We start from the raw sequence: 115,343 nt of genomic DNA, 5'->3' as shown, positions 1-115,343 counted from the left end.
CCTTTGCTAAAGACAACCAACCTACAAGAAAACCAAACACAGGCTTATTAACAAAATATTTCTCTAAAGAATATGATTTGAAAAACTCTTTTGTGATTGGTGACCGTTTAACCGATATAGAACTTGCTAAAAACTTGGGAGCTCAAGGAATTTACATAAATGATGAAACAAATTTAGGAACTGATGAAATTACTGTAAAAAGAGAGGAACTAGATGATTTTATAGCTTTAGAGAGTAACGATTGGAACACTATTTATGAGTTTTTAAAATTAGAAGAACGTTCAGCAACTATTGAACGTAATACAAATGAAACTCAAATTAAAATTGATTTGAATTTAGATGGAACGGGAAAAAGTACAATAAATACTGGTATTGCTTTTTTCGATCATATGTTAGATCAAATAGCGCGTCACGGTCAAATGGATTTAAACATCCAAGTAACAGGTGATCTAGACGTAGATGAACACCACACCATTGAAGATACTGCAATTGCTTTAGGAGAAGTATTTTATAAAGCATTGGGAAATAAACTAGGAATTGAACGTTACGGGTTTTGTTTACCAATGGATGATTGCTTAGCTCAAATAGCCATTGACTTTGGTGGAAGAAACTGGTTAGTTTGGGAGGCAGATTTTAAACGAGAAATGATAGGGAAAATGCCTACGGAAATGTTTTATCACTTCTTTAAGTCGTTTACCGATGGTGCTAAGTGTAATTTGAATATCAAAGCAGAAGGAACAAACGAACATCATAAAATAGAAGCCATTTTTAAAGCCTTTGCTAAGGCTATAAAAGTAGCAGTAAAAAGAGATGTAGATAAGATGATTTTACCATCAACAAAAGGAGTTTTATAACAATGAACAATAATCAATTATCGGTAGACAATGGTTAAAGATAATAATAGGTAACTGATGATTGATAAATGATAATTGAAAAATATGATAGCTATTATAAAATATAATGCTGGAAATATACGATCGGTACAAAATGCGCTAACTCGCTTGGGGTACGAAAGTATTATAACTGATAATCCAGAAGAAATACAATTAGCAGATAAAGTAATATTTCCTGGGGTTGGAGAAGCAAGTTCAGCAATGCAATACTTAAAAGAAAGAAATCTTGATGAGTTAATTGTTTCTCTAAAACAACCTGTACTAGGAATTTGTCTAGGATTACAGTTAATGTGCACATACTCAGAAGAAGGAAATACCAAATGTTTGGGCATTTTTGATGCGTGCACAAAACAGTTTCCACCAAAAGAAAAAGTCCCACATATGGGATGGAATAACTTTTCTGAATTAAAATCATCTAAACTGCTTACAAGCATAGCTTTAGAAGACGATGTATACTATGTTCATGGGTATTATGCAGAAGTATCTAAAAACACACTGGCAATCTGCGATTATATTCTTCCGTTCAGTACCGTTATGCAGCAAGATAATTTTTATGCGATGCAATTTCATCCAGAAAAATCAGCTGATGTTGGAGAGCTGTTATTGAAGAATTTTTTAGAGTTATAAAAAGAAATTAAAATGAGAATTATACCCGCAATAGATATTATAGAAGGAAAATGTGTCCGCTTGACTAAGGGCGATTATGATACCAAAAAAATATATAATGAAAGTCCGTTAGAAGTAGCAAAAGAATTTGAGGCAAACGGAATAGAATACTTACATGTTGTTGATTTAGATGGCGCAAAATCTAGTCGAATTATAAACCACAAAGTATTAGAGCAAATAGCAACGAAAACGAATTTAAAAATTGATTTTGGAGGAGGTCTAAAGTCAGATGAAGATGCTCGAACTGCATTTGAAAGTGGTGCAAACCAAATAACAGGAGGAAGCATAGCGGTAAAAAATCCAGATACATTTATTGGATGGCTTACTAAATACGGAAAGGATAAAATAATTTTGGGAGCTGATTGTAAAGATAGAAAAATTGCGACCAATGGTTGGTTACAAACCTCAGAAGTTGATGTTGTTGAATTTATAAGTGAATATCAAGAAATAGGTATTTTAAACACAATTTGTACCGATGTAGCTAAAGACGGGATGTTACAAGGAGCTTCTTTAGATTTATATTTAGAAATTTTGAGTAAAACTTCAGTCAACTTAATAGCGAGTGGAGGAGTAGCCTGTATCAATGACTTACATCGATTAAAAGAAATTGGTTGTGAAGGAGCCATTGTAGGAAAAGCCATTTATGAAGGAAATATAAGTTTGAAAGAATTACAAGAATTTATAAGTTAAAACATGTTAAAGAAAAGAATTATTCCATGTTTGGATATAAAAAATGGAAGAACGGTTAAAGGGGTCAATTTTATAGATATTAAAGATGCTGGAGATCCAGTAGAATTAGCAAAACAATATGTAAAACAAGGAGCGGATGAATTAGTATTTTTAGATATTACAGCTACTTTAGAAAATAGAAAAACCTTAGTTACATTAGTAAAAACAATTGCACGAGAGATTAATATTCCTTTTACTGTCGGTGGAGGTATTAGTACTGTTGAAGATGCAGTGGCGTTAATACAAGCTGGAGCAGATAAAGTAAGCATCAATTCTTCCGCAGTAAAAAATCCACAATTAATTACGGATTTAAAAAATCGGTTTGGGAGTCAGTTTGTAGTTGTAGCTATTGATACGAAAAATGTAAATGGGGAATGGAAAGTGTTCACCAAAGGAGGTACTTTTGAAACCGAACTAGAAACTGTGAGTTGGGCTACAGGGGTTGAAAAATTAGGCGCAGGTGAAATTCTATTAACTTCTATGAATAGTGATGGTACTAAAAACGGATTTGACATTGAAGTAACCAATGCAGTGAGTAAAGCTGTTAATATTCCTGTGATTGCTTCTGGTGGTGCTGGAAAAGTAGAGCACTTTACTGAAGTCTTTACCAAAACCCAAGCTAGTGCAGGATTAGCTGCTAGTATCTTTCACTTTGATGAAATACCAGTACCCGTACTAAAAAACGAATTAAAAAAACAAAACATAGCTATACGATGAATATAGATTTTACAAAAGGAAACGGGTTAATTCCTGTTGTTATTCAAAACAATACTACTTTGCAGGTGTTAATGCTGGGTTATATGAATAAAGAAGCCTTTATCAAAACACAAAAAGAAGGAAAAGTTACTTTTTATAGCCGAAGTAAAAATAGACTTTGGACAAAAGGTGAAGAATCAGGAAATTTTTTATGGGTAAAAGATATTCAAATAGATTGTGATAATGATACTTTATTGATTAAAGTAACTCCAGAAGGACCAACCTGTCATAAAGGAACAACTTCTTGTTTTGGAGAAGAAACCTCTAAAGGTTTTTTATATTCGCTAGAAAGTACTATTTCTGACAGAATAGATAATGATGTTGAAACTTCTTACACTAATAAACTTTTTAAAAAAGGCATTAATAAAGTAGCTCAAAAAGTAGGAGAGGAGGCAGTAGAAGTAGTTATTGAAGCAAAAGATAATAATGATGAGTTATTTAAAAATGAAGCAGCTGATTTACTATATCATTATTTAATTTTATTAAAGGCTAAAGGTTTTAAGCTAACAGATATTGAAAGTGTTTTGAAAAATAGAAATTAATAAAGTTAGTTAACATGTTACAACCTCATTTATAGAAAGTTTATAAAGTCAACTATTAGGGAAGGCTATGTGCTAATATTAATTATAAAACTATAATTATTCTTTTTAAAGTTAAGTAAGAAGAAAGATGTAGATAATAAATTATTAACTTTTAGATATTTAATACAGTTTAGTTTTTTTAAAGACGATTTTGAATAAAAAATGTTAAGGATGATAAGAAATATGAGAAATATTAATAATCGATTGTCTATTTTTACGGTATGAAAGAAGACTTACACCAACTATTTACAGAGTTCCAAAATAGTATACAAAAAAACGATTTTGTAAAATTGACTTTAAGTAAACCAATTCGTAAAAGTGATGACTTGTCGAATGTATACGTTCGTCAAATAACGCTAAAAGGAGACGTGTGTTTTCAGTTTTTATATCGATATAAAACAAACGACCAGGCAAAAAATTATTCATTTGAAGAGAGTATAGAAGAATTAACTCTTTTACTTTCAGAAAAGTTTAGAGCGGCGACATTATTTACGTTGGAAAATGATTTATTAGTGTTTCTTTCTAAGAAGAAGAAAGTAAGCTATAAAACTACACAACCTAGTTTTAAAAATAAGTTACCAGAAACCCATGACAAACCCAAAGAGAAAAGAGCCAAAAACAGCGAGTATTTATATCATTTGGGAATAACTGATAAAGAGGGAAAGGTAATCCCCAAAATGGCGGATAAATACCGTCAAATTAATAAGTATTTAGAAATTATAGAAGCGCAAATACAATCGGTTAAGTTACCTAATCATATCAATATTGTTGACATGGGGTCAGGAAAGGGGTATTTAACCTTTGCTTTATATGATTATTTGGTAAATCAAAAAGGGTATACAGCTAGTGTTACAGGTATTGAATTGCGTGAAAGTTTGGTAAATTATTGTAATAATATTGCTAAAAAATGTGGGTTCAAAGGTTTATTATTTGTAGCACAACCTATTCAGGAGTATGACAATGATAAAATAGATATTTTAATAGCTTTACATGCTTGTGATACAGCTACAGATGATGCTATATACAAAGGGTTGGTTTCTAAAGCAGAGTTAATCATTTGTGCACCGTGTTGTCATAAACAAATCCGTCAACAAGTAAAAGGAAAAGAGCAGGAGAGTCCTTTGTTAAAATATGGTATTTTTAAAGAACGTCAGTTTGAAATGGTTACTGACACCATACGCGCTTTAATTTTAGAGAAGAATAATTATACTACGAAAGTTTTTGAATTTATAAGCAACGAACATACACGTAAAAATGTAATGCTGATAGGTGCTAAATCATCTAAAAAGGTAGATGAAAAACGTATTGAAGCTAAAATTTCAGAATTAAAAGGAGCTTATCAAATAGAACAACACTATTTAGAGGGCTTACTATAACTTTTTATAATGAGTACATCTGTTAGTAATGTGTTTAAAGATCTTCAGTTAGAAAGTGAAGAATTAAAGGTAGTTGAGGATATTTTTTCAGAAGTAACTTATAAAAAAGGTGATATGATATTACATACTAACGAGAAAGTATACTATCAATATTATGTAATAAAAGGTTGTTTACGAACTTTTTTTATGGATACTAAAGGAAAAGAACATACCATACAATTTGCAATTCACGATTGGTGGATTAGTGATTATATAGGTTACTTTTCTGAATCAGAATCGATACTTGCCATTGAATGTATTACCGATGCTATTGTATTAAAAGTAGCCAAGAATGATTTAGATAATATTTATGAAAAAGTTCCTAAAATAGAACATTTTTTTAGAAAAAAGTTAGAGCGTTCAACAGTGCGATTTCAAAAAAGAATCTTAAATAATTTGGTGTTATCAGCTAAAGAGAGGTATCATTTGTTTTTACAAACCTATCCAAACATAGAGCAACAAATTAAAAACTATCATTTAGCATCTTATTTAGGAATAACAACCGAAAGTTTAAGTAGAATACGAAAAGATACATTATAAGCCTCTTTATTACCATACATCAATTTTTTTTTAACTTTCATGTTCTAATTTTGGAGTAACTTAAAAATATAAATAACATGAAAAAAGTAGTATTTGTACTAACTAGTCATGAAGAGCTAGGAAATACAGGAGAAAAAACAGGTTTTTGGATTGAAGAATTTGCAGCACCTTATTATCTATTAAAAGATAAAGGAGTAGAAGTGACTCTAGCATCTCCAAAAGGAGGACAACCACCAATTGACCCTAAAAGTAATGAACCAGATTTTCAAACACCAGCAACACTTCGTTTTAATAAAGATGAAGAACTTCAAAATGTCATGGCGAACACTGCAAAGTTAAGTGATATTAGTGAGGCTGATTATGATGCTATTTTTTATCCAGGAGGACATGGACCTTTATGGGATTTAGCTGAAGATAAACATTCTATAGCTTTAATAGAAGCTTTTTATACAAACGATAAGCCAGTTGGTGCTGTTTGTCATGCGCCTATAGTATTAAAAGATGCACAAGTAAATGGAGAGCCTTTAGTTAAAAATAAAAAAGTAACTGGTTTTTCTAATACAGAAGAAGAGATAATGCAATTAACTTCAATTGTGCCATTTTTAGTGGAAGATGAGCTAAAAAACAAAGGCGGAATTTATAGTAAAGCAGGAGATTGGCAAGAATATGTTATTGAAGACGGAAATTTAATTACAGGACAAAACCCAGCTTCATCAGAGTTAGTAGCTGAAAAATTACTGGCAAAATTATAGTTATTCTAAGGGAGAATATTAAAATAAAAATCGGTTAAAAATATTTTTAGCCGATTTTTATTTTTTAGGTATAAGTAAAAAGGTTTTATTGTACATTTAACGCCTAAGAATAAAAAAATGAAAGAATCTAAACCACTAATTATAGCGGCTTTTATTGCTATTTATGTCATTTGGGGATCCACTTATTTATTGAATAAAATTGTTGTTACAGAAGTATCTCCGTTATTATTAGCGGCCATTCGTTTTTCTATATCGGGAGCATTAATTATGTTAATAGCTAAGTTTTTAAAAGTACCTATTACAGTAACCAAAAAGCAACTTTTAAACTCTGCGATAGCAGGCTTCCTTTTTTTAGTATATGGAAATGGAATGTTTGTTTGGGCATTAAAGTTTGTTGATAGCGGTTTTGGAGCGTTATTAGCGGCAACACAGCCATTATTTGTATTATTACTACTACGTTTAATTGATGGAAAAAAGATGCAACGACAATCAATTATAGGAGTAGTTTTAGGGATTATAGGAATGTATTTATTGGTTAGTCAAAATGAAATAACAACTTCAAAAGATATGCTAATAGGAATTTTTATGATTTTTTCTTGTGTTTTAAGTTGGAGTTATGGTAGTGTATTTGTTTCTAAAGCCAAACTTCCTAAAAACTTTTTTGTAAGTACAGGTTACCAAATGCTTTTTGCAGGTGGCTTACTTTTTACTGCATCTTTATTATTAGGTGAAAACTGGTCTTCTCCCTTGGATTGGTCTTTTAAAGCGCAAGGAGCTATGTTTTTATTAATAGTTTTTGGAAGTATTGTAGCTTTTACATCTTTTAACTACTTGTTAAAAATTGTTCCTACAGAAAAAGTATCAACATCAGCGTATGTAAATCCTGTCGTAGCCTTGTTTTTAGGATGGTATTTTTTAGATGAAACCTTAACAACACAATCGGTAATAGCGTCTATTGTATTATTATCAGGAGTTTATTTTATTACGTCAAGAAAACGAATATCAAAACTTAAAGTAACTTCTAAACCACAAAAAGTATAAGTAGTTGTAGGTTTAACTTGTTTAATATTTAAAAGAGTGAATAATTTTTGATATTATCACGAACTTTTTACTTTTGCTTAAATTTTAAAAAAATCAAAGAACTATGAAAAAGACGAAGTTAGTTATAGCTTTGTTTATTTTATCTAAACTTTTAATTCAATGTAGTAGTAATGAACCAGTTCCTGAAGTAGAAGTAGATCCAGAACCAGAAGAGTTAAAAGAAGTTAAACTATCTATTAAATTACCTGATGATTACGAGACTTTAAATTTTAAAGACCTTGTTATAGGAAACGAAAAGACATTACCTATATCTATATTTAATGAAGGAAATTTGACCTTAGAAATTACAGAGGTAATTCTTCCCGAAGGCTTTTCAGTGAATTTAGAAACTATTAAAATACCTCCAAGTGATTTTTTTGAATTAGATATACTTTTCAAACCTACTGAAGAAAAGAAATATTCAGGAAATATCACATTTACTAGTAATGTAACGGAACCTTATAACAATACAATTCTTGAGGGATTAGGAGTTAATGATACTTTTGAGGGTGATGTTGATTTTAAAACTCAGAAAGAGTTAATCGATTTTATAGGTAAAGGATATAAAAACATTAATGGAACACTTGGTATAGGAAGTCCTTACGATGGTGCGAATCACCCTGTAACAGATTTAAAATTATTGAAATCTTTAAATTCAGCTAAAAGATTAAGTGTCTGGGGAGCTCAAGTTACCTCTTTAGAAGGTTTAGAAAATATCAAAGGAATAGAGACAATTCAAATAGCTCTTAATAATAACTTAACAAGCTTAAATGGCTTTCCAAAAAATAATTCATCTGCTCTAATTAATATAGTACAAAACGAAAATTTAATAGACATAAAAGCTTTAGCCGGTATTGAAATTATAGACTGGTTAAGAGTTCATAGAAACCCTAAATTAGAAAGTTTAACAGGGCTTGAAAATTTGAAAGAAATTAAACGAGATTTAGAGATATCAGGAAATTATGTTATAACAAACTTAGATTCATTTTCAAATTTAGAAAGGGTTGGAGGTAATATTTCCATTCAGGAAAATAATGCTTTATATAGTTATTGTGGATTAGTTAATTTGATGAAATTAGGTGGGTTAGAAGGTACTTTTTACCTCCCTAGACGTAATAGATTTAATCCTTCATGGGTTGATGAGTTAGATTGTGAAAGACAAGTACCTTTTAATGAATACCATGGAGTACAAACATGGATTGATGATCGTTATGATTTAGATTATTTTAAACAAAAAGGGTTTACAAAAATTAGTGGAGAAGTTTATATAAATGATAGTGATATAACTACTTTAACCGCATTGAGTAATATAGAAGAAATAGAGCACCTGTATATACAAAGAACAAATCTAGAGAGTTTGGAAGGATTAGATAATTTAAGAAAAGTAAAGTCTTTATATATTGAATATAATGATAAGCTTTCTAATTTTTGTTCTCTTGGTTCACTAACTATTGAAGGTAGTTCAAGAATAGAAAATAATTTATATAATCCTACAGTTACTGATTTAGCAAACGAAAACTGTAAACAATAAAACTAAAGAGGTTTAGGTTAACTCAGTCAAAATACATTATGAATTAAGCACACTTGGAACTTTGTTTTTGAGTGTGTTGTTTTTTTATAATTAATATATTTTTTTGAATATTTAAATCTAAAAATGTTAGCATAAAACCACAAAAAGTATAAGCAGTTTAACTTCAAATTTCAAAGAGAGAGCTATTTTCTAATATTTAAAAGTTAAACTTTTTAGTATGAATTTTGAAGTTTTGTATAACCAATAATGGAAGTTAATTACAAAAAATATTGTCTATAACATGCAAATTCATTGCTAGGTAAAAGACGGTTTTATGTTACATCTTTTGCATAAGTATTTACGCTGTAATTTATGTACAAAAAAATGCTAGAGATGTAGAGTAGTATATAAAAAAGAGTGTTTAGTTACAAACTTACACTAAATCATTAAATTATTTAAGTAGCAAAATTTGTTTATGGATTAAAAAGCAGTATATTTGCAGGCTTAAAAATAAATTTTAAACAATTTAATTATGAATCATTACGAAACTGTTTTCATTTTGAATCCCGTTTTATCTGAAACTCAGATAAAGGAAACAGTAAAGAAGTTTGAGGACTATTTACTTTCTAAAGGTGCAGAAATGATTTCTAAAGAAGATTGGGGCTTAAAAAAATTAGCGTATCCAATCGAAAAGAAAAAAAGTGGATTTTACCACTTATTTGAGTACAAGGTAGCAGGTGAAGCAATTGCTCCGTTTGAATTAGAGTTTAGACGTGACGATAGCGTTATGCGTTATTTAACTGTAAAGTTAGACAAGCATGCTGCAGCTTGGGCTGAAAAGAGAAGAAACCGTGTTAAATCTGCAAAAAAGTAAGAAATGGCATCTATAGAACAACAAGCAAAAGGAAATAAGCAAGGGGAAGTACGTTACTTAACTCCGCTTGATATCGAAACTAAAAAAGAAGCTAAATACTGTCGTTTCAAGAAAAACGGTATTAAGTACATCGATTACAAAGATGCAGACTTCTTAATGTATTTAGTAAACGAGCAAGGTAAAATTTTACCAAGACGTTTAACAGGAACATCATTAAAATATCAACGTAAAGTGGCACAAGCTATTAAAAGAGCTCGTCACTTAGCTTTAATGCCTTACGTTGGAGATATGTTAAAATAATAAAGAAGTAGAAACATGGAATTGATATTAAAACAAGACGTAGAAAACTTAGGTTTTAAAGACGATGTTGTAACCGTTAAGAATGGTTACGGACGTAACTACCTAATACCTCAAGGATATGCAATTTTAGCTACTTCTTCAGCTAAAAAAGTATTAGCAGAAAACTTAAAGCAACGTGCTTTTAAAGAAGCTAAATTAATAGAAGATGCTAATAAAGTAGCAGAAACTATTAAAGGTTATGAAATCAAAATAGCTTCTAAAGTAGGTTCAGGAGATAAATTATTTGGTTCGGTAAACAACATCGATGTTGCTGCAGCTTTAGCTAAAGCTGGTACTGAAGTAGATAAGAAATTTATCAAAGTTACTGGAGGTAACGTAAAAAGATTAGGAAAATACAACGCTGCTGTACGTTTACACAGAACTGTTGTAGCTGACATCGTATTTGAAGTAGTTGCTGAATAGTAACTAAATTGTTAAATACATGTTAATAAAGTATAAATCCGCTCTGTCGAGCGGATTTTTTTTATGCTTAAATTTGAGTTGTAACATAAACAAAATCAGAACTATTATGAAGAAATTAATAATTTTTTCTTTTGTTTTTTTGAGTTTATCCATCTATTCCCAGGTAACCACATCAAAAATAAAAGGAACTGTAACAGACAATCAGGGAGAACCTTTGTTTGGTGCTAATATTGTTGTTTTACACGAGCCAACAGGTACCATATCTGGAGCCGTAGCTCAAGACAACGGAAGATATACCATACCTAACTTAAGAGTAGGAGGACCTTATAAAGTAACATTTAGTTATATTGGGTTTCAATCACAAGAAGTAACCAATATCTACTTAACTTTAGGTAAGACAACCAATATAGATGGTGTTTTGTCTGAGGATGGTGAACAATTAGAAGAAGTAGTTATATCAACAACCAGAAGTAAAGTTTTTAATAATGACAGAACAGGAGCACAAACTAGTGTAAGTGCTGTTCAGCTAAAAACCTTACCAACCATTTCACGTTCCGCTGCAGATTTTACTCGTTTAGAACCAACTGCAAGTGGAAACTCTTTTGGAGGGAGAAACGACCAGTTCAACAATTTTTCTTTAGACGGATCTATTTTCAATAACCCTTTTGGTTTAGATTCACCAACACCAGGAGGTCAAACAGGTTCGCAGCCAATTTCGTTAGATGCAATTGAACAAATTTCGGTTTCTACTGCACCATACGATGTAACTTTGTCTGGGTTTACAGGAGCTTCGGTTGATGCCGTAACCAAAAGTGGTACAAACGAATTTACAGGTACAGTTTATGGGTTTTATCGAAACCAAGACATGACTGGAGGCAAAATTAAAGGTCAAGAAGTTGTAAAACCTAAGTTAAGTCAAAGCCAATACGGAGCCAGCTTAGGAGGTCCAATTATTAAGGATAAATTATTCTTTTTTGCAAATTTTGAAAAAGATGATAGAGAAGATTTAGGAACAGCAGGTTGGATACCAAACACAGGTAGTGGAGCTGTTAATGAATCAAGAGTACTAGAATCGGATATGATAGCTGTTCGTGATGCTTTAGCAGCCTTAGGGTATGATACAGGAGCTTATGAGGGGTTCACTTATGGTTCGGAATCTACTAAAGGAATTTTTAAATTAGATTGGAATATTAATGATAAAAATAGATTAGCGTTAATTTATAATTTCTTAAGAGCTTCAAAAGAAACACCAGCACATCCAACAGCTCTAGGTATTAGAGGACCAAGTTTTTCTACATTACAATTTGAAAATTCTGGGTATGAAATTAATAATAACTTAAATTCATTTCAGTTAGAATTAAACTCTAACTTATCAGAAACAACTACTAACAAGTTACAAATAGGTTATACACATTTTGATGACTTTAGAAATCCGTTATCTGCACCAGCACCGGTAATTACAATTCAAGATGGTAATGGTAGTAATTATATTATAGCAGGTCATGAGCCGTTTTCTATCAATAACAAGTTAGACCAACGAGTTTTTCAGTTAACAAATAATATGAACTTTTATAAGGGAGATCATACGTATACCGTTGGTTTTTCATTTGAACAATTTGAGTTTGAAAACTCATTTAATTTAACAAATTATGAATCTTTCAATTTTGGAATTTTCCCATATTATGGATTATTTAACCCATACCCAGATGTAGCAACTTTTTTATCAGCTGCACAACCAGGTGGAGTAGTGGAGCAGTATTTAGCAGCTACTCAAAATGCTTACAATTCATTTAATGCTAATGGAGATGGTAATGATGGTGGTTGGAAACTATCTGAGTTAAATGTAGGTCAACTAGCTTTTTATGTGCAAGATGAGTGGGAAATGAATGACAATTTTAAGTTAACTTATGGAGTTCGTTTTGATAAGCCGCTGTACTTCAATACATCTAGTTTAATTCAGAAGTTTATAGATACTGATAATGGAGCAACCAGAGATAATTCTGTACTGTACTACAACCCAAATACAGGAGAAGAACAACAGTTACTTTCAACTAAAATGCCTACAAACCAATGGTTAATTTCACCAAGAGTTGGTTTTAACTGGGACGTAAAAGGAAATAATACAATGCAACTTCGTGGAGGTTCAGGGGTTTTTACTGGACGTTTACCTTTTGTATGGATTGGAAATCAAGTAAGTGGAGCTGATGATGGTTTCTTCCAATTGGTTGATCCAGATTTTAAATTTCCTCAAGTATGGAGAACAAACTTAGGTTTAGACTGGAAATTTGAAAATGGAATTATAGCTACTACAGATATTTCTTATACAAAAGACATTAATGGTGCCCATGTACAAAACTGGGGGCTAAGAGAGCCTACTGCTACTTTAAATACACCATTTGATAATAGAGATATATATAATGGAAGTAATAAAGGAAATAATGCTTATGTGTTTACGAATTCAGACAAAGGTCGTGTATGGAATGCTTCTTTAAAGCTTCAAAAAACTTTTGATAACGGATTATATACAAGTGTTGCATATAATTACTTAAATGCTAAAGATGTAAACTCTATTGAGGCAGAAATTACTGGAGATGCTTTTGCTTTTAATCCAGTGGTAGGAAATGCTAATAATGATGTTTTATCATATTCTAAATATGGAGATACACATAGAATTATTGGTGTAGCGTCTAAGAAGTTTACTTATGGAGGAGATAAGTTTGCTACTACTATTTCTACATTTTTTGAGTATGCCCAAGGAGGAAGGTTTAATTATACTTATGGAGGAGACATTAATAATGATGGGTCTGCTGTAAATGATTTATTATATGTTCCGACTAGTTCAGAGCTTAATCAAATGCAATTTAGTGATCCAGCTCATACAACAGCCTTTGAAAGTTATATACAACAAGATGATTATTTAAATGAAAGAAGAGGGCAGTATGTAGAGCGTTATGGAGCTTTAGCACCATGGAGAGGCAAATGGGATTTAAAAATATTACAAGATTTTAATTTTAACGTTTCTGAAGAAAAACAAAATACAATACAATTAAGTCTTGATATCTTAAATGTAGGAAATTTACTAAATTCTGACTGGGGAGTAGTGCAACAACCAAATAACGTACAACCTTTAGGTGTAAGGTTTCCTGATGTAAATCCAGCTAACACCAATCCATCTAATTATGTGCCAGATTATTCTAAAGAACCTACTTATACATTTAGTACCAATCAGGAACAGACATTTGGATTCGATTCTAGTTTACTTTCTCGTTGGCAAATGCAAATAGGTTTACGTTATATATTTTAATAAAAAATAACATAAAAAAATAATAATACCACTCATTTTTTGAGTGGTATTTGTTTTTTAGTTAAAATTATTTGTAATAAAGGGTGCTTTTCCTGTGAAAAATTTGAAATAAATAAGTGATATTTGTAGATGTAAATAAAGATAGGGGACTTTAATTACAACGTTTTAAAATATAGTCTTTGAGGGGTTGATTATATTTTAAAAAAACTCTGGCCTTATTAAGACCAGAGTTTTTAAGTGTTTATTATAATGTAATGTTTTCTTGATTTTTAATAATATCTTCCATAGTTTCCCGCTTCCTAATCAAATAATCTTTTCCTTTGTAAATCATAACTTCTGCAGGTCTAAATCTTGAATTATAATTAGAAGCCATAGAGAAACAATAAGCACCTGCATTATGGAAACATAATATATCGTCTTCAGATATTTCATTGATTCTTCTATTAGATCCAAAGGTATCATTTTCACAAATATATCCAACAATACTATAAAAACGCTCTCTTCCTTTAGGATTAGATAAGTTTTCTATATAGTGATAAGAGTTGTAAAACATAGGACGAATTAAGTGATTTAAACCACTATCAATACCTGCAAAAACAGTTGAAGTTGTTTGTTTAATAACATTTACTTTTGCTAAAAAATATCCAGCTTCACTAACTAAAAACTTTCCAGGCTCAAACATTAAGGTAACTTCCTTTCCGTAGTTTTTACAAAATTCATTAAATCGGTTAGATAGCTTTTTACCTAGTTCATTTATATCAGTTGAAATATCGTCTTTTTTGTAAGGAACCTTAAATCCACTACCAAAATCAATAAAATCAATATCTTTAAATTGTTTTGCCGTATCAAATAAAATTTCGGTAGCTCTTAAAAAAGTATCAATATCTAAAATATCAGAACCAGTATGCATATGTATTCCATTAATGTGCATTCCAGTATTTTCAACAACTCTTTTTATATGAGGTACTTGATGAATTGAAATTCCAAACTTAGAATCAATATGTCCTACTGATATTTTGCTATTACCACCAGCCATTACATGCGGATTGATACGAATACAAACCGGGATTTTAGGATGCTTTTGCCCAAATAATTCTAATATTGATAAGTTATCAATATTAATTTGAACACCTAATTTAGCAACTTCTTCTATTTCCTGTAAAGAAACTCCGTTAGGTGTATATATAATTTCATGAGGCTCAAAACCTGCTAATAAACCAAGTTTTACCTCTTGAATAGAAACCGTATCCAAACCACTGTTAAGCTTATTAAAAACCTTTAAAATATTAATGTTTGATAATGCTTTAACAGCGTAATTAATTTTTACATTTTTAACTTTAGAAAAAGCAGATGTTATTTTTTTATACTGAGATATAATTTTTTCAGTGTCGTAAACATACAAAGGTGACTGATATTTGTCAGCTAGCTTTAAAAGGTCTTGTCTATTCATTTACTTTAATATTTACAGGCAAAAGTATAGAGGTGAATGATTACAAAAAATAAAATGAAAGAAATTCACAAATTTGTGTTTTTTTGTGAAATTAGGGGTTTTACGTCTAGGCAAAAGGGTATTTTCCTATAATATAATCTTTTAAAAAGAATCATATTTGCCATGAAATAAAATTAAGGGGATTTATTTCAAATAGAATGATATTTTTTAAGGGGTAAAAATATCATAAAAAAACTCTAGCTTTTGCTAGAGTTTTTGATTTTATAAAAGATAGTATAAGATTACTTAAATTTTACCGCAACTTTTTGTGCAATTCCAACAATTACTTCACTAGCTTTTACTATACTTTCAGCAGGAACATATTCATAACGTCCATGGAAGTTATGTCCGCCAGCAAAAATGTTAGGACATGGTAATCCTTTATATGATAATTGAGAACCATCAGTACCACCACGAATAGGCTTAATTAATGGAGTAATTCCCATATCTTTCATCACCTCTTCAGCAATATCAACAATGTGCATTACAGGAGTAACTTTTTCTTTCATGTTAAAATATTGATCTTTAATTTCAACAGAAACTAATTTTTGTCCACGCTTAGCGTTTAAAACTTCAGCCAAATCAAGCATTGCTTTTTTACGGTTGTTGAATTGATCCATATCATGATCTCTAATAATATAGCTCAATGTTGTTTGCTCAACTTTACCCTCCATATGATGTAAGTGGAAGAAACCTTCATAACCTGTTGTTTTTTCAGGAACTTCATCTTCAGGCAATGCATTGATAAATTCACTAGCAATAAGCATTGAGTTAATCATTTTACCTTTTGCATACCCAGGATGTACAATTTTACCTTGAATAGTAACTGTAGCGCTAGCAGCATTAAAGTTTTCGTATTCTAACTCACCAATTTGACTTCCATCCATGGTGTAAGCCCACTCAGCTCCAAATTTCTCAACATCAAACATATGAGCACCTTTACCAACCTCTTCATCAGGAGTAAAGCAAATACGAATTTTACCATGTTTAATTTCTGGGTGTTGAATTAAGTATTCCATTGCAGAAACAATTTCAGTAACCCCAGCTTTATCATCAGCACCTAATAATGTAGTACCGTCAGTAGTAATAATAGTTTGACCTTTATATTGTAATAAATCTTCAAAATAATCAGGAGATAAAACGATATTCTCTTCTTTGTTTAATAAGATATCTTTTCCGTCGTAATTCTCATGAATTTGAGGTTTCACATTAGCTCCAGTAAAATCTGGACTTGTATCAATATGAGCAACAAAACCAATAGTAGGTACTTCATAATCTAAATTACTAGGTAAAGTTGCCATTAAATAACAATTCTCATCTAATTCAACATCTGCCATTCCTATTTCCTTTAGTTCTTTTTCAAGAACTTTAGCTAAATTCCATTGTTTTTCAGTACTAGGAAATGCTGGGTTATTAGGATCACTTTCAGTATCAATAGTTACATACTTTACAAATCGGTCGATTATATGTTGTTTGTTCATCGTAGTATTTTTAAAGCATCAAAAATAGCCATTTCAAATGTATTTTGTCAATTGAAATACGATGAAATTTTTAAGAACTTTTCTTTTTAAAATAGGCAATCAATAAATCGACAACATAACTATATGATTGAATCCCTTTTGATTGATTATTAGCTTTGAGGTAAGAGTTGTACCCTTTCTTTAAATAAGGTTCAATAGGGTTTTTAAACTGTTTCCAATGTAAATAAGTAGCCTTATAATCTTTATAAACACCTTTGTTTACTGTCTTAGCAATTTCTTTACCTAATGCTTTATCTCTTTTGTAAACTTGACCAATACAATAGTTATAAGCCATACGGTATCCAGAGTACTTAAAATACAAGTCTTTATTAGCTATGGAGGCTAAAAAACTCACAAAATTGGCATCATTTTCAGCTGCCCAACCAATTTGATGCGCCATTTCATGACATGTAGTTGCTGGATAACCCGTTTTAGGAATCATATTATTTACTTGCGCTTCTCCTGTTATTGGATTTAAATACCCTGATGTTCCATTGTATGATTGAAATAAACTAACTAATGAGCTTTTAATCGAGGAAGTTTGATAAGTAAGTTGGGGATATGTTTTCGAAAGTTCCTGAAACCCGTTAGGAGCTAACTTATAAATTTCTCTTTGAGAATATGGAACCATTACAGGGATTGAATCATTTTTTGTTATTTGTAAATGGACTTTGTTTAGCTCTGTTACAATCTGTTTAGTTGTTGAAATTAGTTCTTCAGTAGTGTAGGTGGATTGTTTTAGCTCAAGATTTTTAGCTAACGGCTCTCTAAAATAATTTAATCCCCAAAAAGCATAAAAACAAAAATAAATAATAGATAAAATTGCAATAAATTTTACTAACTTAGGAAGGAAGTTTTGAAACCTTTTTTTAATTAAAAAATAGATAGATTTTAATAAAAGATACAATAAAACAAAACCAATTATATCCCCAACAGAAAAAGGAATCCAACCTAGAATAATTCGAAAGAATTGTGAAATATACGGGTAAATTCCATTACTATAATAAAATTCAACCCACTGTGGTTTTTGGCTTATAAAAAGCACAAAAATTACTTGAATAGGCAGAAATAAAGCAACAAAAAAATATTTTTTTAGGTTATGCATGCCACCAAAAATAAGAAAGTTGTAACGTTATCAACAAGTTAATAACAGTTTATTTACAAAAAATGTGCATAAAGAAAATTGAATAATGTCTCTACTAATATCATCTTAAAAATTTACTTTTGCTATTATGGAAAGAACCCAATCTCTCAAAGGAACAAAAATAGATAAAGCTAGAATTATAAGCTTAGAAAAAGGAAAGTTACCACCACAGGCTTTAGAGTTAGAAGAGGCTGTTTTGGGGGCTATGATGATTGATAAAAAAGGGATTGATGAAGTAATTGATATTTTACATCCTGATGCTTTTTATGATAAAAGGCACCAAGAAATTTATGCCGCTATTTACGAGCTTTTCCAAAACTCAGAACCAATTGATTTACTTTCTGTATCAAATCAATTAAAGAAAAATGGAAAGTTAGATTTAGCAGGAGGAGATTTTTACTTAATTGGGTTAACCCAAAAAGTTGCCTCATCTGCACATATTGAATTTCACTCTAGAATTATTCTAGAAAAATTCATTCAACGTAAATTAATTACCATTTCTTCTGAAATTATAGAAAATGCGTACGATGAAACTGTTGATGTTTTTGATTTGCTAGATGATGCCGAAGGGAAATTATTTGAAGTAACACAAGGAAACCTTAAAAAGGGAGCTGAAAGAGCTGACTCTTTAGTTCAGCAATCGATTAATAAGATTCAAGAAATTTCAACCAAAGAAGGGATGAGTGGTTTGGCAACCGGATTTACCAAACTAGATGCATTAACATCGGGTTGGCAACCTACCGATTTAATCATTATCGCTGCACGTCCTGGTATGGGTAAAACGGCTTTCGTAATATCGATGGCGAAAAATATGGCGATTGATTTCGGACATCCAGTAGCGTTATTCTCACTGGAGATGTCATCAGTACAGTTAATTACTCGTATGATTTCTTCAGAAACAGGGTTGACTTCTGAAAAATTACGTAAAGGAAACTTAGAACCTCATGAATGGGAGCAATTGAATGTAAAAGTAAAAAAGCTTTCGGATGCCCCTATTTTTATTGATGATACACCAGCACTATCTATTTTTGATTTACGTGCAAAAGCACGTCGTTTAGTATCACAACACGGAGTTAAAATATTAATTATTGATTACTTACAGTTAATGACAGCAGGAGGAGCAGGAGGTAATCGTGAACAAGAAATTTCGACGATTTCGCGTAACTTAAAAGCACTAGGTAAAGAATTGAATGTACCTGTAATTGCACTTTCTCAGTTATCGCGTGCGGTTGAAACCCGTGGAGGAAGTAAACGTCCGTTACTATCCGATCTTCGTGAATCTGGAGCGATTGAGCAGGATGCCGATATTGTATCGTTTATTTATCGTCCTGAATACTATGGAATGACAGAATGGGATGACGACGATCATTCGCCATGTGAAGGACAAGGGGAATTTATTGTAGCAAAACACCGTAATGGTGGATTGGATAATATTCGCTTGAAGTTTACAGGACACTTAGCAAAATTCTCAGATTTAGAAGAAGGGTTTAGTAGTGAATTCCAATCGAGCATGAACTCAGGATTTAACGATGAAGTAGCATCAAGTAATTTTGCTTCACCAGAAGATGCTTTTGGTCCGAGTGATGACGATGTTCCGTTTTAATCTTTAAATAAAACTTAAAATATAACTGAATACACAATTGCTTAAAAGTAATTGTGTATTTTAGTTTAAAATATAGTTTATGAGAAGATTTTTGTTTTTAGGAATATTATTATACTCAAGTTATTTATACCCCTGTGATTGTGGAATCGAAACAATAGTGAACAAATTTGCCCACTCCAGTTTTGTTGCAAAAGGAAAAATAATTAAGAATTATAAAAACTTGAAGGGAGAAAATGTCTATAAAGCAGATATTAAAATAGACAAACTGTATAAAGGGGAAAAGATTGAGTCAATTTTTGTTTATGGTAGAAGTGATGAGAAGATGGGAACCTCATGCGATATTTTTATACCTGAGGAAACAGAGTTAATTTTTTATGCTCATAAAGATAAATCTGGTAGACTTATAATTGGAATGTGTTCTGGGCTACTTTATTTAAATAAGGAATCTTCAAGAGAAAAAGAAAAGGAAATAAGAGAATTAAAAATACTTAAGTCTTTATCCAAGCTAAATGATAGAGATATAAATAAAGTAAAATTATATTCTTCCGAAATAGGTGATTTATTGGATGATTTAAAAGGTTATGATTCAAAAAAGAAATATGGAATTTATAAGTTGATTTTTTCCAAAAAATTAAGGTTAAAAAGAATAAAAGTTGTTGATGGTTTCACAGATAAGAATGTAGATAAAAAAATAAAAAGAATTTTAAAAAATGTTAAATGGGAACCTCTTAGATATAGGGATTCAATAAAACTAAAAAACAATTACATTTATTTTTTAGATATTTATCATTATTCTAGAGAAAAAAATAATAAAAGTTTTTATACTATATTTAATTTATAAATGAAACAATTTCTCTACATACTAACATTTTTCCTTTTTTCAAATTCACTATGGGCATCCTTTATTTATGTACCTATGAGTAACGAAAATCAAAAGAATCATTTAAAAGCATATGGTATTGTGTATTATGCTTTGCAAAATGGTTTGAAAGCTAAATGGTTATTAAATTATGATGGAGGTGCTTTTTTAATTGAAAATAATGAAGCGGTAGAAAAAGAATGTAAAATACGAGGTGTTTCCTATCAAATAATTTCAGATGCTAAATCAGCATTAATCTTAAAAGAAATTTCTTCGCCTTCTAAAAATCAAGAAGCAGTTACGTTGGAAAAAGCACCTAAAATAGCAGTATATTCTCCAAAAGATAAAATGCCTTGGGATGATGCAGTAACCATGGTACTGACATATGCTGAAATTCCGTTTGATGTAGTATATGATGAAGAAGTATTAAATGATAAACTATTATTGTACGAGTGGTTACACTTACACCATGAAGATTTTACAGGACAATATGGACGTTTTTATGGAGCTTTTAGAACAGCGCCTTGGTACATTCAACAAAAGAAAGATGCAGAAGCTTTAGCTAAGAAGTTAGGATACAGTAAAGTATCAGAAGAAAAAGGAGCTGTAGCCAAGAAAATACGTGATTATGTAGTTGGTGGTGGATTTATGTTTGCGATGTGTTCAGCAACCGATAGTTTTGATATTGCGCTGGCTGCTGATGGCGTAGATATTTGTGAAGGAATGTTTGATGGAGATGCCTCAGAACCTAATTATCAATCAAAAATAAACTTTAATAAAACCTTTGCTTTTAAAGATTTTGAATTGATTCGTAACCCTACTACGTATGAGTTTTCTTCAATAGATATGACTCGTAAACGAAGAATAAGAAAAGAAGTAGATTACTTTGTTTTAAAAGAGTTTTCTGCAAAATGGGATCAAGTACCGACCATGTTAACCCAAAATCATACCATGTTAGTGAAAGGTTTTATGGGACAAACAACATCGTTTGATCCTAATACTATAAAATCTACAGTTATTGTTTTAGGAGGAAATAAAACCAATGGAGAAGGACGCTATATTCACGGAACTAAAGGAAAAGGAATGTTTACCTTTTACGGAGGCCACGATCCTGAAGATTATCAGCATAGAGTAGGAGATCCTAAAACAGAATTAGATTTACACCCAACCTCACCAGGATATCGTTTAATATTAAACAATGTACTGTTTCCTGCAGCTAAGAAGAAAAAACAGAAAACATAACCGATATATGTAATTATCTGTTTTTCAGTGTGTTATGTTGTTTTTTTTAGTTAAGCCTTGTACCTATTTAATACTACTTAATGTATTGATAAACAACGTTTAAGGTTTTTTTAAAGTGATTCGTTTGTTATTTATATAATTTAGTAAGAGTAAAATCAAAACTCGTTTTGTAATGTATTGAATGGTTTGTGATTAGCGCGCAACTTCATGTTTCATTCTTTAGTTTAATAGTTTGATCACCTGTTAAATAGTTTTGGTTTTTAGGCGTATACTGAAAAGCCTAAATAGAGTAGGTAAAAACTAAACTTAAAACTAAATTATCATGGCAACAAAACTTACAGAACCATCTAATGGTGTCGTAAAAGAACAAGTTGGAGCAAATATGGAAACTCCAACTAACGGAATGTATAATACCCTTTGTCAATCATTAAACTTAAGTGACAAAAGCTTTCAAATGATACAAGGTGTATTACCAGTTCAAAGTTCAGCGTCAGAACTATATAACTATTTTGATGGTGTTCCCCCAAAATCTGTAGGAGTATTGTATGAAGGTAACCCTTTAAATACTTTAAGCGGTAATTACGCTACAATGCTAAGTAAAACAGAAGATACAGGTACATTCTTGTATAAAATAGCAATGAGTAATTATACAAACTCTAACAATTGGATTGGAGGCAACATGGGAACTAACCCTATATACATTCCAGCCTTTGAAGAGTTAAAATTACAAGTTGAAAAAGGTTCTTCAGCAACGATTCATTTTGATTCTCAAACGTCTAATGATGATATTCAAAACTCATGGGCACAAAGCAACGGTTCTTCAGGAGTTGGTTTCTGGGGAAAGAAGTCTAATAGTGTTTCAAAGTCATTAAATGAAAAAGCTTCTGCAAGTAGAATTACTGTAGATATGGATTTTAATAAGTATGCTTTTCTAGCTGTTAGAGCAGGAGGATGGTTTTTCTCTGGTTATTTTACAGATATGTACCAAAATCCTGATCAATTTCAAAATCAAGATGATTGGAATAATTTATTTGGTCCATCTGGTTCTTTACAAAGAGTAACCAACCAAGCTTTACTTGTTTCTGGTTACACAATTACTGTAAAATCTTGGGCAACTTATAGTCAATCTGATTTTGAAGAAATTCAAAAAAGTACAGAGACCAATGTATGGCCATTCTATACATCAGGATCATCATCAAAAGCTACATCTAGCTATAAATTTAATGATGATAAAACGATTTCTGTAACAATTACATCTGCGCCAGGAGATTTACAAATTTTTGGTATGGGAGTAATTCCAACAGATAGAGCTGTAACAGGTGGTAGTACAAACCATGTTTTAAAAGCACCTTCAAGATTAATTTAATCTTATAGTTAAGAGAGCACATGATTTTCATGTGCTCTACTTAACCTTTTACATAAATTTATTATAATTAACTTAAAATAATGAATAATGAAGTCCCCCGAGAGTTTTAATTATTTAGTATTAAATGAACTGGCAGAATTATTTAATGCACAATTAAGTAATTTTACATTCTATGCATTTTTACCAAATTTACCCACAAACGAAGCTGATTTTTCAGTTTTAATAGATACTATTCCAGTAGGAACAGAGTTTTTTGATAGCGCCCTTCCACTAAATTATTTTAGTAAGGTGTATGGGAGAATTTTAAATGCTCAAATAAACCAACCTTTAGCGATTCAAATAGGGTTGAATGATTATAATAACGCAACAAACTGGATAGTCCCATATACAATACCAAAGTATACACCTAGTTTAAATACTTTTAAAAGAGCAATAGGAAACTCTTCACAGTCAAAAATTATTGTAAAATCAAACGAACAAGTTATACGCATTCCTGTTTACCCAGAATTTCCTGTTTTAGTTGTAAATACCTCGTTAGATAATTTTACCAATGAAGTGGCAAAATCAGTTGTAACTGTAACCATAGCTTTTAGTGAATCTACTACACAGAAAATTAACTTTGGAAATTGGTTTTCATCTGCTGCTTTTTTATACGCATATCAGACTCCAAGCAATTGGGATGACTCTGTAATATCTTGGGATGAAGTTTTTAACCCCAAAACAGGAATATTAAAAAACATTAACTCATATATATCTGCTGTTTCAGATATGACAATAAAAATTCATATTTCTGGAACATATACAGAAGAAACAGTAAGTTTACTAACATCTATTCCAGAACAAGTAATATTCCCTTTTTATCAGCAAATAAATGGAGCTACAATAGAGTACACTTTAGGAATTGACAAAAGCTTAACAATAACGTTAAAAGTTCCTAAAAATAACGAATACTATCTTTTTGGAGTTCAATATCAAAATGTAGAAGAATTGTTAACTTAACACTTAAAATTAAGAAGATTTATGGTCTTTTACTTTTACTAATTCTTTTATAAAGTAAGATGGTTTTAGGCCTGTGTGTTTAAAAAACGCCTTAGAAAAAGATTCAGCATTTTTAAAACCAACTTCTTGTGAGATGGCTTTTATGGTATATTTCCTCCATAATGAATCTTTTTTAAGTTTCTCAATGGTATATTTAACTCGAAGTTGATTGATATAGTTAGAGAAAGAATTCTTTTTATATTGATTAATGGCTTTTGATAAATAGCTAGTGTTAGTATCTAACCTGTCAGCTAACAATTGTAAGTTAATTTTTGAGTTTAAAAAATCAGTGTTTTTTTCAAAAACCTCAAGTCCTTTCATAATGGTGTTAATTGTTTCATCAGAAAGTTCATATTTATTGGTCGTTTTTGTAACATGCTTTATTTTTTCTTTATCTGTAACTTCTTTCTGATTAACTAATGCTATAAAACGTTTTTTTAAAGATCTCTTTCTTTTAATTTGATAGCCTATCAAAGCAAGTGATAATACTAAAAAAGAAATATAAATTATTCTATTTCTTCTAGACTCTTTGACTTCATTTTGTAACTTTTCTATAACCTTTTTCTTTTCTGATATTAGGTTTGGAATGTCATAATCTTCAGTAAACGTTTTATTTATTTTATTTTTTTCACTAGATTTGAAATCCTTTATTTTTAAGAGTTTTTCTATATATAGTAATTGTTTTTTTAAGTCTTTGTCTCTGTATTGATTGATTAAGTATTTATAAGTATCTTCCAAATATCTACTGGGTATTTTTCTTACATCAAATAAAGAGTCCGCTTTTAAGTGATATTTTAGCGACTTACTATAAAAGCCAATCGTGTCATATAGCATAGCTACTTTAGAATAGGTATTAGTTAATATTCTATAATTCTCATCTTTTTGTATGGCAGAAAGAGATTTTAAATAAGCTTTTAAAGCTTTTTCATGTTCTTGTTTTTTCTGGTAAATAAAGGCTAAAGAATAATAAGAATAACCTAAATTTATACTATCATTTATTTTTTTATATAAACTTACAGCTTTCCTATTATAAAAAAGAGCAGAATCTATTTTATTAAGCTTTCTATATTCTATTGTTATATTTAAAGGGATAGTAGAAAAGAAATTATCTTTTGTTAACAGTTTTTCTTTCAAAGTGTAATTATATACTTTTTTATAAATTTTTAAAGCTTTTTCATTTTCACCTACAGAATTCTGAATAGACCCCATTAAATATAAAACCTTATTTTTTAAATAGGTATCTTTTAGCTTATGAACTATTTGATTCGCTTTCATAAGTTCTTTTAGAGCTCTATTATTCTGTTCTTTATGAAAGAAATAAGTAGCTAGGTCGATGTGAATAATTGCAGATATTTTTTTTGTAGAGGTATTTTCTATAATTTTAATAAGTGAATCACAAAAAGTTAAATAAACATCCTCATTATTTAAAATATCTGCTAACAGGTATTTTCCATTCAACATTTCTAAAGTGTCTTTTTCTTTTAAAGCTTTTGAAAAATACTTTTTGGCATATATCGTTGCTTTTAGGCTGTCAGGCTTACTATTATAAAATAAATCGGATAATTCCTGAAAACTTTTTCTGAGTAAGGTGTCTTGTTTTATATGATTTTGAGGATAAACTTTTAAACTTAATCCAATAACTAGGAGTAAAACAAATATCTTTTTCATAAAAAAATCAAATAGAGGTCAAAAGTACCAAAAAAAACACGATTTACTTATTTTTATAATTACCTGTAAGTGAGTTTTTTGCTTGTTTTTAGAAGTCGGTTTTTATAAAAACAGAGTACAATTGTTTGTGTATCAAACAAACAAATAAGTTCTTTGAACCACGTAAATAAAGGGTTCAGTAATTATTCAATTAGAAAGGGAAAATTTAACGAAAAAGAAAACTTAACTCATATGAACCCTTTTTCTTTTACTTAAATAAAAAAGTAATTGCTCATTTTTACATAATCAATTACATTTGTGGGTATAAAACAAAACAATAATGCCAACAACACAACAATTACAAGATTTTACACAACAAGTTCGTAGAGATATTGTACGAATGGTACATGCTGTAAATTCAGGTCATCCAGGAGGTTCTTTAGGGTGTGCTGAATTTTTAACCTGTTTGTATCAAGAAATTATGGATTATTCTACCGATTTTTCTATGGACGGTAAAAATGAAGATTTATTTTTCTTGTCAAACGGACATATTTCACCAGTATATTACAGTGTACTAGCTCACAGCGGTTTTTTCCCTGTAGCTGAGTTGGCAACCTTTAGAAAGTTAGACTCTCGTTTGCAAGGTCACCCAACTACGCATGAAAATTTACCAGGTATTCGTATTGCTTCAGGTTCTTTAGGACAAGGTATGAGTGTTGCTATTGGTACTGCTGAAGCAAAAAAGTTAAATGGAGATGATAAAATTGTATATTCATTACATGGTGATGGAGAGTTACAAGAAGGTCAGATTTGGGAAGCAGCTATGTATGCTTCTGCTAAAAAGATTGATAACTTAATTTCTACCGTAGATGTAAATGAAAAGCAAATTGATGGATCTACTGATGAAGTTTTAGCCATGGGAAGCTTAAAAGCTAAATTTGAAGCTTTTGGTTGGGATGTTGTAGAAATTGCAGAAGGAAATAATGTAGAAGCTATTTTAGAAGGAATGGCAGAAGCAAAATCACGTACAGGAAACGGAAAGCCAGTTTGTGTATTATTACGTACTGAAATGGGGAATGGAGTTGATTTTATGATGCATACCCACGCGTGGCATGGTAAAGCACCTAATGATGAACAGTTAGAAGTTGCTTTAGCTCAAAACCCAGAAACTTTAGGAGATTACTAAAATAAAGAGTAGTTAAATATTTTAAGCGCCATTACAACTTTGTAATGGCGTTTTTATTTTATGAAAAACTTTACAAAAAGAAGTAAGTAAAACCGTAAATTTACGTCTGTAATCATATAAAATAACCAAATAGATACAGATGAAAATAGGAATTGTATGTTATCCTACCTTTGGAGGAAGTGGAGTAGTAGCAACCGAATTAGGAATGGCATTAGCAGATAAGGGGCACGAGGTACATTTTATAACGTACAATCAGCCTGTTCGATTAGATTTCTTTTCTCATCGTTTGCATTTCCACGAAGTTGTTTTAGAAGAGTACCCTTTATTTCAATATCAACCTTATGAATTAGCTTTATCAAGTAAAATGGTGGAAGTAGTTCAAAAATATGAACTTGAAGTGTTACACGTACATTATGCTATTCCGCATGCCTATGCTGCTTACATGGCAAAAAAAATGCTTGAAGATAAAGGAATTGACATAAAAGTAGTAACAACATTGCATGGTACAGATATTACTTTGGTAGGAAGCCATCCAACCTACAAAACCGCAGTAGAATTTAGTATAAATAAATCAGATGAAGTTACCGCAGTGTCTAAAAGTTTAAAGGAAGATACTCTTAGGTTATTTAATATTGATAAAGATATTAAAGTGGTGTACAATTTTATTGATGGAGAAAAATATGATAGAGCTCATGAGGGAGAGTGTAAAAGAGAAGCGCTAGCTAAACCGGAGGAAAAAATCTTAACACATATAAGTAACTTTAGGCCTGTAAAGCGTACTGATGATGTAATTCGAATTTTTAATAGGGTTCAAGAAGAAGTTCCATCAAAATTATTAATGGTTGGTGATGGCCCTGAGCGTTTAAAAGCTGAGAACTTAGCTAAAGAGTTAGAAATCGAAGACAAAGTGCTTTTTATGGGGAATAGTACAGAAGTAGCAAAAATATTATGTTATACCGATGTGTTTTTATTACCATCTGAAACGGAAAGCTTCGGGTTAGCAGCTTTAGAAGCCATGGCTGCAAGCACAGTAGTTATATCCACAAATACAGGAGGTTTGCCAGAAGTTAATATTCATGGTGTAACAGGCTTTTTAAGTAAATTAGGTGATATTGAAGGTATGGCTAATAATGCTATTAATATTTTAAAAGATGATAAAGCTTTGAATGAGTTTAAAGAAAATGCAAAAGAACATATTAAGCTATTTTCACTAAATAATATTCTCCCAGCTTATGAGAGACTTTATAAAAAATGTTCAGTAGAAGCATAAAAAAGGAGAGTTATTAACTCTCCTTTTTTTAATTAAAAACTATCACTATTTAATTTTTTCTAGTTCTTTTACTAATATAGCATCATTTAATATAATGTCTCTTTGAGATTTTAATAAATTAGTTGTAGAGTTTGGTAAATGTTCTTCAGAGTTAATTACTTCATTATATTCTTCAAGTGAAGCTTTTTCACCTCTTAAAGCCTCTTCTAATATAGCTTCTTCACTTTCATTTGAGAAAAAAGCTTTGGTATTCATCCAAGCCCTGTGTGCTGTTCCCTTTAAACTACCTCCTTTTTCAGGAGATTGACCAAAAGATTTTATTTCTGATTTTAACTGTTTACCAAACATTTCACGTTCATTGGCTTTACGAACAAAAAGATTTGTTAATGTTTCACTATTTACATTTTCTGCAGCTGTTTTATACCCTTTTGCAGCATCATAATTTTTTTCTAATAATCCGTTTAACTTATTTGATACTTCTTCTGTGTAACTATACATATATTTTAAGTTTTTAAATTAATGAGTAATTTTTTATTGATGTTTACCCAAATACCATCAAGTTAGAACACCGCCCTCTTTTTTGAGAAAAAGAACCAATTAAAATAATGGTACTAATTCCTAAGCTTACATAAGTATTGTTATTATTTTGAGAGTTAAACTCAAAAATGTTAAATAATATGTAATCTAAAATGTTATGATTTTTATAAAAATCCTAGTTTATTAATATGATATCAGTAAGAATAAACAGTGTTTATCATTATTCTATTCATAATATTTTAAGTCATAAATGTGTAAATAAAAACGCTTAATATTTTTATGACTAATTAATTACATTACAAAATTAATATTTACTTGAAATGCTGTTTAGCTCATATCTTTTCTTTTTTTGCTCATATACAAAACTCTTGTTAAAATCAAATGTTTGTAGAAAAGATAGAATACATTAAGCAAAAAAATGTAATTTTATATCATTAAAAGAATGTGTTATTGGTATAGCGTCTTAAACATATTAGAAATAGTTTAGCAAGAACAAAAAGATTATAGATATTATGATTAGCTTGATGAAAAGAAGTAGAAAATAAGTTTTAAGTATTGATAGCAGTTTTGTAGAAAAAATTAAAATTATCCAAAATAAAATTTTAAAAAAATAGATAAGTAAAACTAAAAAAGAGCTAAAAAAATGATTAAAGAAAAATATAAATGTTCTTTTGAAAAAATAAAGAACCTGGACACAAAAGTGCCTATAAATTTAGTATTAAGTGGAGGAGCCGAAAAAGGTGTAGCTCATATTGCTTTATTAGAAAAGTTAGAAGAGTTAAATATTAAAATTAATTCAATTTCAGCTTGTAGCGCTGGTTCATTGGTAGGAGCAATGTATGCTTCTGGAATGAAACCAAAAGAAATATTAAACTTTTTTAAAAATACTGAAATATTTCAGTTTTCTTGGATAACAATTGCTAAACCAGGAATTTTTAATTCATCCAATTATGCAAGATTAATTGACGATAAAATAAAACCAACCTTTGAAGATCTAGAAATACCTTTAATAGTTTCTACAACTAATTTAAATAAAGGAACTACAGAGTACTTTAATGAAGGAAGTTTACTAAAACCTGTTTTAGCATCATGTGCATTACCAGGTTTATTCAATCCTGTAAAAATTGGAGATGCACTTTATTCTGATGGTGGAATTATAGATAACTTTCCTACAACTCCCTTTAAACAGTCAGAATATCCAATAGTGGGAAGTTATGTAGTATATCCTTCTGAAAAAACAAGTGAGGAACTAAATACCACTTTGAAAGTTTTAGCACATACATCTAAACTTTTAATGCTATCATCTGAAGAATATAAGTTTTTTGAAACTTATGCTACTATTTGTTTTCCTTTAGGTGAGTTTAGCGGTTTTAGCACTAAAGAAGTAGATTCAATATATGAAACAGCAAAAAAGTACATAGATAAAAAACTAGAAGAAAGAATAAATTAATTTCAAACATTTTCTTTTTTAGAAGCTATTCTCTGTACCTTTAAATTTGTAATGTAAGGTGTACTCATAAGGTAATTTATATCTATAATTTCTGATTTTTTATTTAACCACATATTTTTAAAAATTTCAGGAATTTGTATGGGCATTACCTGATAAAGATTATTAAAGTCATTAAGTTTTCCAATTAGTTTGGTGTTAATAACTGAACATGTATAAAAACCATCGTTGGTAATGTTATATAAACCCGCTAAATAAAAGGGTTCTTGATTGTCTTTTTCTACTAAATAATTCTCTACAACTCCATTAATAACTTTATGAATATAAAAACCAGTTACGATAAATAAACACCTTCGTAAATAAAGAGCTTCTTTAAAAAGTATATTATTTTTAATATCTTCCTTATTTATATGTAGTGTTTGTTTTATATGTTGAAACTTATTCCAATTATCTCCATAATTTTGAGGAAGTAGCCCCCAAATGGCTTGCATAATTTGATTAGGATTTTCCATATTAATTATACAAACTGTTTGTTCTTTTAAACCATTAATTTTTCTTTTAGGTTTATGTAAATAAGGATACTTAAAAGGGAGTTTTGTAAAAGTTTCAATACGTTCTATACTTGCTATGTTTGATAGCTTATAAATCATAAAGCTATTATTGATTGTTAAAAACAAAAATGAGAGTAATGCCTATTAATAAACAAGAAAGTACAATATAAAAGGCTAATCTAGTTATTTTATTGTTTTGAAAAATATAATTTTTATGCTTAGAGTCAGGATTCTCTTTAATTATTTTAAAATCTTCATTACTTTTTTTCATACTTATTAATTATTTATGTTTTGTTTGTTGCAAAACTATATTGTTAAAAGATTCAATCTTTGTTCTTTAGAAATAGATATTGACTCATTTCATATTAAGTTAAGTGTAACAATTAACAAGAGATTATATTTTAGTTTGTTAACTAATAAAGTTAGTTTGAAGTCTGTTAAATTTAATGAGTGTATTTTTATATGAGTTAAGAACAAAACTAAATGAGTAAATGTAAAACAAGCTATCTAGTTAATTTTGTAACTGTACAAAAGATGTACTTTATAAACACTAATTTAAAATTTTAATAATATGTTACGTTGGACAGTCACTTTTATAATAATAGCAATCATAGCCGGTATTTTAGGATTTGGAGGAATAGCAGGAGCAGCCGCAGGGTTTGCTAAAATAGCATTCTTTATTTTTATAATTTTATTTATTATATCCTTATTTACAGGTAAAAGAAAAGTTTAAAAAAATAAAGAATAGAGTATTAAAAAGTGTGAGTTTTCACGCTTTTTTTTATTTATGAATAAGTTTTATTTATTAAGTGAGCAAAAAACAAAATTAAATGAGCAAAACACATAAATAAACCTGCGTTAATTTTGTAATAGACATTACAAATCGTTGTTTCATAGCGAAAATGTATAGGAATATATAAAATATATTTCAGGTGTTAAAAAGTACACATCTCAAATAAAGTTACTTGTAATTTTAAAATAGATTAAAATGAAAAAAATAATAATGGGATTATTGCTTACAGGAAGTATTACCTCTTTAAACGCGCAAACGGAAGTAATAAAAACGACTGAAGTAAAAAAAGCAAAAAAGATTAATGAAAAAGGTTTGATTTATGATACAAAAGTAAAAGTAGTAACAAAAAAAGAAAAACAAACTAAGTTTAATCCCAATCAAAAGAATAAACTTAATCAAGATGTAGTAGAGTCTCCAATCACAGTAGATAAAACCATTATGGTAGATAATGATTCTGATATTTTTTATGACTCAAAAGCAAAAGTAAAATATTTTAAGTATAAAGGTAATAAGTATGACTTTTTAATTGATCAAAATAATTTACTAATCACATATAAGCTTAATAATGAAGATATAACATCAGCAAGAGCTATAAAATCTATTAATAATAACTTTTATGTAGTAGAAGGTAAGGATTTTAATGGCGTAGGTTATTTTAATAAATATGGTGATTTTATTATTGAATATAAAAATCAAGAATCTAATAACTTGGAACAAGCCATTTTTGAAACCTTTAAAATGTAATTTATAAAACTAGTAAGTGATAATTTCATCCTTTTTTTATCACTAAAAGGTTAAAATGAAATGAGCAAAGATTCGTATTAAATAAGCAAACTTAGGCTTAAGTTCTTAAGTAGTTTTGTAACATAATTAATTATTAACAAAAAACACACACAGTAAAATGAATTATTTAAACATACAAACAGAAAAAGTATTACCAGTAGCAAAAGAATTAAACCAATTATTGGCTGAATATCACATATACTATCAAAAGTTAAGAAATTTTCATTGGAATATTGTGGGGAAAAACTTTTTTGAACTACATGAAAAATTTGAAGAAATGTATAGTGATGCTAGAGTTAAAATAGATGAGATCGCAGAACGTATTTTAACTTTACAGTATCATCCAATTAGTAGATATAGTAAGTATTTAAAGATAGCAAATATATCAGAAGAAAGTCCTTTTCAAACAGATAGTGATATGATTTATATTTTATTAGATGATCATAAAACATTATTAAAGCAAATGGCAAATGTGATAAAAAAAGCGGAAGAAGCAGAAGATGAGGGAACGATAGATTTAATGGGAGGATATATTGCTTCTTTAGAAAAAACAAGTTGGATGTTGAACGCTTGGAGCAAAAGTACCGTAGAGCAATTAAATGAAGATATTGTATTGTCATAAAATTATTGTTGAATTTATCTAATAACTAAAAACAAAAACTACTTTCTCCTACATGAATTTTAGCAGTACCATAGCCAAATTAAAAGAATCTGTTCAATTATACTGGAATGAGTTTATAAACCAAATTCCAAAAATAATTATAGCTATTCTTATAGTGGCTGTAGGTATTATTATTGCTAATCTTATATCAAATTTTTTTAGAAAAACAATTTCTAAGAAAACAAATGATCCTTTAATGACTAATTTTTTAGCCAAAACAATAAAAATTAGTTTTAGTATTTTGGTAATCATGCTTGCTTTAAAGATAGCAGGTTTAGGAGGCATTGCTGCAGGATTGTTAACTGCAGCTGGAGCCTCAGCTATAATTTTTGGATTTGCTTTTAAAGATGTAGGAGAGAATTTTATCTCAGGGGTAATATTATCCTTTAATCGCCCTTTCGATGTTAATGATACAGTAATGATTGGAGATATTTTTGGTAAAGTAAAAATGATGGAATTTAGATTTACCAAATTAAAAACATTCGATGGAAGAGATGTATACATTCCCAATAGTGACATTGTAAAGAAAGCTGTATATAACTATACTGAAGATGGTTTTTACCGTTCAGACTTTGTGGTTGGGATTGATTATGATGATGACATAGATACAGCAAAAAAAGTAATCATAAATGCGGTAGTTAATACTTTAGGAGTTATTGATACAGATGAACATCAATGTTTTGTTACGGTAGACGGTTTAGGAGTAAGTACTGTAAATTTAAAAGTTATTTTTTGGACCAAAACTAAAGAATACAAACGAGGCGCACTCGAAGTTAAAAGTGATGTAATTAAAAACGTAAAAAACGTGATAATAAAAAACGGGCTAAACATGCCTGCAGATATTACAGAGATAAAACTATACGGTTCACAAGACAGTATTCCAGTTACAGTAACAAAATAAAAAAAAGCAACCCACGGGGTTGCTTTTTTTTTATGAATTATAATAACTAAGACTCTCCCTAATTAAATCATCAGAAGCTTTACTGTTTATTTTAAAATCTTCATAATCGTTAAGAAGCACAAAGTTAATTTCTCCTCCTATATTCTTTTTATCATGTTTCATCAATTCAAGAATAGGCTGAAAATCTTCTTTTACCAATGCTACTTTACCATAAATTTTAATAATAGCATCTTTTATTTCAGAGACTTTATCTTCAGGAAAATCTAATACTTTTGATGATAAGTAAGCTTCACAAACCATTCCAATGGCAATAGCTTCACCATGTGTTAGAGCTTCCTTTTTCGGGTTCTCTAAAAAATAAGACTCTACACCATGCCCAATAGTATGTCCCCAGTTTAAAACCTTACGAATACCTTGTTCTTTAGGATCTTCCAAAACAACTTCATTCTTAATTTCTATCGAACGATGAATCAAATCAACAATATTAAGTTTATCGTTATCTTTAATTTCGTTAAATAACTTGATATCGTGGGTCATTCCATACTTAATAATTTCCGCAGTACCAGAACGAATTTCTCTGGGAGTTACGGTGTGTAAGTATTCAGGATCAATAATAATTAACTCTGGATTAGCAAATACACCAATCTGGTTTTTTAATACACCTAAATCAACACCTGTTTTTCCGCCAACAGAAGCATCTACCATGCTTAATAAGGTTGTAGGAATATTCACAAAATCAATTCCACGTTTAAATGTAGATGCAACAAAACCACCTAAATCAGTAATCACACCACCACCTAAGGTAATTAATAAGCTTTTTCTATCAGCTCCTAATTCAGTCATTACATTCCAAACTCCCATACAAGTTTCTATGTTTTTATGAACTTCACCAGCATCAATTTGAATGACTTCAATAGGTTTATCTGTAGCAAATAACTGAATGAATCGAGGATAGCAACAATCTAAAGTGTTGTCATCCACTAAAATAAAAACTGAAGAATAGTTTCTTTCAGAAACTAAATAGGTTAATTCATTATAGCCTTTTTCTTCAAAATGAATAGGGTATGTTGCTGCATTAATTGTGGTCATAATAACAAAAAAATATAAGGCGAAATTAAATAGAAAAAATTAAAATATATCAGTCTACTCAATTATATTTGTCTCAATAAATAAAGAAATAATATTACCTCGATAATGAGACTTTTTGATAATACAGAAACTGCTTTTAAATTAAAATCTGACTCAGAGTTAGAACGTGCATATTTTTTGTTTAAAATGATTCAGAGCCAACCAATGGTTCGAATAGGTACAGCGGTAACAAACTTTGCTTTAAAAGCACACTTACCAGTTGAAGGATTAATCCGTTCAACAGTTTTTGATCATTTTTGTGGAGGAGTAAGTGAAGATGATTGCTTACCTAATATCGAAAAAATGTACGAACAAGGTAATGTACACAGTGTTTTAGATTATTCAGTAGAAGGGAAGGAAGATGAAGCCCAGTTTGATGATGCTTTAAAAATGACATTGAAAACAATCAATTTTGCTGAAGAAAAGCAATCTATTCCTTATGCAGTTTTTAAACCTACAGGTTTCGGACGTTTCGCTTTATATCAAAAATTAACTGAAGGAAAAGAGTTTACTTCAGAAGAAAAAGTAGAGTGGGATAGAGTTGTAGAGCGTTTTCATACCGTGTGTAAGGCTGCAAAAGAAAAAGATGTTCCATTACTAATTGATGCAGAAGAAAGCTGGATGCAAGATGCTGCAGATGATTTAATTGAGGAGTTAATGGAAATTTACAATAAAGAAAAAGCCATTGTTTTTAATACGCTACAAATGTATCGTCATGATCGTATGGAATATCTACGAAAGCTACACCAAAGAGCTCACCAAAAGGGATATCATATTGGAATGAAAGTTGTTCGTGGAGCTTATATGGAAAAAGAGCGTGAAAGAGCTAAAGAAAATGGTTACGAGTCTCCTATCTGTGTTGACAAACAAGCAACGGATGACAATTATAATGAAGCAGTTCGGTATATGATGGACCATAAAAATATGGCAATTTTTGCAGGAACTCACAATGAAGAAAGTTCATATTTATTAATGGATTTAGCTAAAGAACATAATATTGCTAAAGATGATAAACGCATGTGGTTTGGTCAATTATATGGTATGAGTGATCATATTAGTTTCAATTTAGCCAAAGAAGGATATAATGTAGCGAAGTATGTTCCATTCGGACCTGTTCGTGATGTGATGCCATACCTAATTCGTAGAGCAGAAGAAAACACTTCAGTAGCAGGGCAAACTTCAAGAGAATTGAATTTACTTAAAACTGAAAAAGCACGTAGAAAGCTTTAATGAATACAGTTGATGAAATAAAAGAAGCTATCTATAAAAATAAAAAAAGATTAGCAAAAGAGCTTCAAGAAAGCAGAGAGCTTATATTTCTTGTTAGAAAATCACTAACAACTTCATTAACAGACGAAGAAAAGGCAAAAGTAAAAGAACAAACACTTGATATTTGTAAAGCAATTCCTGCCTTTACAGTGTTTATGCTACCAGGAGGAGCATTACTTTTGCCTTTACTTATAAAATTAATTCCTGATATTTTACCTAGTGCTTTTAGAGAAGATGATGAAGAGCTAGAAAATAGAAAGTTAAAATAGCACAAAAATTATCTATTACTCCCTTTTTAGGCATTAATTAAAGCTACAAAATTCCTTTAAATGAAAGTAGAAATAGTAGTATATTGTTATAAAAAAGTACTTTTTGTAAAGCTTTAAATAAAATATTACGAATTCATAAATAAAATTTCGTTAATCGTAAACAATAAAACACTACTTTTGCAGCTTCAAAATAAGCACGAATGCAATCAATAAGAAACATTGCTATTATAGCACACGTTGACCACGGTAAGACAACCTTGGTAGACAAAATTATAGATCAAGCTAAAATTTTAGATGAACGTAAAGAGCGTACTGATTTATTATTAGATAATAACGACTTAGAACGTGAACGTGGTATTACCATTTTATCTAAAAATGTATCCGTAAACTACAAAGGGGTGAAGATTAATGTAATTGATACTCCTGGTCACGCCGATTTTGGTGGAGAAGTAGAACGTGTACTAAAAATGGCAGATGGAGTTTTATTATTGGTTGATGCTTTTGAAGGACCAATGCCTCAAACACGTTTCGTATTAGGAAAAGCTATTGAATTAGGGTTAACTCCTATTGTAGTAGTAAACAAAGTAGATAAAGAAAACTGTACACCAGACTTAGTACACGAAAAAGTATTTGATTTAATGTTTGCTTTAGAAGCAAATGAAGATCAATTAGACTTTACAACTATTTACGGTTCAGCTAAAAATGGTTGGATGAGTACAGATTGGCAAAAACCAACTGAAGATATTGTTCCTTTGTTAGATGCTGTTTTAGAAACAATTCCAGAAGCACCATATCGTGAAGGATCTCCTCAAATGCAAATTACATCGTTAGATTATTCTTCATTTAAAGGAAGAATAGCTATTGGACGTGTTTACCGTGGAGATTTAGAAAAGAACAAAGACTACATGCTTTGTAAAGCAGATGGAAGTACGAAAAAAGTCCGTATTAAAGAATTACACGTTTTTGAAGGAATGGGTAAGGCTGAAGCAGAAAAAGTTCGTAGTGGAGATATTTGTGCAGTAACAGGTTTAGATGATTTTGAAATTGGAGATACTATTGCTGATGTAGATAATCCAGAAGCTTTACCAAGAATTGAAGTAGATCAACCTACTATGAGTATGTTATTTACTATTAATAACTCTCCATTCTTTGGTAAAGAAGGTAAGTTTGTAACGTCTCGTCACTTACGTGATCGCTTATTTAAAGAGATGGAGAAAAACTTAGCCTTACGTGTTGATGAAACAGATACAGAGGATAAGTTTAACGTTTTCGGACGTGGAGTATTACACTTATCAGTATTAATTGAAACGATGCGTCGTGAAGGATACGAATTACAAGTAGGTCGTCCTCAAGTAATTTTAAAAGAGATTGACGGAGTTAAGTGTGAACCATACGAAACATTATCAATTGATGTTCCTGAAGATGTAGCTTCTAAAGCAATTAACTTAGTTTCTTTACGTAAAGGAGACTTATTAGTAATGGAGCCAAAAGGAGATTTACAACATTTAGAATTTACCATTCCATCAAGAGGATTAATTGGTTTACGTAATAAAATATTAACAGCAACAGCTGGTCAAGCAATTATAAACCACCGATTCAGCGAATATGGACCTTATAAAGGAGAGTTTGCAGAAGAGTTAAAAGGTGCTATTGTTTCTTCTGAAACAGGAAAAGCAACTGCTTATGCAATTGACCGTTTACAAGATAGAGGACGTTTCTTTATTGATCCAAACCAAGAGATTTACAAAGGTCAGGTGGTAGGTGAAAATGCCAAGGCAGATGATATGGCAGTTAACTTAATTAAAGGAAAGAAGTTAACTAACGTACGTGCTTCAGGTTCAGATGACGGCGTGAAAATTGCTCCAAAAATTGATTTCTCATTAGAAGAATGTATGGAGTATATTAGACCAGATGAGTATTTAGAAGTTACCCCAGAAAGTTTACGTATGCGTAAAATTAACTTTGTAAAGTAATATTACACGCTTAGATAAAACCAAAAACCACCTGAATTACAGGTGGTTTTTGATTATATGAAATACCGATTAATTGGTTATAAACTTTAAGATAGTTATTTATATAAAAAAGAAATGCACCTTAATGATAATTATGATAAGGGGTTTGTTAAGGATGGAGTTTCAAGGTGTTTTGAGGATATAGGAAAAATACATAAACGCTATAAAAGAAGTAGCATAATCTCTTTTAATTAAAGGTTTTAAACATTGTATTTATATATTGTTTAAAATTAAAAAATTGGGGAAGTAGCGCGGCGTATAAATTTATCTACAAAAAGGTATAGAGTAAAGAAAAAATAGAATTAAAAGGGGAAGAAAACTTGTGTGATTCATAACAAGTTAATTGATGTGAGATATTTAAAGACTATGCCTTGTTTACCCTAAGTACGTAAAGAGAATAGAAGAAAAAAGAGAACTTAAATTTTTTACGAATAATTTAAAATACACTAATTATTCCACCAAACTATAAAAAACTTAAAAAGTTCGCCGTTTGGTTTCTTTAGCCAACAAAGAGGAGCATTTTCTTCATTTAAAAATTGTTGAAGTTTATCTTGAAAGGTTTCAAAAGTTAACCAGTCAATATTTGAATGTGGATTTACTAACCAGTTATGTTTATTAGGAATATAGAATTTACAATCTGAGAATTGTGGTAATTCTTTCGGGTAAATATAAAAACCATAGATACACTCATTATTTAGCTGTTTGATTTTTTCCCCGAAATCCTTTAGAGGAACAAACAATTGTGCTTTAAAATATACTTGTTGTATTATTTCATCTATAACCAACTTTAATTTATCTAAATAAGTTTTAGTGTGATTAGAATAGAGTAGTGGTAATTGTTTTTCTTGAAGTTTTGTTAGCTTTTGAATAAGAGAATCGCGTCGATTTGGGCCAATCCAATGTTCAATTTCAGAGTTTCCAACAGAAACATCATATAAGTAGAACTTATATATAATTTCTAAATGAATTGATTCTTTATCCTTTAACAATAAACAATCTAACTCTCCTACAGTAATTTTTTTATTTTGAATTTGAATGCTCTCAGCAAGGATTGATACAGAACTATTTTGATTTAATTCAAATGAAACAAAACGTTCAACCAATTTACCCAAACGTAGTTTTTGTTTGATTTCTTCATTAAACGAGATTGTTTTAATTTTTAATATGGAGAATTGTTCTAAATTAAAAACACCTTTTCCATGCCATAGAAAAGGTGTTTTTAAAAATCCTTCATATTGTAATTGTAAGTCTTTTTTTTTTAGGGACATAAAAGATTTACTCTTTAATTCCTAGTTTATCTAATACCAATTTAGTGATATCAAAACGTTCATCGATATAACCAAATTCGTTTCCAGTAGTAGTTAAAATTTGTGTATAACCATTAGCTTTTGCTACTTCAGCTATTACTTCGCTTAGTTTTTTATATAGTGGTCTTAAACTCTGCTCTCTTTGTACTTGCATCATAGCTGATCCATTCTGACGAAATTTACCCATTTCTTGTTCAAGAGTTCTTAATTCTTGAATTCTAGTTTTCTTATCATCATCGGTCATTAGTTTTTCTTCTGCTTTAAAAGAATCAACTTTTGTCTTATATTCTGTAGCTTTTATTTGAAAACTAGAATCTAGTTTTTTACCATAATTTTCTACTCGTTGTAAGACCCCTTTCATTTGAGGCATTTTACTAATGACTAATTCGCTATCTACCGTTCCTACTTTGGTTTGCGCATTTGAAAATCCTATAAAAAATAAAGTTAGTATAAAAGTGATTTTTAGTTTCATGTATTTCTGTTTTTTGACAAATATAAAAAAGTGATTTTTTTAGTGCTCTTAAAAAGCGTTAAAGTTTATTTTCAATAGTTTTTATGATATTTTGAAGATCTTCTTGGAAATCAAACCATAAAATGTTTGAATCTTTACGAAACCATGTTCCTTGTCGTTTGGCAAACCTTCTTGAGTTCTTCTTAATTTCCTCAATAGCAAATTCTTTAGTAAAGTTACCTTCAAAATATTCGAATAACTCTCTGTACCCTACTGTTTGCAATGCGTTTAGGTTTTTATAAGGATGTAGTTTTTTAGCTTCTTCTATCAAACCTTTTTCAATCATAATAGCTACACGACGATTAATACGATCATACATAATTTCTCTATCGGCTGTCAATCCAATTTTTATAGATTGAAAATTACGAGGTGCTTTAGGTTTATTTTTAAAAGAACTGTATGTTTCTCCAGTTCCTATACAAATCTCTAAAGAACGGATTAATCGATGTGGATTGTCAATAGCAATCGTATTGTAAGCTTCAATATCAAGTTTTTTTAATCTTTTTTGAAGATGTTCTATACCTTTGTTTTCTAACTCAGTAGTTAAATCTATTCTTATTTGTGGATCTACATCAGGAAAATAATCTAATCCTTTTAAAACAGCATCTACATACAAACCACTTCCGCCTACCATTATTTGAATAGGGTTTTTAGTAAATAGTTCGTTTAGAGTTTTTAATGCATCTTTTTCAAACTGTCCTACTGAATAATTTTCAAAAACACTTCTGTTTTGTATAAAATGATGTGGAGCAGCATCCAGTTCTTCGGGGTCAGGAACCGCTGTTCCTATAGTCATTTCTTTATAAAACTGACGAGAGTCACACGAAATAATTTCACAATTAAAGTGCTGAGCTAGTTTAATGCTTAGTGCTGTTTTACCAATAGCAGTTGCACCAACAATCGTAATTAATGTGTTTTTTTGAGACATTTAGTTCAGTTTTGTTCCGCAATGATAACAAAATTCTGCATCATCTTTATGTCCTTCATAGGAGCAATTTGGGCAAGATTGAGTGTTTAGGTGTACCTTTTTTTTAGTCATTTCGGAACTTACAATTCCTGTAGGTATCGCAATAATAGCATAACCAATAATTACTGTAATACTTGCAATAAATTGTCCTAAAGCGGTTTGCGGAGCAATATCTCCATAACCAACGGTTGTAAGTGTTACTATTGACCAATAAATGCTTCTAGGAATACTTGTAAAGCCGTTTTCAGCCCCTTCAATAAAATACATTACGGAACCTAAAATGATACAGATAATCAACACAAAATAAAGAAAGACTCCAATTTTAGCTTTACTAGCATTTAAAGCTTTTATTAATTGATTTGACTCTCCAATATACCTAGAGACTTTTAAAATCCTAAAAACTCTTAATAGGCGTAATGCTCTCAAAGCTATTAAACTACTATGTGTACCTACAAAAAAGAACGTTAGGTACATAGGAATAGTAGAAAGTAAATCTATAATACCATAAAAGCTAAAAATGTATTTTGTTGGCTTGTTTATTGAAATAATTCTTAGGATATACTCAATGGAAAAAAAAATAGTAATAATCCATTCTGAAATATATAGGAAATTATGATGTTTGTTATCAAAACTTTCAATACTTTCAAGCATAACCAGTACAATACTTGCTAAGATTGCAAATAACAAGATGATGTCAAATAATCGTCCTGCAGGAGTATCTGCTTCGTAGATTACTTCATGTAATTTTTCTCTCCAATTAAGTTTTTTACTATCCAAAAGATTAGGTTTTTGAATGCTTTATAGCATATTATAAATTATTTTCAACTTGTAATCGTACTATTTTAGAGACTTTATTTTTTAGTAAGTAGTTTTTAATGATGGTTTTTGCTAACTCTTTGTATTCAATAGGAGTAAGCATTGATTTTAGAATAGATAACTGGTTTTCCTGAAAAGCAAGATTGGTATATGTATATCCTATAACTTCGTTTTTTTCGATTAAAATTACGGCGTGTTCTTCAGGAATTCTGCCTTTATCAACAATAAGCATATTATCGTGATTAAAGTTTTTATCTGTAATTTTTCTTTTTCTAATGATATTGTACTTAGGTTTTAGCTTTTCAAGTTCTAAATGATATTTTAAACGGGTAAAAAGCATATTCCCAGTTTCTTCATAAGAAACTTTACTAACTCTTTTTATTACTTTTAATGCTTTTCTAGTTTCTTTTAAAAAGAGTTTATTAGTTTCTTGCTTTATATTTTTACCTCTCCCTACAAAAATGATTGTTCCTTCGTGGTTATGAACATAAAAAAGACCTTCTTTTTCAGGTAAACTATCTAATATTCTTTGAATATGAAACTTTTCATGTCTGTTGTCAAAATACTTTATAGATTGTTGAATAATACCTTTCTCAACATCTTTATCTATTAATAGTTTAAATAATTGTACCGTAGCTAATGCGTCACCTGTTGCTCTGTGACGATCAGACATAGGAATTCCTAAAAACTTACAGAGTTTTCCTAGACTATGAGATGGTGACTCTGGAATTAGTTTTTTGCTTAAACTAACTGTACATAGTGTATTTCGTTTGTATTTATAACCTAACCTGTCAAATTCGGTACGAAGAATACGATAATCAAAGTTAGCATTATGAGCCACAATAAAACAATCTTGAGTTATTTCAACAATTCTTTTCGCTATTTCATAAAACTTGGGCGCATTTCGTAGCATTTTATTATTAATACCAGTAAGTTTTACAACAAATTCCTGAATTTCCCTTTCTGGATTAACTAAACTAATGAATTGATCTACAATTTGATGTCCATCATATTTATAGATGGCAATTTCTGTAATCCCTTCTTCGTTATATTTCCCTCCAGTAGTTTCAATGTCTAAAATAGCGTACAAATCTCTCCCTTTTTTAAGCTAGTTTATGTAAATCTAAGCAATATAATTTCTAACTCCAAAAATTGAGCTTCCTATTCGTACCATTGTACTACCATTTTTTATGGCTAATTCATAATCTCCACTCATTCCCATAGATAATGTTTGTAAATTAGGATAGTTTTCTTTATTTCCATTAAAGAAATTAGCTAATGAAGAAAATTCTTCTTGTAATTGTTTTTGGTTATCTGTAAACGTAGCCATTCCCATTAAACCAACAATTTTTATATTTTCAAGCTCTTTTAACTCATCTGACGCTAAAATAGCTTCAATATCTTCAAAAGGTAACCCAAATTTAGTATCTTCTTTAGCAATTCGTGCTTGTAACAAACAATTAATAACTCTATTATGTTTTTTAGCCTGTTTGTTTATTTCTTTCAGTGTTTTAAAACTATCTACACCATGAATTAAATCAACAAAATGAGCCATATACTTTACCTTATTACGTTGTAAATGACCAATCATATGCCATTTTATGTCCTTAGGCAATTCATCATACTTAGCTACCATTTCTTGTATTTTATTCTCACCAAATATTCGCTGACCAGCATCGTAAGCTTCTTGTAAATCTGCAATAGGTTTGGTTTTAGAAACAGCAACTAACGTTACATTTTCTGGTAGTGTTGATTTTATTTTTTGAAGATTTTCTTTAATTCCTGTAATCATAATAATTGTTTATCAGACTTTATACTAAAACTCGTAAATAGTTAAAGCACTTCTTAACTTAGGTTCTATGTAGGTTGTTTTCGGTGGCATCATTAAGCCAGCATCAACAATAGTTTTTAGTTCTTGAATATTGGTAGGTAGCATTCCAAAAGAAACTTTAAACTCACCACTGTCAACCTTTGTTTTTAATTCTAACCCGTCAGATTTGTCTTGAGAATATACAATTTTAGAAGCGTTTCTAATATCCTCAATTCCTAAAATAGGTTCTAATACGGTTGTATATAAAATATAAGCATCTAATTCACTTAAACAGTCAGTAAATTCATAAGCTGATTTACGTAAATACAAAGCATAAAATTCACCATTTAAATACATGCTAAAATGGTGTTTTTCTTTAGGTTTATATAATTCCTGTCCACGATTCTCAATTCTAAAATGAGTATCTAATTCTATTAAAAGCTCCTCTGGAGTTAACCCGTTTAAATCTCTTATAAATCTATTGAATTCATAAATTTTAACCTGGCTCTCAGGTAATAGGTAACTCATGAAAAAATTATAGTCTTCTTTACCCGTATGTTTTGGATTATTTTCTGCTAAATTTTGTGCCAATAAACATGAAGATGTTGAACGATGATGTCCATCAGCAATATATAGGGTGTTAACTTCTTTAAAAGCTTTGGCTATTTGCTCTACATCTTTCTCTTCGTTTATTACCCATAAAAAATGTAAATCCCTATCAGATGTAGAAAACTCGTATTCGGCTCTTTCTTCCTGATATTTTTTTATAATAACATTAATTACATCATTGTCAGGGTAGGTGAGTAGTACTGGTTCTGCATTAAAACCTGTATTTTTTAAGTAGTTTTCAAATAGTAACTCACGTTCTTTTAAAGTGTCTTCGTGCTTTTTTATTACTTCATTATGATAATCTTCTACAGAGGTTGCTGCGATTATTCCACAGAAATTATCATTTGGAGTTATTTTTTGATATATGTAATAAGCAGGAGTTTCATCTTGCTTAAAGACTTCATTTTCTTTGAATTCTAAGTAACGATTGTGTACCAATTTAAAGCGTTGTTCTCCAGTTACATCTTGTTTATGGTATTTATATCCAGGATTAATTACATGCAAAAAAGTGTATGGATTAAAATCGAGTTTAGCTCCAATTTCCGCAGGAGTATAAATTTCATACGATTTAGAAGATACTAAAGCAACTTTATCTCTGGTGGCTCTAACAGCTTTAAAAGGTTTTACAATTGCCATAGATTATTCGCTTAGTAATTCGATGATTTTATTTGCAAGTTCAATACCAGCTCTATCTTGTGCCTCAACTGTTGAAGCACCGATATGAGGGGTCATCGATATTTCAGGGTTCATTAATAGTTGAATTTCAGGTCTTGGTTGGCTTTCAAAAACGTCTAATCCTGCATATTTAACCTTTCCACTATCAATAGCATTAACTAAATCAACTTCATTTAGAATACCTCCATGAGAAGTGTTTATAATTCCTACACCATTTTTCATTTTGTCAAACAAAGATGTTTCTATAACATATCCCTCTTGAGCAGGAAGATGTAGTGTAATAAAGTCTGATTTTGATAATAGGTTATCTATACTTTCCGTTTCAATAAAGAAGTCTACTGATTGACCATCGAAAAAAGGAATTGTGATAGTTGCATTGTCTATTTCTACATCAGTTGCTATCACTTCCATACCTAAAGCTAGTGCAGTTTTAGCTACTTCTTGTCCTACAGTATCAAAACCAATAATTCCTAATGTTTTACCTCTTAGCTCAGTTCCTTGCGAGTATTGTTTTTTTAAGGCATTAAAGCGCATATCTCCTTCTAAAGGCATTTCACGGTTCGATTGATGTAAAAAACGAACCATTCCAAATAAATGCGCAAACACTAGTTCTGCAATTGAAGTAGCTGAAGCATCTTCACTATTCACAACATGAACTCCATTATCAATAGCATAATCAACATCAATGTTGTCCATTTCGGTTCCTAAACAAGCAATAAGTTTAATGCTTGGGCAAGCATCAATTAACTCTTGTCGCACTTGTGTAGTATTACCTACTGTAATAGCATCAATAGCATGATCGTTTATATAATTTTCTAGCTGCTCTTGTGCAACTTTTGTATTTATAACTTCAAAACCTTTGTTTTCTAAAGCTTGTATTCCGCTAGCGGAAATTCCATCATTCACTAATATCTTCATCGATCTTTATATTAAAATGTCATTGTAAAAAATGACGTTGTATCTAACTTATTCTTTCTAATTCTTGCATTACATCTACTAAAGCTTGTACACTGTATAAAGGTAAAGCGTTGTACATACTTGCACGATAACCACCAACACTTCTATGGCCGCTTAATCCATTAATATTGGTTTCTTGCCACATTTTATCAAACTTAGTTTGTAAATTTTTATCAGCTAAGGTAAAAGTAGCATTCATATTACTTCGGTCTTCTATAGCAGCAACTCCTTTAAATAAAGGGTTTCTATCTATTTCACTGTATAAAAGAGCTGATTTTTTCTCATTCACTTTTTCAATGAACTCGATACCTCCTAAGTCTTTCAACCACTCTAAGGTTAACATAGAGGTATATACTGCAAATACAGGTGGTGTATTAAACATACTTTCTTTGTCAAGAAATACTTGGTAATTTAACATTGAAGGAATTTGACGTTCAACTTTACCTAAAATGTCTTCTTTTATTACAACAAGGGTAGTACCAGCGGGTCCCATGTTTTTTTGAGCTCCTGCATAAATTAAATCAAATTTTGAAAAATCCAGTTGACGAGAAAAAATATCAGAACTCATATCACATATCATTGGAACAGAAGTCTTAGGAAAACTCTTCATTTGTGTTCCATAAATGGTATTATTACTTGTGCAATGAAAATAGTCTACATCTGTAGGAATTTCATATGTTTTGGGAATATAACTGAAGTTCTTATCTTTTGAGGAAGCTACTTCTACTAATTCGCCAAATAATTTAGCTTCTTTAATTGCTTTATCACTCCAAGTCCCTGTATTTAGGTAAGCTGCTTTTTTATTTAGTAAGTTATAAGCAACCATTAAAAACTGCATACTGGCTCCACCTTGTAAAAACAATGCTTTGTAGCCTTTATTTTCAAGACCTAATAATTCTAGTGCTAAGCTTCTTGCTTTTTCAATTACATCTACAAAGGGTTGACTTCTGTGTGAAATTTCGATTAAAGATAAATTGTCATTATTAAAGTCAATGACTGCTTCTGATGCTTTTTTTAGCACTTCTTCAGGTAAAATACAAGGCCCTGCACTAAAGTTATGTTTTTTCATTTGTGTTGTTGTGTTTTGCTACACAAAGGTGCAAATTTATATAGAGACTCTTTTAAATTTTAGCTAAAAATTCTAGTGTGTTTACACCGTCAGCATAGTCCCATAACTTTGGGTGTTGTGTCTGTCCGAATGCTATTTCATTTTCAATAAAATTATTAGCTACAACACATTGAATTTGCTCTCTGTCTTCCCACAGTTTAATCTTTAAATCATCAGTATTGTTATAATATTCATAAAAAACAGAAGCGATAGGTGAGGCGTAGCTTTCATCTTCTTTAATCATTAAAAACCCATTTTCTAAAATATCAAACTCACTCATTAAATACACTGCCTTATTGTAATCGTAATTATTAGCGTATTTAACATTGTTAATGATTTCATGTTGTTGATACATTCCATTGAAAAAAGCGTCGAAATTATAGTCTTTAGGAACAAATACTTTTGAAACAGAACGACAACCTAATCCGAAATAACGAAAAACATCTTCGCTTAAATTTTGCAGTTGTTCTTCCGATTCATTTCCTGTTAAAACCGCAACAGAGTTTCTGTTTTTTCTTATAATGCTAGGTTTATCTTTAAAGTAATATTCAAAATAACGTGCTGTATTATTACTACCAGTAGCTATTACCGCATCAAACCCTGTTAGTTTTTCTTCAGTAAACGTGATTTTTCTTTTTAATTCAGGATCAATATATTCTAAATATTTTGCTAAAAAAGGCAATAAATGTTTATCGTTAGAAGATTGTTTAACTAATACCGAGTGCCCAGAAATTAGAACTGATAAAAAGTCATGAAAGCCTACTAACGGAATGTTTCCAGCCATGATAACAGCGACTAATTTAGGTTTGTTGTCACCTAAGTTTTCGTTAGCAATCCACTGAGTTAAGTTTTCTGAAGTAAGTGCTTTTGCCCAATTTTCTATAGAGAATAATATGTTTTCTCTGGTAAACCAGGTGTTATTTTCTCCTGCTATTTTTAATTGATGCTTAAATCCATCAAAAAACAATTCGTTATGTTCTATATGTTCTTTTTTCTCTATTTTTTCTTGAGAAAATTGACTTAAAAATTCTCCTAGTTTATGAAAAGCGTTAATTCTACTTTTTATACTATCCATTTATTTTGGTTCTAAATTAAATTGGAACTATTTTTGCAAATGCAAAGTTACAAAACTGAAAGAGATTAATTATGGCAATTATAATAACTGATGAATGTATAAACTGTGGGGCTTGCGAACCTGAATGTCCTAATACAGCAATTTACGAAGGTGCAGATGACTGGAAATATGCTGACGGTACTGATTTAACAGGAAATATTGTTTTACCAAACGGTAAATCTGCCAATGCGGATGAAGATCAAGAGCCAATTTCGGATGAAATTTATTACATCGTTGTAGATAAATGTACAGAATGTAAAGGTTTTCATGAGGAACCACAATGTGCTGCTGTTTGTCCTGTTGATTGTTGTGTTCCTGATGAAGATAATGTAGAAACAGAAGAAGAGTTATTAGCTAAACAACGTTTTATGCATAACGATTAATAAGCTCCAAATTTTTGGAGATATGAAATAAAAAAATCCTGAGAATATTCTCAGGATTTTTTGTTTTTATGAAAACTTATTAAAGTTTAAATCCTAGTCTAGTAAAAAAGTAAGCACCGTCTGACCCCATTTGAACAGAATCTGCTAACCCACCTTGATCAGTCCATCCATCAAACTGTGGAGTAGGGTACACGTTAAAAATGTTATTTCCTCCAATCGTAAAGGTAATTTTATCTGTAAAAGCATAGCTTAGACTTAAATCGGTAGTAATTTTACTTTTATAAACATCAGTAGCCACAGGGTATAAGGCATCAGCTTCTGCTTGGGTTGTTGCTGGTGTATCTACCCATTGAAAATCTTGCAACTGAACTTCGCTAAATTTTGTGAAGTTTAAAGCAATATCTAGTTTTTTATAGCCGTATCCAAGGTTTAAACCGAATTTGTGATCTGGAGCTGCCGCTTTTAAATAAGCTTCAGAAAAAGGACTAAAGAAAGTAAATCTGTTTAAGTTTCCGTTCTTTATCTTTTCAATTTTAGTATCGTTAAAGTTTCCTACCAATCCTACATCTATTCTATGATCTTCAAAAGACTTTTTATAGTTTAAAACAATATCTAATCCTTGCGTTTTTGTATCAACACCGTTAGCAAAGAATTGTGCTGCATCAACGCCTAAATTCAATCCAGAAGCATCAAAGTTATCTGTTAAAATAATGCGATCATCAACAGTAATAGAATATGCATCAATGGTAGCTGTAAATCCACCAATTTTATAAGTAAACCCTAAACTAGCATTGAATGCTGTCTCTTCTTTTAATTGTTCTATTCCGAAAGCTCTAGTTACAGTACTGTTATTTGCAGATAATAATGATGGTAAAGATTCCCCATTAACAATATTGGTAAATTTTAAATTATAATATAATTGAGCTAAAGATGGTGCTCTGAAACCTGTGGAAATAGAGCCTCTCAAGGTTAAGTTATCACTTGCTTTAAATCTTGAAGCTAACTTAAAGTTAAATGTACTACCAAAATCACTGTAATCTTCATAACGAACAGCTGCGCCTACTAAGAATTTTTCTGTAAAGTTAAATTCAGAATCAAAATAGATACCTACATTACTTCTTGAACGATCTACTTCATTATCTGGCCCATAGCCTGGAAAACCTTGAGACCCTCCAGGTAGCTCATCTCCATTACTATCAACAGCTACAGGTTGAACAGCAGGATTTGTCATTAATACTCCGTTATCATCATATAATCCATAAGAAGCTTCTTCTCCAGCAAAAATGATAAAGTTTTCTGTTCTATACTCTAAACCGAAAGCAAGATTAACTCCACTCATTAAATCTTCTAAGTACTTACTAAAATCTAATCCAGTAGTATTTTGTGATAAACTATGACCTCCTGCATTAAAATCGGTAGGTGAAGCATCTTTTAAAGAAGCGTTGTTTGAATCTTTTATAAAATAATGAAACTTGTTTTCTCCATACGTATTGTTAAAGTCAATCTCCCAACCATTTTCTAATTTATGTTTAATTCCTGCCGATACAGATATATCAGTGATATTTGAAGTAATCCTAGGGGTAAATCCATTAGGGTGTATACTAGGAACACTTCTATTGTCGCCTTCATCAAAACTATCTCTTGAAAAAGCATACGCATCAGTATCTCTATAATTTCTGCCTCCAAAAGCATATACTTCGGTATTGTCATTTACAGGTAAACTAGCATTTACCATAAAATTGAATCCATCTATAGCAGCGCTACCATATCCTTTTCGCCAAGAAAAACCAGGTCTCAACGTTCTTTCTTTTGACAACAATTCGGTAGTAAAGTTTACAAAACCTCCTTTATCATTCAATTTAGCTCCGTAGTTTAAATCTAGTTTAAAAGTTCCACCATCAAAACTTTTGTCTTCTCCATCTAATCTGTTTTTTCCTTCAACATTGTATAAAGTTTCTCCTGTAGCTTCAGCCCATCCACTTCCTATTGCTGTGCTATAAACTCCATAACCAATACTTCCTGAAACACCGTCGGTATTATCTTTTAAAACAATATTAATAACTCCTGCAATAGCGTCAGAACCATACTGAGCAGACGCTCCATCTCTTAGAACTTCAATTCTTTTAATAGCAGCAGCAGGAATTGCATTTAAATCGGTTCCTGAATTTCCGCGTCCACGTGTTCCAAAAATATTAACCAGTGATGATTGATGGCGTCTTTTACCGTTGATAAGTACCAAAGTTTGGTCTGGCCCCAAACCTCGTAAAGAAGCAGGTACGATATGGTCGGCACCATCTGACCCTGATTGCTTAGTAGCATTAAATGACGGAGCTGCATACTGTAATATATCATTTACTTCTACTTTACCATTTTTAGTTGCTAAATCTCCTACATCAATTATATCAACAGGTACAGGTGTGTCAATAGCTGTTCTTTTAGGGTTTCTAGACCCTACGATAACAACTTCATCTAATTCTAAACCTTCTTTTAAAACAATATTAAAATTAGTTTTTCCATTAATAGAAATTTCTTGTGTTTCAAAACCTGAAAAACTAACTATTAAAGTTCCATCTGTATTAACATTAAGTGAAAACTCGCCGTTAAAATCTGTAGATGTACCATTAGAGGTTCCTTTTTCTACAATGTTAGCTCCTGGCAAAGGTTCGTTATTTATATCTTTTACTGTTCCTCTAATTAATGTTTGAGCATTTAACAAGTAAAGTCCACCAAAAAATAGGTAAATAATAAGAAGGGTACGTTTTTTCATGTGAAAATATTTTTTAAGTTAATTTCTTAAAAATAGTAAAAAATCAACCTAAGTCTTAAAAAAATGTTAAAACCATAAATTAAAGAGCTATAAACTAACTTAAATGAATCTTAAATAATTAGAAAATTTAGAAAGCAAAGCACTATATTTGCACTCGCAAAATTTCAATAAAACAATAGAATGAAAGCTGGAATTGTAGGATTACCAAACGTAGGGAAATCAACCTTATTTAACTGTTTATCTAACGCAAAAGCGCAGAGTGCAAACTTTCCGTTTTGTACCATTGAACCTAATTTAGGAGTAGTAAACGTGCCAGATACTCGTTTAGAAAAGCTAGAAGAATTAGTAAACCCTGAAAGAGTTTTACCTGCAACTGTAGAAATTGTAGATATTGCTGGTTTGGTAAAAGGAGCTAGTAAAGGAGAAGGGTTAGGTAACCAGTTCTTAGCAAACATTCGTGAAACAGATGCTATTTTACATGTATTGCGTTGTTTTGATAACGATAATATAGTACACGTAGATGGTTCTGTTGATCCTATAAGAGATAAGGAAACTATTGATATAGAACTTCAGTTAAAAGATTTAGAAACTGTTCAAAAACGTTTGGAGCGTGTAAAAAGAACAGCTAAAACAGGTAATAAGGAGGCGCAAGTAGAATTGGAAATTCTATTAAAGGTTGAAGAAACATTATTAGAAGGAAAATCTGTTCGCTCTATTGAATTTACAGAAAAAGAAGAGGAATTTGTAAAACCATTACAGTTCATTACTGCAAAACCAGTTTTATATGTGTGTAATGTTGATGAAGGTTCTGCTGTTTCAGGAAATGCTTATGTTGATAAGGTAAAAGAAGCGGTAGCACACGAAAATGCTGAAGTTATTGTGTTAGCAGTTGGTACAGAAGCAGATATTACAGAGTTGGATGATTACGAAGAGCGTCAGATGTTCTTAGCTGATATAGGATTAGAAGAAGCAGGAGTTTCTCGCTTAGTTCGTTCGGCTTATAAGTTATTAAACTTACAAACTTATTTCACTGCAGGTGTAAAAGAGGTAAGAGCTTGGACAATTCCTGTAGGTGCTACTGCACCTCAAGCGGCAGGAGTTATTCACACTGATTTTGAAAAAGGGTTTATCCGCGCTGAGACTATTAGTTATGATGATTATGTATCATTTGGTAGTGAAGCTAAAGTGAAAGAAGCAGGTAAAATGAGAGTAGAAGGAAAGGAGTATATCGTTAAAGATGGTGATATTATGCACTTTAGATTTAACGTATAATCTTTTTGAAGAATAAAGTCTAAACTCCACTAAAATCTAGTGGAGTTTTTTTGTACCTTAGAAATTCTAAATCGCTTATTTACTATGCAAATAGAAAAACAAACATTTCAATTTTTAAAAGACTTAAAAGAAAACAACAATCGCGAATGGTTTACAGAACACAAACCTCGATTCACAGAAGCTCAAAATAACGCAAAAGCTGTATACAAAACCATTCAAGATAATTTAAACAAGCATGATGAGATAGATAAGTTTAAGTTATTTAGAATTTACAGAGATGTGCGTTTTTCAAAAGATAAAACACCATATAAAACACATTTTGGAGGTTCTTTTCATAGAAAGAAACCAGCATTAAGGGGAGGGTATTATTTACATATTTCCCCAGGCGATAGTTTTGTTGCTGGCGGATTCTGGGAGCCTAACAAAGAAGATCTTTTACGTATTCGAAAGGAATTTGAAGTAGATGCTTCTGAAATTAGAGAAATTTTAAAAGAAAAAAATTACGTACAACATTTTGGAGGTAAATTAGAAGGAGATGAGCTTAAAACAGCTCCTAAAGGATTTGATAAGCAACATCCAGATATCGATTTGATTCGCAAAAAAGGATATATAGCTATTCAACGTTTTACAGACAAAGAAGTATTAGCTCCCGATTTTCTAACAAAAGTAGATGACTCTTTTAAAGCACTTCGTCCTTTTTTTAATTATATGAGTGATGTGCTAACTACAAATTTAAACGGAGAGAGTATTTTAGATTAATTTAGGTGTAATCTCACTTCTCTTTTCAAATAAGCATAAGTAAGCACAGTGGATAAAACATCTGCAATAGGAAAAGACATCCATACACCATTTACGCCATAAAATTTAGGAAGTAAATACACTAAAGGAATTAAAAAGAACCCTTGTTTTAAAAGTGTTAATAATAGTGCAGGCAACGCTTTACCTGCTGCTTGAAAGTATGCTGATCCAATTAGTTGAGTGGTTATTACAGGTGTTGCCAAAAAAGCTACTATTAATGCATCTGGAGTAAGTTTTAATAGTTTTTCGTCTTCTGTAAAAACACCAACTAATTCAGTTGGAAATAGCATTATCAGAATAAAAATTAAAACAGCTATTCCCGTACCAAAAAGGATAGATTTATTTATAGTTTCCTTTACTCTTTCTGTATTATTGGCTCCATAATTATATCCTGCAATAGGTAAAAAACCTTGCGTAACTCCTAAAACAGGAAATAAAGCAAATAACATAACCCTATTAATAATACCATAGACTGCAATTGAAATTTCACCTCCATACTTAAAAAGAGAATAGTTTAAGACTATAGTTAATATACTTATTGTTCCTTGCCTTACTATAGTTACTCCTCCTAAAGACACAATCTCTTTTACAATAGAAAAATTCAATTTAAAATACTTCGGAATAATTTTTAATTCAGTCTTTTTTGAAATAAAAAACCAAAGAATAAATACTCCACTAACAGCATACGAAATAGAGGTAGCCAAACCTGCGCCGTACATTCCTAAATTCATAAACTTAATGAAAATAATATCTAAAAAAATATTAGCAATTGCAGGGAAGAGCATGGTAAGCATCGCATAATTAGGTTTCCCTACAGCTCTAACAACGGGGTTTCCCATCATAGCAAAAGCCAAAAACGGAACACCCCAAACAATTACATCAAAATATTCAGTAGCAGGAGTTATAATATCTCCATTAGCCCCAAAAAGTTGTAAAATAGGAATACTAAAAAATGTTCCTAAAAGAACAAATAAAACAGATAATACAATAGTTAATGAAATTTGATTTCCAAAAACTTCAAAGGCTTTATCTTCTTTATTAGCTCCTAAGGCTCTAGAAATTATAGAACTTCCTCCAATTCCAACTCCCATACCAATAGAAGAAATTAAAAAAGCAATAGGTAATACCACGGTAATTGCAGCAATAGCGAGTACGCCAATCCATCTTCCTACAAAAATGGTATCAACAATCATATTAATCGACATTACTAAAATTCCAATAGAAGCAGGGATAGCTTGTTTTAAAATAAGTTGACTAATACTTTTTGTACCTAGGTCGTTGGCGATTGTATTCATGCTGACTAAATTAACGCGAATTATCCATCAAAAATAAAAACAAGGTTAGATTTAAGTAATAATTAACATCAATCCTGTAAGTTTGTCTTATGAATTTATTTGAACAAAAGCATATCGTAACTTCAGAAGAAATAGACGAATACAACCATGTAAACAATGTAGTATATGTACAATGGATGCAAAACATTTCAGATGCTCATTGGAAAGCGCTTTCTAAAAATGTTGAAAACATCGACTATGTTTGGTTTGTTATTAGACATGAAGTTGATTATAAAAATCAAGCCGTATTAGGAGATGAAGTTACGCTTAGGACTTGGGTTGGAAAAACAGAAGGGATAAGATCCATACGTCATTTTGAAATGTATAGAGGAGAAACTTTGTTAGTAAAATCTCAAACTACATTTTGTTTGTTAGATGCTAACACAAAAAAGCCTAAAAGAATTACGAAAGAGGTAACAAACTTATTGTTACCGTAAAAGAAACAATATCTTTGCACTTATAAATTTATAGAATGACAACATTTACCGCATTAGGAGTACGAAAAGAATATGTTAAGGGATTGAAAGAGTTAGGAATAACAACTCCTACTGAAGTACAACAAGAAACTATACCTTATTTACTTGAAAATAATTCAGATTTTATAGGATTAGCACAAACAGGAACAGGTAAAACAGCTGCTTATGGTCTACCTATTTTGCATAAAATAGATGCTTCAAAAGACAATGTACAAGCATTAATTTTATCACCTACAAGAGAATTGGTACAACAGATAAAGAAACAACTATTTAAATTTACGAAATATGTAGATGATAAAATTTTTGTAGAAGCAGTGTATGGTGGAGAAAAAATAGAGCGCCAAATCAACAATTTAAAAAGAACCACGCATATTATTGTAGCAACTCCAGGACGTTTGATTGATTTAATAGAAAGGGGTGATGTAGATTTAAAAAATATCAAAACCTTAGTACTTGATGAGGCAGATGAAATGCTTAGTATGGGGTTTAAATTAGAATTAAATCGTATTTTAAAATATACTTCTGGTACTCGTAAAACATGGTTGTTTTCGGCAACAATGCCAGATGAAATTAGAAGTATTATAAAAAAATACATGAATGCTTCAGCAAAACAAGTTGAAGTAAACAAAAATGTATTGGTGAATTCCAACATTACGCATCAGTTTGTAACAACTACGATCCCTGAAAAAACCGATGTTATTGTTAAGTTTTTAGAAAAAAGACATGCTGAAAGAGGAATCATTTTCTCAAGAACCAAAGCAGGAGCTCAAAAACTAACGAAAGAATTACAAGAAGATGGGTTTTCGGTAGAAGCTCTTGAAGGGGACATGCAACAAAAAGAACGTGATAAGGTAATGCGTGCTTTTAAAAATAGAAACCTGCAAGTATTGGTGTCAACAGATGTTTCAGCCAGAGGAATTGATGTTCAAAACTTAACTTTTGTTATTCATCATCAATTACCAGAACAACTAGAGTACTATACACACCGAAGTGGTAGAACTGCTAGAGCAGGGAAAAGAGGAGTTTCTTTAGCTTTAATTCTTCAAAATGAAAGAAGTCGTTTAGCTGAAGTAGAAAGAACATTACAAATACAATTCTCTGAAATATCAATATAAATGGATGTAATTTACGCCATAGACATTGCTGGAACTTTTGCCTTTGCTATTAGTGGAGCATTAGTTGCTATTAGAAAAAAGTTTGATGTTTTTGGAGTCATTATCATAGCTTTTGTGACTGCCGTTGGAGGTGGAATGACTAGAGATGTACTTATTAATGCACATCCTATAAACTGGATTGGAGATATTAACTATATCTGGACAATATTAATAGCTGTTGCAGCAACTTTTTTATTTCGAAGTAAAATAGCACCGTTAAGAAGAACAATGTTTTTGTTTGATACTATTGGTATAAGTGTGTTTACGTTATTAGGTGTTCAAAAAGGAATAAATTTTAATTTACATCCATTTGTAGCTTTAGTAATGGGGATGTCTTCCGCAGTAATGGGAGGTGTAATTAGGGATGTGCTAACAAATGAAATTCCGTTAATTTTTCATAGAGAAATATATGCGTCAGCCTGTTTAGCAGGAGGAATTGTATACCTACTTTTATATCCTTTAAACATCAATGAAGATGTACTTTTTGTTATTTCTGCAGGAATAATTATTCTTGTAAGAACAATTGCTGTACAGTATAAATTGGAGCTTCCTCGAATAAAAAAAGATGTATTTGGTAAATAAAGGATATGAAAAAATTAGTTTTTGAAAATTTAAAAGAACTTTCTAATATAGAAGGAAAACAGTTACCGGTAGGAGAGTGGTATACTGTAACTCAACAAATGATTAATGATTTTGCCAATGCTACATTAGATAAACAGTGGATTCACATCGATGAAGAAAAAGCTGCTAAATATTCTCCAACAAAAACAACGATAGCGCACGGATTTATGTCCGTTTCTATGTTATCGGAACTAATTTCTAAACAATTTGAAGTAAAAAGTGTAATTATGGGGTTAAACTACGGATTAAATAAAGTTCGTTTTCCAAACCCTGTGCCTGTAGATAGTGAATTACGTTTAATTAGTTCCGTTAAACTAATAGAAGACTTTCAAAACGGTAAAAAGTTAACTTTTGATTGTACGATAGAAATAAAGGGGCAGGAAAAACCAGCCTGTGTTGCCGAATTTATTTTTGTTCTATTTGAATAAAAAAAGCTGCCTTAAGAAAGACAGCTTTTAAAGTTTTATATTTCTTAGTATTATTATGACAACCAGCCTTTCGCTATTGTCTTTTTTGAATACATTAATAAAAACACACCTATAACAATTACCATTATAGGCATTATAATGCTTCCAGGTCCGTATACTTCAGATGCTCTACTCATAAATAAGTTATACGACATTTGAACTACAATAGCTATTAGTGAAATTAAAAACATAGGTCTTGCTAACTTTTTTCTCATTAATAAAAAAGCACTACCAAGTAATCCTCCAAAAACGGCTATAGCAAAAGCAGCGGTAACCCAAGTAGGAACATTTTCATATAAAGCCCTTTCTGCTTCAGGTAAAGCAGCTCTGACTTCATCTGTCATGTAAGCTTGACCAATATAAGACATAACACCTAGTCCATTCCAAACTAAGGCTGCAATACCAATAATCCAAAAAAGTGTGGCGGGTTTGTTTGAATCTGTCATAAAACATAGTTTTTTAGTTAGTTATTGTTAAATGTAGTTATAAATAACTCAAAATCCAAAACAGACTGTAAATCAAAGAGTAGTGCACAAGTAAAAAAAGAAAGTGATTAACTTGTAAGTAGAAGGCTTTCATAAAATAATGTTAAAGACTAGTAATTAGTGTAACAACACTAGAAAATAGTCGTCACATAAACATATAATTACTTAACAAGTAATGTTTAGTGATTAGTTAGTTTTTAATAGTTGATTGAAAGGAAAGGCTCGAGATATTATCCCGAGCCTTTTTTAATATATTTTATTTTTACAGTTTACTTTCTTTCTAGTAAGGCCATATAAAATCCGTCGTAACCAGATTTATGCGATAGTACTTTTTCGTCTTTTACAAATTTAAAATCTTTTCCTGCATCAGAAGCTAAAAAGAACTCAACTTGTTGTTGATTTTCTGAAGGTAATACTGAGCAAGTGGCATATACCATTTTCCCACCTGGCTTTACCATTTTAGAGTATTGTTGTAATACTTCTTGTTGTGTACCACGAATTTTATCTAAAAACTCAGGTTGTAATTTCCACTTACTGTCAGGGTTTCTTCTAATTACTCCCAAACCAGAACATGGAGCATCAATTAATACCCTATCAGCTTTTCCTTGTAATTTTTTAATTACTTTGGTTGAATCAATTACACGAGTATCAATATTGTGAACCCCGTTTCTTCTAGCACGTACTTTTAGTTTTTTCAATTTACTCTCGTAAATATCCATTGCTATAACTTGTCCTTTATTTTTCATTAAAGAAGCTAAGTGTAACGTTTTACCACCAGCACCAGCACAAGTGTCAACAACCTTCATGCCTGGTTCTACATCTAAATAAGCAGCTACTAATTGTGAAGAAGCGTCTTGCACTTCAAAAAAGCCTTTTTTAAAGGCCTCTGTTTTAAAAACATTAGCTCTTTCTACTAATTTTAAAGCATCATCATATCCTTTAATAAATTCAGTGTCAATTCCTTCAGAAGCTAACTGTTTTTGTAAATGAGCTTTGGTTGTATTTAAAGTGTTTGTACGTAAAATAACCTCTGCTTGTTTGTTTAAAGCAGCTATTTCTTTGGTCCAAACCTCTTCACCTAATTCTTGTACACCAATTTCATCAATCCAGTCAGGAATAGACTCTCTAAATTTTCTTGTTTTTAATAGCTCATCAAACTTACCTTTAATTCTTCTAGTAGGGGTAGGTTCTATTTGATTCCAATCTGGTAACTGAATTCCTTTTAGTACACACCAAACAGCAAATAATCGCCATAAATCAGGACGAGAATACGGTGCTTTTACATTTGCTATTTCTGCATATAATCGTTTCCAACGAACCACATCATAAATAGTTTCAGCAACAAACTTTCTATCACGTGCTCCCCAGCGTTTATCTCTCTTTAAAGCTTTTTCAACAGCTTTGTCTGCATACACATCTTCATTAAAAATATCGCGTAAGCTATCAATAACCGCGAAAACTAAATTTCTATGTAATCTCATTTGATGAATTTAAGAGTGCAAAGATAGTTGATTTTAATGGCTTTTTGTATTTTCGTTCTTAATGAATTTAAACCACCCCGTAACATATATAAAAGGAATTAGTGTTGCCAGAGCAGAGTTACTATTTACCGAGTTAGGTATTAAGACTTGTAATGACCTGTTGCATCTTTTTCCGTTTAGATATATTGATAAAACACAGTTTTATACGATTAATCAGTTGCAACAAAACTCTGCTGAAGTACAAATAGTAGGTAAGATTACGGGCGTAAAAACCGTAAAGCAAAAAAGAGGAAGTAGGTTAGTGGCTACTTTTTCAGATGCTACAGGTACTATGGAGTTAGTTTGGTTTAAAGGTGTAAAATGGATTAAAGATAGTTTAAAAGTAAACGTTCCGTACGTTATTTATGGGAAATTAAACTGGTATAATGGTATTCCTAATATGCCACACCCAGAAATGGAGACAGTAAAAGAATACAAAAGCAAGCTACAAATGGCTATGCAACCGGTATATCCTTCTACTGAAAAATTAAGCACGAAAGGAATAAGTAACAAGGTTATGCGTACGATGATTCAAAACTTGTTTCAACAAGCGTATAATGAAATAGAAGAAACTTTTCCGGCTTATTTTATTGAAGAACATCAATTCTTAGGTAAAAAAGAATCGTTATTAAATATTCACTTTCCTAAGAATCAAGAATTATTAGCCAAAGCGCAATATCGATTGAAGTTTGAAGAATTATTCTTTATTCAGTTACAATTACTACAGAAAAAACTCATACGAAAATCAAAACTAAAAGGATTTGTTTTTGAACAGGTAGGAGAGGAGTTTACCAATTTTTACAACAATCATTTACCTTTTGACTTAACGGGAGCTCAAAAACGAGTATTGAAAGAAATTCGTAAGGATGTAGGCTCTGGAGCACATATGAATCGATTATTACAAGGTGATGTAGGTTCTGGGAAAACGATTGTAGCATTATTAACTATGTTGTTAGCCATTGATAATGGCTATCAAGCCACAATTATGGCACCGACAGAGATACTTGCAACACAGCACTATAATGGGATAATAGAATTATTAGAGAAAACCGATATTAAAGTTGAATTATTAACAGGATCTACCAAAACAAAAAAACGTAGAGAAATTCATGAAAGCTTACTAGATGGTTCTTTGCATATTTTGATTGGCACTCACGCTATTTTAGAAGAAAAAGTACAGTTTAAAAATCTAGGGATTGCTATTATTGATGAGCAACATCGTTTTGGAGTAGCACAGAGAAGAAAGTTGTGGGAAAAAAGTTCATCTGATGGAAGAGCTATTCCTCCTCATATTTTGGTGATGACTGCGACACCTATACCAAGAACATTGGCTATGTCTGTGTATGGTGATTTAGATATTTCCGTAATTGATGAATTGCCTCCTGGACGTAAAGAAATTAAAACTGTACACCGTTATGATAGTAATCGTTTGGGTGTTTTTAAGTTCTTGAAAGATGAAATTGCTAAAGGGAGACAAGCTTATGTGGTATATCCTTTAATCCAAGAATCTGAAGCGATGGATTACAAAGACTTAATGGATGGATATGAAAGTATTTCTAGAGAATTTCCTTCTCCTAAATATCAAATTAGTATTGTTCATGGTCAAATGAAACCTGCTGATAAAGACTATGAAATGGAACGTTTCGCAAAAGGAGATACGCAAATTATGGTAGCAACTACGGTTATTGAAGTAGGAGTGAACGTACCAAATGCTTCAGTAATGGTTATAGAGAGTGCTGAACGTTTTGGATTAAGTCAGTTACATCAATTGCGAGGAAGAGTAGGACGTGGAGCTGAACAGAGTTACTGTATTTTATTATCGAGTTACAAATTATCTTCTGACGGAAAAACTCGATTACAAACTATGGTAGAAACTACAGATGGATTTAAAATTGCTGAAGTAGATTTAAAACTTCGTGGTCCGGGAAATATTATGGGAACACAGCAAAGTGGAGTGTTAAACCTTAAAATAGCAGATGTTGTTAAAGATAGTCCAATATTACATGTAGCACGTAAAGCTGCCATAAATTTACTTCATGAAGATCCTAATTTATCAGAAATAAAAAATTCCAGCTTGCTGAAAGCTTATGAAAAGCTTAGAAAAACAAGTGGAATTTGGAGTAATATAAGTTAGAATTAAGCACTATTAACTAGTACTTAATTCTTCTTTTTTGTTTTGATCGTTTTTATCAACATCACTTTCACTTTTATTGTATCTTAATATTAGGTATCCTATTATAGCAGATACAAGAGAACCTAGTAATACACCAATTTTAGCAGACCCTAGGAACTCTGGACTTTTAGCAAAAGCCAAACTAGCAATAAATATAGCCATAGTGAACCCAATTCCTGCTAAAAACGATACACCTATAATATGTCTATTATTTATATCTTTAGGAACCTCTATTATTTTAAGTTTTTTAACGGTAGTAATTATTGTAGTAATTCCAATACTATTTCCAAGAACTAAACATAGAGCGATGTTTATTATTAAGGAGGTGTCTAAGTTAGCATCACCATCTATTAAAACTCCTGCATTAGCTAAAGCAAAAATAGGGATAATTGCATATGCAACTATATCATGTAGTTTATGCTCTAACAATTGTAAAGGTGACTGATAATCTTCTATCCAATGATCTAAACTATCTATTTCTGCAACTTGTTCTTTCGATAATATAGGTTTAGAAGAAACTTTAGCCCCTTTGATATTATCCATTATTTGTGATAAGTGTGCTATAAATTCAGGAGTATGTACTTTTTGTCTAATAGGCACAGCAAAAGCCATTAATATACCTGCAACTGTTGGGTGTATACCTGCCTTAAGGAATAAAACCCAAATTACAGTACCAAACAAGAAAGTTATATATTTTGAGTAAAAACCTCTGTAAGCTATAAAATATAAAAAGGCTAACAAAGCTAACGCTATAGATATTAAAGTTATATTTATACTAGCACTATAAAATAAGGCAATAACTAAAACAGCTCCTATATCATCTACAATGGCAAAAGCTGTTAGGAATACTTTTAAACTAAGAGGTACTCTTTTACCTAGAGTATTTAATACCGCTAAAGAAAAAGCTATGTCTGTTGCCATAGGTACCCCCCAACCATGTGCTGTATCAGCACTTTTATTTAAGAAAACAAAAAATAAAATAGGAAACAACATTCCACCAAGAGCACCGAAGAGAGGAAAAGCTAATTTTTTGGTAGAATTTAACTCTCCAATTAAAAACTCTCGTTTAATTTCTAACCCTATTAAAAAGAAAAATACAGCCATTAATCCGTCATTAATCCAAAGAATTAAAGGTTTATACAATTCAAAATGTTCTGATTTAAAACCAATTTTGTATTCCCATAAAGCATTGTAACTATCTTTAAAAGGAGAATTTGCTAAAATAAGAGCAAGTAAAGTAGCTCCTAAGAGTAAAATACCACTTGCACTTTCAGTTTTCATGAAATTTTGGAGTGGAGATATAATTCTTTTTTTTATCATGTTTATGTATATAGATTGTTACTTACTTTTTTTGTAAAAAGTAAGGTTATTAATTTTTTGTTTCAGAAAGCGAAGATAATTCATCAAACTTTAACGAAAAGTTAAATTTTAAAACTTTTTAACACTTAAGAAGGAGAAATTATATGAAATACCTAAATTTAGTTGGGTGCTACTTAAACTTCCACCTTTAGCTTTTACATAACCTGCTCCTAATCTTAAATTTAACTTATTGGTAAGTTTTTGATTAACTCCAATACTAGGTTTAATAATTAACCCTTGTCCTGTGCTTATACCACCACCACCAGCTGCACCTCCTAGAATCTGTGCAAAAAATGTTGTTCTTTCTTTAAAAAAGCTATTAGTTTGCACTCCTAATCCTACTATACCTTCTGCATAAGCACCAGCATTACCAAAATTAGCAAAAGAAGTTTGACCAGCAGCATATAAATATTTATTTAAGAAAAAATTTAACTGTAATGATATTTGATGCATGTTTTCATTATGTCCTTCATCTCTTGCTGCATTAACATATAAGTCTTGTTTAATAATAGCATCAAAACCTTTAAATTTTCCTCTTGAAAATTCTCTTTCGTCTGATAAAATTCCATCTCTATCTACATAGTATTTTAATCCTAGACCAAAAGTAGAAGAAACAAAATGAGAGTCGGGACTCATCATATATCCTTTATTGATTGAGGCATATACATTATCGAATAGTTTTTGTTCTAAAGAGATATCTGGATAAATTAAAAAACCGCCTTTAGTATCTACTCCACCACCACCACCGGCTCCTAATCCTAATTTAGCTAAAATATTTGTACGGTTTCTATTCATTGATAAATGATATCCGCCACCCAAAAATACATCCATATACCCAGCTTTTATTCCATGATATGCGCCATCAGCTTTAACAAAAAAGAAAAAATTATCTGTAAAATAAGAGTTTAATTCAAATCCTGCTAAACGTATTGTATTTCCTTCATAAGAACCTTTGGTTACCTTAGCGTTATTTAGGTGAACTAATAATGAAATTCGATTACTAAAGATATTCCAAGAACTTTGTCTTAAATTTTCTATAGAAAAATTACTTTCTCTATTTTTAAAACTTGTTGTTTCAAAAGAAAGAGGTACTTGTATTGCTACATTAAACTGGCTACTATTTATGGTGCCACCATCAAAAAAGTCAACATAACTGTATCCTGCAGTTGCAGAAAAGTGTTTAAAATCATATCCTAAATTAAGATGAGGAAGTATAAAAGCTCCTCCACCATCAGGGGCAGATGCACCACCACCACCACCAAAGTGAATTCCAGCATCAATAAAAAAGTTATCGGTTATTTTTTGTTGGATTCCAGCATTTACACCTAAAGTAAAAAAGCCTCCTCTAATACCTCCAATAGCACCATATAAACCAACTCCAGCATAACTCCAATCATTTAGTTTTAGATTGTAGTGAAGCCCTGTATAGTCCATATTTTGTTCTCCTTCAGGCATTTTAATTGATAAGAAATCAATTTGACCAAAACCAAACTGTGTTTTTCTTTCAGGAATGGTATTTGTTTGCGCGTAAAAAAAATGAACACTCATTAGTAAACTTACTACGAGTGCTCTTTTAAAAATAATGTTAAGCATTAAATTTATTTAATTATGTATTTTTTGACGTTCACCGTTTATGTATGAAGCTACAAAAGCATCATTAAATCCTATTTTAATTAATTCTTTTTGTAAATCTTTAGCTTCATCTAAGGTAGTATATAAACCTAAAGAGTATTTAAAATAGCCATCATTAGTTGTAACTGTTGAAGGAATAACTTCTGAAGACAATAAAGGGTATTTGTTTTCAGAAAGTACTCCTATTTGTACAGAATAAATAGTTTTTCCATTTATGTTTTCTGTCACTTCGTTTGTAATAGTTTCAGTGTTTATATTTGATGATATGTCATTAATGTTATCTGAAGACTCTTCATTATTTCTAGCAGCTCTAGCTTGCGCTCTATTTATGCTGTCTAAAACTCTGTAAGCTTCTTTCTTTTTTATAGACTCAACGTCTAAGTTGTTAATAGCGCTATCACCACCATTTACATAAAAATAATATGCTGCCCCTAAAGCAAGACCTAAAAGCAAACCTAAAAAAATAGGCAGAGTTTTAGAACTCTTTTTTAAAGCAGCCAATTCTTCTTGTGTACTGCTTAATTCACTTTCTGCTTCTTCTCTTTTTAATTTAGCATTATCTAAGTCTTCTTGTATTAACTTAAACTTTTCTTCTTCTATAAAAGGCATAATATGGGTTGATTAATAATTATTAAAAGCACTAAAATACAAATCTTTTTTCATTCATAAATTTTAAAGAGTATAATAGAGCTTCTAATTGATAATTTCTATAACTCGTGAGGGGTAGAATAAACAGTCATTTTATTATTTCTACTAAAACCAATAAGGAAAATTCCAAATTCTTTTGCAAAATCTACAGCTAAAGAAGAACAAGCAGAAACTGCTATTATTATTGGTATTTTAGCTAAAAAAGCTTTAGAAACTATTTCATAAGAAACTCTTCCGCTAACTAACATATAATTAGCTTCTTTTAGCTTGTTTTTATTGATTAAATCACCAACACATTTATCTACGGCATTATGGCGACCAATATCTTCTTTTATAGTTAATAATTTTTTATTGGTGTTAAAAATAGCACAAGCATGACTACCTCCTGTAGATCTGAATAAAAATTGCTTCTTGTTCATTTCCAGAAACATAAAATGGATTTCTTCAACTAAATCTTTAATATTCTTGGCAGAGTTTCTTTTTAAAGACTTTCCTTTAATTTTTAAATCTTTTAATTCCTTTTTTCCACAAATTCCGCATGAAGAAACTGATAAAAGAGTACGTTTATTTAAATATCCTTTTCCTAATTTATTTTTTAAAATTTCCAAGTTTATAACTGTAGAAAAGTCCTTCTCTGTTTTTATTATGTTTATTTTAACTCCATCTTTATTTTTGTAGATGTCTTCAGCATATAATAAGCCTCTTACTAATTCTTCATCGTTTCCAGGAGTTCTCATCACTACTGTGTATGGCTCTTTGTTAATGTTTATTTGTAATGGAGCTTCTATTACAAGAGTGTCATCAAATTTTTCTAAAGAATCAATAGAAAGTTTAATAGATTGGTAGCTTTGTGTCTGTTTCATGATGATAGCAAATGTATGTAAAAAAGTAAGTAAAAAGAAAAGCCCTGACATTTAAGAATCAAGGCTTTTGGTATGTTTTATCGCCCCTAAACAATAAAACATACCTTTTGATAGGGGCTTTCTATCAATTAAATAAACGATAAATTACGAATAATAGTATTGGATACTAACCATTTTTCGTGCAGTCAATAACTATAAGTTCATTGTTTAGGTTTGTGGTAAAAAATAAATAAGTATTTCCACCGTCTTTTAATTTTGTTTCTTTTCTAATTTGAGCTACAGTTTTTGGGAAATTACGTGTTGTAATGTTTGCCTTAGATTCTGTTATTTGTTTCTTTATTCTTTTTTTATTGTAAGTAAATACATTGTTGATGTTAAAGATTCTTCCGGGGAAATCTTCAACTAAATTTTCTGAAGTATAAAGATGAGAATGTTGATGTAGTTTACCTATTTTTTGTTGATTTGCTACTTCGTTAAATCCTCCTGATTTTAAAATAGCGGCATTAGGTTCATAAAGATATTTTAACGGTAGAGAATATTCAGGTTTTATTTTGTTTTTTAAACTGAAATTAAAAAATTGATAATTGTTTTTCAGTATGTTACATGTTTTTATTTCAATAGGTACTTTAATGTCTTTTTTTAATAAAAAAAGTAACTCTTTTACCTCATTATTAACTGCTATAACATGAATTTCTTTTACAAATTTCAATTCATTTATAGTTGATGTAATGTCTAAAATTGGTGAGTTTTTAATAAGAATTGTGTTCGACTTTTCAAATAAAAAATCTAAATTTTCAGGTATATTTGGTATACAATCACTCAATAAAAAAACTTTTCCTTTTTTTTCGTTTCTTCGAGAAGGATCAATGTAAATACAATCGAATTTTTCAGAAGTATTTTCTAGATATTTTAATCCGTTTGTAGCTATAGTTTCAATGTTAGACACTTTCATTTGCTTATAATTGTATGAAACAATTTTTGAAAGTTTTTCATTTAGCTCACAATGCATAACATTTTTAAATTGTTTTGAAAAAGCATAACAATCAACACCAAAGCCTCCAGTAATATCTATTATTGACTCTCCGTTAATTAATTTAGACTTGTACTCAGCTGTTATTTCAGAAGAAGTTTGTTCAATACTTAGTTTAGGAGGATAATAGATGTTTTTTGTTTGAAACCAAGTAGGTAGTTTTTTTTCAGATTTTTGTTTCGCAATGATTTGGTTGGCTAATTCTTGAATAGAGATTTTTTCAAAAGGGCTTCCTTTAAAAATTAATTGCTCTATATTGGATGTTAGGTTGTGATTAATATAATCCTGAACCTCAGTGTTTAAAATGTTTTTATTCAAAAAAGAAGTGTTTTTTTAAATGCTTTTTACTACAATAATACTAATAATTTAACAGTTATAAAGTTTTGTTAATCCTATATTTTCATTAGGTTTGTTTACTTAATTATCAATTTAAAGTTAACAAATAATTTATTATGAAAAAAAGTATTTTAATGCTTGCTATGATTTTAGCAACAATGAGTGTAAGTGCTCAGTTTTATGTTTCTGCAGCAGGAGGGTATTCAATTTCTAGTGCTGGTGTACGTTTTGGTACTGAAACTACTGCATCTGGAGTAGAGAACACTTACGGTAGTTATGGTGAAGGACTACATACTCAATTAAGAGGAGGGTATTTTTTTAACGACACTTTTGGTGTTGAAGTTGGTGTTGGATACTTAAATGGAGCAGATCAAACTTCTCTTTTAGTTGATTTACCTACACAAGCTCAATATATAAACATTGAAGCTAGAGGTAAAGCTTATGGGGCATCTGCTTCGTTAGTTTATAAATTTACTAATAATATCTATGGACGTTTTGGAGCCTTGATTAAGGTAGGAGGAAAAACTGAATCTGATGGGAAAATAAGAATGGCATTGTCTCAAACAGAAATGCTTAATGTAGATTATACTCAAGATTACAAGGGCCGTTTGCCATTAGGTTTTATAGGTGCTGTTGGATATAAGTATGACTTAAGTGATAAAGTATCTCTTTTTGCAGAATTAGAATACATGGGAATTAGTGTTACTAGAGATACTTCAGAAATTACTGAATTTTCAGCAAATGTTAATGGAGAAGCAAGATCTATAGAGCAAGTAAAAGCTATTTTTGCTAATCACCCTAATGCTCAATATAATCCTTTAGCTGCTGTATTTAACAAAAATATAGAGTATGTTGATGAGTTACCTTTTGGTGCAAATCCAGCTGGAGAAAAGCAATTATCTCAAAAAGTTCCTTATTCTTCTTTTGGGATTAATATTGGTGCTACTTTCTATTTCGGAAAATAATTCCTGTATTATATAAAATAAAAAGAGCAGCAAAATTGCTGCTCTTTTTATTGTTTGTAAGTTTCAATAATGTTAATTATATGCTTTTACATCTCCCATATCTAGAGTACCAACTGGCATTTCATGTTTTGTTGGTAGTATTGCTCCAGATTCAGTTGTGACCCAATCACTCCATGTGGCTTCCATTCCGCCTGTTGGGATTATAGAAACCCACATTTTATAACTGGTAGGCCTGCCGTTTTCGTCTAAAATCCATAGATAAGAATCTCCCGGAGTTGATCCTCCCGTAGTATAAGTAATCAATAAAGCATCTTTACCTTCATATTGTATAATTCTACGTTCAATTCCGTTTTCAAATACTTTATAGGGAGCTACTAACCAAAAACTATCATTATTAAAGTAGTCTATTGCTTTTTGAAGTATTTTGTTGTCTTTAACTTCTTTTTCGTTTACTAAAACAACACTTTTTTCGGGGCTTTTTGTATGCAAGATTACTTTATTGGTATCCCACGATACTTCGACAATATTTTCTTGTTTGTCCCATTTATAAAAATGCTTTCCTCTAAAACTCCATTCAATAAAACGAGTATCTTTATAAGCTTCATAATTCAATGCTTCAAGCATTTTAGTGGCTAAAGCATCTGCTTTAGGTCCTTGTTTGCCTGTAGGAAGGCTTTCGTTGTTTTTAAAGTAAAAAACAGCTAATATAATAGCTCCAATTAGCAATAATATACCTAATGTTTTAAATAACTTCTTCATTTCTGTTTGTTAATGTTAATTGTTTAATTCCTTTAGCTAATTCATCTGCTGCTGCAGGGTTATTTCTAAACCAAAGTTCAGGCTCAATTAGCTCTAATTCAGCAATAGCTAATTTACCATTATTATCAGTAAAAACATCAACACGTGCATAAATAGGAGGTTCTATACAAGCTTTAACAGCATTTTCAGCAAATATAATTTCTTCTTTAGTAGGAGTGTAGTTATGAACTGAACCTCCGAAATCGTCTTGTACCCTGAAATCTCCTGGTTTTGCTATTTTTAAAATAGCATGTGTAAATTTACCGTTCATGACCATTAATGAAATTTCTCCTTTTTCAATTATGTTATACTGAAAAGGCTGAATAATCATAGCTTCTTCTATAATTAACGAAGAGAAAATCTTTTCATATTCGTTTATATTTTCTGAATTGATTTTGTAAGTGTGTCTCGCAGCACCAGAAATACAAGGTTTTAAAACAAAATCTTTTAAATCATACTTTAGAGAAAGTTTTTTTAATGTAGACTGTGTTCCTTTTTCAATGAAATAGGACTCACAAATATGAACTCCGTTTTGTTGTAAGTCTTGTAAATAATGTTTATCAATATTCCAACGAATAATTTTCTCTGAGTTTAACAATGTTGTTTGTTTACTTACAGTATTTAACCATTTTGAAAATTCAGAAAATCTATCAAAGTAATCCCAAGTGGTTCTAAATAAAACATATTTTGTTGTAGACCAATCAAAAGTAGTGTCATCCCATGAGAGACGAGCTACTTTTAAACCTTGATTTTCAAGGGCTATTTTGACATAATTGTCTTCGTCTAATACATTTTGTGTATAGCTGTCAATATTTTGGGGGTTTACATATCTCTTATCAGTGAGAATAATAACATCGTATTTTTTCATAGATGCAATGTAGTGGTATTTTTAAAGTTGTAAAATGCTTATTTATACATTTTATAATATTTTATTACGTTATTTGGTGCTTTTACATCTTAATTCATAAGATAAAAAAGTTGTTTTTTTGTAGAGATACTTATAGAGAGTAGCTTTAGAAGAGAGGGGATGTAGTATTTACTATACTTATTAAATCTAGGTACTTGGTGAGTATATTAACAGAGGTAAATAGTTTAGAAGTTATAATAATAGAGATAATCTTGTTATTATTAATGTTTAAAAACAAAAAAAGCGCTTTAAGCGCTTTTTAAAACATATCTTTTACTAAATCGTTCATACTATCATATTCTTTGAATAAAAATCCAAAAAAGTCACTGCCTTTTTTCTTGTCAGATTTTAACTCTCCTTCAGAAAACCTATATTTTCTAAATTCTTTTATTTTTTTGTTAAGCTGTTTTTTTAAAGACTTATCAATAAGTAAATGATTTACGTTTTTCATAACTTTTTATAAAGCGTTATTTAGGTCTACTTTGTATTTATTTAATAAAGCTTTAGTTATTCCTAAGTTAGCGTCTTTAGAGTCTACAGCCAAATAAACAAAATAAGCACCACTAGGAGCAATGTTAATAATATGTATTTGACTAGATAAGGTTATGGTAATATCTTGAATTTCTTCATTTAAACCTAAAGCTTCAATAGCTTTTAATTTAGCTTTTACTACTTCTAAATTATAAGCTGAAGCTAAATTTGGGTCAAAGCTCTCATCTTTTGTAAATGAATCATAAGCTTCACCAGAACTAACATCGGTAACAGATACAGCAACAAACCCAGGAACATTACTTTTTAGGTTTTCGATAAAATCATTTAAAATTTCTTTCATTGTAAAAATGGTTATTATAATAATTAATTAAAAAGTATTTATTGAAGGGCTATTTTTTTTAAGGTCAATTTAATCATAGCTAGTTTAGAAACATCATTAGTCAAAAGGCAAATAGTATGATTATCATATTTATTGATAATAATAAGTCCGTCGTTTGATGTTAAAACTAATTGATTGAGACTTTTAGAGTTAAGAGTGTCTTGGAAAAATTCATCAGCCATGGTAAGAATAACATTAGCCATAGCTGCAATATTGTTTTCTTTAGAGATATTATAAAAATCAACCACGTGTCCTTCAGAGTCAAAAACAATTCCTTTATCTGCCTCTGATTCTTTTATTAACGTTTGTAAGTTTGCTTTCCCCATTTAAGTTTTTATAACTATTTTTTTGTTTTCCGTGTCTCTTCACTATACCTAAGACACTAATATTTTAAAAGGGTCACAAAAATAACATGTTATTTTCGTTTTTTTTTTTTTTAATTTTTTTTATGATTTTTTTAACAATTTTATAAGCGTAGAAAACAATTAGTTAACCAAAAACAAGTGTTAAGAGATGAATTGCTTTTTTTTAATAAAAAAATAATAAAATAATAACACTATAAAATAATAACACTTTTTAAAGTATGATATTTATCATATTTATAAAAAAAGATGCTTTTTATGTTTGTATCAAGCTGTGTTAAGGTTATCTGTGAAATTATTAAGATTACTTCTTTTCATAGTTGTGTATTTTTTTGATGCTCCCCCGCAATCTGTATAGTATTAAAACTTAAAAACAACGATTTATACCTTACAAACTCAAAAATCAATTAATAATATGACAACTAATAATTATCAAAAAAAATGGGATTCTCAAACAGGGGAGGGTCAAAAAAGAAAACCAAAATTACCAAAACCAGTACCTATTGATACTGAAATTAAATTAAATGATAATGCTATACTTTTAAGTATAACTGATACTAGAGGTGTTATTGAATATTGTAATGAAGATTTTGTAAATTCATGCGGATACGAAGTTCATGAGTTAGCAGGATCGGGACATAACATTGTTAGACACCCAGATATGCCAAAAATTATATTTAAGCTAATGTGGCAAAGGCTAAAAGAAAAAAAGAATATGGTAGCCTTTGTTAAGAATTTAGCTAAATCAGGAAGGTATTATTGGGTTATGACAGACTTTATTGTTAAAGAAAATGAAAAAGGAGAAGTAACTCATTATAAAGGTATAAGAAAGGCTGCACCTAAAAAGGCTATAAATGAAATAACCCCCTTATACAAAAAGCTTTTAGAAATAGAAGGATTGAAAGATGTTGAGGCTTCTGAAAAGTTCTTAACTGGTTTTTTGGATGCAAAAAATACAGATTATGATACGTATGTAGAATATTTAATATCTGATTATAACGATTTAAATATGTTTATAAAAGATAATACAAAAAAAGGTTCGTTTTTTAAAAGATTTTTTGGTGTAAGTTAAACTCAATGAATAAGGGAAGTTATAAACTAGCTTTAATCATTCTATTATTACCGAATAAATCTTTTCTAAGTTCAACTTTAGTAAAACCTTTATCTTTTAACATTTCAACAGTCTCTTTACTTAGATATTGATTAATTTCAAAAAAAAGTAGTCCGGTTTTAGTTAAATTATTTTTAGCTAAATCGGCTATTTTTTTATAGAAAAGCAATGGATTGTCATTTTCTACAAACAAGGCTAAGTGTGGTTCGTTTTCTAGTACATTTTTTTTTATTTCATTTTTTTCTAATTCACGTACATAAGGAGGATTAGAAATAATAATATCAAACTTATTACTCAATTTCTTAGTTTTTAGAATATCTTGATGTATGAATGATACTTCAACTTTATTTAAGATTGCATTTTTCTCTGCTACTTTTAAAGCTTCTTCAGAAATATCAATAGCGCTTACACTTGTTTTAGATACGTGCTTTTTTAAACTGATAGGAATACAGCCTGTTCCTGTTCCAATATCAAGAATAGACAAGAGTTCTTGTTTTTTATTTATTTCTTGAATAACCCATTCAACTAACTCTTCGGTTTCAGGACGTGGAATTAACGTGTTTTCATTCACCATAAAAGGAAATCCATAAAACTCTGTTTTACCTAATATATATTGAATAGGTTCTTCTTTTTTTAGTCGAAGTAGGGCTTCATTTAATAATGTTTTCTTGTTTGAAGGAATTTCAAAATTAGGTCGTAACGTGAGATCTATACGTTGTAAGTTTAAATATTCATCTATTAAAAAAAAGAAAAAAGTATCAATCTCCGTTTGTGGATAAACTGAAATCAATTGCTCAGAAAAGTATGTTTTATATTGTTTTAGTAGCATTTTATAAATCTTTTAGCATCCAAATATTACAAGAATAATGGCCTGTTTTTCCTAGTGGTTCTTCTAAATCTATAAAGCCATTTTTTCTATATAGTAATGTTGCAGTTTTCATATATGGCAAAGTTTCTAAATAACACTGTTTAAAACCTGCTTTTTTAGCTTTATTCAAACAGAAACCTATTAATTTTCTACCAATACCTTTTCCTCTCGCTATTGGTAAGAAATACATTTTTTGAAACTCACAAATACTCCCCTCAAAATTATCTAATTGAGCAAAACCAGCTCCTCCTACAACAACACCATTATGTTCTACAACAAAATATCCAGCCTTTTCTTTTTGGTAGGTCTCATACATTTCATCAGTAGCCTTATCTTCATAAGCGGTTCCTACTTTTGGAGCTCCAAGCTCGATTAATACATCTCTGATAACCTTAGCTATTTGGGCATTATCTTGTGGTTTAATTTCTCTAATAATAAAATCACATGGTGTCATAGGAATATAGTACTTTTGCAAGAGCAAAGTACCCAAAAAAACACGAGTTTTCATGAAGAAATTCATTTATTTTTTACCTTTTTTATTGCTAATTATTAGTTGTTCGGTAAAACAAAAACCGATTTTTTTAAAAGTTGATGATATAAAACTTTTATCCGTTTCTACAGACACGATTAGAGTTGGTGCCAATGCTTATTTTGAAAACCCTAACGATATAAGTGGTAAAATAGCTACTGATGAAATTAAAGTATTAATTGATGAAGTAGAAGTAGCACAGGTTTCTTCTGAAGAGTTTAAAGTTCCAGCTCGTAAAGAATTTTATATTCCACTAAAAGTGGTAATTCCTTCAAAACGAGTGTTTGAAAATAATAAAAACGGAATTTTAGGGGGTGTTTTAAACTCTTTAATAAACCAGCGTTTGAAAATTCATTTTAAAGGAGGTTTAAAATATAAAGTTTTAGGTTTTTCACATGTATACCCTATTGATAAAGTAGAAAATATAGAAATTAAGTTCTAGCATTATGAATCATGAAGTCTACATATTACGCTGCTTAGAATTAGCTAAAAAAGGGATAGGAACTACAAGACCAAATCCATCCGTTGGAGCTGTAATCGTGCATAATAACAAAATAATAGGAGAGGGGTTTACATCTCCTTATGGAGGTCCTCATGCAGAAGTTAATGCTATAAATGCTGTTCAAAATCAAGAGCTACTCAAAGAAGCCACCATTTATGTTACGTTAGAACCATGTTCTCATCATGGAAAAACACCTCCTTGTGCAGATTTAATAATAGAGAAAGGAATACCTGACATTGTTATAGGGTGTGTAGATACAAATAGTTTAGTAGCGGGTAAAGGTATAGAGCGACTTAAAAAAGCTGGTAGAAATGTAATTGTAGGTGTTTGTCAGAAAGATTGCATAGAGCATCACAGACGTTTTTTTACCGTTCAAAATAAAAAACGTCCTTACATTATTTTAAAATGGGCTGAAACGAAAGACGGATTCATAGCTCCTTTGACCAAAGATGAGCAAAAACCAGTATGGATTTCTAACCAATATTCTCAACAGTTAGTCCATAAATGGCGTAGTGAAGAGCATGCTATTTTAGTTGGAACGAATACGGTAATTGCAGACAATCCGTCACTGACAGTTCGTAATTGGAAAGGAAATAACCCTATAAGAATTGTTATTGATAAAAACTTACGAATTCCGTCAGAAGTAACTGTTTTTGATGGAAATGTAAAAACAATAATTGTAACAGAAGAAAAGAAAGAGGAAAATCAACATGTCATTTACGAACAAATCGATTTTTCTTTTCAAGTGGCGGAACAAATTTGTGAAGTGTTGCACAAACACCAAATACAGTCAGTTATAATTGAAGGTGGTGCTAAAACATTACAAACATTTATCGATGCAAATTTATGGGATGAAGCTAGAGTTTTTATTGGAGATGTAGTTTTTGGAGAAGGGGTGAAGCACCCAGTTTTTAGCACTAAGCTATCTTCTGAAGAAAAAATAGATAACGATATTTTAAGAATATATAGGAATGATTAAAAACATCATTTTTGATTTTGGTGATGTATTCATCAATTTAGACAAAGAAGCAACATATAAAGAATTAGCAAAATTAGGAGTTACTGAAATTTCTGACGAAATGATGCAACAATATTATCAGTATGAAATGGGATTGATATCCACTGATGAATTTGTGTCCTTTTTTCATGATAAATTCAATATTTCAAAAGAAGATTTAATCCGTTCGTGGAATGCTATTTTACGAGATTTTCCTAAGCATCGATTGAGTTTTTTAAAAGAATTAGCAGCTAGTAACCAGTATCGATTGTTTTTACTAAGCAACACTAACGATTTACATATTTCTTGGATTCAAAAAGATTGGGGCGAAGAGTTGTATAACGAATTTAAAAGTTGTTTTGAACAGTTTTACTTATCACACGAAGTTAATTTCAGAAAACCAAATACGGATATTTTTGAGTTTGTGTTACAAGAGAATAATCTACAAGCTTCTGAAACCTTTTTTATAGATGATACCAAAGAGAACACTAACACTGCGCAACAATTAGGGATTCATGTATGGAATAATTGTCCAAAAACAGAAGATGTGGTTGATTTATTAAAAAGAAAAGAATTTATAGCGTGATATACTTAATTTTTAGCATTCTTATCTCTAGTTTATTATTTGTAATTTTTAAACTCTTTGATGTTTATAAAATAAATACATTACAAGCTATTGTTTTAAATTATGCTGTAGCACTATCTTTTGGTTTTATACATACAAAAGTTTCCATACCTATTATGGATATACCAAATCAACCCTGGTTTTTTGGTGCTTTTATTTTAGGTTTTTTATTTATAGCTGTATTTAATGTAATGGGAGTTACGGCACAGAAAAATGGACTCTCAGTAGCTTCAGTTGCAGGTAAAATGTCGGTAGTAATCCCTGTAATAATTGGAATCTTTTTATACAATGAGAGTATCGGATTAGTTAAAGCTATAGGGATAGTTTTGGCATTGATAGCAGTATATTTATCTTCGGCAAAAAGTGATACTTCTTCAGTAAAATTTAAAAACTTGTTATTTCCTTTATTACTTTTTTTAGGGTCAGGGAGTATTGATACATTATTAAAGTATACTGAAACTACTTACGTACCTAAAGAAGCATTACCAATGTTCTTATCAACTATTTTTGGATGCGCTTTATTTTTTGGTTTTTTTATTTTAACAGCTCAGTTACTAAATAAAAAAGGAGTATTTGAATGGAAAACGTTCCTTGGAGGGATTGCTTTAGGAGTCCCCAACTATTATTCTATGGAATTTTTATTAAAAGCATTACAAACAAAGGGGCTTGAAAGTTCTACAGTTTTTACCATAAATAATGTGTCTATAGTTATATTAACCACCGTGTTTGCTCTTACATTTTTTAAAGAAAAATTGGTCAAAAAAAATTGGCTTGGTATTGGGCTTGCCATAATTAGTATTTTATTAGTAGTTTCGGCATAATGAATGAAGAAATAAAAGACACTTACAAAACAATTACCAAACCCTCTGAGGAAACCTTATTTAAAGACCGAAACAGTAAGTTTTTTGGGTATGCTTTTCCTGTTTTTACTGAGGAAGATATTAAAGAACGTTTAGAAGAACTCCGTAAACAACATCATACTGCACGTCATCATTGTTATGCGTGGCAATTGGGAACAGAAAAGATTCGTTTTCGTGCTAATGATGATGGGGAGCCGAGTAATTCAGCAGGGCAACCAATTTATGGACAAATACAATCTTTTGATGTAACCAATATTTTAATTGTTTCTGTACGTTATTTTGGAGGAACCAAACTTGGAGTAGGAGGATTAATTAATGCCTATCGAACTTCAGCGCAATTAGCTTTAGAAGCCTCTGAAATTATTGAGAAAACCATAGATATTCATTATAAGTTAAAGTTCGGGTACGATATGATGAATAAAGTACAACGTATTATCAAAGAACGAAACCTAGATATTATTAATCAAAAATTAGAATTAGACTGCGAGTATACCATTTCAGTACGTAAAAAAGAAGCTGAAAGTATTTTTGAAGTTTTTAATAATTTATTTAAGGTGGAGATTAAATTAGTAGATTAAACACTAATAGAGGCTTTGAAAAAAATGAAGTTAATGAGAAAAAATATTATCATCCTCTTTTTAATGGTTTTACCCATTAAGAGCATAAAAGCTCAAAACTTTTTGTATAATACTGAACAGTTTGGTATACGAGGATCTATGTTAGGAGGTGCTATAGCTGCTGGAGCAGATGATGAAAGTATGACTTTTTATAACCCTGCAGGAATACACAAAGTTCCTTCTCAAGTAAGTATATCTCTATTTCAGCCTGTAATTCGTAGCTTTGGTTTTAATAGCTTTTGGGGAGCAAGGGAAAGCAGCGAAATAAATACTAATTATGGGCTAAAACCTTCTCTTATATCTTTTAAATTTAATTTAAAAAATATTGAATTAGCATTTATTAAAATAAGTAAAAGCGAGTTAACAGATTTTTTTAATGCAAAAAGAGAAACCACAAACAGTAACCTTTTAAATACACAGTACTTTGAATATGAATATAAAGGCGAAGATGATTGGTTTGGAGTTGGAACAAGTTTTAAATTAACATCAAATATTTACCTAGGTATTAGTCAGTTTCTAAGTATTTCTAACTTTGAATATAGAAATAAAGTATTTTTAGAAGAACTAAATACAGCTAATAACACTTCTAATAGCTACTTTAACTCTGAACAAACTAGCAGTTATGATAACACAGGTTTTATAACTAAAATAGGTTTTTTATACGATACTAATAAACACGACTTTGGTTTTACAATAACTACTCCAAAGTATTTGAGAATTTTAAAAGATGGATATTATACAGGAGAATTAACCAGAATAGATAGTGACCATAGTTTAGGCAGGCAAATTGTAGATAATGATATATCTCCAGAGATACGAACTCCTTGGGAGTTTTCTATCGGATATAGTTTTCTAGTAAATAAAAATAGTAAATTATGGTTAAGTACCAGTTATCACACTGGAATATCTGATTATAAAGTCGCAAATATAAAATCCGGAAACTCTGCTTTTTCCTGGGTCAATGGTAATAAATCAGTTATTAACTTTGGAGTAGGGTATTCACATCAAATAAGTCCAAAATTAGAATTATCAGGAGGTTTTAGAACAAATAATTTAGCCTACGAAAACAAAAAGGTTTCATTAACAAAATTAAGAAACACTATTTTAGATGGAGATCAGATACACTTTGTAATTGGAACTAAATTTAAATTCAAAAGACACGACGTGCTTTTAGGGTTAGACTGGGGAACTATTTATGATACTCCAAACAAAACTAGCTTTGAATATTTACAAGATATTGCTGAATTATCTCCAAACTTGAATGGGCTGACCAAACAAAATATAACTATTCTATTAACATATAGGTTTATTATAGATGAATTAATAAAGCTATAATATATCTTAACTTACTTAAGCTCAAAACATTTTAGGTTACTTCAATAATTATTCGTAAATTTGCAGGCCTTTTTACGAGTACAGATTTAAAAAGGATAGAAAATAACATTTATTAAGTTTAATTTCTCTTGGCGTTAGTATCGTTAAAAATCTGGTTAACAAAAAGATACAAATATTTATTTCAGACATGTCTGAAGAAACAAAAAACACAGCAGAAGCTGTAAATCCAGCAGAATTTTTAGCAACCTTTAACTGGCACAAATACGAAGAAGGTATTGATGAAGTTGATGAGTCTAAATTAAAAGAATTTGAAAAAGCCTTAGAAGGTACTGTAGGGTTCGTAAACGAGCGCGATGTTATCGAAGGTGAAGTAGTACGTATTACTGATCGTGATGCTATTATCGACATTAACTCTAAATCTGAAGGTGTAATTTCGTTAAACGAATTCCGTTACAACCCAAATTTAGCTGTTGGAGACAAAGTAGAAGTATTAGTTGACAAAAGAGAAGACTCTTCAGGTCAATTAGTATTATCTCACAAAAAAGCACGTGTAATCAAAGCTTGGGATCGTGTTAACAATGCACACGAAACTGGTGAAATCGTTAACGGTTTTGTTAAGTGTAGAACTCGTGGAGGTATGATCGTTGATGTATTTGGTATTGAAGCATTCTTACCAGGTTCTCAAATTGATGTGAAGCCTATCCGTGACTACGATCAATATGTAGAAAAAACTATGGAATTCAAAGTTGTGAAAATCAACCACGAATTTAAAAACGTAGTAGTATCTCATAAAGCATTAATCGAAGCTGATTTAGAAGATCAAAAACGTGAAATTATCGGTCAATTAGAAAAAGGACAAGTACTAGAAGGTGTTGTTAAAAACATTACTTCTTATGGTGTATTTGTTGACTTAGGAGGTGTTGACGGATTAATTCATATTACTGATTTATCTTGGTCTCGTATCAACCACCCGAACGAAGTTGTTGAGTTAGATCAAAAATTAAACGTTGTAATCTTAGACTTTGATGATAACAAGTCAAGAATTCAATTAGGATTAAAACAATTATCTGCTCACCCATGGGAAGCTTTAAATGCTGACTTAAAAGTTGGTGATAAAGTAAAAGGTAAAGTAGTTGTTTTAGCTGATTATGGTGCATTTGTAGAGGTTGAAGAAGGAGTAGAAGGATTAATCCACGTATCTGAAATGTCATGGTCAACTCACTTACGTTCTGCACAAGATTTCGTAAAAGTTGGTGATGAAGTAGAAGCTCAAATCTTAACATTAGACCGCGAAGAGCGTAAAATGTCTTTAGGTATGAAGCAATTACACCCAGATCCATGGACAGATATTACTACTAAATACCCAGTAGGTTCTAAACACACTGGTACTGTACGTAACTACACTAACTTTGGTGTATTCGTAGAGTTAGAAGAAGGTATTGATGGATTGGTATATATCTCTGATTTATCTTGGACTAAGAAAATTAAGCACCCATCAGATTTCGTAACTGTAGGTGATCAATTAGAAGTTCAAGTATTAGAATTAGACGTAGAGAACCGTAAATTAAACTTAGGTCACAAGCAAACTCAAGATAACCCTTGGGATGCTCATGAATCTACTTATACAATCGGATCTATCCACGAAGGTACTATCAAAGAGAAAAATGATAAAGGTGCAACTGTAGTATTTGCTGATGGTGTTGAAGCTTTCGCTCCAACTCGTTTCTTAGAAAAAGAAGACGGAGGTAAATTAGCTAAAGGTGACGAAACTAAGTTCCAAGTAACTGAGTTTAGTAAAGAGTACCGTAGAATTGTTGTTTCTCATACTTCTATCTTTAGAGAAGAAGAACAAAAGAACATCAAAGCTGCTGCTGCTAAAGCTCAAGAAGTAGAAAAAACTACTTTAGGAGATATCGGTGGATTAGCTGAATTAAAGAAGAAAATGGAAGGAAAATAATCCGAACAATTTCTTAAAATGTATAAACCGTTAAGCTTGTAAAGCTTAGCGGTTTTTTTAATTCCTTATGTAACAAATGTTACAGTTAAAGCTCTCCCTTTTTAAAGGATACTTTCTTAAATAGCTTTATATTTGCTCACCAATTAAAAATTAATATGACACTTATTAAATCTATATCAGGTATTAGAGGTACCATAGGCGGAAATACAGGTGACAACTTAACACCTATAGATGCTGTAAAATTTGCAGCAGCTTACGGTACGTTTATAAAAAAGAAAAACTCCGAAAAAGAAAAAATTACCATTGTAATAGGTAGAGATGCCCGTATTTCGGGTAAAATGATAAGTAACTTAGTCGCAAATACACTAGTCGGTTTAGGAATTGATGTAATCGATTTAGGTTTATCTACAACACCAACTGTTGAAGTTGCTGTCCCTTTAGAAAAGGCAGATGGAGGTATTATCTTAACTGCTTCACACAATCCAAAACAATGGAATGCTTTAAAATTATTGAATGAAAAAGGAGAGTTTTTAAATGGTGAAGATGGAGCAGACATTTTAAAGATTGCTGAAAATGATGCCACAATTGAGTTTGCTGAAGTTGACGATTTAGGAGCGTATAGAAAAAAGAAGAACTACATAAAGAAGCATATCAAAGAAGTTTTAAAACTAGATTTAGTAGATAAGAAAGCCATCAAAAAAGTGAAATTTAAAGTTGTTGTTGATGGTGTAAACTCTACTGGAGGTATTGCTATTCCTGCTTTACTAAAAGAATTAGGAGTAAAATGTGTAGAATTATATTGTGAACCCAACGGACACTTTCCACACAATCCAGAACCTTTGAAAGAACACTTAACGGATATTTCTGAATTAGTAGTCAAGGAAAAAGCAGATTTAGGTATTGTAGTAGATCCTGATGTAGACCGTTTAGCGCTAATTTCTGAAGATGGTTCTATGTTTGGAGAAGAATACACTTTAGTAGCTTGTGCCGATTATATTTTAGGTCAATTAGGAGGTGGTAACACTGTTTCTAACCTATCATCCTCAAGAGCTTTACGAGATGTTACTGAAAAACATGGAGGAACATACACGGCAAGCGCAGTAGGAGAGGTGAACGTAGTACAAATGATGAAGGATACCAATACTGTAATTGGAGGAGAAGGTAACGGAGGAATTATCTATCCAGAATCTCATTATGGACGTGATTCGTTGGTAGGAGTTGCGTTATTCTTATCACATTTGGCTCATAAAAAAATATCTTGTAAAGCCTTAAGAGATTCATATCCTAGCTACTTTATGAGCAAAAATAAAATCCAGTTAACACCACAAATTGATGTTGATAAGATTTTAGAAACAATGGCTAATAACTATAAAAATGAAGATGTAAACACTATTGATGGTGTAAAAATTGATTTTGCTAACGAGTGGGTACACTTACGTAAATCGAATACCGAGCCAATCATCAGAATTTATACAGAAAGTACTAGCCAAGACAATGCAGATGCTTTAGCTAAAAGATTTATAACTGAAATACAACAAATAATACAATAGTTCATTGAAATTAAAAATAGTAAGTTTATTAATGCTGATGGTTTCAGCATCAATAATAGCGCAGAAGAAAAACGAAGAAATCATTCAAAAGAAAAAAGTAACTAACAAAGGAAAATTCTTCGTTTATTGGGGATGGAACTGGGCTAGTTATTCTAATTCAGATATTCGTTTTAAAGGAGCTAATTACGATTTTACATTACAAAATGTAAAAGCTCAAGATAGACAGACTAAGTTTTCATTTAATGATTATTTTAATCCAGGGAGAGTAACTATCCCTCAAACAAATTATAGAATAGGATATTTCTTTAAAGAAAACTATACTATTTCTATTGGAGTAGATCATATGAAATATGTAATGATAGCTGATCAAGATGTAAAAATTAATGGAAATATTAATATAGGAAACGCGAAGTATGATGGAACATATAATAACGAAACTATCAATTTAGCAGCAGATTTTTTACGTTTTGAACACACTGACGGTTTAAATTATGTAAATGTAGAAGTAAAACGTTTTGATGATGTGAGTCACTGGTTTGGTTTAAACTTAGAAAACTTACAAATTAATTTAACAGAAGGAGTGGGGCTTGGTATTTTATACCCAAGAACCAACACAACCCTTTTAGGCATGGAGCGTCACGATGATTTTCATTTATCAGGATACGGAGCTTCTATTGGAGGTGGTTTAAATATAACATTCTTAAAACACTTTTTTGTACAAGCGGATTTAAAAGGAGGTTATATTTATATGCCAGATGTTAGAACAACTAAAAGCCCTATAGATACAGCATCACAAAGTTTTTACTTTTTTGAAAATACCATTTTAATAGGAGGTAAATTTAGACTTTAATAACAAAGTATTATAAATACGTTAATATTATAACTATTTTAGGCAAACAAATAATATACTGCTAATTTTACGCTACCTAACAAACAACTAGAGATTTCAACTATGGATTTAGAACAGTATTTTGATAAGTTTAGAAAAAATATTGTAGGTATAGATCAGACTTTTCAAACACCTTACGGTGAAAAAAAAATGATTTATACAGATTGGACTGCAAGTGGAAGATTATATCGACCTATAGAAGAACAACTTTTAAATAAATTTGGACCTTTTGTAGCCAATACTCATACAGAAACTTCTACATCAGGAGCTGCTATGACTTTAGCCTATCACGAAGCACGAAATATTATTAAATGCCACGTAAATGCATCTTCTAACGATGTATTAATTACAGAAGGGTCTGGTATGACGGGGGTTGTGAATAAATTTCAGCGTATTTTAGGACTAAAAATAAATGAAAATTTAAAAGAAAATACACAGGTTCCAGATGAAAAAAGACCTATTGTCTTTGTAAGTCATATGGAGCATCACTCAAACCAAACATCTTGGATTGAAACTATAGCAGATGTAGAGGTTGTTCCTTGTAATAATGAAGGTTTAGTGTGTTTAGATAAGTTTGAAGAAACTATAAAAAAATACTTAGATAGACCTATTAAAATAGCCTCTATAGTAGCAGGATCAAATGTAACAGGAATAAAGACAGACTACCATAAAGTAGCCTCTTTAATTCATCGTTACGGTGGTTTATGCTTTGTCGATTTTGCCTGTTCTGCACCTTATGTAGATATAAATATGCATCCAGAAAAAGAAGATGAATATTTAGATGCTATTTTCTTTTCTCCACATAAGTTTTTAGGAGGTCCAGGAAGTTCTGGGGTGTTGATTTTTAATAAAAAACTGTATAAAAACATGGTTCCTGATAATCCTGGAGGAGGAACGGTTAGTTATACAAATCCTTGGGGGCAACATGATTATTTTGATGATGTAGAAACGCGTGAAGATGGAGGGACACCAGCTTTTTTACAAACTATAAAAATAGCTTTATGTATTCAAGTAAAAGATCAAATGGGTACTGATAAAATAAAGGAACGTGAAGATGAAATCAACCCAATTATCTTTAACTGTTTAGAAAATTTGGAAGGAGTTAAAATATTAGCTCCAGATCATAAAGATCGTTTGAGTATTTTTTCTTTCTACTTTGAAAAATATCACTTTAACCTTGTTGTAAAATTACTAAACGACCGATTTGGAATTCAAACTAGAGGTGGATGTTCGTGTGCAGGAACTTATGGACACTTCTTATTAAATGTAGATCAAATAAGATCAAATGAAATAAAAGGTCAAATATTAGAAGGTTGTAATACAGAAAAACCAGGTTGGGTACGTTTATCAGTACATCCAACAATTACAAATGAAGAAGTACAATTTATTTGTGAATCGTTACAAACATTAGCTGAAAATATTGGAGAATGGTCTAAGGACTATGAATACGACATTGCTAAAAATGATTATGTACATAAAACCATTGAACCAATTGAAAAACAACTGGTTACTGATTGGTTTTCGTTATAATTATGATATGACACACTTAAAAAGCTCTTTTTTAGAAGATAATTATTCAAAAATTAAAGAAGACTCTATATCTGGAAGGTGGATAACACTAACAGATATAGAGCCTTTATATTTAGGCTTACAAAACTCAGAAATTCAAACAAAAATTATTGGAGAGTCTGAAGAAGGAAGGGCCATTTATAAATTAAAATTGGGAAAAGGCAAAAAAAGAATTCTTATTTGGAGTCAAATGCACGGTAACGAAAGTACTGGAACCAAAGCTGTATTCGATTTTTTAAACTTCTTACAACGCTTTCCTACTCACCAAATAACAAAATCTATTATAGATAATTGTAGTATTACCATTGTTCCTATGCTAAATCCAGATGGAGCACAAGCATATACACGTGTTAATGCTAACAATGTAGACTTAAACAGAGATGCTGTTGAGTTAGAAGCCAAAGAAAGTAAACTTTTACGTAGTGTTTTAGAAGAGGTAAATCCTCAATTTTGCTTCAATTTACATGATCAAAGAACTATTTTTGGTGTTGAAGGAACTAAAAACCCAGCAACAATATCGTTTTTGGCCCCTTCAGAAGAAGAAAAAAGAACAATTACAGAAGGGAGAAAAGAAACAATGAATGTAATTGTTGCTATGAATGATTTGTTACAAGAAATCATACCCAATCATGTTGGTCGTTATACGGATGAATTTTACCCTACAGCAACAGGAGACAATTTTCAAAAGTTAGGACATAATACAATACTAATTGAAGCAGGACATTTTGCAGGTGATTACGAAAGGGAAGAGGTTAGAAAATTCAATTTTTATGCGCTTTTACAGGGGATTTATCATATTTCTTTAACAAATAATTTTAAAGAGTTTAAAAAATATTTAGCTATCCCTAACAATATCAAGAACTTCTACGATGTGATTTATCGATCAAAAAATAATGAAAAAGATGTTGCATATCAGTATGTAGAAACTATAGAAAATGATAAATTTGCACTCGTTTTAACAAAGGAAAAAGAAGGTAACTTATCTATGTATTTAGCTCACAAAGAATTCATAAAAAACAGTTAAAAATTCTACTTTCTTTAAATAAAACTTATTTTTTTTAGAAAAAAACCATATTTTAGCAATATTACTTGAAGAAAACAAAAAAATGAAGAAGTTCATACTAGATGAAATCGATCATCAAATTTTAGACATTTTAATTGAAAATGCTCGTACACCATTTACAGACATTGCAAAAAAGCTGTTAGTATCTGCAGGTACTATACATGTACGCGTAAAAAAAATGGAAGACGAAGGAATTATTCAAGGATCTACTTTAACCTTGAATTATGAAAAAATGGGGTATTCATTTATTGCTCACGTTGGAATTTTTTTAGAGAAGACATCTATGACACAACATGTTTTAGACAATTTAAGATTGATTCCTAATGTAACTGTAGCCTACGTAACTGCAGGAAAATATAATATTTTCTGTAAAGTACGTGCTAAAAACACTAACGATGCAAAAGACATTATTTACAGAATAGATGATATTCATGGCGTTAATAGAACGGAAACAATGATTGCTCTTGAAGAAAGCATCAATGATAAAAAGCGTTTAATGCACGCAATTTTTAAAGATATTTAAAAAACTATTTTTAAAAAAGTTAAAAGGGTAGCATAATTATGCTACCCTTTTTTATTGTTTTCAATAAATTAGCTATTTCTATTCAAATAAAAACAGTATTTAATTTATAAAAAAGAGTAGAGTATAAGGAGACTATTATTATAAACTCCAATTAAACTTTTCATAAACTACATACCAATCTTTAGGGAAATCAGCTTTAATTAATAATTTTTTATTCGAATATGGATGAATGAACTCTAAAGAATAAGCGTGTAAAAAAAGGTTTTCACAATCAAAATTATCAATAAACATTGTATTGTGATTTTTATCACCGTATTTAGGATCTCCAATTAAAGGATGACTAATTTTGTTCATATGGATTCGTAACTGGTGTAATCTACCTGTTTTAGGGGCTAACTTTACCAAACTATACCTAGATGTGTCATAAGGTTTTACAGGAATATTTACTGTAACCATTTTTATAGTACTTAAATGTGTTTCTGCATCTTTATGCACGTTGGCGTCTCTTCCTTTTACAGGAGAATCTATAATTTTAGTTTCAGGAGCATGACCTCTAACAACTCCATAATACGTTTTTTGTATTTCATTATTAGTAAACAGTTCTTGAAACTTAGCTACAAACTTTGTTTCCTTAGAAAGTAATATAATTCCAGACGTTTTTCTATCAAGACGATGAATTGGATACATTTTTTGATTGCATTGCTGTTGAATTATTTGTAACAAAGAATTTTCATCAGCGACATTTCTAGAATGATGCGCATGATGTACAACAACATTATTGGGTTTTGATACGCACAACACATATTCATCTTCATAAATAACATCTAGCTTCATTATACTATTCATTTACTGGTTTTAATTTGGTGAAGTTTAAAAGGAGTAAAGATAACGCACCACATATAAAAAAACCTATAAAAAGTGGGAGAGTAGTGGTTTCAACATATTTTCCTATAAATGTAGCAATTGGTACTGCCATAATGGTAGATACAAATCCGTTAATTGCAGCTCCAATTCCAGCAATATGTCCAACAGGCTGCATTGCTAATGCTCGAAGATTTCCAAATAAAAATCCGATAGAGAAAAATTGTAGTGCAAAGAAGATTAATAATACTACAATACTTGGATTTTCCTTTTGATAAAATAATGTTATATAAATAATGGGAACAATTGAAAACATAATTAAAAAGAATGAAACGAGTTTATGCATTCCAAACTTCATAACAAATGAACCATTTAAAAAAGTAGCAAAACCAACAGAAATGGCTAAACCGGCAAAGATGTACGGAAATTCGTCTACCAATAAATATTGCTCTTGAAAAATTTGTTGTGAAGCACTTAAATATACCATAAATGACCCTGTAATAAAACCAGATATAAGTGTAAAAATTACAGCTTGTTTATATTTTATAAATTCTTTTGACCCATCTAAAAATAAACGAAATGCAAACTTAATTCTATTTTCTTTTTGAAGAGTTTCTGGTTGGCGCTTCCATAACCAAAACATTACTAAAACACCAAATATTAGTTGACTATAAAATATAGATTTCCATCCGTAAGCATCCAACATTAACTTACCAATAGCAGGAGCTACAACAGGAACTAAAATAAAAATCACCACAATAAACGACATAATTTTAGCCATGTAGTTTCCACTAAAACTATCTCTAACCATGGCAATACTAATTGTTCTAGGAGCAGAGAGTCCTATTCCTTGTAAGACTCTTCCTAAAACCATCATTTCTATGTTTGTAGCACTAACACAAATAAAGCTTGCAATAACAAAAAGTATAAAACCACCATAAATAACAGGCTTTCTTCCTAAACTATCAGAAATTGGCCCAGAAATTAATTGCCCAAAGCCTAGTCCTAAAAAAATCATTGTTACTAATAATTGACTATCGTGCGATCCTTGTTGAACTCGAATACTAATACCTATTTGTTCTAAAGCTGGGAGTAATGCATCTATTGATAAAGCTACTAATGACATTAGAGAAGCCATTAAAGCAATGAATTCTAATTTCGATTGATTATTTTTTTGCATTAGGCAAAAATACTGCCTTTATTTTAGTTAGAAGTATGGATAAAAGTTAAAAAAAGGCTGCTTTTTTAACAGCCTTAAACAAACAATACTATAAACTATATATGTCTAATAAAAAAGACGCTGCCAAGAATAAAATGTAGTGAAACAAAAAAATGTAATAAAGTGAAGGGGCTTTTTATTCAGAACAGCGTCATATACTATATACATCTTACAATTTATGAAACAGTTATAATTAAAATAACCCTACTTTTTTTGTTAAAATTTCAAAAATTATTTTTTATTGTAAAAAGCATTAGCTTCTATTGATTAAATCATCAATAAGTAAGTGTTTAAAAATATAGAAAAAACTCATTTATTTAGCTAAGCAATCAATTTAAAGTTCGTGGAAAGTCACATAAAACTACTCTCTAAAAAACAAGTAAATATTTTCTTGATTTATAGGCTTCCAATTTTTTGCATGGAAACTGTTTTCTTCCCAGTAAATTATAAGGTTTATATGGTCTATTTTTACAGAATCCTTTGTTTGTGTTAATAGATTTAAAGTGTCTTTACTTTGAGTAATACCATTCATTTTAAAATGACCATCTATTTTAGAAATAAAATCACTTAATTCTTCTATTCTTTTAATTTCAACCTGTTCACTATCAGCATTGGTAAGCTTATCCCATTTGTATTCTAATTGCTTTTTTGAGTTACAATTTAATAAACTTAAAGAGAAGAATGTAATTAGTAATATGTTTGTTATTCTCATTTTATACCTTTTTCTTTTAATATTTCGTTTAGCCATTTTATATAACTTGAATGATGTCTTATCCTAGTTATTTCCCCTGAATTCATTATTGAGTGTAAGTCGTCTACATGTTTAGAGCTAGTAATATATTCATCATTTAAACCTAACATATGACCAAATTCGTGAACTGCACCTCTTTGATAAATATTATCAGATTTTAGTGATGGTGTTAGATCTTCACTGTCAAGATGGGCTGTACCAAAAAAAGAGTTAACATAACTCTGTTCAAATCCTCCTTTTTTTATTTTTTGTACATAAATTTCCCAATGTTCTCCAATACTCCATTGGTCATAAACTGATAGGAATCTAAAATCTAAAAATACTCTTTTACCTTGCGATAAGCTTTTAATAACTCTCATGTCTCCCCACTTTTGACTTATGGCACTTTCAAACTTTTGTATAAACTTAGTTTTATCTGAATTATTCCAAGCCAAATTACCGTTATTTTCGAAGAAAAATTGAAGTTTCATATAAACTATTAATATATAATCTCCTAAAGGTTTTTTAACTAAGCATAATCCAAAAGCATTATTAACTTTTCCACCAAATATAGGTCCTATGGTACCTGCATTTATAGAAGGACATATTGTAATTATTGTTTCTCCTGGCTTTATTATTGACGTTCTTATTCTATGATCTTCCATATTCTTTTTTATAACACATAATTTATATACATGGATGTTTTATCCATATATGTTATTCATAATTATTTTGTGTAAAGGTTTTTAACAATTTTTACTCATCCAAATATAAAAAAAGGAAGATAAAAAAGTGTAACTTTTTTTATCGGGTCGACACACGAAGCCTAATCGGGTCGACACACGAAGCCTAATCGGGTCGACACACGAAGCCTAATCGGGTCGACACACGAAGCCTAATCGGGTCGACACACGAAGCCTAATCGGGTCGACACACGAAGCCTAATCGGGTCGACACACGAAGCCTAATCGGGTCGACACACGAAGCCTAATCGGGTCGACATACGAAGCCTAATCGGGTCGACACACGAAGCCTAATCGGGTCGACACACGAAGCCTAATCGGGTCAACACTCCTTGCCTAAGGGGAGTGTCATTTACTGCCTAAGAGGAGCAACTTCAAACAACAAAAAGATAAAAATAGGTGCGTGTGTAGAAAAATGTTTGTTAGGTGTTGTGAGATATAAAGAGACTATAAAAAAATGCTGTTTAGATAAATGTAAACAGCATTTTGATGGTGGATTAAATAGCTTCAATTTCTTGATATATCTTCTTTTTAGAGTTTTCAAAAATAGCTCCTCCAAACTCCTCATTATCTAAAGAAATAATGGTAATATCTTTAATACCCATAATTCCAAAAACAAACTTTAAATAGGTAGTTTGGAAGTTCATGTGCTCGTTTTTTTTATTTTCACCATAGCCAGTATCTCCTCGGCTAGATAGAATAAACATTTTTTTGTTTTTCAAAAGACCTACATAATCACCATCGGGTGTTCCTGAGCGGAATTTCCATGTCTCATTAATTCTCATAAGCTGATCTATGTAAGCTTTTAATCCGCTAGGAATAGACCAATTGTACATAGGTGTACCAATAACATACACATCGTGTTCTTTAAATTCTTTAATTAGGTCGTTGCTCAAAGCAACTCCTGATTGATTTTCTGCTGTTCTTTCTTCAGGCTTAATAAAGGCACTAGCAATCCATTTTTCGTTGATGTGAGGAATTTCTTTTAATCCAACTTCTCGGTACGAAAACGTATCGTCAGGATGCTTTTGTTGCCAATTATCTACAAAAAGCTGTGTTAGTTTTCTGCTGTGCGATTTTTGGTTTCTTACACTAGCATTAATAATAAGTACTTTGTTCATATCTTAATATAGTTTACATGATATGGCAAAGTTCGTTGTAGAAAAAGTAAAAAAAATTGACCTAGTTTAAGATGGCTTGTGTTTTTTACGAACTCTACTTAAAAACTCAGGAGTTACACCTAAGTACGAAGCAATTAAGTATTGAGTAACTTTGTTTGCTATTTTTGGGTAGTCTTTTATAAAATCAAGATACCGTTGTTCTGCATCATACACATTGTTGTGAATAATTCTTCTTTGTAAGCTACCAAGATAGTTTTCGAGTATAATTCTAAAAAAACGCTCCAATTTAGGTATTTGCTTTAGCATTTCCTGAAAAGAATCATAGCGTATTTGTAACAAGTTGGTTTTTTCTATTGCTTGGATATTATAAATAGAAGGTTGTTGCTTTTGAAAGCTATCAATATCAGTTGCCCACCAGTTTTCTATAGCAAAGTATAAAACTTCTTCAGTTCCTGTAGCAGCGTTTATATAAAAGGCTTTAAGGGTTCCATTAATTACAAAATTATCGGTTCTACATACATCACCATTTCTTAGAAGATATGCTCCTTTTTCAAGAGTCTTTTCAGTCCAAAAACTTTTAATGATGCTTTCTTGTTCTGAAGTTAACTTAATGTATTTTGAAATTGATGTGATTAATGGTTCTATCATAATACAATAAATAAAGTTAGTAGGGGTGAAGGTAAGGACTAGACTAGAAGTTAGATTTAGAGTAAAAAGAAACGCCATTCCAACTAAAGAGAAGAATTCTCATTATTATTCAGAATGACGGTATTTTAGTAAATCATTAGTATTTTAATATTCTATTTTATCTTCTTTCTCAGACCATTTCTGGAAAGGTTCTAAAGCAATATCACGTCCTATTTGCTCAAACGGAATACTTCTCTTTTCGTATGGTAACGGAATTTCTTTGTATATAAACTCATCATCAAAACCAATGTTGGCAGCGTCTTGCTGATTACTTCCGTAAAAAACTTTATCAGGACGTGCCCAGTAAATAGCTCCTAAACACATAGGGCAAGGTTCACAAGAAGTATAAACAATACAACCATCTAACTGAAAAGAACCTATATTTTTACAAGCATCACGAATAGCAGTTACTTCTGCGTGAGCTGTTGGATCGTTGGTAGAGGTAACTTTGTTGTTTCCGCGCCCAATAACTTTACCATCTTTTACTACAATACAACCAAAAGGACCTCCTTCGTTGTTCTGCATTCCTTTTAAAGCTGCTTTTACAGCTTCACTCATATATTCTTCGTGTGTATTCATTGTTTAATTTTAAAAAAAAAGGATTACAAAACTAAGTCTTTTCTTTGGCTCAATTTAATAAATAAAATATTTTTTTAAGTGTAAGGTATAAATATTACTTACACTTGGTATCAAAAAAAAGCTCTTTATAACTGTAATTTAATAGTTTATGACATCTTTTTAACAAGCAAGAATAAAACTACCTAACTTGTAATTATTATTAAAAACTAATTAACAATGAAATTAGCAGCCAAACTTATTTTAAATGCAATGCTTGTAATGGGTGTTGTGTTTTTGAATTCTTGTAAAAAGAAGAAAAAAGAAAATGATGTTTTAGAACCAATAGCCAAAATGGCTTATAACCAAACAGTCAAAGATAGTTTATGTGAAAGTAATTGGTTTCCTCACACACAAACTCCACCTCCTGCAGAAGGAAAAGGAAGTCCGTTTGATGTATCGAGCACAACCAATGCAATTTTTCACCAATGGTCTTGGCAAAAGTTTTTATGGCTAACCAAACCAACCGATGAAGTTTCTTTGTTCTATATTTTAGTGAGGGGAGAACCAACTCCAATTAAAATAAAAGCACAAATACCGTTGTTTTTAAATCCAAAAGAAATGCATCAAGTAACGGCTCATATGCAAGATGTAAAACAAAAAGAAGGAGCTGCTTTAGTGTTGGTAGATACTGCCCAAGCAGGCCCTGGGGGTATTTTAAAAACAAACCCTGCGTATAACAAAGAAGGGGTTTCAGAAACAGTATTTTACTCAATTCACGTAAGCCCTACGATGAAAGAATCTTCAAGAAAGTATAGAGACTCTATAGTTAGCGGAACTTTAAGTGGAAATAACCAAGCATCTTTTCCGGTAGGTTCTTTAGAGTTAAAAGTATCATGGACACCAGTAACTGCAATTGCTGAAGAAGAGATAGGTAATTATTATACTACAGTGGCGGCTTTAAGTAGAGATGGAGAAACATATACGAATACTGAGGTAGCTTTATTAGGAATGCATGTTGTAGGTATTGTAGAGAATCATCCAGAATTTATTTGGGCTACGTTTGAACACGACGATTTAGCACCAAACTACAATTGGAAAGAAAACAAAGCAATTTCTGCTACTGATAAATTACTTTTTGAAAAAATTAATACTACTGGAATTGATGGAATTACATGGAGTAATGATAGTGTGAAATTACCATACAAAGCATACGATTTATTTAAGTATGGAGTTCCAAGAGATAGTGTAGGAAACTTTATGAAGACAAGTCAAGAAGAACCTATGAACTTTGATAATATAGAAAATATTAATACTTGTGTAAAAGAAAACTTAACCGATGTATGGAAAAACTATTTTTATAATGGTTCTCTATGGATTGATACTGATGGAATGACTCCTGAAGAACAAACCGCTAAAATAAATAGTTTGGGAGGAAACATAGGAAACGCAACACCAGATAGTACTTCAGTAGCAAGAGGATCTGTAAACTGTGCAAATGTTACCATGGAAACATACACGCAAACTTTTAAAAGTAGTTTAAAAGATATTGAAGCAGACAATTTAGCAAACTGTTTTAGTTGTCATAATACAGTTGGTTTTTCAGATAATAAATCACCATTGTATATAAGTCATGTGTTTAACGCTTACTTATTAAGAGGACAAGGAAAAACATTTAATGAAGTTGAAGCTATTAAAGCGAAGCAAGAAGTAGAAGACTTTATGAAAAACAGCTTAAAGTAACGTTTTTAAGATTGACTTTACAAAAAAGCCTCTCCAGTTTATAGTAAATTGAAGAGGTTTACTTTGATATTTAATACATAGGTAGATGAATAACTCTTATTTTAGGATTAACTATCTAAAATGTATATAATTATTGTGCACGTAACAGGAGTCGAACCTGCACTTCCGTTGGAAACAAGCCCCTCAAGCCTGCGCGTCTACCAATTCCGCCATACGTGCATAAACTAAAAAAGTTAAGCATGTGCTTAACTTTTTGTGACCGGGCTGGGGCTCGAACCCAGGACCCTCTCCTTAAAAGGGAGATGCTCTACCAACTGAGCTACCCGGTCATTGCTTCTTTGTGAAAGCGGTTGCAAATATACAACTGTTCTTTGAATCAAAAAAGCTTTTTTGTAATATTTTTTACTCATATTTGTAACTGCTTAATTACTAGATTATGAAAATTGTATTATTAGGGTATATGGCGAGCGGAAAATCGACTGTTGGACGAGTTTTAGCCGAAAAAATGCAAATTCCGTTTATAGATTTAGATGAATATATAGAGGAAAAGGAAGGTAAAACAGTTTCTGAGATTTTTGAAAATAATGGAGAAATCTATTTTAGGAAACAAGAACACGTATACCTAAAAGAACTTTTAGAGAAACAAAACAAATTTATTTTGTCTTTAGGAGGCGGTACTCCTTGTTATGCAGGGAATATGGATGTATTATTAAGTGTTAATGATGTGAAATCTGTATATTTAAAAACAAATATCACTACCATTGTAGATAGGCTAACGAACGAAAAAAGTAAACGCCCACTGGTAGCTCGCCTAAACAAAGACGAGTTGTCAGAGTTTGTTGCTAAGCACTTGTTTGAAAGAAGCTACTTTTATAATAAAGCAACATATAAATTAATAGTTGATAATAAAAGCATACATGAAACAGTAGAGGAGTTAGAAAAATTACTAAGTTAAGTAAGCAATTGTTTCATTAACCTTAAACTCTACAACTACATGTTCTTTAATAGAAGTTGATAAAGAAATTCCTTTAAAATCAGCTTTTACAGGATACTTTTTATGATTTCTATTAACTAATACAGCTGTTTTAAATCTTTTTAAAGGAACTTCTAAAAAATGCTTTACACCATATATTAAAGTTGTTCCTGAATTTAAAACATCATCTACTAAAACTAATGCTTTATTTTGATATTCTTCACTCTTAATAGAAGTAGTAATTGGACTGATAGGATTTTTTTTATCGATAGAAACTTTGCATAAAGTTATTGATAAAGGAGAGATGTCACTTAAAATAGTCGAAATTTTTTCTGCTAAAAAATATCCATTATCAGCAATACCAGCTATAATAATTTCTTTTTCGTCGCTATTGCTTTCGTAAATTTGAAAAGCAATTCGACGAATTTTTTGTTCAACTTGAGTATTATTTAAAATGATATTATTTAAGGCTGTCATAGTTAGTTAACTTTAACTTAGTTTTGGTTTACAAATTAACATCATTTTTATTAGAATCTTCATAATAATCATCAATATCACGACGATCTTTTTTGGTAGGGCGCCCTGTTCCTTTTTTACGATAATAATCTTTAGCGTATTTTAATAACTCAGTTTTTTCAAACTCTTCTTTAGGGGTTATGTCTTTTCTATATAAATCAACCAATTTAGCTCCAACTCGATTGGGTGGAATATCTAACACCTTTATTTTGTAATTAATTTGATTTTTTCGAATAGTTATTTCTTCGTTACCAAATATTTCTTTTGATGGCTTTAGGTTAGTGCCTTCTATTTTAACATGCCCTTTTTTACAAGCATCTGTGGCAATACTACGGGTTTTAAACAAGCGAATACACCACAAATATTTGTCAATTCTCATATAAAAAGTTAATTTTTATCGTTTCATTTTTTACAAAGGTATAAAAATGGTAAATTGCGCGTTAAAATTTCAGAATTAAATGATAAAATTTAAACATGTATTTTATACAGCCATTATAGGTACTCTTTTGTATGCTTGTGGAAGTGATAGCAACTCTTTAGTTGACAATTTTGACCATGAAGCTCAAGCTTTGAAAGATAAAGATTCGATAGCAAAATTTTTAAAGAATTATTATTTTGATGATACAATAGATTCTATAAAACCTATAATTGCTGGTAAAACACCATTGTCAGAAGATAGTAGGTTAATAAAAAAGACACATACAGAAAACGATATTGAATATGATTTATATCATTTAGTCATAGAAGAAGGACAATCTCCGAAAGGTAACCCTACAGAGTTAGACTCTGTTCTAACTAACTATCAAGTATGGTATACAACTAAAGTAGATCAACTAGAGTTAAGTCAAACAGGAACTACTCCAATTTGGTGGAATTTGACATTATCAGGAAGTCAGTTCGATGCTCCTACGCCTATTAGAGGGTGGACTTTAGGAATTCCAAACTTTAAAGCAGGTATTAATACATCTAGCCAAGGAGAGCCTATTTCTTATGATAAATTTGGAAAAGGAATTTTGATTGTTCCTTCAGGCTTAGCTTATAGAAATTCGGTAAATGGAGGAATACCTGCCAATTCTCAGTTAATCTTTTATATTGATTTATTCGACTTTGTAGAAGATACAGATCATGATAGAGATGGAGTACCTTCTATATTAGAAGATTTAGATGGAGATGGAAACCCTAGAAATGATGATACTGATGGAGATAATATTCCTAATTACTTAGATACAGATGATGATGGAGATGGAGTTTTATCAAAAGACGAGGATAAAAATGGAGATGGAAACCCAGCTAACGATTTTAGTGATCCAAATAAGCCTACGATACCAGATTATCTAAACAGGGATATTTTTTAAGGTCAAAAAGTAAACATAAAAAAAACCGAAGTCTTAGACTTCGGTTTTTTTTATGTTTAAAATTTAAAAGTTAGAACCTATATGATAAACCTATAATAATTTGGTTTATACGAGTATCAAAATTTACGTTTTCACTAATATTGTTATCTACAAATTTAGACTCAGTATCAGACAAAGCTCTTTCCCAACGTACATCTAATCCCAATTTACCAAGTTCAATACCAGCTCCTAACTGTAAACCAACTGAAAAACCGTCAGAATTTACTTGTTTAAGATCTTTAAAGTTAAAATCAGAGTCTAAAATATATTGAAAAGATGGTCCAGCAAAAACATGTCCTACTTTTAAAAAGTTTAAACCTAATAAAACAGGAATATCTATTTTTTGAATTTCATAAGAGACATTCTGGTTATTTGTTGAGTTGTTTGATTTTCCTTCTGGATAATAAACAACATTATTATTCAATTGTGTATATACCAATTCAGGTCTAATATATAAACCAGTAGCTGGTAATTTTATACGTAACCAAGCACCAGCATGAAAACCTGTTTTACTTTTGGCCCCATCAAAGACATCATTTTTTACATCAGAAAAAGAGTCAGAATTGTAGTTAATACCTCCTTTAATACCTCCTTGTATTTGGCTTTGTGCTAACTGTGAGCCTCCAATTAGAAGACATAAGATAAAAATTGCTTTTTTCATTTGTTTTTAATTTACACTATTATAATTGAGTTAAATATTTACTTTTATATAAAAAAATACATCACTTTAAACCTTAAAAGTGATGTATTTATTGTTTAGTTGTTTATGTTTTTTATTTTCTAGAAATAACTTTTTCAACTGCTTTTACTATAGCTTCGTCATTTAAACCATATTTTTTCATTAACTGATCTGGAGTAGCAGATTCACCAAAACTATCGTTTACAGCAACAAACTCTTGTGGAGTAGGGGCGTTGGTAGCTAAACAACGTGCTACACTTTCTCCTAAGCCTCCATATTTGTTATGCTCTTCAGCAGTAACTATACAGCCTGTTTTAGCAACAGATTTTAAGATAGCTTCTTCATCTAATGGCTTAATAGTATGAATGTTTATTACTTCAGCAGAAATACCTTTAACTTCTAATTGTTCAGCAGCTTGTAAAGCTTCCCATACTAAGTGACCTGTAGCAACAATAGTAACATCATTACCTTCAGTAAGTTGAATTGCTTTTCCTATTTCAAAAGGTTGATCGGTCATAAATACTGGTACTTTTGGACGCCCAAAACGTAAATATACAGGACCTTCATGTTCTGCAATAGCTAAAGTAGCAGCTTTGGTTTGGCTGTAATCACAAGTATTTATAACAGTCATTCCTGGTAACATTTTCATTAATCCAATGTCTTCTAAAATTTGGTGTGTCGCTCCGTCTTCACCTAAAGTTAACCCTGCGTGAGAAGCACAAATTTTCACATTCTTATCAGAATAAGCAACTGATTGACGAATTTGATCATAAACTCTACCAGTTGAAAAGTTAGCAAATGTACCAGTAAAAGGAATTTTTCCTCCAATAGTTAATCCAGCAGCAATTCCGATCATATTTGCCTCGGCAATTCCTACTTGATAAAAACGCTCAGGGTGATTTTCAGCAAATTCATTCATTTTTAATGAACCTGTTAAATCAGCACATAAAGCTACAACATTAGGGTTTCTCTGTCCTAATTCTGTTAAACCATCACCAAACCCAGAACGGGTATCTTTTTTTTCAGTATAAGTATATTTTTTCATCAGTTTGTGTTGTGTAAATACGCATCAAAAATAATCTTTTATATAGATGTAAAGCTACAATTTTGATAATTCTTTGTAAAGTTTATGAACAGGAAACCCCATAACATTAAAATAGCTTCCTTCAATTTTTGTTATTCCTATTTTACCAATCCATTCTTGAATACCATAGGCTCCCGCTTTATCAAACGGTTGGTACGTTTTTATATAGTAATCAATTTCATCGTCTAAAAGTTCTTTAAAACTGACTATAGTGGTGTCATTCACAGTTTTTTGAAATAATTTGTTAGTAATACATATAGAGGTAATAACTTTATGTGTAGTGTTAGATAGTTTTTTAAGCATTTGGAACGCCTCATTGTAATTTTTAGGTTTTCCTAAGGCTTCATTATTTATCCATACAATGGTGTCTGATGTTATTAATAACTCATTTTCTTTTAAATCTTTTTTAAAAGGAATAGCTTTTAAATCAGCCAAAAAGTCAGTTATTTCTGTTTGCTGCAATTCCTCAGGATAAATTTCTTCTATATCTTTGATTTTAACAGTAAAAGGAATATTTAAGCTTTTAATAAGTTCTTGTCTTCTCGGAGAGCTTGAGGCAAGAATAATAGAATACTGTGATAATTTAGTTGATAACATATTTAATATAATAAGATATAGTAGGAACACTTAAAAGAGCAAGAAAAAAACTTATATAGCTTATTTTTAATAAATTATTATAGTCTTTGCTTTCTGAAGCTAACATTAGTTTATATATAAAATATAGTTCAGGGAGTATTCCTAGCAGCATAATAGTTGAAAAAATAAATTTATTTTTTAAAAAGGCAACAGCAACAGAAAACACAAATAAACAAGCTATAAACGAAAGCATCAAGGCAATATCTTTAGCCCTTTTTCTACCAAGTAAAACAGGTAGGGTATTTTGTTTATTTATATTGTCATGGTTTACGTTAATAATATCAATAATTATTTCTATGACCATATTGCTAAGAAAAGAAATAATTACGTAACCTATGGTTATCAACTGGAGGTTATAAAATAATTCCCATTGTTCTATAGATAAGTTTAATGGGAAATCAAACCACCAAAGCATAAGTAAGGCAAAAGGTTTTAAAAAAGAAGTAACAATGTTACTAAAAAAGGTTTTCTGGATATTGTTTTTTGAATATAGGTGTACAACTATTGGACAAATTATAAAAATAAGACCATACCATATTTTATTTACCTTTAGTGATACAATTAAGCCTACTAAAATTCCAAATATCATTAATAAAATAGATACTTTTTTTATCTTATTTAAAGGGAGTCTGGTTTTTTTTTGTTTGTTTCTAAAAAAAAAGCTAGTTAAGTAACCAGAAGCTAATAAGAAAGCACTTGAAATAGATAGTAAACCAAGATCAAAAAAAGAGAGAGTTGTTTCAAAACCATAACCATATAAAAAAGAATACTTAAATAGAAATAAAATAAAAATAAAATATATAATTTTTTTCCACTGTATGATATTTAAGAAAGTATCATTCATTTAGTTAAAAGCCTTTTTTATTCTGGCTAAATCACGTTTATTATCACGATCTTTAATATTTTGTCTTTTATCATGGATTTTCTTTCCTTTAGCTAGAGCAATATCTAATTTAGCCCAACCACTTTCGTTAATGAATAAACGCAAAGGAACAATTGTATTACCTTTAGCTTCAACTTCCTTTTCAAGTTTTTTTAATTCACGTTTATTAAGTAGTAAACGGCGCTCACTTTTGGGATTATGGTTGTAATGATGCCCAAAGGCATACTCTTCGATGTACATATTTACAACAAAAAGCTCTCCTTTATCGTTAAACTCGCAAAAGCTCTCAGTAATTCGAGCTTTGCTTTGTCGTATTGATTTTATTTCAGTACCTGTGAGCTGAATTCCTGCTGTGTATTTATCAAGTATCTCGTATTCAAAACGAGCCTTTTTATTCTGTATGTTAATTTTTTTTTGCATAAAATAAAACACAAATATAACTATAATTTTAAGTTGTTAAATAAAATTATTAAGCTATGATTTAAGTCATGTTTTTAGGGAAGTGTGGAGTGTAATTTTGCTCAAAATTAAAACTTATAATCATGAAAAAAATTATATTAAGTATTGTATTAGGAACATTGTTTTTTAGTAATGTAAATGCTCAAGAAAATGCTAAGACAAATGATTTTAAAAAATGGCAAGCTCGTTTTAGATGGGTAAGTGTTTTACCAAATGAATCTGCAACAATTGGTACTATTGGAGGAGATGTTGAAATAGGTAAAAATTTTATTCCAGAATTAGACTTTACTTACTATTTTACTCAAAATATAGCAGCTGAATTAATTTTAGGAACAACTAATCACGATGTAAAAGCAGTAAACACAGCCTTGGGAAATGTTAATTTAGGTGATGTTTGGTTATTACCTCCAACATTAACGCTACAATACCATTTTAATATAAGTGATTTTAAACCTTATGTTGGGGCAGGTGTTAACTATACTATTTTTTACGATGCTAATCCAGGAGCAGTGGTTGATGTAGATTATGAAAATAGTTTTGGGTATGCACTTCAGTTAGGTTTTGATTACGATTTAGACGATACTTGGTTTTTAAACGTAGATGCAAAATATATAGGATTAAGTACAGATGTTTCTGTAAATGCAGGTGTAGCGACAGTACCAGCAGAAGTAGACATAAACCCGTTACTTATTGGTTTTGGAGTAGGTATGAGGTTTTAAACCAATAAATTTTAATTCCTTTTATAGAGCTACTTAATTGTAGCTCTTTTTTTATGTTAAACTTAACAAGTAAAATTAATGAATACTTGTAAATTTGTTTATAATTATAATGACTAAAATAAACAACATTTTATGAGATATTTATACATTTTATTATTTTTATCAATAGTTTCTTGTAAACCAAAATTTACTGCCCAAGAAATAATTGATAAGTCAATAGCATACTCTAGGTTGAACGAAATTGGAGATGCTACAATTTCCTTTGATTTCAGAAAAAATAATTATAAAGCAGTTAGAAATAACGGTGCTTTTAAATTAGTTAGAACTATAAAAAATGACTCGGTAAGAATAAAAGATGTGTTGTCAAATGACAATTTTGAGCGTTTTGTAAATGATAGCTTAGTTGAGCTAACGGAAAAAGATGAAAATCGTTATAGAAACTCTGTAAACTCAGTTCACTATTTTTCAGTTTTACCTTTTGGATTGAATGATAAAGCTGTTCAAAAAAAGCTATTAGAATCAGTTAAAGTTAAAGGAAAAGAGTATTATAAAATTAGAATAACATTTTCAGAAGAAGGTGGAGGAGATGATTTTGATGATGTATTTATATATTGGTTTGCTAAAGATAACTTTCAACTAGATTATTTAGCGTATAAATATCATACAAATGGAGGAGGAGTACGTTTTAGAGATATAAAAGAGGAAAAAATAATAAACGGAATTCGTTTTGTTGATTATAATAACTATAAACCTTTAAAAGATGGTATTGACTTTTATATTATTGATAAACTTTATGAAGAAGGTAAACTAAAAAAAGTTTCTGAAATCGTACTAAATAATATTGTAGTAAATTAAAAAAAAGGGAGTTTTTAACTCCCTTTTTTTATTCAAAATTAGTTATTAACTAAATCCGATTGATTTCTAAATACCAGCTCATCATCAAAAGCATCTAGTAAAATAATACTATCAGTAGTTACTTGTCCAGATAAAATTTCTTTAGATAACTGATTTAAAACTTCTTTTTGAATAACACGTTTTACAGGACGCGCGCCAAACTCAGGTTGGTATCCCTTTGTAGCTAAGTAATTGATAGCCTCATCTGTAGCGTCAAAAATAATGTTTTGTTGCGCAATCATCTTTTTAACATTATTCAATTGTAGTTTTACAATTTCTTTAATATTATTCTCTGATAATGGAGTGAACATGATAATATCGTCAATTCTATTCAAAAATTCAGGTCTTACAGATTGTTTTAATAAACCTAAAACTTCTGTTTTAGCTAAATCTATAGTAGTATCAATGTCTCCCTTCATATTATCAAATTTCTCTTGAATAATGTGGCTGCCCATATTGGAGGTCATAATAATTATGGTATTTTTAAAATCAGCAATACGTCCTTTATTATCCGTTAACCTACCTTCATCTAGTACTTGTAATAAAATATTAAAAGTATCAGGATGTGCTTTTTCAATCTCATCTAATAATACAACTGAATACGGTTTTCTTCTAACAGCTTCAGTTAGTTGTCCGCCTTCATCATATCCAACATACCCAGGAGGTGCACCAACCAATCTGCTTACTGAATGTCGTTCTTGATATTCACTCATATCAATACGTGTCATGGCATTTTCATCATCAAATAAATATTCAGCAAGAGCTTTGGCTAACTCAGTTTTACCGACTCCAGTTGTTCCCAGGAACAAGAAAGAACCAATAGGTTTGTCAGGGTTCTGTAATCCTGACCTAGAACGGCGTACAGCATCAGAAACTGCTTCAATAGCTTCTTCTTGACCAACAACACGTTTATGTAGTTCATCTTCTAGTTTTAACAACTTCTCACGCTCAGATTGTAACATTTTAGTAACAGGAACTCCGGTCCATTTAGCTACAACTTCAGCAATATCATCATAGGTTACTTCTTCTTTAATTAAAGAGTTTCCTTGTTGATTTGCTAAAATATCTTGTTGTTTATCTAGCTCTTCTTGTGCTTCTTTAATTTTACCATAACGTAATTCAGCTACTTTACCATAATCACCATTGCGCTCAGCTTTTTCAGCTTCGTGTTTATAGTTTTCTATATCAGTTTTTAAGTTCTGAATAGTATCTACAACACTTTTTTCAGATTGCCACTTGGCATTGATTTCATTACGCTCTTCCTTTAAATTAGCTAAATCGGCATTTAAAGATTTTAACTTAGTTTCATCGTTTTCACGTTTAATGGCTTCAATTTCAATTTCTAACTGCATTATTTTACGATCTAGTACATCTAATTCTTCTGGTTTAGAATTGATTTCCATACGTAATTTAGAAGCAGCTTCATCCATTAAGTCAATCGCTTTATCTGGTAAAAAACGATTGGTAATATAACGTTGGGATAATTCTACGGCTCCAATAATGGCTTCGTCTTTTATTCGAACCTTATGGTGTGTTTCATATTTATCTTTAATACCACGTAAAATAGAAATAGCACTTTCTGTATCTGGTTCATCTACCATCACTTTTTGAAAACGACGTTCTAAAGCTTTGTCTTTTTCAAAGTATTTTTGATATTCATCTAGAGTAGTAGCTCCAATAGCTCTTAATTCTCCACGTGCTAAAGCAGGTTTTAAAATATTAGCAGCATCCATTGCACCTTGACCACCACCAGCACCTACTAAAGTGTGAATTTCATCAATAAATAATACGATGTCTCCTTCAGACTTTGTTACTTCTTTTACTACAGATTTTAAACGTTCTTCAAATTCACCTTTATATTTAGCTCCAGCAATTAGTGCTCCCATGTCTAAAGAAAAAATTTGTTTTTCTTTAAGGTTTTCAGGAACGTCACCACGAATGATTCTGTGTGCTAAACCTTCAGCTATTGCAGTTTTACCTGTACCAGGCTCCCCAACTAGAATTGGGTTGTTTTTAGTTCTACGTGATAAAATTTGTAATAAACGTCTAATTTCTTCATCACGACCAATTACAGGATCTAATTTTCCGTCTTGTGCTAACTGATTTAAGTTTTTAGCATATTTATTTAAAGAATTATAAGTTTCTTCGGCACTTTGTGAGGTCACACGATTTCCTTTGCGTAATTCTTCAATTGCTGCTTTTAAACTTTTTTCTGAAACACCTTGATCTTTTAAAACTTGTGCTATTTGACTTTTAGATTTAAAAATAGCTAAAATTAAATGCTCAATAGAAACATATTCATCGTTCATTTTCTTAGCAATAATAGATGCTTCATTTAATGTTTTATTAGCTTCACGAGAAAGCATTAAGTCAGCACCAGTAACTTTAGAAAAACTTTCTAATTGCTTATCTAATATTTGTTGTATAACAGTTACATTTATATTGAGTTTCTTTAAAATGAAAGGAAGTACATTTTCGTCGACTAAAAATAAAGCTTTGAAGATGTGTTCATTTTCTATAAGGTTGTTACCATAACTTTGCGCTAATTGTTGCGCTTGTTGTATGGTTTCTTGTGATTTTATTGTATAATTGTTAAAATTCATATCGTTTTTATTTTTCTCTATAAAAGTCAAATTCAATACCAATTGATTTTTTTTTAAAACAAGAGACATTTTGTCTTTAAAAATAAATTTTTTATGACTTTTTGACTGGTAGGATGATAATTAAGAACAATAATGTTATTAAAATAAGAACTTAATGGGAGTATTAAACACTATTTTTGGAAGAAAAGACAAAAATGAAGAAGGAAAAGAGTCATTTATTAACTGGACTCCATTAACATCGGTAGAGCAAATAAAGGAAATAAAAGAATTATCGAATAAACAACCAATTGCTATTTTTAAACACTCAACAAGGTGTGGAATTAGTAGTATGGTAATTAAACGTTTTGTAAACAGTTTTGATGAGGAATTAAAAGATTTTAAAGTGTATTATCTTGACTTACTTAGCTATAGAGATGTTTCTAATGAAATAGGGTATACATTTCAGGTTTTACATCAATCTCCTCAGTTGTTGGTAGTTAAAAATGGAGAAGTAATTTCGCATGCTTCTCATTACGATATTGCTCGTATTGATTTGAAAAAAATCTAAAAAAGATGCCATTTTTAATGGGATTTCCTTAAATACCTCGTATTTTTGCGTATTTCAAAATTAATAGAGATTTGAGTAACGAAACAGCAACTTCACAACCAAAGAAAGGAAAAAATCTATACGATTATCAAAAAGAAGCATTGCACAAAATTTTCAAAAGTTTTGAGAATGCCCCCGAAAATTACCATTTACTTTATCAACTACCTACAGGAGGAGGAAAGACCGTTATTTTCTCTGAAATTACACGTCAATACTTAAAACATTATCAAAAGAAAGTATTGATTATGACACACCGAATAGAGCTGTGTAAACAGACAGCAAAAATGCTTAAAGAGTTTGGTGTTGTAAATAAAATTATAGATAGTAAAGCAAGTTTAGACGATCAAAATGAGTTTGATTGCTTTGTAGCTATGGTTGAAACGTTAAACAATCGTTTGAATGACGATATGTTAGATATTTCAGATGTAGGTTTAGTAATTATTGATGAGGCACATTACAATTCTTTTACTAAACTATTTAAGTTCTTTGATAAGTCTTTTATACTGGGTGTAACTGCAACTCCTTTAAGTTCAAATATTAAGCTTCCTATGAAGGATAATTATGATGAGCTTATTGATGGGGAGAGTATTGGGGCTTTAATTCAAAATGAATATTTGGCAAAAGCCAATATTTATTCTTATAATGTAGGTTTAACTTCGTTAGAAGTAGGGGCTAATGGTGATTATACTGTAAAATCATCTGAAGATTTATATACAAATACAGATATGCTTTCAAAGCTTTTACAAGCTTATGAAGAACGGGCTAAAGGAACAAAAACCTTAATTTTTAACAATGGTATTAATACATCGTTGCATGTATATGATACGTTTAAAAGAGCTGGGTACCCAATTGCACATTTAGATAACACTAACACTAAGAAGGAACGTGATTTTATCTTAAAATGGTTTCATAAAACACCTAATGCTATAATTACTTCGGTAAGTATCTTAACAACAGGGTTTGATGAACCTTCTGTACAATCAATTATTCTTAATAGAGCAACGAAATCGTTAACATTATATTACCAAATGATTGGTCGTGGTTCTCGTATTTTACCTGGGAAATCAGAATTTAATGTAATTGATTTAGGAAACAACTTCCATCGTTTTGGACCTTGGGGTGCCGATTTAGATTGGCAAAAAATGTTTAGGGCACCTAATTTCTATCTAGACAATTTATTATCTGATGAAGAAATAGAAAGTGACTTTAAATATGAGTTACCAGCAGATGTTAAAGCAGAGTTTGCTAATTCTGAAGACCTTTATTTTGATGTTAAAAAAGTATACAGAGACACTATTCAAGGAGGAGAGTCTTCAAAAAGAGTACTGGAAAAATCAATAGAACATCATGCAAAAATGTGTGTTGAAAATAGTGAAGATGTTTTTGATGCATTGATATTAGCAAAAATGTTGGGAGGAGATATTGATGACAGAATTTTTAGATACTCAAAATGTATCTCAAAGAGTACTCATAATTTCATTGATTGGTTACAAGATGACTATCGTAAAAAATTAAATAGTTATTTACGAAATAATTTTGATGAAGTATATGAGCAAATTCATGGACATCCACCACCTGAAGATGAATAAAAATAAAAAATCCAGTTCTTTTGAACTGGATTTTTTTATGCTTATATTATTAGTAATGATAAGTATTTACTTAGCTGGTAAAATTTTACCTGAGCATTCACCAAAACCAATACGAATTTTTTCATTTTTACAATAACCACGCATAATAACAGTATCGTTATCATTTATAAATTTACGTTCGCTACCGTCGTTTAATTTAACAGGGTTCTTACCTCTCCAAGTTAATTCTAACATTGAACCAAAGCTATCTTGAGTAGGACCAGAAATAGTACCACTACCCATCATATCACCTGCATTTACAGGACACCCATTTACTGTATGATGTGTTAATTGTTGTACCATAGTCCAATACATGTATTTAAAGTTAGAATTACACACTACAGTTTCTTCTTTACCTTCTGGTTGAATAGCCATTTGTAAATTAATATCGTAACTATCTTTTCCTTCTTTCTTTAAATAAGGTAAAGGTTCATATACTTGTTTAGGATTATCTACTCTAAAAGGCTCTAGTGCATCTAAGGTTACAATCCAAGGAGAAATTGTTGAAGCAAAATTCTTTCCTAAGAAAGGTCCTAATGGAACATATTCCCAAGCTTGAATGTCACGAGCAGACCAGTCGTTAAACAATACCAGTCCGAAGATATAATCTTCTGCTTCTTCAATAGGTATTCTATCTCCTAAGTCGTTAGCAACTGTAGTAATAAAAGCCATTTCTAATTCAAAATCTAATAATTTAGAAGGTCCAAAATTAGGTGTAGTTTCTCCTTCATTAGGACGCTGTTGCCCTATAGGACGACGAATTGGAGTACCAGATGGCACGATAGAAGAACTTCTTCCGTGATAGCCAATAGGAATTTGTAACCAGTTTGGAAGTAAGGCATTTTCAGGATCTCTAAATAAGCTCCCTACATTCGTTGCATGTTCTTTACTAGCATAAAAATCGGTATAATCTCCTACAGCGACAGGAAGTTGCATTTCTACTTCATCCATTCTAAAGATTATTTTGTCTTTGTGCTCAGCATTATCTCTTAGCTTACTGTTTTTTACATCAAAAATATCAGCAATCCTATTACGAACTAAACGCCATGTTTTACGTCCGTCTGCAATAAAATCATTTAAGGTGTCTTGTAAGAAGATATCATCTGTTAAAGGAATTCCATCAAAATATCCTAATTGATGTAAAGCACCTAAATCAATCGCATAATCACCAATTCTTGTACCAATTGTTATGATATCATCTTTAGTTAAAAAAACCCCAAAAGGTATATTTTGAATAGGAAAATCTGAGTTTTCAGCTACAGTTAACCAAGATTTTCTATTTGGGTTATTAGCAGTTATTTCCATTTATCGTTTTTGTTATATTTTCATCAAACCTACATATTTTTTTCAATTTACCCCAAAAAGATGAGTAAAAAAAATGTGAAAGTATTTTAGCGTAAACTTCTTTAAAAATCCTTAAAAAAGGATACATAAATTTTAGTACATTTGGCTACTTTACGCAACAAAACAAACAACATGCAAAAAGATCATCAAATATTTGATTTAATTCAAGAGGAAAAAGAACGACAATTAAATGGTTTAGAATTGATTGCTTCTGAAAATTTTGTGAGTGACCAAGTAATGGAAGCTCAAGGATCAGTTTTAACAAATAAATATGCTGAAGGATACCCAGGTAAACGTTATTACGGAGGGTGTGAAGTGGTAGATATCGTTGAGCAAATTGCGATTGATAGAGCTAAAGAATTATTTGGAGCTGAGTATGTAAATGTACAGCCACACTCTGGAAGTCAGGCAAATACTGCGGTCTTTGCAGCTTGTTTACAACCAGGAGATACTATTTTAGGTTTTGACTTATCTCATGGAGGTCATTTAACACACGGTTCACCAGTTAATTTTTCAGGAAAATTATACAATCCTGTGTTCTACGGAGTGGTAAAAGAAACTGGATATATCGATTATGATCATTTAGAACAACAAGCAAAAGAGCACAAACCTAAGTTAATCATTGCTGGAGCTTCAGCGTATTCTCGTGATATTGATTTTAAAAAGTTTAGAGAAGTTGCTGATAGTGTTGGAGCTATTTTAATGGCTGATATTTCACATCCAGCAGGATTAATAGCAAAGGGTATTTTATCTGATCCACTACCACACTGTCATATAGTTACTACAACAACTCATAAAACATTACGTGGACCTCGTGGAGGAATGATTATGATTGGAAAAGATTTTGAAAATCCGTTCGGATTAAAATTAAAATCAGGAAAATTAAAGAAAATGTCTACATTGATTAACTCTGCGGTATTCCCAGGAAACCAAGGTGGACCATTAGAACATGTTATTGCAGCAAAAGCAGTTGCTTTTGGTGAAGCTTTAACAGATGAGTTCTTGGAGTATCAAATTCAAGTAAAAGAAAACGCACAAGCAATGGCCAAAGCTTTTGTAGAGAAAGGATATGAAATTATTTCTGGAGGTACAGACAACCATTGTATGTTAATTGATTTACGTAACAAAAAGATTACAGGTAAAGCTGCTGAAGAAGCTTTAGGAAAAGCAGAAATAACTGTAAACAAAAATATGGTTCCTTTTGATACAGAATCACCATTTGTTACTTCTGGTATTCGTGTTGGTACTGCTGCAGTTACTACACGTGGTTTGAAAGAAGAAGATATGCAGGTAATTGTTGATTTAATAGACGAAGCATTAATGAATGCTGAGAACGAAGAAGTACTAGAAACAGTAGGAGAGAAGGTATATGATTTAATGCATAACAGACGCTTGTTTATTATGTAATATAACAATGTCCTTATAAAAAAAGGTTGTCTTTCAAGACAACCTTTTTTTTATATACCTAACCCAGGTTTTGTTTTTACTCTTTATAAAGTTTTTTATACTGCTCATAAAGCCATTTCGTTTTTTTATAGGTCGTAAAACTATATTCGATATAGTTAATTTTAAACAATAAAAAAATGAAAAAAATTTACACAGTTTTAGTGTGTGTAAGCTTACTTATTGGGGCTTGTTCAAAAGATGAAGAAAATTTACCTGTAAAAGAAGTTACTCCTTTTGAAAATTTATTAAAAGACAACAATCTAATAGCTTATTACCCTTTCAATGGTTCAGCAAATGATAACAAAAACTCGTATGATGGGATTGTAAAAGACTTTGATGCTATTCAAGACAGAAAAGGAAACAACTCTAGTGCTTATAAAAGCACAACAACTTCAGCAGAAATTAGTTTTCCTGCTGCTATTCCTTTTAAAAATGAATCCTTTTCTATGAGTTTTTGGTTCAAGGTTCCTACAAACTTACATGATGCTACTTTTACTATTTTATCTAAAAGAGAAGCCTGTAGAAAAGGAGACTTTATTCAAGTAGCGTATAAAAAAGGTTCGAATGAATTAACTGTTGAAATGAGATCAGACAACGTTATGACAGATTTAAATGGTTCTGCAACAGCTGATTTAGAAAATGTGAGCCCAACTAAATGGACTCATGTAGTTATCGTGAAAGATAATTCTACTAGAAAAACGACTATTTATATAAATGGAAAAGAAAAAGTAAGTACTCCATGGAGTCTTCCTGATGGAATTGTGAGCATAGATAATACTGCTAAGTTTAAAGTAGGACACTCACCATGTGTTATTTCTGGTCTTAACAACTTTATAGGCTCAATAGACGAATTAATCTTATTAAAGAAAGCTCTTACATCTCAGGAAATAGGTATTTTGAAAAATCAATAAAAACAGTAAAAAATTAAAGGTAAAAAAATAGGTACTCTTACCAGAGTACCTATTTTTATTCGTCATTATCTTGAGCTCGTTCGAGAATTTTTTCAGGAAGTGCTTTTTTAGCTTTCGCTCCCATTTTCTTTAATTTTTCTACACTTGTAATTAAGTTTCCACGCCCCTCTACCAACTTATTCATAGCTGCAGCATAATCGGCTTTAGTACCGTCTATTTTCTTTCCAATATTAACCAAATCAGCTAACAGCCCATGAAATTTATCGTATAAAGCACCTGCTTGTCGTGCAATCTCTAAAGCATTACGTTGTTGCTTTTCATTATTCCACATGGTATCAATAGTACGTAAGGTAGCTAATAAAGTAGTTGGAGTAACAATAACAATATTTCTTTCAAAAGCTTTATTATATAAAGTATTGTCTTCATTTAAAGCTACAGCAAAAGCTGGTTCTATTGGTACAAACAGTAGTACAAAATCAGGAGACTCTATTTTATAAATATCCTCATACTTTTTTTCTGAAAGCTGCTCAACATGTCGCTTTAATGAGTTAACATGTTCTTTTGCAAAACGCTCTTTTACAATATCGTCTTCACTATTTACATACTGTTCATAAGCAGTTAAAGATACTTTAGAATCAACCACCATTTTTTTGTTATCAGGTAAGTGAATTACGACATCGGGCATGATACGTTTACCCTCATCATTGGTAAAAGATTGTTGCACAAAGTATTCTCTGTCTTTTTCTAAGCCAGATTTTTCTAAAACACGTTCTAATACTAATTCTCCCCAATTTCCTTGGGTTTTGCTATCACCTTTTAAAGCTTTAGTTAAGTTTAATGTTTCCTTGCTCATTTGAGCATTTAACTCTTTTAACCCTAACAATTGCTCTTTTAAAGCAGAATGCATTGAAATACTTTCTTTTTGAGTGTCTTCAACCTTCTTTTCAAAAGTTTGGATTTTTTCTTGAAGTGGATTTAAAATATCCTTAATATTTTTCTTGTTCTGCTCAGTAAATTTATTCGATTTCTCATCTAGAATTTTGTTCGCTAAATTTTCAAACTCTTTGGTAAACTTATCCTGTAACTTTTCTACTTCTTCTTTATTCTCTTGAAGTTTTAATTGTAAATTTTTCAACTCTTCATTTTTTCTAGCCAATTCAAGAGCAGTAAACTCTTTTTCACGACGTAATTCACTATTTTCTTTAGTTTTTTCGTTTAATCTATTTAAAAAGTCTTCCTTTTGCTGAGAAAATGACTCTTCCTTTTCTTTTTTCTGAATATCAAAATTAGCTTGATGATTTTGTAGGGTTACAATCTCTTTTTCTAAGTCAGAAGTTTGTTGTTTAAACTTCAATTTAGAGAGTAAGTTTCCAATAACAAATCCAATTAGTAAGGTGCTAGTAGCAGTTAAAATAAGTAAGAGAGTGGTATTCATTAGAATAAATAAAAGGTTATTAAGTGAACAAATATAGGACAAGATAGGTTAAAATTATTTGATTTTTGTAGGGAAAACCGTATCATTGACCTTTATACCTAGTAAATGATATCTAAATTTATATTTCACAAAGTTTTAGGCTGGAAGGTAGTTGGAGATTTTCCAAGAAATTTAAAAAAATACGTTGTTATTGGAGCTCCACATACCAGTTGGAAAGACTTTCCGATTGCTATTTTGGCTAGAAACACTATTGGCGTAAAAATTAACTTTATAGGTAAGGCTTCGTTATTTAAACCCCCTTTTGGTTTTATTTTTAGAGCATTAGGAGGGGCTCCTGTTGATAGGAGCAAAAGCACTAATAAAGTAGATGCAATTGTGTCTGTATTTAATCAGCATGATGAATTTCGTCTAGCGTTATCTCCAGAAGGAACTCGTGCTAAAGTAACCTCATGGAAAACGGGATTTTATTATATTGCTAAAGGTGCTAATATTCCTGTGGTAATGTTTGCTTTCGATTTTGAAAATAAGCAAATTATTATAGCTCCTCCTTATTACTTAACAGATGATATGAACGCTGATATGAATCATTTTTATGATTTTTATAGAGATATTAAAGGAGCAAAACCGGATCTGTTCTCTGTACCTAATAAAGAGTAAAACAAACGTTAAATAGTCTTGTTTTCTTGAAAGTTTTACGATATTTAAGTATCTTGTAGAAGGTTTAAAAACAGTAAAGTATGAAAAGATTTGTTTTTTTTATTAGTATGATTTTTTTACTACTTAGTTGTGCATCTTCTAAAAACATAACTCAGTCAGAAATAGATAACTTAAACGCTCTTATAGAAAATAAAACTTTTGAAATAGAATCAGAGTGGGCTGAACCAATGGTTACAAATGCAATGGCACAAATAGCTAATGCAGGTTTGTTACCTATAGGAAGTAACGCTGGAAACATTAATTTAGTAGGAAATAGTAATTTTTTCAAAATGAAAAAAGATACTGTTGCAGCCTATTTACCATATTTTGGAGAACGACAAATGGGAGGTTCTTATGGAAGTACAGATATTGGAATTGAATTTGAAGGAACTCCTGAAGATTTAGTTGTATCAGAAGATAAAGAGAATAGTTACAAAATTAGTTTTAAAATAAAGGATAAAAATACAACAACTGAAAACTATAATGTTATAGTTAGAGTATATCCTAGCTTATCGAGTACCATTTATGTAAATAGTACGCAGAAAAATTCAATTAGATATAGAGGTAAGGTACTTAAAACTTCAGAAGAAAAGTAAAATATTGTATATAATACTGTATTTTTAGTAGCTCATTACATCAATGTATGGAGCTACCAAACTTTAAAAAGTATCTTATTGAAAAAGGAGGATTATCAGAAGATGATTACCTTCAAATGCAATCGTTTATTTCTTTAAAAAACGTTTCTAAAAGTGATTTTTTATTAAAAGAAGGAGATGTGTGTTCACATTTCTTTTTTGTAGAAAAAGGTTTGTTACGTTTATATGCCCTAAATGAAGAGGGAAAAGAAAATATTTTACAGTTTGCTACTGAAAATTGGATTGTAAGTGATAGAGGTAGTGTATATTTTCAAGAACCATCAACATATTATATTGACGCTGTAGAAGATACATTAGTTATAATGTTAGACGAGGACTTTATTAATAAAGTGTCAAAAATAAATACTGATTTTAGAAGAAAAAATGAGCATTTGTTACAAAAACATATTCGTCAATTATACAAACGTATTAGTCAACTACTTGGAGCTTCAGCAAAAAGACGTTATTTAGATTTTGTAAAGATGTATCCAGATATTATGTTACGAGTTCCGCAATGGATGATTGCTTCTTACTTAGGAATAACTCCAGAAAGCTTGAGTCGTGTTCGTAAATCACTTGCTGAAGAAAACTTCAAACCAAATAATTAAGGTACGAGTTATGATTGTTGATTTACGGTTGTTAGATAATCGTAATTCGTTCTTACCATAGGTCAATGCATACCTTTTTTTGTTGCCGTAATTTTACAGTGAAATAAAAAGTGGAGGTTAACTCACTTAATATTTCAAAAAAGTAAACTCAATTAATTTCGATGTTAAGCATCGAATAATTAATCCCATTTAATGGGTAAAAAAGGATTTATCATGAGACATTTAAAAACATTAGTTGTAACAAAAAATACAACAAAACCCAAAATTTTGAATTGGCAAGTTTCAACTGTTCCTGATGTCGAAACAGCCATTGAAAAATTACATCAACAAATATATAAGGTTTTAGCTATTTCTAAAGACACTAAAGAGGTAGAAAAAAACAAATTACAAAAGATTATTACAGTATTATTTCCTGAAGCAATTATTGTTGAATACAAAGATGAAACAGCGCTTTCAGAAAGCGTTAAACAAGGGTATTGGTCTAAAAATAAACCAGAAATACAACGTAATTATTTTGATAATTCATTTGAAATGGAATTAGCCGCTAGTTTAAATTAATTAAAGAAAGGAAGTTAAAATGAAAACAAGAAGTATAGAAAAGATAGTAAAACCTGGAACTCCACATTTTGTTGGAGATGGATTTAGAGTTCATAATTTTATTCCAGGAAGCTCAACGATGCAACGTATGGATCCATTTATTATGTTAGATTATAATTCAAAATATAATTTTCCTCCAACAGATAAACCAAAAGGAGTGGGAGTACATCCGCACAGAGGTTTTGAAACCGTAACGATTGCCTATAAAGGACGTGTTGAGCATGGTGATAGTGCAGGTGGAGGTGGAATTATAGGTGAAGGAGATGTACAATGGATGACAGCGGCTTCAGG

115 protein-coding genes and 2 tRNA genes (2 of these 117 only partly in view) are annotated in these 115,343 nt (G+C 30.6%); 65 read left to right on the top strand and 52 right to left on the bottom strand.

The features are described 5' to 3' along the window. The 14 genes from hisB to D6200_RS03900 form a co-directional block, all read left to right on the top strand. A protein-coding gene (gene hisB / locus D6200_RS03965; protein WP_073184137.1) for a bifunctional histidinol-phosphatase/imidazoleglycerol-phosphate dehydratase HisB crosses the window boundary here: on the top strand, positions 1-854 show its 3' portion. The gene continues 280 nt to the left of window position 1, outside the view; the window shows 854 of its 1,134 coding nt (coding positions 281-1,134); the start codon falls outside the window, past its left edge; the stop codon is at positions 852-854. A gap of 84 nt (positions 855-938) precedes the next feature. Next, positions 939-1,520, top strand: a complete 582-nt coding sequence (gene hisH / locus D6200_RS03960) for an imidazole glycerol phosphate synthase subunit HisH (protein ID WP_073184135.1) — start codon at positions 939-941, stop codon at positions 1,518-1,520. 12 nt (positions 1,521-1,532) lie between these two features. Beyond that, positions 1,533-2,249, top strand: coding sequence for a 1-(5-phosphoribosyl)-5-[(5-phosphoribosylamino)methylideneamino]imidazole-4-carboxamide isomerase (gene hisA, locus D6200_RS03955; protein WP_047788896.1), 717 nt, complete (start codon positions 1,533-1,535; stop codon positions 2,247-2,249). Between the two features lie 3 nt (positions 2,250-2,252). After that, a complete protein-coding gene (gene hisF, locus D6200_RS03950) occupies positions 2,253-3,005 on the top strand; it encodes an imidazole glycerol phosphate synthase subunit HisF (RefSeq protein WP_047788895.1) in 753 nt (250 codons plus the stop codon). Continuing rightward, positions 3,002-3,586 (top strand): bifunctional phosphoribosyl-AMP cyclohydrolase/phosphoribosyl-ATP diphosphatase HisIE, encoded by a 585-nt coding sequence (gene hisIE, locus D6200_RS03945; RefSeq protein ID WP_047788894.1) that lies wholly within the window; start codon positions 3,002-3,004, stop codon positions 3,584-3,586. The genes hisF and hisIE overlap by 4 nt, the downstream gene beginning before the upstream one ends. Positions 3,587-3,846: 260 nt before the next feature. Further along, positions 3,847-5,001, top strand: a complete 1,155-nt coding sequence (locus D6200_RS03940) for a class I SAM-dependent methyltransferase (RefSeq protein WP_047788893.1) — start codon at positions 3,847-3,849, stop codon at positions 4,999-5,001. Between the two features lie 9 nt (positions 5,002-5,010). Continuing rightward, complete coding sequence (locus tag D6200_RS03935; protein WP_047788892.1) at positions 5,011-5,580, top strand: Crp/Fnr family transcriptional regulator; 570 nt, start codon at positions 5,011-5,013, stop codon at positions 5,578-5,580. Positions 5,581-5,657: 77 nt separating this feature from the next. Continuing rightward, positions 5,658-6,332: a type 1 glutamine amidotransferase domain-containing protein gene (locus tag D6200_RS03930; RefSeq protein ID WP_047788891.1), complete on the top strand. Its 675-nt coding sequence runs from the start codon at positions 5,658-5,660 to the stop codon at positions 6,330-6,332. Between the two features lie 117 nt (positions 6,333-6,449). After that, positions 6,450-7,373, top strand: coding sequence for an EamA family transporter (locus D6200_RS03925; protein ID WP_047788890.1), 924 nt, complete (start codon positions 6,450-6,452; stop codon positions 7,371-7,373). 103 nt (positions 7,374-7,476) lie between these two features. After that, positions 7,477-8,943 carry a hypothetical protein gene (locus tag D6200_RS03920; protein WP_047788889.1) on the top strand — a complete coding sequence of 489 codons (1,467 nt, stop codon included), beginning with the start codon at positions 7,477-7,479 and terminating at the stop codon, positions 8,941-8,943. A 511-nt stretch (positions 8,944-9,454) separates the two neighbouring features. Then, complete coding sequence (gene rpsF / locus D6200_RS03915; RefSeq protein WP_047788888.1) at positions 9,455-9,796, top strand: 30S ribosomal protein S6; 342 nt, start codon at positions 9,455-9,457, stop codon at positions 9,794-9,796. Positions 9,797-9,799: 3 nt separating this feature from the next. Beyond that, positions 9,800-10,096: a 30S ribosomal protein S18 gene (gene rpsR / locus D6200_RS03910; protein ID WP_028892048.1), complete on the top strand. Its 297-nt coding sequence runs from the start codon at positions 9,800-9,802 to the stop codon at positions 10,094-10,096. Positions 10,097-10,111: 15 nt separating this feature from the next. Continuing rightward, positions 10,112-10,558, top strand: coding sequence for a 50S ribosomal protein L9 (gene rplI / locus D6200_RS03905; RefSeq protein WP_047788887.1), 447 nt, complete (start codon positions 10,112-10,114; stop codon positions 10,556-10,558). 106 nt (positions 10,559-10,664) lie between these two features. Next, positions 10,665-13,862 carry a TonB-dependent receptor gene (locus D6200_RS03900; RefSeq protein ID WP_206337269.1) on the top strand — a complete coding sequence of 1,066 codons (3,198 nt, stop codon included), beginning with the start codon at positions 10,665-10,667 and terminating at the stop codon, positions 13,860-13,862. A gap of 244 nt (positions 13,863-14,106) precedes the next feature. Here D6200_RS03900 and lysA read toward each other — a convergent pair whose 3' ends face one another. The 3 genes from lysA to D6200_RS03885 form a co-directional block, all read right to left on the bottom strand. Next, a complete protein-coding gene (gene lysA / locus D6200_RS03895) occupies positions 14,107-15,312 on the bottom strand; it encodes a diaminopimelate decarboxylase (RefSeq protein WP_047788886.1) in 1,206 nt (401 codons plus the stop codon). 281 nt (positions 15,313-15,593) lie between these two features. Further along, positions 15,594-16,832, bottom strand: a complete 1,239-nt coding sequence (gene pepT / locus D6200_RS03890; protein WP_073184133.1) for a peptidase T — start codon at positions 16,830-16,832, stop codon at positions 15,594-15,596. Between the two features lie 70 nt (positions 16,833-16,902). Beyond that, positions 16,903-17,976 carry a DUF3810 domain-containing protein gene (locus D6200_RS03885; protein ID WP_073184131.1) on the bottom strand — a complete coding sequence of 358 codons (1,074 nt, stop codon included), beginning with the start codon at positions 17,974-17,976 and terminating at the stop codon, positions 16,903-16,905. Positions 17,977-18,103: 127 nt separating this feature from the next. On the opposite strand from D6200_RS03885, the gene dnaB reads away from it, so the two are divergent. From dnaB to D6200_RS03860, 5 genes are all read left to right on the top strand, one after another. Next, positions 18,104-19,618, top strand: coding sequence for a replicative DNA helicase (gene dnaB, locus D6200_RS03880; RefSeq protein WP_047788883.1), 1,515 nt, complete (start codon positions 18,104-18,106; stop codon positions 19,616-19,618). 79 nt (positions 19,619-19,697) lie between these two features. Beyond that, positions 19,698-20,459: a hypothetical protein gene (locus tag D6200_RS03875; protein WP_073184129.1), complete on the top strand. Its 762-nt coding sequence runs from the start codon at positions 19,698-19,700 to the stop codon at positions 20,457-20,459. A gap of 75 nt (positions 20,460-20,534) precedes the next feature. Beyond that, positions 20,535-21,719, top strand: a complete 1,185-nt coding sequence (locus D6200_RS03870) for an asparagine synthetase B (protein ID WP_073184127.1) — start codon at positions 20,535-20,537, stop codon at positions 21,717-21,719. Between the two features lie 322 nt (positions 21,720-22,041). Then, positions 22,042-23,085, top strand: a complete 1,044-nt coding sequence (locus tag D6200_RS03865; protein ID WP_073184125.1) for a hypothetical protein — start codon at positions 22,042-22,044, stop codon at positions 23,083-23,085. 87 nt (positions 23,086-23,172) lie between these two features. Further along, complete coding sequence (locus tag D6200_RS03860; protein ID WP_073184122.1) at positions 23,173-24,084, top strand: hypothetical protein; 912 nt, start codon at positions 23,173-23,175, stop codon at positions 24,082-24,084. Between the two features lie 9 nt (positions 24,085-24,093). Here the strand turns inward: D6200_RS03860 and D6200_RS03855 are convergent, their stop codons facing one another. Then, complete coding sequence (locus D6200_RS03855; RefSeq protein ID WP_073184121.1) at positions 24,094-25,791, bottom strand: AraC family transcriptional regulator; 1,698 nt, start codon at positions 25,789-25,791, stop codon at positions 24,094-24,096. A gap of 319 nt (positions 25,792-26,110) precedes the next feature. Here D6200_RS03855 and D6200_RS03850 point away from each other — a divergent pair, with 319 nt between their 5' ends. After that, positions 26,111-26,956 (top strand): transketolase, encoded by an 846-nt coding sequence (locus tag D6200_RS03850; protein ID WP_073184119.1) that lies wholly within the window; start codon positions 26,111-26,113, stop codon positions 26,954-26,956. 139 nt (positions 26,957-27,095) lie between these two features. Further along, complete coding sequence (gene bshA, locus D6200_RS03845; RefSeq protein WP_073184117.1) at positions 27,096-28,226, top strand: N-acetyl-alpha-D-glucosaminyl L-malate synthase BshA; 1,131 nt, start codon at positions 27,096-27,098, stop codon at positions 28,224-28,226. Between the two features lie 45 nt (positions 28,227-28,271). Here bshA and D6200_RS03840 read toward each other — a convergent pair whose 3' ends face one another. Further along, complete coding sequence (locus D6200_RS03840) at positions 28,272-28,724, bottom strand: ferritin-like domain-containing protein (protein ID WP_073184115.1); 453 nt, start codon at positions 28,722-28,724, stop codon at positions 28,272-28,274. A gap of 682 nt (positions 28,725-29,406) precedes the next feature. Here D6200_RS03840 and D6200_RS03835 point away from each other — a divergent pair. Next, positions 29,407-30,213, top strand: a complete 807-nt coding sequence (locus D6200_RS03835) for a patatin-like phospholipase family protein (RefSeq protein WP_053056662.1) — start codon at positions 29,407-29,409, stop codon at positions 30,211-30,213. 2 nt (positions 30,214-30,215) lie between these two features. Here the strand turns inward: D6200_RS03835 and D6200_RS03830 are convergent, their stop codons facing one another. Beyond that, positions 30,216-30,860, bottom strand: coding sequence for an SOS response-associated peptidase family protein (locus D6200_RS03830; RefSeq protein WP_047788876.1), 645 nt, complete (start codon positions 30,858-30,860; stop codon positions 30,216-30,218). Between the two features lie 472 nt (positions 30,861-31,332). Between D6200_RS03830 and D6200_RS03825 the strand changes: the two genes are divergently transcribed. From D6200_RS03825 to D6200_RS03810, 4 genes are all read left to right on the top strand, one after another. Next, entirely contained in the window at positions 31,333-31,494 is a 162-nt protein-coding gene (locus tag D6200_RS03825; protein ID WP_047788875.1) for a DUF1328 family protein, read from the top strand. 255 nt (positions 31,495-31,749) lie between these two features. Continuing rightward, a complete protein-coding gene (locus D6200_RS03820; protein WP_125064368.1) occupies positions 31,750-32,298 on the top strand; it encodes a hypothetical protein in 549 nt (182 codons plus the stop codon). A gap of 157 nt (positions 32,299-32,455) precedes the next feature. Then, the gene (locus D6200_RS03815) at positions 32,456-32,959 is read left to right on the top strand and encodes a Dps family protein (RefSeq protein WP_047788873.1); all 504 of its coding nucleotides are present in this window, start codon (positions 32,456-32,458) and stop codon (positions 32,957-32,959) included. Between the two features lie 52 nt (positions 32,960-33,011). Next, positions 33,012-33,899, top strand: a complete 888-nt coding sequence (locus D6200_RS03810) for a mechanosensitive ion channel family protein (protein ID WP_073184113.1) — start codon at positions 33,012-33,014, stop codon at positions 33,897-33,899. Positions 33,900-33,929: 30 nt separating this feature from the next. Here D6200_RS03810 and aroB read toward each other — a convergent pair whose 3' ends face one another. Continuing rightward, entirely contained in the window at positions 33,930-34,988 is a 1,059-nt protein-coding gene (gene aroB / locus D6200_RS03805; RefSeq protein ID WP_073184111.1) for a 3-dehydroquinate synthase, read from the bottom strand. A gap of 102 nt (positions 34,989-35,090) precedes the next feature. On the opposite strand from aroB, the gene D6200_RS03800 reads away from it, so the two are divergent. The 3 genes from D6200_RS03800 to typA all read left to right on the top strand — a co-directional run bounded on the left by D6200_RS03800 (position 35,091) and on the right by typA (position 38,538). Next, the gene (locus D6200_RS03800; RefSeq protein ID WP_047788870.1) at positions 35,091-36,257 is read left to right on the top strand and encodes a proline dehydrogenase family protein; all 1,167 of its coding nucleotides are present in this window, start codon (positions 35,091-35,093) and stop codon (positions 36,255-36,257) included. Then, on the top strand, positions 36,257-36,565 hold the full coding sequence (locus D6200_RS03795; RefSeq protein WP_047788869.1) for an LETM1 domain-containing protein: 309 nt from the start codon (positions 36,257-36,259) through the stop codon (positions 36,563-36,565). The genes D6200_RS03800 and D6200_RS03795 overlap by 1 nt, the downstream gene beginning before the upstream one ends. Before the next feature lie 200 nt (positions 36,566-36,765). After that, positions 36,766-38,538: a translational GTPase TypA gene (gene typA / locus D6200_RS03790; RefSeq protein ID WP_073184109.1), complete on the top strand. Its 1,773-nt coding sequence runs from the start codon at positions 36,766-36,768 to the stop codon at positions 38,536-38,538. Positions 38,539-39,023: 485 nt separating this feature from the next. Here typA and D6200_RS03785 read toward each other — a convergent pair whose 3' ends face one another. Genes D6200_RS03785 through D6200_RS03740 form a run of 10 tightly spaced genes read right to left on the bottom strand, consistent with a single transcriptional unit; the run spans position 39,024 to position 48,412 of the window. Continuing rightward, the gene (locus D6200_RS03785; protein ID WP_073184107.1) at positions 39,024-39,845 is read right to left on the bottom strand and encodes a DUF1853 family protein; all 822 of its coding nucleotides are present in this window, start codon (positions 39,843-39,845) and stop codon (positions 39,024-39,026) included. Positions 39,846-39,852: 7 nt separating this feature from the next. Continuing rightward, positions 39,853-40,356: an OmpH family outer membrane protein gene (locus D6200_RS03780; RefSeq protein ID WP_047788866.1), complete on the bottom strand. Its 504-nt coding sequence runs from the start codon at positions 40,354-40,356 to the stop codon at positions 39,853-39,855. Positions 40,357-40,414: 58 nt separating this feature from the next. Next, positions 40,415-41,323 carry a tRNA (adenosine(37)-N6)-dimethylallyltransferase MiaA gene (gene miaA / locus D6200_RS03775; RefSeq protein WP_073184105.1) on the bottom strand — a complete coding sequence of 303 codons (909 nt, stop codon included), beginning with the start codon at positions 41,321-41,323 and terminating at the stop codon, positions 40,415-40,417. After that, the gene (locus D6200_RS03770; RefSeq protein WP_082118625.1) at positions 41,324-42,139 is read right to left on the bottom strand and encodes an ion transporter; all 816 of its coding nucleotides are present in this window, start codon (positions 42,137-42,139) and stop codon (positions 41,324-41,326) included. A 31-nt stretch (positions 42,140-42,170) separates the two neighbouring features. Continuing rightward, complete coding sequence (locus D6200_RS03765) at positions 42,171-43,268, bottom strand: exonuclease domain-containing protein (protein WP_073184103.1); 1,098 nt, start codon at positions 43,266-43,268, stop codon at positions 42,171-42,173. A gap of 33 nt (positions 43,269-43,301) precedes the next feature. Next, positions 43,302-43,970, bottom strand: coding sequence for a YggS family pyridoxal phosphate-dependent enzyme (locus tag D6200_RS03760; protein ID WP_073184101.1), 669 nt, complete (start codon positions 43,968-43,970; stop codon positions 43,302-43,304). 24 nt (positions 43,971-43,994) lie between these two features. Further along, entirely contained in the window at positions 43,995-45,233 is a 1,239-nt protein-coding gene (locus tag D6200_RS03755; RefSeq protein WP_047788861.1) for a DUF1015 domain-containing protein, read from the bottom strand. Between the two features lie 3 nt (positions 45,234-45,236). Continuing rightward, the gene (locus tag D6200_RS03750; protein ID WP_073184099.1) at positions 45,237-46,190 is read right to left on the bottom strand and encodes a D-2-hydroxyacid dehydrogenase; all 954 of its coding nucleotides are present in this window, start codon (positions 46,188-46,190) and stop codon (positions 45,237-45,239) included. Positions 46,191-46,233: 43 nt separating this feature from the next. Then, on the bottom strand, positions 46,234-47,298 hold the full coding sequence (serC, locus tag D6200_RS03745; RefSeq protein WP_073184097.1) for a 3-phosphoserine/phosphohydroxythreonine transaminase: 1,065 nt from the start codon (positions 47,296-47,298) through the stop codon (positions 46,234-46,236). 52 nt (positions 47,299-47,350) lie between these two features. Continuing rightward, a complete protein-coding gene (locus D6200_RS03740; protein WP_073184095.1) occupies positions 47,351-48,412 on the bottom strand; it encodes an acyl-CoA reductase in 1,062 nt (353 codons plus the stop codon). A gap of 71 nt (positions 48,413-48,483) precedes the next feature. On the opposite strand from D6200_RS03740, the gene D6200_RS03735 reads away from it, so the two are divergent. Further along, positions 48,484-48,834, top strand: coding sequence for a 4Fe-4S dicluster domain-containing protein (locus D6200_RS03735; RefSeq protein WP_047788857.1), 351 nt, complete (start codon positions 48,484-48,486; stop codon positions 48,832-48,834). Between the two features lie 79 nt (positions 48,835-48,913). Here D6200_RS03735 and D6200_RS03730 read toward each other — a convergent pair whose 3' ends face one another. Continuing rightward, positions 48,914-51,601: a TonB-dependent receptor gene (locus D6200_RS03730; RefSeq protein ID WP_073184093.1), complete on the bottom strand. Its 2,688-nt coding sequence runs from the start codon at positions 51,599-51,601 to the stop codon at positions 48,914-48,916. A gap of 180 nt (positions 51,602-51,781) precedes the next feature. Between D6200_RS03730 and ychF the strand changes: the two genes are divergently transcribed. After that, positions 51,782-52,873, top strand: coding sequence for a redox-regulated ATPase YchF (gene ychF, locus D6200_RS03725; protein WP_073184091.1), 1,092 nt, complete (start codon positions 51,782-51,784; stop codon positions 52,871-52,873). 84 nt (positions 52,874-52,957) lie between these two features. Continuing rightward, a complete protein-coding gene (locus tag D6200_RS03720) occupies positions 52,958-53,632 on the top strand; it encodes a DUF2461 domain-containing protein (protein WP_047788854.1) in 675 nt (224 codons plus the stop codon). On the opposite strand, the gene D6200_RS03715 is transcribed toward D6200_RS03720, so the two are convergent. Further along, entirely contained in the window at positions 53,629-54,966 is a 1,338-nt protein-coding gene (locus tag D6200_RS03715) for an MATE family efflux transporter (RefSeq protein WP_073184089.1), read from the bottom strand. The genes D6200_RS03720 and D6200_RS03715 overlap by 4 nt on opposite strands. Before the next feature lie 89 nt (positions 54,967-55,055). Here D6200_RS03715 and D6200_RS03710 point away from each other — a divergent pair, with 89 nt between their 5' ends. Genes D6200_RS03710 through D6200_RS03695 form a run of 4 tightly spaced genes read left to right on the top strand, consistent with a single transcriptional unit; the run spans position 55,056 to position 57,684 of the window. Then, entirely contained in the window at positions 55,056-55,442 is a 387-nt protein-coding gene (locus tag D6200_RS03710; protein WP_073184087.1) for an acyl-CoA thioesterase, read from the top strand. 35 nt (positions 55,443-55,477) lie between these two features. Then, positions 55,478-56,596, top strand: coding sequence for a DEAD/DEAH box helicase (locus D6200_RS03705; protein WP_073184085.1), 1,119 nt, complete (start codon positions 55,478-55,480; stop codon positions 56,594-56,596). Continuing rightward, positions 56,597-57,217 (top strand): trimeric intracellular cation channel family protein, encoded by a 621-nt coding sequence (locus D6200_RS03700; RefSeq protein WP_047788850.1) that lies wholly within the window; start codon positions 56,597-56,599, stop codon positions 57,215-57,217. A 5-nt stretch (positions 57,218-57,222) separates the two neighbouring features. Then, positions 57,223-57,684, top strand: a complete 462-nt coding sequence (locus tag D6200_RS03695) for a MaoC family dehydratase (RefSeq protein WP_047788849.1) — start codon at positions 57,223-57,225, stop codon at positions 57,682-57,684. A 53-nt stretch (positions 57,685-57,737) separates the two neighbouring features. Here the strand turns inward: D6200_RS03695 and D6200_RS03690 are convergent, their stop codons facing one another. Both D6200_RS03690 and D6200_RS03685 read right to left on the bottom strand, forming a co-directional pair. Further along, complete coding sequence (locus tag D6200_RS03690) at positions 57,738-58,169, bottom strand: hypothetical protein (RefSeq protein ID WP_047788848.1); 432 nt, start codon at positions 58,167-58,169, stop codon at positions 57,738-57,740. 308 nt (positions 58,170-58,477) lie between these two features. Continuing rightward, the gene (locus tag D6200_RS03685; RefSeq protein WP_073184083.1) at positions 58,478-59,689 is read right to left on the bottom strand and encodes an RsmB/NOP family class I SAM-dependent RNA methyltransferase; all 1,212 of its coding nucleotides are present in this window, start codon (positions 59,687-59,689) and stop codon (positions 58,478-58,480) included. A 61-nt stretch (positions 59,690-59,750) separates the two neighbouring features. Here D6200_RS03685 and recG point away from each other — a divergent pair, with 61 nt between their 5' ends. After that, positions 59,751-61,862 (top strand): ATP-dependent DNA helicase RecG, encoded by a 2,112-nt coding sequence (gene recG / locus D6200_RS03680; RefSeq protein WP_047788846.1) that lies wholly within the window; start codon positions 59,751-59,753, stop codon positions 61,860-61,862. A 12-nt stretch (positions 61,863-61,874) separates the two neighbouring features. Here the strand turns inward: recG and nhaA are convergent, their stop codons facing one another. From nhaA to D6200_RS03655, 5 genes are all read right to left on the bottom strand, one after another. Further along, positions 61,875-63,182, bottom strand: coding sequence for a Na+/H+ antiporter NhaA (gene nhaA, locus D6200_RS03675; RefSeq protein ID WP_231128414.1), 1,308 nt, complete (start codon positions 63,180-63,182; stop codon positions 61,875-61,877). A gap of 147 nt (positions 63,183-63,329) precedes the next feature. Then, entirely contained in the window at positions 63,330-64,808 is a 1,479-nt protein-coding gene (locus tag D6200_RS03670; protein ID WP_240627199.1) for a hypothetical protein, read from the bottom strand. Between the two features lie 54 nt (positions 64,809-64,862). After that, entirely contained in the window at positions 64,863-65,501 is a 639-nt protein-coding gene (locus tag D6200_RS03665; protein ID WP_073184078.1) for an SPOR domain-containing protein, read from the bottom strand. A 98-nt stretch (positions 65,502-65,599) separates the two neighbouring features. After that, complete coding sequence (fdhD, locus tag D6200_RS03660) at positions 65,600-66,403, bottom strand: formate dehydrogenase accessory sulfurtransferase FdhD (protein ID WP_073184076.1); 804 nt, start codon at positions 66,401-66,403, stop codon at positions 65,600-65,602. A gap of 166 nt (positions 66,404-66,569) precedes the next feature. Continuing rightward, entirely contained in the window at positions 66,570-67,751 is a 1,182-nt protein-coding gene (locus tag D6200_RS03655) for a THUMP-like domain-containing protein (RefSeq protein WP_073184074.1), read from the bottom strand. A gap of 134 nt (positions 67,752-67,885) precedes the next feature. On the opposite strand from D6200_RS03655, the gene D6200_RS03650 reads away from it, so the two are divergent. Then, the gene (locus D6200_RS03650) at positions 67,886-68,734 is read left to right on the top strand and encodes an outer membrane beta-barrel protein (protein WP_073184071.1); all 849 of its coding nucleotides are present in this window, start codon (positions 67,886-67,888) and stop codon (positions 68,732-68,734) included. A 72-nt stretch (positions 68,735-68,806) separates the two neighbouring features. On the opposite strand, the gene D6200_RS03645 is transcribed toward D6200_RS03650, so the two are convergent. The 5 genes from D6200_RS03645 to D6200_RS03625 form a co-directional block, all read right to left on the bottom strand. Continuing rightward, the gene (locus D6200_RS03645; protein WP_073184069.1) at positions 68,807-69,493 is read right to left on the bottom strand and encodes a hypothetical protein; all 687 of its coding nucleotides are present in this window, start codon (positions 69,491-69,493) and stop codon (positions 68,807-68,809) included. Then, entirely contained in the window at positions 69,477-70,400 is a 924-nt protein-coding gene (locus D6200_RS03640; protein WP_073184067.1) for an ATP-grasp domain-containing protein, read from the bottom strand. Before D6200_RS03640 ends, D6200_RS03645 begins: the two co-directional genes overlap by 17 nt. 298 nt (positions 70,401-70,698) lie before the next feature. Then, entirely contained in the window at positions 70,699-70,890 is a 192-nt protein-coding gene (locus D6200_RS03635; protein ID WP_047788838.1) for a hypothetical protein, read from the bottom strand. Positions 70,891-70,896: 6 nt separating this feature from the next. After that, complete coding sequence (locus D6200_RS03630; protein WP_047788837.1) at positions 70,897-71,271, bottom strand: hypothetical protein; 375 nt, start codon at positions 71,269-71,271, stop codon at positions 70,897-70,899. A gap of 38 nt (positions 71,272-71,309) precedes the next feature. Beyond that, positions 71,310-71,636, bottom strand: a complete 327-nt coding sequence (locus D6200_RS03625) for a roadblock/LC7 domain-containing protein (RefSeq protein WP_047788836.1) — start codon at positions 71,634-71,636, stop codon at positions 71,310-71,312. Between the two features lie 451 nt (positions 71,637-72,087). Between D6200_RS03625 and D6200_RS03620 the strand changes: the two genes are divergently transcribed. Next, on the top strand, positions 72,088-72,744 hold the full coding sequence (locus D6200_RS03620; protein ID WP_073184064.1) for a PAS domain-containing protein: 657 nt from the start codon (positions 72,088-72,090) through the stop codon (positions 72,742-72,744). Positions 72,745-72,763: 19 nt separating this feature from the next. Here D6200_RS03620 and prmC read toward each other — a convergent pair whose 3' ends face one another. Then, positions 72,764-73,612 (bottom strand): peptide chain release factor N(5)-glutamine methyltransferase, encoded by an 849-nt coding sequence (prmC, locus tag D6200_RS03615; protein WP_073184062.1) that lies wholly within the window; start codon positions 73,610-73,612, stop codon positions 72,764-72,766. 1 nt (position 73,613) lies between these two features. Further along, entirely contained in the window at positions 73,614-74,105 is a 492-nt protein-coding gene (locus D6200_RS03610; RefSeq protein ID WP_073184191.1) for a GNAT family N-acetyltransferase, read from the bottom strand. A 52-nt stretch (positions 74,106-74,157) separates the two neighbouring features. Here D6200_RS03610 and D6200_RS03605 point away from each other — a divergent pair, with 52 nt between their 5' ends. From D6200_RS03605 to D6200_RS03550, 12 genes are all read left to right on the top strand, one after another. Further along, positions 74,158-74,622 (top strand): LEA type 2 family protein, encoded by a 465-nt coding sequence (locus tag D6200_RS03605; RefSeq protein ID WP_073184060.1) that lies wholly within the window; start codon positions 74,158-74,160, stop codon positions 74,620-74,622. A gap of 1 nt (position 74,623) precedes the next feature. After that, positions 74,624-75,661: a bifunctional diaminohydroxyphosphoribosylaminopyrimidine deaminase/5-amino-6-(5-phosphoribosylamino)uracil reductase RibD gene (gene ribD, locus D6200_RS03600; protein ID WP_073184057.1), complete on the top strand. Its 1,038-nt coding sequence runs from the start codon at positions 74,624-74,626 to the stop codon at positions 75,659-75,661. Continuing rightward, a complete protein-coding gene (locus D6200_RS03595; RefSeq protein WP_073184055.1) occupies positions 75,654-76,265 on the top strand; it encodes an HAD-IA family hydrolase in 612 nt (203 codons plus the stop codon). Before ribD ends, D6200_RS03595 begins: the two co-directional genes overlap by 8 nt. After that, entirely contained in the window at positions 76,262-77,125 is an 864-nt protein-coding gene (locus D6200_RS03590; protein WP_073184053.1) for an EamA family transporter, read from the top strand. The genes D6200_RS03595 and D6200_RS03590 overlap by 4 nt, the downstream gene beginning before the upstream one ends. Continuing rightward, complete coding sequence (locus tag D6200_RS03585; protein ID WP_206337267.1) at positions 77,125-77,742, top strand: IMPACT family protein; 618 nt, start codon at positions 77,125-77,127, stop codon at positions 77,740-77,742. The genes D6200_RS03590 and D6200_RS03585 overlap by 1 nt, the downstream gene beginning before the upstream one ends. Positions 77,743-77,775: 33 nt before the next feature. Beyond that, positions 77,776-79,116, top strand: a complete 1,341-nt coding sequence (locus tag D6200_RS03580) for a hypothetical protein (RefSeq protein ID WP_125064367.1) — start codon at positions 77,776-77,778, stop codon at positions 79,114-79,116. 187 nt (positions 79,117-79,303) lie between these two features. Continuing rightward, positions 79,304-81,073, top strand: a complete 1,770-nt coding sequence (gene rpsA / locus D6200_RS03575; protein WP_047788829.1) for a 30S ribosomal protein S1 — start codon at positions 79,304-79,306, stop codon at positions 81,071-81,073. Between the two features lie 155 nt (positions 81,074-81,228). Next, positions 81,229-82,623, top strand: coding sequence for a phosphoglucosamine mutase (glmM, locus tag D6200_RS03570; RefSeq protein WP_073184048.1), 1,395 nt, complete (start codon positions 81,229-81,231; stop codon positions 82,621-82,623). Between the two features lie 31 nt (positions 82,624-82,654). Next, a complete protein-coding gene (locus D6200_RS03565) occupies positions 82,655-83,473 on the top strand; it encodes a hypothetical protein (protein ID WP_389863594.1) in 819 nt (272 codons plus the stop codon). A 102-nt stretch (positions 83,474-83,575) separates the two neighbouring features. Then, positions 83,576-85,042, top strand: a complete 1,467-nt coding sequence (locus D6200_RS03560) for an aminotransferase class V-fold PLP-dependent enzyme (protein ID WP_073184046.1) — start codon at positions 83,576-83,578, stop codon at positions 85,040-85,042. Beyond that, complete coding sequence (locus D6200_RS03555; protein ID WP_240627198.1) at positions 85,005-86,105, top strand: M14 family zinc carboxypeptidase; 1,101 nt, start codon at positions 85,005-85,007, stop codon at positions 86,103-86,105. Before D6200_RS03560 ends, D6200_RS03555 begins: the two co-directional genes overlap by 38 nt. Positions 86,106-86,187: 82 nt before the next feature. After that, on the top strand, positions 86,188-86,667 hold the full coding sequence (locus D6200_RS03550) for an Lrp/AsnC family transcriptional regulator (RefSeq protein WP_047788824.1): 480 nt from the start codon (positions 86,188-86,190) through the stop codon (positions 86,665-86,667). Positions 86,668-86,805: 138 nt separating this feature from the next. Here D6200_RS03550 and D6200_RS03545 read toward each other — a convergent pair whose 3' ends face one another. The 7 genes from D6200_RS03545 to D6200_RS03515 all read right to left on the bottom strand — a co-directional run bounded on the left by D6200_RS03545 (position 86,806) and on the right by D6200_RS03515 (position 92,607). Continuing rightward, a complete protein-coding gene (locus D6200_RS03545) occupies positions 86,806-87,513 on the bottom strand; it encodes a pseudouridine synthase (protein WP_317039787.1) in 708 nt (235 codons plus the stop codon). Further along, on the bottom strand, positions 87,506-88,708 hold the full coding sequence (locus D6200_RS03540) for a multidrug effflux MFS transporter (RefSeq protein ID WP_047788822.1): 1,203 nt from the start codon (positions 88,706-88,708) through the stop codon (positions 87,506-87,508). Before D6200_RS03540 ends, D6200_RS03545 begins: the two co-directional genes overlap by 8 nt. A gap of 400 nt (positions 88,709-89,108) precedes the next feature. Beyond that, entirely contained in the window at positions 89,109-89,459 is a 351-nt protein-coding gene (locus D6200_RS03535; protein WP_125064366.1) for a hypothetical protein, read from the bottom strand. Continuing rightward, positions 89,456-90,142, bottom strand: a complete 687-nt coding sequence (locus tag D6200_RS03530; protein WP_047788820.1) for a hypothetical protein — start codon at positions 90,140-90,142, stop codon at positions 89,456-89,458. Before D6200_RS03530 ends, D6200_RS03535 begins: the two co-directional genes overlap by 4 nt. Before the next feature lie 575 nt (positions 90,143-90,717). Next, entirely contained in the window at positions 90,718-91,341 is a 624-nt protein-coding gene (locus D6200_RS03525) for an FMN-dependent NADH-azoreductase (RefSeq protein ID WP_073184044.1), read from the bottom strand. Positions 91,342-91,407: 66 nt separating this feature from the next. Further along, on the bottom strand, positions 91,408-91,989 hold the full coding sequence (locus tag D6200_RS03520) for a Crp/Fnr family transcriptional regulator (protein ID WP_073184042.1): 582 nt from the start codon (positions 91,987-91,989) through the stop codon (positions 91,408-91,410). Positions 91,990-92,133: 144 nt separating this feature from the next. Beyond that, a complete protein-coding gene (locus D6200_RS03515; RefSeq protein WP_073184040.1) occupies positions 92,134-92,607 on the bottom strand; it encodes a nucleoside deaminase in 474 nt (157 codons plus the stop codon). 216 nt (positions 92,608-92,823) lie between these two features. Here D6200_RS03515 and D6200_RS03510 point away from each other — a divergent pair, with 216 nt between their 5' ends. Beyond that, positions 92,824-94,326, top strand: coding sequence for a hypothetical protein (locus D6200_RS03510; RefSeq protein WP_053056660.1), 1,503 nt, complete (start codon positions 92,824-92,826; stop codon positions 94,324-94,326). 136 nt (positions 94,327-94,462) lie between these two features. Here D6200_RS03510 and D6200_RS03505 read toward each other — a convergent pair. Both D6200_RS03505 and D6200_RS03500 read right to left on the bottom strand, forming a co-directional pair. Beyond that, positions 94,463-94,545, bottom strand: a tRNA-Leu gene (locus D6200_RS03505). Positions 94,546-94,582: 37 nt separating this feature from the next. Further along, positions 94,583-94,655 (bottom strand) — tRNA-Lys (locus tag D6200_RS03500). A gap of 107 nt (positions 94,656-94,762) precedes the next feature. Here D6200_RS03500 and D6200_RS03495 point away from each other — a divergent pair. Then, entirely contained in the window at positions 94,763-95,281 is a 519-nt protein-coding gene (locus D6200_RS03495) for a shikimate kinase (protein WP_047788817.1), read from the top strand. On the opposite strand, the gene D6200_RS03490 is transcribed toward D6200_RS03495, so the two are convergent. Both D6200_RS03490 and D6200_RS03485 read right to left on the bottom strand, forming a co-directional pair. Beyond that, positions 95,273-95,776, bottom strand: coding sequence for a phosphoribosyltransferase domain-containing protein (locus D6200_RS03490; protein ID WP_073184038.1), 504 nt, complete (start codon positions 95,774-95,776; stop codon positions 95,273-95,275). The genes D6200_RS03495 and D6200_RS03490 overlap by 9 nt on opposite strands. 28 nt (positions 95,777-95,804) lie before the next feature. Continuing rightward, positions 95,805-96,194: an RNA-binding S4 domain-containing protein gene (locus tag D6200_RS03485; RefSeq protein ID WP_047788815.1), complete on the bottom strand. Its 390-nt coding sequence runs from the start codon at positions 96,192-96,194 to the stop codon at positions 95,805-95,807. Between the two features lie 79 nt (positions 96,195-96,273). On the opposite strand from D6200_RS03485, the gene D6200_RS03480 reads away from it, so the two are divergent. Continuing rightward, positions 96,274-97,170, top strand: coding sequence for an FKBP-type peptidyl-prolyl cis-trans isomerase (locus D6200_RS03480; protein ID WP_047788814.1), 897 nt, complete (start codon positions 96,274-96,276; stop codon positions 97,168-97,170). Between the two features lie 70 nt (positions 97,171-97,240). Here the strand turns inward: D6200_RS03480 and D6200_RS03475 are convergent, their stop codons facing one another. From D6200_RS03475 to smpB, 5 genes are all read right to left on the bottom strand, one after another. Next, positions 97,241-97,870, bottom strand: a complete 630-nt coding sequence (locus D6200_RS03475; RefSeq protein WP_073184036.1) for a porin family protein — start codon at positions 97,868-97,870, stop codon at positions 97,241-97,243. Between the two features lie 112 nt (positions 97,871-97,982). After that, positions 97,983-98,933 (bottom strand): transketolase family protein, encoded by a 951-nt coding sequence (locus tag D6200_RS03470; protein WP_047788812.1) that lies wholly within the window; start codon positions 98,931-98,933, stop codon positions 97,983-97,985. 54 nt (positions 98,934-98,987) lie between these two features. After that, on the bottom strand, positions 98,988-99,569 hold the full coding sequence (locus tag D6200_RS03465) for a Maf-like protein (protein WP_073184034.1): 582 nt from the start codon (positions 99,567-99,569) through the stop codon (positions 98,988-98,990). Beyond that, the gene (locus tag D6200_RS03460; RefSeq protein ID WP_073184031.1) at positions 99,556-100,452 is read right to left on the bottom strand and encodes a UbiA prenyltransferase family protein; all 897 of its coding nucleotides are present in this window, start codon (positions 100,450-100,452) and stop codon (positions 99,556-99,558) included. The genes D6200_RS03465 and D6200_RS03460 overlap by 14 nt, the downstream gene beginning before the upstream one ends. Continuing rightward, positions 100,453-100,911: an SsrA-binding protein SmpB gene (smpB, locus tag D6200_RS03455; protein WP_073184029.1), complete on the bottom strand. Its 459-nt coding sequence runs from the start codon at positions 100,909-100,911 to the stop codon at positions 100,453-100,455. 122 nt (positions 100,912-101,033) lie between these two features. Here smpB and D6200_RS03450 point away from each other — a divergent pair, with 122 nt between their 5' ends. Together D6200_RS03450 and D6200_RS03445 are read left to right on the top strand one after the other, a co-directional pair. Next, entirely contained in the window at positions 101,034-101,669 is a 636-nt protein-coding gene (locus D6200_RS03450) for an OmpW/AlkL family protein (RefSeq protein ID WP_073184027.1), read from the top strand. Between the two features lie 132 nt (positions 101,670-101,801). After that, the gene (locus D6200_RS03445) at positions 101,802-102,524 is read left to right on the top strand and encodes a DUF6503 family protein (RefSeq protein WP_047788807.1); all 723 of its coding nucleotides are present in this window, start codon (positions 101,802-101,804) and stop codon (positions 102,522-102,524) included. A gap of 38 nt (positions 102,525-102,562) precedes the next feature. Here D6200_RS03445 and clpB read toward each other — a convergent pair whose 3' ends face one another. Beyond that, positions 102,563-105,166, bottom strand: a complete 2,604-nt coding sequence (gene clpB, locus D6200_RS03440) for an ATP-dependent chaperone ClpB (protein ID WP_047788925.1) — start codon at positions 105,164-105,166, stop codon at positions 102,563-102,565. 154 nt (positions 105,167-105,320) lie between these two features. On the opposite strand from clpB, the gene ytxJ reads away from it, so the two are divergent. Both ytxJ and D6200_RS03430 read left to right on the top strand, forming a co-directional pair. Then, complete coding sequence (gene ytxJ / locus D6200_RS03435; RefSeq protein WP_047788806.1) at positions 105,321-105,713, top strand: bacillithiol system redox-active protein YtxJ; 393 nt, start codon at positions 105,321-105,323, stop codon at positions 105,711-105,713. Between the two features lie 71 nt (positions 105,714-105,784). Continuing rightward, positions 105,785-107,341 carry a DEAD/DEAH box helicase gene (locus tag D6200_RS03430; RefSeq protein ID WP_047788805.1) on the top strand — a complete coding sequence of 519 codons (1,557 nt, stop codon included), beginning with the start codon at positions 105,785-105,787 and terminating at the stop codon, positions 107,339-107,341. Positions 107,342-107,407: 66 nt separating this feature from the next. Here the strand turns inward: D6200_RS03430 and fahA are convergent, their stop codons facing one another. Continuing rightward, positions 107,408-108,685 (bottom strand): fumarylacetoacetase, encoded by a 1,278-nt coding sequence (gene fahA / locus D6200_RS03425; protein WP_047788804.1) that lies wholly within the window; start codon positions 108,683-108,685, stop codon positions 107,408-107,410. Positions 108,686-108,856: 171 nt separating this feature from the next. Between fahA and glyA the strand changes: the two genes are divergently transcribed. Both glyA and D6200_RS03415 read left to right on the top strand, forming a co-directional pair. Continuing rightward, positions 108,857-110,131 (top strand): serine hydroxymethyltransferase, encoded by a 1,275-nt coding sequence (glyA, locus tag D6200_RS03420; RefSeq protein ID WP_047788803.1) that lies wholly within the window; start codon positions 108,857-108,859, stop codon positions 110,129-110,131. Positions 110,132-110,307: 176 nt separating this feature from the next. Further along, a complete protein-coding gene (locus D6200_RS03415; RefSeq protein ID WP_073184025.1) occupies positions 110,308-111,081 on the top strand; it encodes a LamG domain-containing protein in 774 nt (257 codons plus the stop codon). Between the two features lie 55 nt (positions 111,082-111,136). Here D6200_RS03415 and rmuC read toward each other — a convergent pair whose 3' ends face one another. After that, positions 111,137-112,516, bottom strand: coding sequence for a DNA recombination protein RmuC (rmuC, locus tag D6200_RS03410; RefSeq protein WP_073184023.1), 1,380 nt, complete (start codon positions 112,514-112,516; stop codon positions 111,137-111,139). Between the two features lie 105 nt (positions 112,517-112,621). Here rmuC and D6200_RS03405 point away from each other — a divergent pair, with 105 nt between their 5' ends. From D6200_RS03405 to D6200_RS03385, 5 genes are all read left to right on the top strand, one after another. Continuing rightward, positions 112,622-113,173: a 1-acyl-sn-glycerol-3-phosphate acyltransferase gene (locus D6200_RS03405; protein WP_073184021.1), complete on the top strand. Its 552-nt coding sequence runs from the start codon at positions 112,622-112,624 to the stop codon at positions 113,171-113,173. Positions 113,174-113,253: 80 nt separating this feature from the next. Continuing rightward, a complete protein-coding gene (locus tag D6200_RS03400; RefSeq protein WP_073184019.1) occupies positions 113,254-113,808 on the top strand; it encodes a DUF4251 domain-containing protein in 555 nt (184 codons plus the stop codon). 47 nt (positions 113,809-113,855) lie between these two features. Further along, positions 113,856-114,455, top strand: coding sequence for a Crp/Fnr family transcriptional regulator (locus D6200_RS03395; protein WP_073184017.1), 600 nt, complete (start codon positions 113,856-113,858; stop codon positions 114,453-114,455). Positions 114,456-114,668: 213 nt separating this feature from the next. Beyond that, a complete protein-coding gene (locus D6200_RS03390; RefSeq protein ID WP_125064365.1) occupies positions 114,669-115,013 on the top strand; it encodes a hypothetical protein in 345 nt (114 codons plus the stop codon). Positions 115,014-115,032: 19 nt separating this feature from the next. After that, positions 115,033-115,343 carry the beginning of a pirin family protein gene (locus D6200_RS03385; RefSeq protein ID WP_047788796.1) on the top strand. It continues 562 nt past the right edge of the window, so the window shows 311 of its 873 coding nt (coding positions 1-311); its start codon is at positions 115,033-115,035; its stop codon lies off the right edge, out of view.

Source organism: Tenacibaculum mesophilum (genome assembly GCF_003867075.1).
Lineage (GTDB): Bacteria > Bacteroidota > Bacteroidia > Flavobacteriales > Flavobacteriaceae > Polaribacter > Polaribacter mesophilus.
Note: the sequence above shows the minus strand (reverse complement) of the source record. Positions and strands in the feature narration are given on the sequence as shown.

Coding starts and splice junctions, on each gene's coding strand:
- hisH (WP_073184135.1), top strand. CDS start 939: ATGATAGCTATTATAAAATATAATGCTGGAAATATACGATCGGTACAA.
- hisA (WP_047788896.1), top strand. CDS start 1,533: ATGAGAATTATACCCGCAATAGATATTATAGAAGGAAAATGTGTCCGC.
- hisF (WP_047788895.1), top strand. CDS start 2,253: ATGTTAAAGAAAAGAATTATTCCATGTTTGGATATAAAAAATGGAAGA.
- hisIE (WP_047788894.1), top strand. CDS start 3,002: ATGAATATAGATTTTACAAAAGGAAACGGGTTAATTCCTGTTGTTATT.
- D6200_RS03940 (WP_047788893.1), top strand. CDS start 3,847: ATGAAAGAAGACTTACACCAACTATTTACAGAGTTCCAAAATAGTATA.
- D6200_RS03935 (WP_047788892.1), top strand. CDS start 5,011: ATGAGTACATCTGTTAGTAATGTGTTTAAAGATCTTCAGTTAGAAAGT.
- D6200_RS03930 (WP_047788891.1), top strand. CDS start 5,658: ATGAAAAAAGTAGTATTTGTACTAACTAGTCATGAAGAGCTAGGAAAT.
- D6200_RS03925 (WP_047788890.1), top strand. CDS start 6,450: ATGAAAGAATCTAAACCACTAATTATAGCGGCTTTTATTGCTATTTAT.
- D6200_RS03920 (WP_047788889.1), top strand. CDS start 7,477: ATGAAAAAGACGAAGTTAGTTATAGCTTTGTTTATTTTATCTAAACTT.
- rpsF (WP_047788888.1), top strand. CDS start 9,455: ATGAATCATTACGAAACTGTTTTCATTTTGAATCCCGTTTTATCTGAA.
- rpsR (WP_028892048.1), top strand. CDS start 9,800: ATGGCATCTATAGAACAACAAGCAAAAGGAAATAAGCAAGGGGAAGTA.
- rplI (WP_047788887.1), top strand. CDS start 10,112: ATGGAATTGATATTAAAACAAGACGTAGAAAACTTAGGTTTTAAAGAC.
- D6200_RS03900 (WP_206337269.1), top strand. CDS start 10,665: ATGAAGAAATTAATAATTTTTTCTTTTGTTTTTTTGAGTTTATCCATC.
- lysA (WP_047788886.1), bottom strand. CDS start 15,312: ATGAATAGACAAGACCTTTTAAAGCTAGCTGACAAATATCAGTCACCT.
- pepT (WP_073184133.1), bottom strand. CDS start 16,832: ATGAACAAACAACATATAATCGACCGATTTGTAAAGTATGTAACTATT.
- D6200_RS03885 (WP_073184131.1), bottom strand. CDS start 17,976: ATGCATAACCTAAAAAAATATTTTTTTGTTGCTTTATTTCTGCCTATT.
- dnaB (WP_047788883.1), top strand. CDS start 18,104: ATGGAAAGAACCCAATCTCTCAAAGGAACAAAAATAGATAAAGCTAGA.
- D6200_RS03875 (WP_073184129.1), top strand. CDS start 19,698: ATGAGAAGATTTTTGTTTTTAGGAATATTATTATACTCAAGTTATTTA.
- D6200_RS03870 (WP_073184127.1), top strand. CDS start 20,535: ATGAGTAACGAAAATCAAAAGAATCATTTAAAAGCATATGGTATTGTG.
- D6200_RS03865 (WP_073184125.1), top strand. CDS start 22,042: ATGGCAACAAAACTTACAGAACCATCTAATGGTGTCGTAAAAGAACAA.
- D6200_RS03860 (WP_073184122.1), top strand. CDS start 23,173: ATGAAGTCCCCCGAGAGTTTTAATTATTTAGTATTAAATGAACTGGCA.
- D6200_RS03855 (WP_073184121.1), bottom strand. CDS start 25,791: ATGAAAAAGATATTTGTTTTACTCCTAGTTATTGGATTAAGTTTAAAA.
- D6200_RS03850 (WP_073184119.1), top strand. CDS start 26,111: ATGCCAACAACACAACAATTACAAGATTTTACACAACAAGTTCGTAGA.
- bshA (WP_073184117.1), top strand. CDS start 27,096: ATGAAAATAGGAATTGTATGTTATCCTACCTTTGGAGGAAGTGGAGTA.
- D6200_RS03840 (WP_073184115.1), bottom strand. CDS start 28,724: ATGTATAGTTACACAGAAGAAGTATCAAATAAGTTAAACGGATTATTA.
- D6200_RS03835 (WP_053056662.1), top strand. CDS start 29,407: ATGATTAAAGAAAAATATAAATGTTCTTTTGAAAAAATAAAGAACCTG.
- D6200_RS03830 (WP_047788876.1), bottom strand. CDS start 30,860: ATGATTTATAAGCTATCAAACATAGCAAGTATAGAACGTATTGAAACT.
- D6200_RS03825 (WP_047788875.1), top strand. CDS start 31,333: ATGTTACGTTGGACAGTCACTTTTATAATAATAGCAATCATAGCCGGT.
- D6200_RS03820 (WP_125064368.1), top strand. CDS start 31,750: ATGAAAAAAATAATAATGGGATTATTGCTTACAGGAAGTATTACCTCT.
- D6200_RS03815 (WP_047788873.1), top strand. CDS start 32,456: ATGAATTATTTAAACATACAAACAGAAAAAGTATTACCAGTAGCAAAA.
- D6200_RS03810 (WP_073184113.1), top strand. CDS start 33,012: ATGAATTTTAGCAGTACCATAGCCAAATTAAAAGAATCTGTTCAATTA.
- aroB (WP_073184111.1), bottom strand. CDS start 34,988: ATGACCACAATTAATGCAGCAACATACCCTATTCATTTTGAAGAAAAA.
- D6200_RS03795 (WP_047788869.1), top strand. CDS start 36,257: ATGAATACAGTTGATGAAATAAAAGAAGCTATCTATAAAAATAAAAAA.
- typA (WP_073184109.1), top strand. CDS start 36,766: ATGCAATCAATAAGAAACATTGCTATTATAGCACACGTTGACCACGGT.
- D6200_RS03785 (WP_073184107.1), bottom strand. CDS start 39,845: ATGTCCCTAAAAAAAAAAGACTTACAATTACAATATGAAGGATTTTTA.
- D6200_RS03780 (WP_047788866.1), bottom strand. CDS start 40,356: ATGAAACTAAAAATCACTTTTATACTAACTTTATTTTTTATAGGATTT.
- miaA (WP_073184105.1), bottom strand. CDS start 41,323: ATGTCTCAAAAAAACACATTAATTACGATTGTTGGTGCAACTGCTATT.
- D6200_RS03760 (WP_073184101.1), bottom strand. CDS start 43,970: ATGATTACAGGAATTAAAGAAAATCTTCAAAAAATAAAATCAACACTA.
- D6200_RS03755 (WP_047788861.1), bottom strand. CDS start 45,233: ATGGCAATTGTAAAACCTTTTAAAGCTGTTAGAGCCACCAGAGATAAA.
- D6200_RS03750 (WP_073184099.1), bottom strand. CDS start 46,190: ATGAAGATATTAGTGAATGATGGAATTTCCGCTAGCGGAATACAAGCT.
- serC (WP_073184097.1), bottom strand. CDS start 47,298: ATGAAAAAACATAACTTTAGTGCAGGGCCTTGTATTTTACCTGAAGAA.
- D6200_RS03740 (WP_073184095.1), bottom strand. CDS start 48,412: ATGGATAGTATAAAAAGTAGAATTAACGCTTTTCATAAACTAGGAGAA.
- D6200_RS03735 (WP_047788857.1), top strand. CDS start 48,484: ATGGCAATTATAATAACTGATGAATGTATAAACTGTGGGGCTTGCGAA.
- D6200_RS03730 (WP_073184093.1), bottom strand. CDS start 51,601: ATGAAAAAACGTACCCTTCTTATTATTTACCTATTTTTTGGTGGACTT.
- ychF (WP_073184091.1), top strand. CDS start 51,782: ATGAAAGCTGGAATTGTAGGATTACCAAACGTAGGGAAATCAACCTTA.
- D6200_RS03720 (WP_047788854.1), top strand. CDS start 52,958: ATGCAAATAGAAAAACAAACATTTCAATTTTTAAAAGACTTAAAAGAA.
- D6200_RS03715 (WP_073184089.1), bottom strand. CDS start 54,966: ATGAATACAATCGCCAACGACCTAGGTACAAAAAGTATTAGTCAACTT.
- D6200_RS03710 (WP_073184087.1), top strand. CDS start 55,056: ATGAATTTATTTGAACAAAAGCATATCGTAACTTCAGAAGAAATAGAC.
- D6200_RS03705 (WP_073184085.1), top strand. CDS start 55,478: ATGACAACATTTACCGCATTAGGAGTACGAAAAGAATATGTTAAGGGA.
- D6200_RS03700 (WP_047788850.1), top strand. CDS start 56,597: ATGGATGTAATTTACGCCATAGACATTGCTGGAACTTTTGCCTTTGCT.
- D6200_RS03695 (WP_047788849.1), top strand. CDS start 57,223: ATGAAAAAATTAGTTTTTGAAAATTTAAAAGAACTTTCTAATATAGAA.
- D6200_RS03690 (WP_047788848.1), bottom strand. CDS start 58,169: ATGACAGATTCAAACAAACCCGCCACACTTTTTTGGATTATTGGTATT.
- D6200_RS03685 (WP_073184083.1), bottom strand. CDS start 59,689: ATGAGATTACATAGAAATTTAGTTTTCGCGGTTATTGATAGCTTACGC.
- recG (WP_047788846.1), top strand. CDS start 59,751: ATGAATTTAAACCACCCCGTAACATATATAAAAGGAATTAGTGTTGCC.
- nhaA (WP_231128414.1), bottom strand. CDS start 63,182: ATGAAAACTGAAAGTGCAAGTGGTATTTTACTCTTAGGAGCTACTTTA.
- D6200_RS03670 (WP_240627199.1), bottom strand. CDS start 64,808: ATGAGTGTTCATTTTTTTTACGCGCAAACAAATACCATTCCTGAAAGA.
- D6200_RS03665 (WP_073184078.1), bottom strand. CDS start 65,501: ATGCCTTTTATAGAAGAAGAAAAGTTTAAGTTAATACAAGAAGACTTA.
- fdhD (WP_073184076.1), bottom strand. CDS start 66,403: ATGAAACAGACACAAAGCTACCAATCTATTAAACTTTCTATTGATTCT.
- D6200_RS03650 (WP_073184071.1), top strand. CDS start 67,886: ATGAAAAAAAGTATTTTAATGCTTGCTATGATTTTAGCAACAATGAGT.
- D6200_RS03645 (WP_073184069.1), bottom strand. CDS start 69,493: ATGAAGAAGTTATTTAAAACATTAGGTATATTATTGCTAATTGGAGCT.
- D6200_RS03640 (WP_073184067.1), bottom strand. CDS start 70,400: ATGAAAAAATACGATGTTATTATTCTCACTGATAAGAGATATGTAAAC.
- D6200_RS03635 (WP_047788838.1), bottom strand. CDS start 70,890: ATGAAAAACGTAAATCATTTACTTATTGATAAGTCTTTAAAAAAACAG.
- D6200_RS03630 (WP_047788837.1), bottom strand. CDS start 71,271: ATGAAAGAAATTTTAAATGATTTTATCGAAAACCTAAAAAGTAATGTT.
- D6200_RS03625 (WP_047788836.1), bottom strand. CDS start 71,636: ATGGGGAAAGCAAACTTACAAACGTTAATAAAAGAATCAGAGGCAGAT.
- D6200_RS03620 (WP_073184064.1), top strand. CDS start 72,088: ATGACAACTAATAATTATCAAAAAAAATGGGATTCTCAAACAGGGGAG.
- prmC (WP_073184062.1), bottom strand. CDS start 73,612: ATGCTACTAAAACAATATAAAACATACTTTTCTGAGCAATTGATTTCA.
- D6200_RS03610 (WP_073184191.1), bottom strand. CDS start 74,105: ATGACACCATGTGATTTTATTATTAGAGAAATTAAACCACAAGATAAT.
- D6200_RS03605 (WP_073184060.1), top strand. CDS start 74,158: ATGAAGAAATTCATTTATTTTTTACCTTTTTTATTGCTAATTATTAGT.
- D6200_RS03595 (WP_073184055.1), top strand. CDS start 75,654: ATGATTAAAAACATCATTTTTGATTTTGGTGATGTATTCATCAATTTA.
- D6200_RS03585 (WP_206337267.1), top strand. CDS start 77,125: ATGAATGAAGAAATAAAAGACACTTACAAAACAATTACCAAACCCTCT.
- D6200_RS03580 (WP_125064367.1), top strand. CDS start 77,776: ATGAGAAAAAATATTATCATCCTCTTTTTAATGGTTTTACCCATTAAG.
- rpsA (WP_047788829.1), top strand. CDS start 79,304: ATGTCTGAAGAAACAAAAAACACAGCAGAAGCTGTAAATCCAGCAGAA.
- glmM (WP_073184048.1), top strand. CDS start 81,229: ATGACACTTATTAAATCTATATCAGGTATTAGAGGTACCATAGGCGGA.
- D6200_RS03565 (WP_389863594.1), top strand. CDS start 82,655: ATGCTGATGGTTTCAGCATCAATAATAGCGCAGAAGAAAAACGAAGAA.
- D6200_RS03560 (WP_073184046.1), top strand. CDS start 83,576: ATGGATTTAGAACAGTATTTTGATAAGTTTAGAAAAAATATTGTAGGT.
- D6200_RS03550 (WP_047788824.1), top strand. CDS start 86,188: ATGAAGAAGTTCATACTAGATGAAATCGATCATCAAATTTTAGACATT.
- D6200_RS03545 (WP_317039787.1), bottom strand. CDS start 87,513: ATGAATAGTATAATGAAGCTAGATGTTATTTATGAAGATGAATATGTG.
- D6200_RS03540 (WP_047788822.1), bottom strand. CDS start 88,708: ATGCAAAAAAATAATCAATCGAAATTAGAATTCATTGCTTTAATGGCT.
- D6200_RS03535 (WP_125064366.1), bottom strand. CDS start 89,459: ATGAGAATAACAAACATATTACTAATTACATTCTTCTCTTTAAGTTTA.
- D6200_RS03530 (WP_047788820.1), bottom strand. CDS start 90,142: ATGGAAGATCATAGAATAAGAACGTCAATAATAAAGCCAGGAGAAACA.
- D6200_RS03525 (WP_073184044.1), bottom strand. CDS start 91,341: ATGAACAAAGTACTTATTATTAATGCTAGTGTAAGAAACCAAAAATCG.
- D6200_RS03520 (WP_073184042.1), bottom strand. CDS start 91,989: ATGATAGAACCATTAATCACATCAATTTCAAAATACATTAAGTTAACT.
- D6200_RS03515 (WP_073184040.1), bottom strand. CDS start 92,607: ATGAATACACACGAAGAATATATGAGTGAAGCTGTAAAAGCAGCTTTA.
- D6200_RS03510 (WP_053056660.1), top strand. CDS start 92,824: ATGAAATTAGCAGCCAAACTTATTTTAAATGCAATGCTTGTAATGGGT.
- D6200_RS03495 (WP_047788817.1), top strand. CDS start 94,763: ATGAAAATTGTATTATTAGGGTATATGGCGAGCGGAAAATCGACTGTT.
- D6200_RS03490 (WP_073184038.1), bottom strand. CDS start 95,776: ATGACAGCCTTAAATAATATCATTTTAAATAATACTCAAGTTGAACAA.
- D6200_RS03485 (WP_047788815.1), bottom strand. CDS start 96,194: ATGAGAATTGACAAATATTTGTGGTGTATTCGCTTGTTTAAAACCCGT.
- D6200_RS03480 (WP_047788814.1), top strand. CDS start 96,274: ATGATAAAATTTAAACATGTATTTTATACAGCCATTATAGGTACTCTT.
- D6200_RS03475 (WP_073184036.1), bottom strand. CDS start 97,870: ATGAAAAAAGCAATTTTTATCTTATGTCTTCTAATTGGAGGCTCACAG.
- D6200_RS03470 (WP_047788812.1), bottom strand. CDS start 98,933: ATGAAAAAATATACTTATACTGAAAAAAAAGATACCCGTTCTGGGTTT.
- D6200_RS03465 (WP_073184034.1), bottom strand. CDS start 99,569: ATGTTATCAACTAAATTATCACAGTATTCTATTATTCTTGCCTCAAGC.
- D6200_RS03460 (WP_073184031.1), bottom strand. CDS start 100,452: ATGAATGATACTTTCTTAAATATCATACAGTGGAAAAAAATTATATAT.
- smpB (WP_073184029.1), bottom strand. CDS start 100,911: ATGCAAAAAAAAATTAACATACAGAATAAAAAGGCTCGTTTTGAATAC.
- D6200_RS03450 (WP_073184027.1), top strand. CDS start 101,034: ATGAAAAAAATTATATTAAGTATTGTATTAGGAACATTGTTTTTTAGT.
- D6200_RS03445 (WP_047788807.1), top strand. CDS start 101,802: ATGAGATATTTATACATTTTATTATTTTTATCAATAGTTTCTTGTAAA.
- clpB (WP_047788925.1), bottom strand. CDS start 105,166: ATGAATTTTAACAATTATACAATAAAATCACAAGAAACCATACAACAA.
- ytxJ (WP_047788806.1), top strand. CDS start 105,321: ATGGGAGTATTAAACACTATTTTTGGAAGAAAAGACAAAAATGAAGAA.
- fahA (WP_047788804.1), bottom strand. CDS start 108,685: ATGGAAATAACTGCTAATAACCCAAATAGAAAATCTTGGTTAACTGTA.
- glyA (WP_047788803.1), top strand. CDS start 108,857: ATGCAAAAAGATCATCAAATATTTGATTTAATTCAAGAGGAAAAAGAA.
- D6200_RS03415 (WP_073184025.1), top strand. CDS start 110,308: ATGAAAAAAATTTACACAGTTTTAGTGTGTGTAAGCTTACTTATTGGG.
- rmuC (WP_073184023.1), bottom strand. CDS start 112,516: ATGAATACCACTCTCTTACTTATTTTAACTGCTACTAGCACCTTACTA.
- D6200_RS03405 (WP_073184021.1), top strand. CDS start 112,622: ATGATATCTAAATTTATATTTCACAAAGTTTTAGGCTGGAAGGTAGTT.
- D6200_RS03400 (WP_073184019.1), top strand. CDS start 113,254: ATGAAAAGATTTGTTTTTTTTATTAGTATGATTTTTTTACTACTTAGT.
- D6200_RS03395 (WP_073184017.1), top strand. CDS start 113,856: ATGGAGCTACCAAACTTTAAAAAGTATCTTATTGAAAAAGGAGGATTA.
- D6200_RS03390 (WP_125064365.1), top strand. CDS start 114,669: ATGAGACATTTAAAAACATTAGTTGTAACAAAAAATACAACAAAACCC.